Origin of the sequence: Pontibacter amylolyticus (assembly GCF_014638845.1) — a bacterium.
In the GTDB taxonomy this organism is placed as follows: domain Bacteria; phylum Bacteroidota; class Bacteroidia; order Cytophagales; family Hymenobacteraceae; genus Pontibacter; species Pontibacter amylolyticus.
This window is the reverse complement of sequence record NZ_BMFP01000007.1, coordinates 80,801-188,411: the sequence shown is the minus strand read 5'-3', so window position 1 is coordinate 188,411 and position 107,611 is coordinate 80,801. Positions and strand designations below refer to the sequence as shown.

90 protein-coding genes, 2 other RNA genes and 1 pseudogene (1 of these 93 only partly in view) are annotated in these 107,611 nt (G+C 51.5%); 40 read left to right on the top strand and 53 right to left on the bottom strand.

Annotation, left to right across the window (positions count from 1 at the left end; genetic code table 11):
• Positions 1 to 137 precede the first annotated feature (137 nt).
• The 3 genes from rnpB to IEV97_RS17180 form a co-directional block, all read right to left on the bottom strand.
• An RNA gene (gene rnpB / locus IEV97_RS17190) (RNase P RNA component class A) lies at positions 138 to 530 on the bottom strand.
• 191 nt (positions 531 to 721) lie between these two features.
• Positions 722 to 1,681, bottom strand: a complete 960-nt coding sequence (locus tag IEV97_RS17185; RefSeq protein WP_188502722.1) for a DUF2027 domain-containing protein — start codon at positions 1,679 to 1,681, stop codon at positions 722 to 724.
• 113 nt (positions 1,682 to 1,794) lie between these two features.
• Positions 1,795 to 2,718, bottom strand: coding sequence for a DUF2279 domain-containing protein (locus tag IEV97_RS17180; protein ID WP_229734008.1), 924 nt, complete (start codon positions 2,716 to 2,718; stop codon positions 1,795 to 1,797).
• A 243-nt stretch (positions 2,719 to 2,961) separates the two neighbouring features.
• On the opposite strand from IEV97_RS17180, the gene IEV97_RS17175 reads away from it, so the two are divergent.
• Both IEV97_RS17175 and IEV97_RS17170 read left to right on the top strand, forming a co-directional pair.
• Positions 2,962 to 3,633 (top strand): response regulator transcription factor, encoded by a 672-nt coding sequence (locus IEV97_RS17175; RefSeq protein ID WP_188502721.1) that lies wholly within the window; start codon positions 2,962 to 2,964, stop codon positions 3,631 to 3,633.
• Positions 3,634 to 3,645: 12 nt separating this feature from the next.
• Complete coding sequence (locus IEV97_RS17170) at positions 3,646 to 5,013, top strand: sensor histidine kinase (protein WP_188502720.1); 1,368 nt, start codon at positions 3,646 to 3,648, stop codon at positions 5,011 to 5,013.
• A 70-nt stretch (positions 5,014 to 5,083) separates the two neighbouring features.
• Here IEV97_RS17170 and IEV97_RS17165 read toward each other — a convergent pair whose 3' ends face one another.
• Genes IEV97_RS17165 through IEV97_RS17155 form a run of 3 tightly spaced genes read right to left on the bottom strand, consistent with a single transcriptional unit; the run spans position 5,084 to position 10,658 of the window.
• A complete protein-coding gene (locus tag IEV97_RS17165) occupies positions 5,084 to 8,233 on the bottom strand; it encodes an efflux RND transporter permease subunit (protein WP_188502719.1) in 3,150 nt (1,049 codons plus the stop codon).
• 6 nt (positions 8,234 to 8,239) lie between these two features.
• The gene (locus IEV97_RS17160; RefSeq protein WP_188502718.1) at positions 8,240 to 9,346 is read right to left on the bottom strand and encodes an efflux RND transporter periplasmic adaptor subunit; all 1,107 of its coding nucleotides are present in this window, start codon (positions 9,344 to 9,346) and stop codon (positions 8,240 to 8,242) included.
• 16 nt (positions 9,347 to 9,362) lie between these two features.
• Positions 9,363 to 10,658, bottom strand: a complete 1,296-nt coding sequence (locus IEV97_RS17155) for a TolC family protein (RefSeq protein WP_188502717.1) — start codon at positions 10,656 to 10,658, stop codon at positions 9,363 to 9,365.
• Positions 10,659 to 11,124: 466 nt separating this feature from the next.
• Between IEV97_RS17155 and IEV97_RS17150 the strand changes: the two genes are divergently transcribed.
• Positions 11,125 to 14,568: a pyruvate carboxylase gene (locus IEV97_RS17150; RefSeq protein ID WP_188502716.1), complete on the top strand. Its 3,444-nt coding sequence runs from the start codon at positions 11,125 to 11,127 to the stop codon at positions 14,566 to 14,568.
• 193 nt (positions 14,569 to 14,761) lie between these two features.
• On the opposite strand, the gene IEV97_RS17145 is transcribed toward IEV97_RS17150, so the two are convergent.
• Positions 14,762 to 15,094, bottom strand: coding sequence for a tetratricopeptide repeat protein (locus IEV97_RS17145; protein WP_188502715.1), 333 nt, complete (start codon positions 15,092 to 15,094; stop codon positions 14,762 to 14,764).
• 67 nt (positions 15,095 to 15,161) lie between these two features.
• Between IEV97_RS17145 and IEV97_RS17140 the strand changes: the two genes are divergently transcribed.
• The 4 genes from IEV97_RS17140 (at position 15,162) to IEV97_RS17125 (ending at position 18,909) form a co-directional block, all read left to right on the top strand.
• Complete coding sequence (locus IEV97_RS17140; RefSeq protein WP_188502714.1) at positions 15,162 to 15,902, top strand: electron transfer flavoprotein subunit beta/FixA family protein; 741 nt, start codon at positions 15,162 to 15,164, stop codon at positions 15,900 to 15,902.
• A gap of 1 nt (position 15,903) precedes the next feature.
• On the top strand, positions 15,904 to 16,884 hold the full coding sequence (locus tag IEV97_RS17135; protein ID WP_188502713.1) for an electron transfer flavoprotein subunit alpha/FixB family protein: 981 nt from the start codon (positions 15,904 to 15,906) through the stop codon (positions 16,882 to 16,884).
• A gap of 18 nt (positions 16,885 to 16,902) precedes the next feature.
• Entirely contained in the window at positions 16,903 to 17,505 is a 603-nt protein-coding gene (locus IEV97_RS17130) for a bifunctional nuclease family protein (RefSeq protein WP_188502712.1), read from the top strand.
• A gap of 102 nt (positions 17,506 to 17,607) precedes the next feature.
• Positions 17,608 to 18,909, top strand: a complete 1,302-nt coding sequence (locus tag IEV97_RS17125; protein WP_188502711.1) for a NupC/NupG family nucleoside CNT transporter — start codon at positions 17,608 to 17,610, stop codon at positions 18,907 to 18,909.
• 245 nt (positions 18,910 to 19,154) lie between these two features.
• Here IEV97_RS17125 and IEV97_RS17120 read toward each other — a convergent pair.
• Both IEV97_RS17120 and IEV97_RS17115 read right to left on the bottom strand, forming a co-directional pair.
• Positions 19,155 to 19,898, bottom strand: a pseudogene (locus IEV97_RS17120) (ABC transporter ATP-binding protein); the annotation flags it as partial.
• Between the two features lie 42 nt (positions 19,899 to 19,940).
• A complete protein-coding gene (locus tag IEV97_RS17115) occupies positions 19,941 to 20,672 on the bottom strand; it encodes an MlaE family ABC transporter permease (RefSeq protein WP_188502710.1) in 732 nt (243 codons plus the stop codon).
• A 116-nt stretch (positions 20,673 to 20,788) separates the two neighbouring features.
• On the opposite strand from IEV97_RS17115, the gene IEV97_RS17110 reads away from it, so the two are divergent.
• The 7 genes from IEV97_RS17110 (at position 20,789) to dnaN (ending at position 27,705) form a co-directional block, all read left to right on the top strand.
• Positions 20,789 to 21,496: an SDR family oxidoreductase gene (locus IEV97_RS17110; RefSeq protein WP_188502709.1), complete on the top strand. Its 708-nt coding sequence runs from the start codon at positions 20,789 to 20,791 to the stop codon at positions 21,494 to 21,496.
• 69 nt (positions 21,497 to 21,565) lie between these two features.
• Positions 21,566 to 22,279 (top strand): hypothetical protein, encoded by a 714-nt coding sequence (locus IEV97_RS17105; RefSeq protein ID WP_188502708.1) that lies wholly within the window; start codon positions 21,566 to 21,568, stop codon positions 22,277 to 22,279.
• A gap of 21 nt (positions 22,280 to 22,300) precedes the next feature.
• Positions 22,301 to 23,005 carry an SDR family oxidoreductase gene (locus IEV97_RS17100; RefSeq protein WP_188502707.1) on the top strand — a complete coding sequence of 235 codons (705 nt, stop codon included), beginning with the start codon at positions 22,301 to 22,303 and terminating at the stop codon, positions 23,003 to 23,005.
• 125 nt (positions 23,006 to 23,130) lie between these two features.
• Entirely contained in the window at positions 23,131 to 24,042 is a 912-nt protein-coding gene (gldA, locus tag IEV97_RS17095; RefSeq protein ID WP_188502706.1) for a gliding motility-associated ABC transporter ATP-binding subunit GldA, read from the top strand.
• Positions 24,043 to 24,051: 9 nt separating this feature from the next.
• The gene (gene gldF / locus IEV97_RS17090) at positions 24,052 to 24,780 is read left to right on the top strand and encodes a gliding motility-associated ABC transporter permease subunit GldF (RefSeq protein ID WP_188502705.1); all 729 of its coding nucleotides are present in this window, start codon (positions 24,052 to 24,054) and stop codon (positions 24,778 to 24,780) included.
• Positions 24,774 to 26,474 (top strand): gliding motility-associated ABC transporter substrate-binding protein GldG, encoded by a 1,701-nt coding sequence (gene gldG, locus IEV97_RS17085; RefSeq protein ID WP_188502704.1) that lies wholly within the window; start codon positions 24,774 to 24,776, stop codon positions 26,472 to 26,474. Before gldF ends, gldG begins: the two co-directional genes overlap by 7 nt.
• A 106-nt stretch (positions 26,475 to 26,580) precedes the next feature.
• Positions 26,581 to 27,705 carry a DNA polymerase III subunit beta gene (gene dnaN, locus IEV97_RS17080; protein WP_116544585.1) on the top strand — a complete coding sequence of 375 codons (1,125 nt, stop codon included), beginning with the start codon at positions 26,581 to 26,583 and terminating at the stop codon, positions 27,703 to 27,705.
• 384 nt (positions 27,706 to 28,089) lie between these two features.
• On the opposite strand, the gene IEV97_RS17075 is transcribed toward dnaN, so the two are convergent.
• Positions 28,090 to 29,124 (bottom strand): endonuclease/exonuclease/phosphatase family protein, encoded by a 1,035-nt coding sequence (locus IEV97_RS17075; protein ID WP_188502703.1) that lies wholly within the window; start codon positions 29,122 to 29,124, stop codon positions 28,090 to 28,092.
• A gap of 78 nt (positions 29,125 to 29,202) precedes the next feature.
• Here IEV97_RS17075 and gldC point away from each other — a divergent pair, with 78 nt between their 5' ends.
• Entirely contained in the window at positions 29,203 to 29,544 is a 342-nt protein-coding gene (gene gldC / locus IEV97_RS17070) for a gliding motility protein GldC (RefSeq protein ID WP_188502702.1), read from the top strand.
• Between the two features lie 61 nt (positions 29,545 to 29,605).
• Here gldC and IEV97_RS17065 read toward each other — a convergent pair whose 3' ends face one another.
• The 5 genes from IEV97_RS17065 to guaA all read right to left on the bottom strand — a co-directional run bounded on the left by IEV97_RS17065 (position 29,606) and on the right by guaA (position 35,839).
• Entirely contained in the window at positions 29,606 to 30,052 is a 447-nt protein-coding gene (locus IEV97_RS17065) for a DUF4890 domain-containing protein (RefSeq protein ID WP_188502701.1), read from the bottom strand.
• A gap of 215 nt (positions 30,053 to 30,267) precedes the next feature.
• Entirely contained in the window at positions 30,268 to 30,804 is a 537-nt protein-coding gene (gene dcd / locus IEV97_RS17060) for a dCTP deaminase (protein ID WP_188502700.1), read from the bottom strand.
• A gap of 229 nt (positions 30,805 to 31,033) precedes the next feature.
• On the bottom strand, positions 31,034 to 32,332 hold the full coding sequence (gene hemL, locus IEV97_RS17055; RefSeq protein ID WP_188502699.1) for a glutamate-1-semialdehyde 2,1-aminomutase: 1,299 nt from the start codon (positions 32,330 to 32,332) through the stop codon (positions 31,034 to 31,036).
• A 74-nt stretch (positions 32,333 to 32,406) separates the two neighbouring features.
• Positions 32,407 to 34,110 carry an ABC transporter substrate-binding protein gene (locus tag IEV97_RS17050; protein WP_229734007.1) on the bottom strand — a complete coding sequence of 568 codons (1,704 nt, stop codon included), beginning with the start codon at positions 34,108 to 34,110 and terminating at the stop codon, positions 32,407 to 32,409.
• 199 nt (positions 34,111 to 34,309) lie between these two features.
• Entirely contained in the window at positions 34,310 to 35,839 is a 1,530-nt protein-coding gene (gene guaA / locus IEV97_RS17045) for a glutamine-hydrolyzing GMP synthase (RefSeq protein WP_188502698.1), read from the bottom strand.
• Between the two features lie 953 nt (positions 35,840 to 36,792).
• Here guaA and ffs point away from each other — a divergent pair.
• From ffs to IEV97_RS17025, 4 genes are all read left to right on the top strand, one after another.
• Positions 36,793 to 36,890: signal recognition particle sRNA small type (gene ffs / locus IEV97_RS17040), an RNA gene on the top strand.
• Positions 36,891 to 37,090: 200 nt separating this feature from the next.
• A complete protein-coding gene (fsa, locus tag IEV97_RS17035; protein WP_007654513.1) occupies positions 37,091 to 37,747 on the top strand; it encodes a fructose-6-phosphate aldolase in 657 nt (218 codons plus the stop codon).
• 140 nt (positions 37,748 to 37,887) lie between these two features.
• The gene (locus tag IEV97_RS17030) at positions 37,888 to 38,091 is read left to right on the top strand and encodes a hypothetical protein (protein ID WP_007654512.1); all 204 of its coding nucleotides are present in this window, start codon (positions 37,888 to 37,890) and stop codon (positions 38,089 to 38,091) included.
• A 6-nt stretch (positions 38,092 to 38,097) separates the two neighbouring features.
• Complete coding sequence (locus IEV97_RS17025) at positions 38,098 to 38,811, top strand: cell division ATP-binding protein FtsE (RefSeq protein ID WP_188502697.1); 714 nt, start codon at positions 38,098 to 38,100, stop codon at positions 38,809 to 38,811.
• Between the two features lie 244 nt (positions 38,812 to 39,055).
• Here the strand turns inward: IEV97_RS17025 and IEV97_RS17020 are convergent, their stop codons facing one another.
• From IEV97_RS17020 to pseB, 9 genes are all read right to left on the bottom strand, one after another.
• The gene (locus tag IEV97_RS17020) at positions 39,056 to 40,531 is read right to left on the bottom strand and encodes a lipopolysaccharide biosynthesis protein (protein WP_188502696.1); all 1,476 of its coding nucleotides are present in this window, start codon (positions 40,529 to 40,531) and stop codon (positions 39,056 to 39,058) included.
• Positions 40,532 to 40,562: 31 nt separating this feature from the next.
• The gene (locus tag IEV97_RS17015) at positions 40,563 to 41,876 is read right to left on the bottom strand and encodes a glycosyltransferase family protein (RefSeq protein WP_229734006.1); all 1,314 of its coding nucleotides are present in this window, start codon (positions 41,874 to 41,876) and stop codon (positions 40,563 to 40,565) included.
• 3 nt (positions 41,877 to 41,879) lie between these two features.
• Positions 41,880 to 42,923, bottom strand: coding sequence for a pseudaminic acid synthase (gene pseI / locus IEV97_RS17010; RefSeq protein ID WP_188502695.1), 1,044 nt, complete (start codon positions 42,921 to 42,923; stop codon positions 41,880 to 41,882).
• A 15-nt stretch (positions 42,924 to 42,938) separates the two neighbouring features.
• Positions 42,939 to 44,423: a UDP-2,4-diacetamido-2,4,6-trideoxy-beta-L-altropyranose hydrolase gene (pseG, locus tag IEV97_RS17005; RefSeq protein WP_188502694.1), complete on the bottom strand. Its 1,485-nt coding sequence runs from the start codon at positions 44,421 to 44,423 to the stop codon at positions 42,939 to 42,941.
• Position 44,424: 1 nt separating this feature from the next.
• A complete protein-coding gene (locus tag IEV97_RS17000) occupies positions 44,425 to 45,234 on the bottom strand; it encodes a cytidylyltransferase domain-containing protein (protein WP_188502693.1) in 810 nt (269 codons plus the stop codon).
• Positions 45,228 to 46,013, bottom strand: a complete 786-nt coding sequence (locus IEV97_RS16995) for an SDR family NAD(P)-dependent oxidoreductase (protein ID WP_229734005.1) — start codon at positions 46,011 to 46,013, stop codon at positions 45,228 to 45,230. Before IEV97_RS16995 ends, IEV97_RS17000 begins: the two co-directional genes overlap by 7 nt.
• Positions 46,010 to 46,894, bottom strand: coding sequence for an aldo/keto reductase (locus tag IEV97_RS16990; protein ID WP_188502692.1), 885 nt, complete (start codon positions 46,892 to 46,894; stop codon positions 46,010 to 46,012). Before IEV97_RS16990 ends, IEV97_RS16995 begins: the two co-directional genes overlap by 4 nt.
• 2 nt (positions 46,895 to 46,896) lie before the next feature.
• Positions 46,897 to 48,093: a UDP-4-amino-4,6-dideoxy-N-acetyl-beta-L-altrosamine transaminase gene (pseC, locus tag IEV97_RS16985; RefSeq protein ID WP_188502691.1), complete on the bottom strand. Its 1,197-nt coding sequence runs from the start codon at positions 48,091 to 48,093 to the stop codon at positions 46,897 to 46,899.
• Positions 48,094 to 48,241: 148 nt separating this feature from the next.
• Positions 48,242 to 49,261 (bottom strand): UDP-N-acetylglucosamine 4,6-dehydratase (inverting), encoded by a 1,020-nt coding sequence (pseB, locus tag IEV97_RS16980; protein ID WP_188502690.1) that lies wholly within the window; start codon positions 49,259 to 49,261, stop codon positions 48,242 to 48,244.
• Between the two features lie 322 nt (positions 49,262 to 49,583).
• Here pseB and IEV97_RS16975 point away from each other — a divergent pair, with 322 nt between their 5' ends.
• The 3 genes from IEV97_RS16975 to IEV97_RS16965 all read left to right on the top strand — a co-directional run bounded on the left by IEV97_RS16975 (position 49,584) and on the right by IEV97_RS16965 (position 52,616).
• On the top strand, positions 49,584 to 50,681 hold the full coding sequence (locus IEV97_RS16975; RefSeq protein WP_188502689.1) for a glycosyltransferase family 61 protein: 1,098 nt from the start codon (positions 49,584 to 49,586) through the stop codon (positions 50,679 to 50,681).
• Between the two features lie 91 nt (positions 50,682 to 50,772).
• Positions 50,773 to 51,441 (top strand): hypothetical protein, encoded by a 669-nt coding sequence (locus IEV97_RS16970; RefSeq protein WP_188502688.1) that lies wholly within the window; start codon positions 50,773 to 50,775, stop codon positions 51,439 to 51,441.
• 290 nt (positions 51,442 to 51,731) lie between these two features.
• Positions 51,732 to 52,616: a hypothetical protein gene (locus IEV97_RS16965; protein WP_188502687.1), complete on the top strand. Its 885-nt coding sequence runs from the start codon at positions 51,732 to 51,734 to the stop codon at positions 52,614 to 52,616.
• On the opposite strand, the gene IEV97_RS16960 is transcribed toward IEV97_RS16965, so the two are convergent.
• Positions 52,613 to 53,950, bottom strand: a complete 1,338-nt coding sequence (locus tag IEV97_RS16960) for a glycosyltransferase family 4 protein (RefSeq protein ID WP_188502686.1) — start codon at positions 53,948 to 53,950, stop codon at positions 52,613 to 52,615. The genes IEV97_RS16965 and IEV97_RS16960 overlap by 4 nt on opposite strands.
• Positions 53,951 to 54,115: 165 nt before the next feature.
• Here IEV97_RS16960 and ffh point away from each other — a divergent pair, with 165 nt between their 5' ends.
• Positions 54,116 to 55,456, top strand: a complete 1,341-nt coding sequence (ffh, locus tag IEV97_RS16955; protein WP_116544565.1) for a signal recognition particle protein — start codon at positions 54,116 to 54,118, stop codon at positions 55,454 to 55,456.
• Between the two features lie 183 nt (positions 55,457 to 55,639).
• Here ffh and IEV97_RS16950 read toward each other — a convergent pair whose 3' ends face one another.
• Entirely contained in the window at positions 55,640 to 56,116 is a 477-nt protein-coding gene (locus tag IEV97_RS16950; protein WP_188502685.1) for a nucleoside deaminase, read from the bottom strand.
• Between the two features lie 436 nt (positions 56,117 to 56,552).
• Between IEV97_RS16950 and IEV97_RS16945 the strand changes: the two genes are divergently transcribed.
• The gene (locus IEV97_RS16945; protein WP_229734004.1) at positions 56,553 to 57,170 is read left to right on the top strand and encodes a hypothetical protein; all 618 of its coding nucleotides are present in this window, start codon (positions 56,553 to 56,555) and stop codon (positions 57,168 to 57,170) included.
• Between the two features lie 29 nt (positions 57,171 to 57,199).
• Positions 57,200 to 58,093 (top strand): PhzF family phenazine biosynthesis protein, encoded by an 894-nt coding sequence (locus IEV97_RS16940; protein WP_188502683.1) that lies wholly within the window; start codon positions 57,200 to 57,202, stop codon positions 58,091 to 58,093.
• Between the two features lie 6 nt (positions 58,094 to 58,099).
• Here IEV97_RS16940 and IEV97_RS16935 read toward each other — a convergent pair whose 3' ends face one another.
• Positions 58,100 to 58,663, bottom strand: coding sequence for a DinB family protein (locus IEV97_RS16935; protein ID WP_229734003.1), 564 nt, complete (start codon positions 58,661 to 58,663; stop codon positions 58,100 to 58,102).
• Between the two features lie 206 nt (positions 58,664 to 58,869).
• Between IEV97_RS16935 and IEV97_RS16930 the strand changes: the two genes are divergently transcribed.
• The 4 genes from IEV97_RS16930 (at position 58,870) to IEV97_RS16915 (ending at position 61,606) form a co-directional block, all read left to right on the top strand.
• Entirely contained in the window at positions 58,870 to 59,589 is a 720-nt protein-coding gene (locus IEV97_RS16930; RefSeq protein ID WP_229734002.1) for a class I SAM-dependent methyltransferase, read from the top strand.
• A gap of 79 nt (positions 59,590 to 59,668) precedes the next feature.
• The gene (locus tag IEV97_RS16925) at positions 59,669 to 60,619 is read left to right on the top strand and encodes a YihY/virulence factor BrkB family protein (protein ID WP_188502681.1); all 951 of its coding nucleotides are present in this window, start codon (positions 59,669 to 59,671) and stop codon (positions 60,617 to 60,619) included.
• Between the two features lie 170 nt (positions 60,620 to 60,789).
• A complete protein-coding gene (locus tag IEV97_RS16920) occupies positions 60,790 to 61,110 on the top strand; it encodes a hypothetical protein (protein WP_188502680.1) in 321 nt (106 codons plus the stop codon).
• Positions 61,111 to 61,114: 4 nt separating this feature from the next.
• Positions 61,115 to 61,606 (top strand): DUF2231 domain-containing protein, encoded by a 492-nt coding sequence (locus tag IEV97_RS16915; protein ID WP_188502679.1) that lies wholly within the window; start codon positions 61,115 to 61,117, stop codon positions 61,604 to 61,606.
• A 58-nt stretch (positions 61,607 to 61,664) separates the two neighbouring features.
• Here the strand turns inward: IEV97_RS16915 and IEV97_RS16910 are convergent, their stop codons facing one another.
• Together IEV97_RS16910 and IEV97_RS16905 are read right to left on the bottom strand one after the other, a co-directional pair.
• Positions 61,665 to 62,648, bottom strand: coding sequence for a pyruvate dehydrogenase complex E1 component subunit beta (locus IEV97_RS16910; RefSeq protein ID WP_188502678.1), 984 nt, complete (start codon positions 62,646 to 62,648; stop codon positions 61,665 to 61,667).
• 73 nt (positions 62,649 to 62,721) lie between these two features.
• Entirely contained in the window at positions 62,722 to 64,509 is a 1,788-nt protein-coding gene (locus IEV97_RS16905) for a tetratricopeptide repeat protein (protein WP_188502677.1), read from the bottom strand.
• Positions 64,510 to 64,640: 131 nt separating this feature from the next.
• On the opposite strand from IEV97_RS16905, the gene IEV97_RS16900 reads away from it, so the two are divergent.
• A complete protein-coding gene (locus IEV97_RS16900) occupies positions 64,641 to 64,859 on the top strand; it encodes a PspC domain-containing protein (RefSeq protein ID WP_007654962.1) in 219 nt (72 codons plus the stop codon).
• On the opposite strand, the gene IEV97_RS16895 is transcribed toward IEV97_RS16900, so the two are convergent.
• Both IEV97_RS16895 and IEV97_RS16890 read right to left on the bottom strand, forming a co-directional pair.
• Complete coding sequence (locus IEV97_RS16895) at positions 64,854 to 65,876, bottom strand: glycosyltransferase family 2 protein (RefSeq protein WP_188502676.1); 1,023 nt, start codon at positions 65,874 to 65,876, stop codon at positions 64,854 to 64,856. The genes IEV97_RS16900 and IEV97_RS16895 overlap by 6 nt on opposite strands.
• Complete coding sequence (locus IEV97_RS16890) at positions 65,866 to 66,201, bottom strand: YbaB/EbfC family nucleoid-associated protein (RefSeq protein ID WP_101446985.1); 336 nt, start codon at positions 66,199 to 66,201, stop codon at positions 65,866 to 65,868. The genes IEV97_RS16895 and IEV97_RS16890 overlap by 11 nt, the downstream gene beginning before the upstream one ends.
• A gap of 462 nt (positions 66,202 to 66,663) precedes the next feature.
• Between IEV97_RS16890 and IEV97_RS16885 the strand changes: the two genes are divergently transcribed.
• A complete protein-coding gene (locus IEV97_RS16885) occupies positions 66,664 to 70,353 on the top strand; it encodes an outer membrane protein assembly factor BamB family protein (RefSeq protein WP_188502675.1) in 3,690 nt (1,229 codons plus the stop codon).
• Positions 70,354 to 70,413: 60 nt separating this feature from the next.
• Here IEV97_RS16885 and IEV97_RS16880 read toward each other — a convergent pair whose 3' ends face one another.
• The 4 genes from IEV97_RS16880 to hisS form a co-directional block, all read right to left on the bottom strand.
• On the bottom strand, positions 70,414 to 70,788 hold the full coding sequence (locus tag IEV97_RS16880; protein WP_188502674.1) for a nuclear transport factor 2 family protein: 375 nt from the start codon (positions 70,786 to 70,788) through the stop codon (positions 70,414 to 70,416).
• Between the two features lie 14 nt (positions 70,789 to 70,802).
• Positions 70,803 to 72,752 (bottom strand): T9SS type B sorting domain-containing protein, encoded by a 1,950-nt coding sequence (locus IEV97_RS16875; protein WP_188502673.1) that lies wholly within the window; start codon positions 72,750 to 72,752, stop codon positions 70,803 to 70,805.
• A 120-nt stretch (positions 72,753 to 72,872) separates the two neighbouring features.
• Complete coding sequence (gene hutH, locus IEV97_RS16870; RefSeq protein WP_188502672.1) at positions 72,873 to 74,378, bottom strand: histidine ammonia-lyase; 1,506 nt, start codon at positions 74,376 to 74,378, stop codon at positions 72,873 to 72,875.
• Between the two features lie 8 nt (positions 74,379 to 74,386).
• Positions 74,387 to 75,793, bottom strand: a complete 1,407-nt coding sequence (hisS, locus tag IEV97_RS16865; protein ID WP_188502671.1) for a histidine--tRNA ligase — start codon at positions 75,791 to 75,793, stop codon at positions 74,387 to 74,389.
• Between the two features lie 245 nt (positions 75,794 to 76,038).
• On the opposite strand from hisS, the gene IEV97_RS16860 reads away from it, so the two are divergent.
• Positions 76,039 to 77,640, top strand: a complete 1,602-nt coding sequence (locus tag IEV97_RS16860) for a sugar transferase (RefSeq protein WP_188502670.1) — start codon at positions 76,039 to 76,041, stop codon at positions 77,638 to 77,640.
• Between the two features lie 123 nt (positions 77,641 to 77,763).
• Here the strand turns inward: IEV97_RS16860 and IEV97_RS16855 are convergent, their stop codons facing one another.
• The 9 genes from IEV97_RS16855 to IEV97_RS16815 form a co-directional block, all read right to left on the bottom strand.
• Positions 77,764 to 79,872 (bottom strand): O-antigen ligase family protein, encoded by a 2,109-nt coding sequence (locus IEV97_RS16855; RefSeq protein ID WP_188502669.1) that lies wholly within the window; start codon positions 79,870 to 79,872, stop codon positions 77,764 to 77,766.
• A gap of 6 nt (positions 79,873 to 79,878) precedes the next feature.
• The gene (locus tag IEV97_RS16850) at positions 79,879 to 80,985 is read right to left on the bottom strand and encodes a glycosyltransferase (protein ID WP_188502668.1); all 1,107 of its coding nucleotides are present in this window, start codon (positions 80,983 to 80,985) and stop codon (positions 79,879 to 79,881) included.
• Entirely contained in the window at positions 80,954 to 82,261 is a 1,308-nt protein-coding gene (locus IEV97_RS16845; protein WP_188502667.1) for a hypothetical protein, read from the bottom strand. Before IEV97_RS16845 ends, IEV97_RS16850 begins: the two co-directional genes overlap by 32 nt.
• Positions 82,245 to 83,090 (bottom strand): glycosyltransferase family protein, encoded by an 846-nt coding sequence (locus tag IEV97_RS16840; RefSeq protein ID WP_188502666.1) that lies wholly within the window; start codon positions 83,088 to 83,090, stop codon positions 82,245 to 82,247. The genes IEV97_RS16845 and IEV97_RS16840 overlap by 17 nt, the downstream gene beginning before the upstream one ends.
• Positions 83,072 to 83,782, bottom strand: coding sequence for a glycosyltransferase (locus IEV97_RS16835; RefSeq protein ID WP_188502665.1), 711 nt, complete (start codon positions 83,780 to 83,782; stop codon positions 83,072 to 83,074). The genes IEV97_RS16840 and IEV97_RS16835 overlap by 19 nt, the downstream gene beginning before the upstream one ends.
• A gap of 20 nt (positions 83,783 to 83,802) precedes the next feature.
• The gene (locus IEV97_RS16830) at positions 83,803 to 84,906 is read right to left on the bottom strand and encodes a glycosyltransferase family 4 protein (protein ID WP_188502664.1); all 1,104 of its coding nucleotides are present in this window, start codon (positions 84,904 to 84,906) and stop codon (positions 83,803 to 83,805) included.
• A gap of 36 nt (positions 84,907 to 84,942) precedes the next feature.
• On the bottom strand, positions 84,943 to 85,638 hold the full coding sequence (locus tag IEV97_RS16825) for a class I SAM-dependent methyltransferase (RefSeq protein WP_188502663.1): 696 nt from the start codon (positions 85,636 to 85,638) through the stop codon (positions 84,943 to 84,945).
• Between the two features lie 196 nt (positions 85,639 to 85,834).
• Positions 85,835 to 86,779 (bottom strand): glycosyltransferase family 2 protein, encoded by a 945-nt coding sequence (locus IEV97_RS16820; RefSeq protein WP_188502662.1) that lies wholly within the window; start codon positions 86,777 to 86,779, stop codon positions 85,835 to 85,837.
• Between the two features lie 163 nt (positions 86,780 to 86,942).
• Positions 86,943 to 88,277, bottom strand: a complete 1,335-nt coding sequence (locus IEV97_RS16815; RefSeq protein WP_188502661.1) for a flippase — start codon at positions 88,275 to 88,277, stop codon at positions 86,943 to 86,945.
• 239 nt (positions 88,278 to 88,516) lie between these two features.
• Here IEV97_RS16815 and IEV97_RS16810 point away from each other — a divergent pair, with 239 nt between their 5' ends.
• Complete coding sequence (locus IEV97_RS16810; protein ID WP_188502660.1) at positions 88,517 to 89,413, top strand: GumC domain-containing protein; 897 nt, start codon at positions 88,517 to 88,519, stop codon at positions 89,411 to 89,413.
• Between the two features lie 82 nt (positions 89,414 to 89,495).
• On the opposite strand, the gene IEV97_RS16805 is transcribed toward IEV97_RS16810, so the two are convergent.
• The 9 genes from IEV97_RS16805 to IEV97_RS16765 all read right to left on the bottom strand — a co-directional run bounded on the left by IEV97_RS16805 (position 89,496) and on the right by IEV97_RS16765 (position 100,909).
• Entirely contained in the window at positions 89,496 to 91,046 is a 1,551-nt protein-coding gene (locus IEV97_RS16805) for a carbon-nitrogen hydrolase family protein (protein WP_188502659.1), read from the bottom strand.
• Positions 91,047 to 91,203: 157 nt separating this feature from the next.
• On the bottom strand, positions 91,204 to 91,860 hold the full coding sequence (locus IEV97_RS16800) for a CoA transferase subunit B (RefSeq protein WP_188502658.1): 657 nt from the start codon (positions 91,858 to 91,860) through the stop codon (positions 91,204 to 91,206).
• 11 nt (positions 91,861 to 91,871) lie between these two features.
• On the bottom strand, positions 91,872 to 92,570 hold the full coding sequence (locus IEV97_RS16795) for a CoA transferase subunit A (RefSeq protein ID WP_188502657.1): 699 nt from the start codon (positions 92,568 to 92,570) through the stop codon (positions 91,872 to 91,874).
• A gap of 164 nt (positions 92,571 to 92,734) precedes the next feature.
• Positions 92,735 to 93,664, bottom strand: coding sequence for a bifunctional riboflavin kinase/FAD synthetase (locus IEV97_RS16790; RefSeq protein WP_188502656.1), 930 nt, complete (start codon positions 93,662 to 93,664; stop codon positions 92,735 to 92,737).
• Positions 93,648 to 94,343, bottom strand: a complete 696-nt coding sequence (truB, locus tag IEV97_RS16785; protein WP_188502655.1) for a tRNA pseudouridine(55) synthase TruB — start codon at positions 94,341 to 94,343, stop codon at positions 93,648 to 93,650. The genes IEV97_RS16790 and truB overlap by 17 nt, the downstream gene beginning before the upstream one ends.
• Position 94,344: 1 nt before the next feature.
• Positions 94,345 to 95,178 carry an undecaprenyl-diphosphate phosphatase gene (locus IEV97_RS16780; RefSeq protein WP_188502654.1) on the bottom strand — a complete coding sequence of 278 codons (834 nt, stop codon included), beginning with the start codon at positions 95,176 to 95,178 and terminating at the stop codon, positions 94,345 to 94,347.
• 4 nt (positions 95,179 to 95,182) lie between these two features.
• Complete coding sequence (locus IEV97_RS16775) at positions 95,183 to 95,410, bottom strand: DUF3098 domain-containing protein (protein WP_188502653.1); 228 nt, start codon at positions 95,408 to 95,410, stop codon at positions 95,183 to 95,185.
• 1 nt (position 95,411) lies between these two features.
• Positions 95,412 to 96,311: a cell division protein FtsX gene (locus IEV97_RS16770; RefSeq protein ID WP_188502652.1), complete on the bottom strand. Its 900-nt coding sequence runs from the start codon at positions 96,309 to 96,311 to the stop codon at positions 95,412 to 95,414.
• A 92-nt stretch (positions 96,312 to 96,403) separates the two neighbouring features.
• A complete protein-coding gene (locus tag IEV97_RS16765; RefSeq protein ID WP_188502651.1) occupies positions 96,404 to 100,909 on the bottom strand; it encodes a translocation/assembly module TamB domain-containing protein in 4,506 nt (1,501 codons plus the stop codon).
• 66 nt (positions 100,910 to 100,975) lie between these two features.
• Here IEV97_RS16765 and tsaD point away from each other — a divergent pair, with 66 nt between their 5' ends.
• From tsaD to rpsA, 7 genes are all read left to right on the top strand, one after another.
• Entirely contained in the window at positions 100,976 to 101,983 is a 1,008-nt protein-coding gene (tsaD, locus tag IEV97_RS16760) for a tRNA (adenosine(37)-N6)-threonylcarbamoyltransferase complex transferase subunit TsaD (protein WP_188502650.1), read from the top strand.
• Between the two features lie 274 nt (positions 101,984 to 102,257).
• Positions 102,258 to 102,650 carry a thioesterase family protein gene (locus tag IEV97_RS16755; RefSeq protein WP_188502649.1) on the top strand — a complete coding sequence of 131 codons (393 nt, stop codon included), beginning with the start codon at positions 102,258 to 102,260 and terminating at the stop codon, positions 102,648 to 102,650.
• Position 102,651: 1 nt separating this feature from the next.
• Complete coding sequence (smpB, locus tag IEV97_RS16750) at positions 102,652 to 103,125, top strand: SsrA-binding protein SmpB (protein WP_188502648.1); 474 nt, start codon at positions 102,652 to 102,654, stop codon at positions 103,123 to 103,125.
• Positions 103,126 to 103,376: 251 nt separating this feature from the next.
• Positions 103,377 to 104,153 carry an NlpC/P60 family protein gene (locus IEV97_RS16745; protein ID WP_229734001.1) on the top strand — a complete coding sequence of 259 codons (777 nt, stop codon included), beginning with the start codon at positions 103,377 to 103,379 and terminating at the stop codon, positions 104,151 to 104,153.
• Positions 104,154 to 104,236: 83 nt separating this feature from the next.
• Entirely contained in the window at positions 104,237 to 104,743 is a 507-nt protein-coding gene (locus IEV97_RS16740; protein ID WP_188502647.1) for an HNH endonuclease, read from the top strand.
• 795 nt (positions 104,744 to 105,538) lie between these two features.
• Positions 105,539 to 105,682, top strand: coding sequence for a hypothetical protein (locus tag IEV97_RS16735; RefSeq protein WP_188502646.1), 144 nt, complete (start codon positions 105,539 to 105,541; stop codon positions 105,680 to 105,682).
• Positions 105,683 to 106,005: 323 nt separating this feature from the next.
• Positions 106,006 to 107,611 carry the 5' portion of a 30S ribosomal protein S1 gene (gene rpsA, locus IEV97_RS16730; protein ID WP_188502645.1) on the top strand. It continues 281 nt past the right edge of the window, so 1,606 of the gene's 1,887 nt are visible here — the first part of the coding sequence; it begins with the start codon at positions 106,006 to 106,008; its stop codon lies off the right edge, out of view.

Here is a 107,611-nt window from a genome sequence, read left to right as displayed (position 1 = left end):
GCTTACTTTTTGTGTCAAGACAAAAAGTGAGTGCCCGCCGCACAGGCGAAGCAATGAAACTAATTAGTGTGCTATGCCTGCAGAATTGGCTATGCTAACCAAAAAAGGGAAATTTTATAAGGAGATGTGAAAAAAAGTTTAACAGCAAGCCTGTAAGCCGGGTTCTGTCGTAAGGCCAAAGCCCAACGTCTTATCATTTATCTAGGCCTGCACTCGCGCGCAGGCTCCATCGACCTACCCACTGACATCGGACGAGCAGCCCTTAGCCCCGCCGAAGCGAGACGCTGTCAGCCTATTTGGTCTTTCAACTCCTAAGGTTTACCCAGCCGGACTGGTCACCCAGCCGCTGGTGCGCTCTTACCGCACCTTTTCACCCTTACCAGTTTTACAACTGGCGGTTTTTTTCTGTGGCACTGGCTGTAACCTTCCCGTCTCCCGGAAGGCCCCTTCCCGTTAGGAAGTAGGATGCTCTGTGTTGCCCGGACTTTCCTCTCCTCCCTTGCGGGAGCAGCGATAAGACGGCTTGCTGTTAAGCTTTCTATACCTGCAAAGGTATGATTAATTGTTGATGGTTAAATTGTTAAATTGTTGAAAGGGGGTTATAGTTCCTTTTACCAAGAGACAAACATGGACAGAACATCGTCACTTAGCCATTAACAAATATGCTAATGGGTGCTGTAGAAAAAACAACAATTTAACCATCAACAATTTAACAATTAATTTACCTAAGTCTTACCAATGTCGCGCCATACCCGAACTTCTCCTTTTTGGCGTCTTCGAAGAAGCGGATGCCTGGCGTGCGGCTCAGGATTTTCTGGATTTCTTTGCGGAGCACACCGTTGCCTGAACCATGAATAAAGATGATCTCGTGCATGTTGGCGGCCATGGCGCGATCCAGCGCGTCCTGGAACCGCTCGAGTTGAAGCTTTAGCATGGCGCTGTTGCTCATACCTGTATGATCCTCGACCAGCTTCTCAATATGCAGGTCTACTTCGTGCTCGGGCGCCTGTACTTTTATATTCTCTTGTGCTGCGGGCTTTTCTGAAAGCTGTTCTTTTATCTTATCGGTGTCTACGGCCACCGGTTTGGTGTCGAGCTGGAAGAGGTAGGCTTCCTTGTTGAGGACCGGAGCGGTTTTCTTGCTTTTGTAGAATGAGTTGGCGCGGAACTGTATCTTCTTGGTTACCGGCTCAAACAGACTCGGAGCGCCATTGCGGTGCTGCAGAAACTGCACGATTAGTGTCGGCCATTTCTCAAAGTCCTTCATGTGGTAGTGGCTCACAACGCGGCTCGCTTTCGGAGCCAGTTTGTCGTTTTGCAAACCGCGGTATTGGTTGTTGCGCTCTTCGCCAGAAGTAAAAAGTACATCGTAATCGGTATTGTTCACAACCGTGGCGGCCAGCAACTCTTCTGACTGGTGCACCATGGCCAGGTAGATGCCCTTTTCGGCAAATACAGGCGCTGGCGGCTCTTTGCGGGCAGTTTGCTTTACGTATGCCTCCGGCTCGGTATTGCGGAAGGCTTTGGCTTCTTCTGGCGCGATCAGCACGATCTCCCGACGAGAAACAGGTATAGTGAAGTCATTATCAATGGCGACTTCTACAATGTTATTGTCCATTATGCGGGTGATGATGCCTTCCTCACGGCCTGACATCAGGCGTACGCGATCTCCTACGTTCATAGTCTTATGTGTTTAATGCCAAGGTATAAGCCGTTGCTGGCTATACCTTGGTGTGTAAGTACAAATGATTTTACACAAAGATACGATTTGTGCAGCGGAATAACCGACCAGATTTAGAAGTATACCGGATGGAAGCGCAGGCCCTCTGTGCGGTTGTACTCCAGTGCCGGAGCCGGGATTTTGATGATGCTGAGCACGTACAGCGTGGTGTTGAGCACTTTGCTGCGGCCCTTGAAGTGCATCAGGTTAAGGTCAGGACTAAGGTAAAACTGCCGGCGTGCGTTAAACCCGCGGGCCTTATTCAGTTTCGGGTCGTTGTACACCATACCCTCCGCGCCGTAGCCTACGGCTATACTCAGCCACTTGGGGTATTTGCTTTCCTCTTTCAGAAAATCTCCTACATTTACAGAGAGCCAGTAAGTCTGCCCGTTGTAATCTTTAAGCGTTTGCTCGGGCAGGGTATGGCCCAGCACATTCGGCCGCTCCGCAGCGTATCGGGTCGTCTGAAAAGAGAATTTGGGCATGATTCGCACTTCCCCCCAGGCCAGTTCCTGTGCCACCACTGCTACCGAACCGACCGTGTTGGCAATGGCGTCGCCCACCGATGCACCGTAATCCGCCTGGAAGCCGTCGAAAATTTCGATGGGTGTTTGCAGCATGATGCCCGTAAGTCCGCCGTACAGGATGGCTTTTTTATCGGGTACACCCGCCCAGCGCAACAAATCTATACCTGCGCGACTCTCGTGGAAGGCGCCCCAGAAGTGACCGGCTTTGTCCATTTGCTTCCATTGCCGGTTATCGTTGAAGAAGTGGAAGTTCGTTCGCTCCTGATCTTTGTACCACGCTTTGTTCAGGGATACCAGCATGGCTGTATAACCCACCGTAAAGCCGGTGCCAAGGACCAGCAGCCTTTCTTTGTTCACAGCAGTGGCCGTAGAGTCAGATGAAGCGGCTATACCCTGCAAGGGTTGGAGCAGGAGCAGCACACAAAGCCAGAAGAGAAGCAGGTAGCGGTACATCAGGCCAAAGATACACATCCGTCCGAAATACCATGCGTCATACCTACGTCTGCTCGCCCTTAAATCAGGATTTAATTCCTCTTTTAATCCCCCTTTAATATGGTGGCTATACCTTCGTAAGGAGCCTTCCTTAAAGTATATGAATTGCCATTGGTGTTGTCTTGCATACAGTGAATTCCCTCCCTGGTCTTGTAGCGAAACATTATGGAGGGAGGTTATTTAGGGAAGAAACAGGTATCTTAGGGATTCTAAAGAAACACGATGAATATTCTGGTTGTTGAGGATGAGCCAAACGTAGTGGCCTTTGTTAAAAAGGGCTTGCAGGAGCAGTCGTATGACGTGGATGTTGCCTACGATGGTCAGACTGGTTTAAGTCTTGCCCTGCAAAAAGAATACGCCCTGATCGTGCTGGACGTGATCCTGCCAAACAGTAACGGCATACAGGTATGCAGCGAAATCAGAAAGCATAACCTGCACGTTCCTATCCTGATGCTCACCGCTCTGGGAACCACTGAGGATGTAGTAAAGGGTTTGGATGCGGGTGCAGATGACTACCTTACGAAGCCCTTTAAGTTCAAGGAGCTTCTGGCGCGCGTCCGGGCGCTGACAAGAAGAAGCAACCTGTCTCTTTCAAGCGGTAAACTAACTATTGCTGACCTGGAAGTAGATCTGGATACCAAAGTCGTCACACGAGGCGGTAAAGAAATTAACCTGACCGCAAAAGAATTCTCCTTGCTGGAGTACTTTATCCGCAACAAGGGCAAAGTGTTGTCGCGCCTCGACTTGCTCGAAAACGTGTGGGAGCTGAATTTTGACCTTAGCTCCAATGTGGTGGATGTCTATGTGAATTATCTCCGGAATAAAATCGACAGAGACTTTGATAACAAGCTGATCCATACGGTTATCGGAATGGGATACGTGCTCAAAGTATAAATCGGTATCAGCATGACCTTCAGAACCAAACTGGCCCTTTCTTTCACCCTGCTGTTTGCTGCAATTTTCTGCATCACCGGTATAGTAGTCTATTACTTTTCGGAACGCTATACCAAAAACGAATTCCACGAAAGGCTCCATGACAGGGCACACATTGCCGCTCAACTATACCTGGACGAGGATGAGTTAAGTCCGAAAATGATGCAGCGTGTAAGAGAGCAGTATACCAAATCATTGCCTGAGGAACAGGTTCATATTTATGACAGTACCCGACAACCAGCCTTTAAACTAGGAGAGATTGATCTGGTAGGGCTGGATGATAACTTTGACAGGCTTGACGAGAAAGGGTTTATCGAGTTCACTACGAATAAACGGCAGTGGGTGGGATGGAAATTTGATGACAACCAGGGGCAGTTCTATGTACTTGTTTCAGCGGAGGACTTGTATGGGCAAAGCAAACTGGTGAACCTGGGGCGGGTACTGCTTATCAGTTTTTTAGGCAGTTTGGCATTGGTCATAATGGGAGGGCGTGTCTTTACAAGACAAGTTGTGCAGCCTATCAACGATATTGTGTGGGAGGTAAACAAGATCCGGGCCTCTAATCTGCACCTGCGGCTGAAAGAACAGGGGAGGAGAGATGAGATAGGCAACCTGGTTCACACGTTTAACAAAATGCTCAACCGGCTTGAGATGTCTTTTGAGATGCAAAAGAACTTTATCTCCAACGCCTCACATGAACTTCGTAATCCCATAACTGCCATCAGCGGTGAGATAGAAGTGACGCTGTCGAAGAAACGCAGTCCGGAAGAGTACATCCAGTCGCTGGAAAGCATGCAACGCGAAACGGAGCGGCTTAAGAAGCTCACCAGCGACCTGCTCGGATTAGCACAGACGGGTTTTGACGGAGATACTATGCCGGAAGAGCAGCTGCGCATCGATGAAGTACTAATGGAGTGCCTGTCAGACGTGCGTTTTGCCTATCCTGAGCAAGCTATCAACCTGGATTTGCAGCAAATGCCTTCCGAGGCCGGAGCGCTTGAAATCAGCGGAAACAAAAGCCTTTTGCAGATTGCTGTCACCAACATACTGGAGAATGCCATCAAGTTTTCAAACGGCGATGAGGTAACCATATACTTGGCAGCTAATGAGCAGGGCGCGAAATTAATAGTGAAGGATAAGGGGATAGGTATACCTGAACAGGAGCAGCCTCACATTTTTCAGACTTTTTATAGAGCCACCAATGCCCGCAGTCATCAAGGTTCTGGCATCGGCCTTTCGCTTACCGAGAAAATCATGAAGCTGCATGACGGCAGTATTGAGGTAGCATCAGCAGAAGGTAGCGGCACGCAGGTAACTTTATACTTCCCGGGCAAGGTATAAAAGTAAAGGTGGCCATCAGCCACCTTTACAAGCAAGGGTTATTGTCTCACTAAACAAATAACACCAAACCTCAAACTAATGACGGTGCGCCACTCTGAAGCCTGAGCTTTTGCTGGCGACGCTCTTTCTTTTTGATTTCCTTTTTATATACCGTGTCCACGATCAGGGGGAAGATCAGCAGGGTAAGGATGGTAGCACTTGTCAGGCCGCCAATTACGACGATAGCCAGTGGCTTCTGTGTTTCTGAACCAATACCAGTTGAGAGAGCAGCCGGCAACAGGCCCAGCGCAGCCATCATCGCCGTCATTACCACCGGTCGGGTACGTTCTGCCACGCCTTCTTTAATGGCTTGCATCAGCGGCATACGCTCTTCCAGGTTCTTCTTGAATACCGCAATCAGAATCACCCCATTCTGCACGCATATTCCCAGCAGGGCGATAAAGCCTACACCTGCCGAAATACTGAAATTCGTATTGGTGATGAGCAGGGCCAATATTCCCCCGATGAGGGCAAAGGGTACATTCAACAACACCAACAGTGCATCGCGTGAGTTGCCGAAGGTGATAAACAGAATCAGGAAGATAAGCAGCAAACTTACCGGCAGTACTTCTGTCAGGCGTTCGGTAGCCCGTATTTGGTTCTCGAACTCACCTTTCCACTCCAGGCGCATGCCTTTATCTAATTGCACCACCTGGCCTACTTTATCTTGTGCTTCTTTGATGGTGCTACCCAGGTCACGCCCCCGCACGGAGAACTTAACAGCTACAAAGCGGGCATTGTCTTCGCGGTAAACAAAGGCAGGTCCGGTGAGGGTCCCAATGGTGGCAATCTCTTTTAGTGGGATGCTGCCGCCATTGCTCATGGGCACCAGCAAATTACCTAATTGTGCTTCGTCCTGTCGGTAATCTTTCATATACCGGACACGAATGTCAAACTTTTGCTCCCCTTCGTACAGTTCACTGGCCGCTTTCCCGCCAATCGCCATTTCGATGACGGATTGGCAATCGGCTGTGCTGATTCCATAGGTGGCCATGCGCTGCTGGTCCAGCTCAATGCGCAGTTCAGGCTGGCCAAGTAACCGGATGACTCCCAGGTCGTCTATACCTTCCACATGGGCCAGGATGTTGTTGACAGTGTCCGCCAGTGTTTCCAGCTTCTGCAGGTCGTTCCCGAAAATCTTGACCGCCATCGAGCCCTTCACCCCAGAAACAGCCTCTTCCACATTGTCCATGATTGGCTGCGAGAAGTTGAAACTGATGCCCTGGTATACCTCCAGCCGGTCTTTCATTTCCTCCGTCAGTTGCTGCTGGGTAATCTTGCGGGTCCACTTACCCTTCGGCTTCAGGTCCACGTGCAGCTCTATGTTGAAGAAGCCGGTCGGGTCGGTACCGTCGTTTGGCCGCCCGGTCTGTGACAGCACCTGATTCACTTCATCAAACTGCATGATCGTTTTCCGAATCTTCTCGGTCATTTCAATGGACTGTTCCAGCGAGGCACTCATCGGCATACTGGCACGCACATATACAGCTCCCTCGTTCAATTGGGGCAGAAACTCTGTCCCCAGAAAGCGGAAGCAAAACAGACCTGTAACTAGCACCACGCCTGCCACTGCCAGGCTGGCTCTTTTGTGCAGGTAGGTGTAGCTGAAGGCATTGTATACCTTGCTGTTAAGGAAGTTTACAAAAGGGTTGTTCTTTTCTTTTACGTTTCTGTTGAGCAGGTAACTCGATAGCACAGGCACCAGCGTAAGCGTGAAGATAAGCGCCCCTAGGAGAGCGAAGCCCAGTGTGTAAGCCAGCGGAGAGAACATTTTGCCTTCGACTTTCTCAAACGCGAAGATGGGCAGCAGCGCCGTGATGATAATGAGCTTGGAGAAGAAGATAGATTTACCAAGATCGGAGGCAGTGCCTTTGATCAGACCGCGTTTTGAAAGCCGGTTGAATCTGGGCATTCCCATTTGGTGTGCTTTCTTGTCCAGCATCACAAACAAGCCCTCTACCATCACCACGGCGCCATCTATGATAATACCAAAGTCAATGGCACCCATGGAGAGCAGGTTGGCGGACATCCCGTTGAGGCGCATGCAGAAAAAGGCAAAGAGCAGTGACAGCGGTATGATGATGGCGACAATCAGGGTGGTGCGCCAGTCCGCCATGAATATGAACACAATGATGGTGACAAGCGCAATGCCTTCCAACAGGTTCTTGGTCACGGTGCTGGTTGTAAAGCCAATCAGGGTAGAACGGTCATAAAACGTATCAATCTGCACATCGGAAGGCAGTACCAGTTCATTCAGTTCTTCAATCTTAAGTTTCAGGGCGTCGAGTACCTGGCTCGGGTTTTCGTTCTTGCGCATGACCACTATGCCCTGCACCAGGTTTTTGTCGTTATCGCGCCCTACATAACCCAGACTTGGCAAATGCGACTCGTGCACTTGCGCCACGTGTTTGATAAGTACCGGTACGCCATTCCGGTCGCTCACAATTACATTGTTGATCTCGTCAATGTTATTGAGCAGCCCGATACCGCGCACAACGTACGACTGGCCATTTTTCTCAATGACATCGCCGCCAACGTTCACATTGCTGTTTGCGATCGCCTCATAAATATCGATAGCGGAGATGTTGTACTTGGCAATCAGGTTGGGGTCTACGCTTACTTCATAAGTCTTTACCTCACCTCCGAAGCTAACCACATCGGCCACACCCGGGACGGCTTTCAACTGGCGGTCAATCACCCAGTCCTGTATTGTTTTGAGTTCGCGTACATCCTTCGTGTCACTCTTTAAGGTATAGCGGAAGATCTCGCCTGTTGGTCCGGCAGCAGGTTGCATTTCGGCATCTATACCCTCGGGTAAGTTTACGAGGCTTAGCCTGTTGGCTACCTCCTGGCGGGCCACAAAGTCCTCTACTTCGTCTTCAAAGATCATGGTTACCACCGAAAGCCCGAAGAGCGAAATAGAACGCAGACTGGTTTTCCGCGGCACAGAGCTCATCTCCCCCTCAAGAGGTATCGTGACAAACTTTTCAACTTCCTCAGCGCTTCGGCCAGGCCATTGCGTGATGATCTGTACCCGTGTGTTGGTTACATCCGGAAATGCTTCGATGGGCGTGTTCAGGTAGCTGATGATACCGGCTACTACCAACAGACCAGTTGCAAAAAATACGAAGACGCGGTTCTTGAGTGAGAACCCGATAATGCTTCTGATAAATGAATTCATAGCCTGTTATTTTGAGTTGTTTGCCTGGAATACCAGCAGGGCATAATCTGTCACTACCTGTTCGCCCTCCTGCAGCCCGCTCAGTATGTAGGCTTTTTTGTCTGATGTATGGTAGAGCTGTACCTCACGCGTCTCGAGGTCGCATTGCTTGCGGTATACGGTTACATAGTTTCTGCTTCTCTCCATCACCACGGCATCGGCAGGTATAGCCAATAGCGAACGGTTTTCCGGGTAACGTACCGTTACATTGGCAAACATCTCCGGCTTCAACTCAAAATCAGCATTTTCAAGGCGAACCCTAACTTTCATCACACGCGTCTCGGGGTCGAGCACATTAAAGATCTTGTCAATTTTCCCCTTAAAGATTTTGCCCGGATAGCTTAAAGCTGTTACCTCTGCCTCGTAACCTACCTTCACTTTTGAGATATCCGTTTCATACACATTGGCCAGCACCCATATCTCATTCATATCCGAGATGGTGAAGAGATTGTCTGTGTTGTCAGGCCGTACCTGCATGTCGGTGTTTACATTTTTCTCTACAATAAACCCAGCGGCCGGGGCCTTGATGACATACTCGGAACCATTGCCGATGCTGTAGATACTGAAGATCTCTTTTATCCGCTTCAGGCCAGCTTCTGCATTTTGTTTTTCCTGCTTTGCCATGACCAGATCCCGTTCGGGCACTAAGCCGGCCTCATGCATATCCTGTGTTACTTCCAGGTTCTTCTGTGCTGTCAGCAGGTTTGTTTTAGCGCTCATCATCTGCTCTTCAAAATCTGCCACTTCACCACTCCGGATCACGGCAAGCGTTTGGCCTTTTTTCACATAGTCGCCCAGTTCGGCTTTTACCTGCACGACATGGCCGCCCACCATCGGAAAAATCCTGAATACGCGCTGGTCTTCGAACGTTACCTTGCCAGATAGGTGCAGTGCGCTTTGTACTTCCTGCATGCTGGCAGTATCCAGCCGTATCATGCTGGAAAGTGTGTCAGAAAGGCAAAACTCTGTGGGTATAGTCGTTGCCACCACCGGCTTTGTATCACAGCTGTTTAACAGGATAGCTGCCGCACCTGCACTCAGTAGTAGCGCGCTGCTTTTTAGTATATGCTTCATGATTAATGTGTTTCTGTTAGTAGGTGATGAGCGGGAAACCCACCGTATAGTTAAGTTCTTCAATGGCGCGTATGCGGCTGTTTCGGAGCTGCAGCAGCTGGATCATAGTCTCGGTATAGGTTTCGTAATAGTCGATGAACTCAATCAGGCTGATGTTGCGCTTGGCAAAATTCTCAGTCACACCGTTGATCAGGCGTTTAAAATCGCCGCTCAGATTCTGGTCGGATCTGCTGTACACCTGTTCTGCTTCACGGAGGGTCTGCAAGGCCTGCAAGACTTCATTTTCTACCTGCAGTTGCTGTTGCGTGAGCAGTGTTTTGCTTCTTTCCAGCTCGCTTTTGGCGATCTTGATATTGCCCTGGTTGCGGTTCCAGAGCGGGAGGGCCATTTGAAGGGTTATACCGGTATAGTTGTACATGATGCTGCCGGCGCGGTCATAAATACCACCCAGCGAAACATCAGGTATAGCCTGCGCTTTTTCATACTTCACCACAGCCTCCTGGCGTAGGATGCTGGTGCTGGCCGCCTGTAAATCGGAGCGATTTTCCTGTGCCAGCTGTAGAGCCTCGTCAAAAGTCAACAGACTTGTTTTGGCGGCCTCTATGGTTGCCTCTTCAATTGTTGGCAGGAAGAATGTGTTGGTGGGAGCGGCTGTTAATAAGCGCAGGTCGCTTTGGTTTTGGTTGATCTCGTTGACCAGTTCCAGTTTCTGGTTATCAAGCGCCAGTAAGAGTGCCTTCAAACGGATCAACTCTTTCAGGGCAACGTTGCCTTTCTGGTACTGGGCGTCAAAAGCTGTTACAAGCTGCTGAACGGATAAGGCATGTTCGTTGAGGATGCGGTATTGCTGCAGTTGATAGTGTAAGTCCAGGTAGCTGCTGCGGAGTTCGAGGCGCAGGGTGCGGACCAGGTCGTAGTAGTACAGTTCAGTAAGGCGGCTGTTAAACTGCTCCACCCGGATGCGTTTGTTGCGCTGGCCTGCCAGGTGAAACAACTGCTGCAACTGTACAACATTCTGCCCCTGACGTCCCGTCTCAAAATAGCGCCCGGTATTCGAGTTGTAAATATTCTGCTCTAAAGACAGCTCCGGGTTTTCAAAAAGTTTCGCCTGTATGATGGCTGCCTTTGACGCTTCGATATTGTACTTCTGTGCCAGCAGGGGAAGGTTTTGCTGCAGGAAGAGTTGCTCCACATCAGCTAAGCCAACCCGCAATGTATCGGAGGCGGCAGGTATAGGCGCCTCTGCCTTGGCTTGCTCTAGAAGCAGAAATGCTAGAAGTGAAAGGAATAGGTGAAAGCTACGGGTAAGCATACGGCTCTGTTTTTAATGGTGGCCAAAGGTAGAGCCGGGTTATTAGAGCGGTATGAGGCCGAGATTAGAATGGGATTAGAATTCAATTTATAAAGCAGAAAACGTTCAGGGATATAAGACAATACAACGCATAGGATGTACACAGGGGGGTATGCTTGATAGACAGTAGGGGCTTCCGTAGTCCTGGCAGTAGCCTATTACTTACGCTCCATTCATTTATTTATTGAAGGAGCAGCGCATTATGGTGCTGTTCGAAAGCAAGGTATTCCAAAATTAGGACTATAACCTTCTGAAGAAAAAACCTGTACTAACAGAAGTTTTTAAAAAGCAGGCTACAGGTTTTCCTCTCTGTTCCCAGCATATTTTTCAGTTACTTTATAAGCGTTACAGATTTAGGGGCACTCATGTGTCCTATGCAGCTTGTATAAGAATCTATGTTATAGCTATACCTTACATCTCACCTTGTATGAAAATCAAAAAAGTACTTGTCGCTAACCGCGGCGAAATTGCCATTCGTGTGCTCAGGGCCTGTACGGAGCTCAACATCCAGACGGTGGCCATCTATACCTACGAAGACCGCTACTCGCTGCACCGCTACAAAGCCGACGAGGCCTACCAGATCGGCAAGGACAACCAGCCGCTGCAGCCCTACCTCGACATCGACGGTATCATCCGCATCGCCAAGGAAAACGGCGTGGACGCCATACACCCGGGCTACGGCTTCCTGTCCGAAAACCAGCATTTCTCCCGCAAGTGCGCCGAGAACGGCATTATCTTCATCGGTCCGCGGCCGGAAGTGATGGGCTCTTTAGGCGACAAGGTGTCGGCTAAGAAAGTAGCCGTGAGCTGTGATGTTCCCATTATCCAGAGCAACGACCTCGACCTGAACACCTATGATACCGCCCGCGAAGAGGCGCACCGCATTGGCTATCCGCTGATGCTGAAGGCCGCAGCTGGTGGCGGTGGACGTGGTATGCGCGTGATCCGGGATGATGAGCAGTTGGAGAAAGGCTTTTTTGAAGCGAAGAACGAGGCTTTGAAAGCCTTTGGGGATGAGACGCTCTTCCTGGAGAAGTATGTCGAGAACCCGAAGCACATCGAAGTGCAGATCGTGGCCGACAACTATGGCAATATCACCCACCTCTTCGAGCGCGATTGTTCGGTGCAGCGCCGCTTCCAGAAAGTGGTGGAGGTGGCTCCGGCCATCAGCTTGAACGAAGAAACCCGCCAGCAGCTCTACGATTATGCCATCCGCATCTGCAAGGCTGTGAACTACAACAACGTGGGCACAGTGGAGTTTCTGGTGGAGCCGCACAACAATAACATCTACTTCATTGAGGTGAATCCGCGCATCCAGGTGGAGCACACCGTGACGGAGATGATCACAGGTATAGATTTGATCAAAACCCAGATCTTTGTGGCCGATGGCTATACCTTAGACCACGAGGAAGTATCGCTTGGCCCGCAGCATACGGTGCGGGCAAACGGGGTGGCCATTCAGTGCCGTATCACCACCGAAGACCCGGAAAACGATTTCAAACCGGATTACGGTACCATCATCGCTTACCGCAGCGCCGGTGGTTTCGGTATCCGTCTGGACCAGGGCAGCGTGTACCAGGGCGCCAAGATCAGTCCGTTCTTCGACTCGCTGCTCGTAAAGGTATCGGCCCAGGCCCCGACTTTGCGTCACGCCGCCATGAAGATGTCGCGTACCCTGGACGAGTTCCGAATCAGGGGCGTAAAGCAGAACATCCAGTTCCTCCAGAACATCATCACGCACCCCACTTTCATTTCCGGCGATGCCACGGTCGACTTTGTAAAGAATCATCCCGAGCTGTTCATCTTTAAGAAGAGCAAGGACCGGGCAACCAAGCTACTTTCTTTCCTGGCTGATGTGATCGTGAACGGAAACCCGGATGTGAAGAAACCGGATCCGAACAAGGTGCTGACAAAGCCGGATTTCACGGGCTTCAACCTGAACAAGCCCTACGAGCCCGGTACCAAAGACCTGCTCACGCAGCTTGGTCCGGAGGAGTTCTCGAAGTGGCTGCGCAATGAGAAGCAGATCCACTACACCGACACCACCTTCCGCGACGCGCACCAGTCCCTGCTGGCGACCCGCATGCGCTCTTTCGACATGCTCAAAATAGCCGAGGCCTATGCCAAGGACCATCCTCAGACGTTCAGTATGGAGGTATGGGGCGGTGCTACTTTTGATGTTTGCCTGCGCTTCCTGCACGAAGACCCGTGGCGCCGACTGGCCGAGTTGCGTGAGGCTATACCTAACATCCTGCTGCAAATGCTCATTCGCGGTTCGAACGGGGTGGGGTATAAGGCCTATCCGGATAACCTGATCGAATCGTTCGTGGAGAAATCGTGGGAGACGGGGGTGGACATTTTCCGCATCTTCGACTCGCTTAACTGGATGAAGAGCATGGAGCCCTGCATCAACTTTGTGCGCAAGCGTACGGGCGGTCTGGCCGAAGGCGCCATCTGCTATACCGGCGACATCCTCAACCCATCCAAAACCAAGTATACTTTAGAGTATTACCTGCAACTGGCCAAGCAGCTCGAAGACGCCGGGGCGCACATACTGGCCATTAAAGACATGGCCGGGTTGCTCAAGCCTTACGCCGCGCAGGTGCTGGTAGAGGCGCTCCGCGATACAGTGAAGCTGCCGATCCACCTGCATACCCACGACACCTCCGGTATACAATCAGCCACGTACTTAAAGGCAGTAGAAGCAGGAGTAGATGTGATCGATGTGTCCCTGGGTTCTATGTCGGGCCTTACCTCACAGCCGAACTTTAACTCGATGGTAGAGGCCATGCGTTTTCAGGAGCGGCACCGCGAGTTCGACCAGAAGAGCCTCAACCGCCACTCCAACTACTGGGAGACGGTGCGCGAGTACTACTATCCGTTTGAGTCCGGGCTGAAGGCGGGCACGGCAGAGGTATACCACCACGAGATTCCGGGCGGTCAGTACTCCAACCTGCGTCCGCAAGCCAATGCGCTGGGTCTGGGCGATAAGTGGGAGCTGATCAAGGAGACTTTTGCGGAAGTAAACCAGCTGTTCGGCGACCTGGTGAAGGTAACACCAAGCTCGAAGGTAGTGGGGGACATGGCGCTATACCTGGTGTCAAATGGCCTGACGACGGTGGATGTGCTGGAGCGTGGTGACCAGATCTCCTTCCCGGAATCGGTGCGGTCGCTCTTCCGTGGCGACCTGGGCCAGCCGGTGGGTGGCTTCCCGAAAAAGCTGCAGGCGATTGTGCTCAGGGACGAACAACCCTACGAAAACAGGCCAAACGAGCACATGGAGCCCATTAACTTAGAGGAAGAGTTCAAAGCCTTTCAGGAGAAATTCGGCGAAAACACAAAGTACACCGACTTCCTGTCACACCAGCTCTACCCGAAGGTATACGAGGATTTCCACAAGCACTACGACCAGTATGGCAACGTTTCCAAGATCCCGACGCGTCTTTTCTTCTATGGTATGCAGCAGGGCGAAGAGGCCATCATCGACATTGCCCGTGGCAAGTCCATCGTGATCAAGTACCAGTCGCTGGGCCATGTGGATGAGGACGGCATGCGCACCGTGTTCTTCAAGCTCAACGGCCAGACGCGTAACATTGAGGTACGTGACAAATCGGTGAAAGTGGAGCGAGTGCAGCACCAGAAAGTTGATAAGGGAAATCCGAAGCACATCGGGGCGCCGCTCCAGGGCCTGCTGTCGAAGATACTGGTGGAGAAGGACCAGGAGGTGAAGAAGAACACGCCGCTGTTCGTGATTGAGGCCATGAAAATGGAAACGACCATCACTGCTTCGGAAGCCACCAAAATAGCAGATCTGCATTTGCCGGAGGGCTCGCTGGTGAACACCGACGATCTCGTGGTGAGCTTATCATAGCCAGCGGAGGCATAAACAGGAAAAGCCACCCGCCCTGCAAAGGAGGTGGCTTTTCTTTTTGCTATCGTAAACCTTCGGGCGCTATATCAAGTACGCTACAAGAGTCAAAAGAAAAACATTTCGCGGAAAAGAAGGCTTTATACTTGCAGATATGCTGCATGCATACTATTTTTGATTCATAGCGCAACAGGTGCTATTCGTCTTCGTAGTCGAGGCCCGCAAACTTGTTGTAGGCCTGTTGCAGCTCGGCAAACGCGTGCATGTTGCCTTCCTGACGGCTGATCAGCATCCCTTTTTTGTAGGTTTGCTCGGCTTTATCTGGCTGCCCAAACTCGACATACAAGCTGGCAGCATGGTAGTAAGTGCCTACGTAGCGTTCGTGCTCCGACAGGAGTTTTTCGTAAAACTGCATCGCTCTCTGCGGTTCGGTTCCGCGCAATTCTGTCGCAATCGCATAGATCGTGAAGGGATCGTTCGGGTCTTCTTCGTAGAATTTGAAGAGCTGTTCTAATCTATTTTGAGACATTTCTATTTGGCTATATTTTAACTAACTTCGCATCAAATTTAACTTTTAAAGCTAACTATTTTATCATATGAAAATATTAGTTTGCATCAGTAACGTTCCGGATACAACCTCCAAGATCAACTTTACTGGCGATAATAAAAACTTCGACAAGAACGGGGTGCAGTATGTGATTAACCCTTGGGATGAATACGCACTGACCCGCGCCATAGAGCTGAAAGAGGCCAAAGGCGGTAGCGTAACCGTGTTGAACGTGGGCGAAGCCGACGCTGAGCCGAACATCCGCAAGGCGCTGGCCATCGGCGCTGACGACGCCATCCGCGTGAACGCACACCCGAAAGACGCTTACTTCGTGGCGCAGCAAATCACTGCCATCGCCAAGGAAGGCGGTTACGATATGATCCTGATGGGCAAGGAGTCCATCGACTACAACGGCTTCCAGGTGCACAACATGGTAGGCGAAATGATGGGCATCCCGTCGGTAACGCCAGCCTTTAAACTGGACATGGTGGACGACAGCACGGCCCGTCTGGAGCGTGAGATCGAGGGTGGCAAGGAAGTGGTGGAAGTGAAGCTGCCATTCGTGGCCAGCGCGCAGCAGCCGATGTGCGAGCCCCGCATCCCGAACATGCGCGGTATCATGACGGCCCGCACCAAACCCCTGAAAGTAGTGGAGCCAACAGGCGCTGAGGCCAAGTCGGAGTACGTGAACTACAGCAAGCCTGAGAAAAAGAGCGGCGTGAAAATGATTGACGCAGAAAACGCCGGCGAAGTGATTAAACTATTGAGAAACGAAGCTAAAGTACTGTAATATGTCTGTATTAGTATTTGTAGAAGGTCTGAACGGAGAGATCAAAAAGTCCTCCCTGGAGGCAGCGACCTATGGCAGCCAGGTGGCGCAGGCCATGGGCACCTCCGCAACAGCCGTAGCCATCGGCGACGTAAACGAAGATGCACTGGCCCGATTGGGCGAGCAGGGCATCAGCAAAGTATTGTACGACGCTGATGACCGTCTGAAGCAGTTTGTGGCTGACGCTTACGTGAAAGTGATCGCCAAAGCGGCGCAGCAGGAAAACGCCAAAGTACTGGTGTTCTCCAATTCCAACATCGGTGCTGCGGTAGGTTCCAAACTGGCCGTGCGCCTGAACGGCTCGCTGGCTACCAACGTAACCGAGCTTCCGAAAATGGACGGTGGCAACTTTATCGTAACGCGTGGTGTGTTCTCAGGCAAGGCATTTGCCGACGTAAACCTGACTTCTGATGTAAAGATCATCGCCGTAAAGAAAAACAGCACCGACATTACCAGCAACGCAGGCAACACGGCTACGGTAGAGAAGCTTTCCGCTGACCTGACTGACGCTGAGTTTGCAGCCGCTCCTAAGGAGACCGTGATGCAGGATACTTCTGGTGGCGTGTTGCTGCAGGAGGCCGAGATCGTGGTGTCTGGTGGCCGGGGTATGAAGGGCCCTGAGAACTGGCACCTGATCGAGGAGCTTGCCAAAGAACTGGGCGCGGCAACGGCCTGTTCAAAGCCTGTTTCGGACATTGGCTGGCGCCCGCACCACGAGCACGTAGGCCAGACCGGTATCACCGTAAGCCCTAACCTGTACATCGCGGCTGGCATCTCTGGAGCCATCCAGCACCTGGCAGGGGTTAACTCTTCTAAAGTGATTGTCGTTATTAATAAGGATCCGGAAGCGCCGTTCTTCAAAGCCGCTGATTATGGCATAGTTGGCGATGCGCTTGAGGTACTTCCTAAATTAATTGAAGCTGCCAAAGCTTTAGACAAATAGACTTAGAAGAGCTTAATTGTGAAAAAAATACAGCTAGAGATACTCGGGCTCTCCTCCAGCCAATCGCAGACGGGATCGTTTGCACTGGTGCTGGGTGAGCGAGATGGAAACCGCAGGCTGCCGATCATCATCGGCATGTTCGAAGCGCAGTCCATCGCCATACAGATAGAAAAAATCAACCCAAACCGTCCGCTCACGCACGATCTGTTCAAGACGTTTGCCGAGCAGATGAGCGTGAACATCACCGAGATCCTGATCTCTGACCTGAAGGAGGGCGTGTTCTATTCCAAGATCATGTGCACCGACGGCGAGAAGGAGTTCGAACTGGACGCGCGCCCGTCCGACGCCATTGCCATCGGCCTGCGTTTCGGGGTACCTATCTACACGGTGGAAAGTGTGCTGTCGGAAGCTGGCATTATTTTGAGCGACCTGGAGGAGGAAGATGAGGAAAGTGAAGAAATGGCCGTGAAAAGCACTTCTTCGACGACGGCCTCAAGTTCCAAGGAGCCGCTCAACCAAACGTCGGTGGATGACCTGAACAAAATGCTCAACGAGGCCCTCGAAAAAGAGGACTACGAGCGCGCCGCCAAGATCCGCGACGAGTTGAACAAGCGAAACTAGCCTAACATACGCTATACTATAAAAGTCCTGCCCCTAATCGGGGTGGGACTTTTTGTTTTAAAAGATATTCGCCTTACTTTTGGCCAAATTTTTTCAGCCTGTATGTTTGATATTTTTCGAGGTGGGATAGGACTACTGGTCCTGTTATCCATCGGCTTTTTGTTTTCCAGAAATAGAAAATCAATTGACTGGAAGCTTGTAGCCTACGGTGTGTTCCTCCAATTGCTGTTTGGCGTATTGGTAACACAGGTGCCCCTGGTAGCCGATGCATTTGCTTTTGTGAGCAAGGCCTTCGTCAAGCTTTTAAGTTTTTCAAACGATGGTGCCAGATTCCTGTTCGGTAACCTTGCTGACCCTTCTCAAAACGCTGGACTGGGCTTTATCTTTGCATTTAACGTGCTGCCGACCATTATTTTCTTCTCAGCTGTATCCTCGGGACTCTATTACCTGGGCGTGCTTCAGAAGATTGTATTTGGTATTGCCTGGGTTATGTCGAAGGGCATGCGATTGTCAGGGGCTGAAAGCCTCTCAGCTGCCGGCAACATTTTTATGGGGCAGACGGAAGCGCCGCTGCTTGTTCGCCCTTTCATCAGCCGCATGACACGCTCCGAGCTGATGTGCTTGATGACGGGAGGTATGGCTACGCTGGCTGGTGGTGTACTGGCGGCTTATGTGTCCTTCCTGGGGGGCGACGACCCTGCGCAACAAGCCATATTCGCCGCGCACCTGCTCACGGCCTCCATTATGAATGCCCCGGCTGCTATTGTAATGTCCAAAATGCTTGTTCCCGAAACCGATAAGGAGCAGATAAATACGCGCCTTGAGGTAAACGAGGAACAGCTGGGCGTAAACCTTATTGATGCCATCTCCAAGGGAGCTGCCGATGGTCTGCGACTAGCTGCCAACGTGGGTGGTATGCTGCTTGCCTTTATCGCAGTTATAGCCTTGCTCAACTATGTACTGCTTAAGCTGGGAGGCGTGACAGGGTTAAATGACTTTGTCGTGGCCAGCACAAACGGAAGCTTCAGCGGGTTCTCGTTCCAATACATACTCGGGCAGATTTTCCGGATTTTTGCCTTTATTATGGGTGTTGCGTGGGAAGACACCCTGCAGGTGGGGAGTCTGTTGGGGCAGAAGACAGCTGTAAACGAGTTTGTGGCCTACCTGGACCTTGCCAACATGAAAGAGGCGGGCACCCTTTCTACCAAGTCTATCGTGATGGCCACCTATGCGCTATGTGGTTTCTCTAACTTCAGCTCTATCGCCATTCAGGTGGGAGGTATAGGCGGCATGGCACCAAACCAGCAGGCCAATATCTCCAGATTAGGTCTTCTGTCGTTGTTAGGTGCTTCTGTGGCCTGTATGATGTCTGCCACGGTAGCGGGCATGTTATACAGCCTATAATCTTACCCAAGTACCTATAAAAAAGGCTCCCGCTCAGGTATAGCGGGAGCCTTTTTTATACCTGACAGGTATACCTATACCTTGTCCCTGCCTGTCTGTGTGGTGGCGGTTGGGCCTTCCGGATTCTCAGGTTGCGGCGCGGCCTGCGTTTGTACAGTTGCTTCAGATGGAGCAGAAGCGTGATCCTCAGCCTCGTGCCGGCGCTCCTCCTCTTCGCGTTCTTCTTCGCGCTCTTCTTCTTCCACCTTTTTGGCGTCGCGCATCAGGCGGTTGGCGAAGATGAAGTCGTTGAGTTCCTTGATGTCGGTGTCCATGATCTCGTCACGCGTGCCTTCCCATAGCTTTTTGCCTTCGTACAGGAAAAATATCTTGTCACCGATCTCAATCACCGAGTTCATGTCGTGCGTCACGATGATGGTGGTGATGTTGTACTCCTCGGTAATCTCTTTGATCAGCTCGTCTATCTTCAGGGCGGTTTGCGGGTCGAGGCCCGAGTTGGGTTCGTCGCAGAACAGGTAGGTACAGTTTGGGGCGATAGCCCGGGCTATACCTACGCGCTTCTTCATACCACCACTGATCTCCGACGGCATCTTTTTGTTGGCACCTTCCAACCCAACGCGCCTCAAACAGAAGTCCACACGCTCCCTGCGTTCCTCTTTGCTCATCTCGGTGAGCATTTTGAGCGGGAACTCCACATTCTCTTCTACCGTCATGGAGTCAAAGAGCGCTGAGCCCTGGAAGAGCATGCCGATTTTGCGGCGGATCTCCTGGCGGATGTCGAGCTTGTTGTTGGTGAAGTAGGTGCCGTCAAAGGTCACGCTGCCCAGGTCCGGCTTGATGAGGCCGACGATGCACTTAAGCAGCACACTTTTACCGGTACCACTGGCGCCAAGCAGGAGGTTGGTTTTGCCAGTCTCAAAGACACCGCTTACGCCATCCAGCACTTTCTTGTCGCCAAAAGCTTTATGTATGTTGTGTATTTCAATCATAAGAGTTCAAAATAGGGTAAAGGGGCCTTCTCAGCCGCCTGCCTACAGCAGTATGTAAGCGAGCACAAAGTCACCGATCAGGATGGCGATCACGCTATTGGTCACGGCAGCCGTACTCGCAGCTCCCACTTCCAGTGCGCCGCCAGAGGTATGGTAGCCTGTAAAAGAGGAGATGGAGGAGATCAGGAAGGCAAACACCACCGATTTGATCAGTGCGAATGTAATGTTGTAAGGTATAAACTGGTCGCGTATGCCTGTGATGTATTCCTGTGGCGTCAGTTCACCTGAAAGCGTTCCGGCCAGGTAGCCGCCCAGTATGGAGAGGAACATGGCCAGGATCACCAGCATCGGGAAAACCAGGATGGCGGCCACCACTTTCGGCAGCACCAGGTATGAGGCCGAGTTGATGCCCATTACCTCCAGGGCATCCACCTGCTCGGTGATCTGCATCGTGCCCAGTCCGCCGGCAATGCTGGAGCCCACCTTACCTGCCAGCACAATGGAGGTGATGGTCGGGGCCAGCTCCAGGATGGTCATTTCGCGCACCATAAACCCGATGGTGGAGCGGGGGATGAAAGCGTTGTCGAGGTTATAAGCCACCTGCACACAGGTAACGGCGCCAATGAAAGTGGAGACGATGGCAACGATGATGATAGAGTTGATGCCGATCAGAATAGCCTCGTCGACGGTGCGGCCAAACAGAATCTTAGCGGATTCTTTTCGGGTGAAGAGGCTTTGCATGAACAGCAGGTATTTCCCAAAGGATTGTAGCATACAGGCGATACGTGTTAAACTAGGTATTAAACGTGTTTCTAAACAAAAATACTGTTTAAATGCCTATATTACGGTTAAATTTCGAAAACGTATTATCTTATAGCTATATAGAGCACATGCAGCAATATATTTTGGTGACAGGTGGCACAAAGGGTATTGGCCGGGCCGTGATCGAGCAATTCGCGAAAGCGGGCTTCCATATCATCACCTGCTCCCGAAACGAGAAAGACCTGAAAAAACTGAAACTGGAGATAGAGGAGCGCTATACTTTCTCCAAAGTATTTTACCAGGAAGCCGACCTGAGCGATATGGGCTCACTGAAAAACTTCATCAACTACGTGAAAGGCCTTAAGATCAGGATAGAGGTGATCGTTAACAATAGTGGCCTGTTTATACCTGGCAAAGTGCATGAAGAGGACGACGCTGCGCTGCCGATGATGATCAACACCAATCTTTACAGCGCCTACTACATCACCAAGGCCTTTGTGCTGGACATGAAAAAGCGCAGAAGCGGGCATATCTTCAACATGTGCTCCACTGCCAGCATCACACCTTATACCAACGGCGGCTCTTACTGCATCTCAAAATACGCTTTGCTGGGCATGTCGAAAGTGCTGCGTGAGGAAATGAAGGAGCATGGTGTGCGTGTCACGGCCATTCTGCCGGGCGCTACCCTGACGGCCAGCTGGGAGGGCGTGGACCTGCCGCCGGAGCGCTTCATGCGTGCCGACGATGTGGCCATGGCCATTTACGGGGCCTATAACATGTCGCCCAACAGTGTGGTGGAAGAGATTCTGATCAGGCCGCAGCTGGGGGATATTTAAAGTTTAAAAGTCCTAGAGGTGGGAAGGTATAGCTGGTTGGTATTTTGTTAGAAACAAACTTATGCCTATATGAAAAAAGCATACCTGTTACTACTCGCGCTGGGAAGTGCCACGCTGTCCTTTGGGCAGAAAATGGAATATAGTGCCCAGCTGAATTCCGGACTCTCCAGGTTCGGTGGAGAGTCGGCCTCGAAAACATCAGCCATGAGCCTTAGCAATAGCTGGGGTGGCGGTCCCGGGGTGAGCAATCCGTATGGCAGTAGGTATAGCGTGACGTATGGCGCCGGCCTGCAGGCACAGTACGTTACCGGAGGCGGCTTTTTGGTAGGGACGCATGCTGGATACGAGCAACTGCGTACCCTGGCCAAAATAGATCGAGCCCTAGGCCATTGGTCACACAGTTCATCAATGACACATCCAGCAGATGGAAAAGCGGTGATCATAGCTGACTACATCAATCTGCAGCCCTACACTGGTTGGCGGATCAAGGAGAGCCCTGTAGATCTGGACCTAACCCTGGGCTTCGACATTGGCTTTAGTCAACAGATGAAAGAGCGATCTGAAGCAACGATGGAAGACGGGACTGAAATTAAAGTAAAGGAGAACCGAAGCGAAAAGATCACCGATTTCAGACCGCGGCTAGGTATAACAGGCTACCATGGACACTTTGGTATGTCCATGAGTTACGCGCATGGCATTAAAAACTACCGTGCTAATATGGATGGCGCCAACATGAAGTTGTATACCCGGGTATTCCGGATAGGCCTGCTTTACAGGCTGTAGGTAGCATCAAAACAAAGAACTATGAAACTGGAAAATAAGATAGCAGTCGTCACCGGCGTGAGCCGTGGTATAGGGCTTGCCACCGTAAATACGCTGCTGGAGCAGGGCGCGAAAGTGGCTGGCTGGGGTAGAACAGCCCCGGAAGTGCAGCACGCCAATTTTGAGTTTGTGGAGTGCGATGTACGCCGTTCTGACTCGGTGCAGATGGCCTATAAGCATACCGTAGAGCATTTTGGCGGCCATATCAGTGTGCTGGTGAACAACGCCGGTCTGGGCCGATCCGCCTCGCTCGAAGACCAGGACCTGGATGAGTGGCACCTGATGTTCGACACCAACGTACATGGCCTCTTCTATTGCACCCGTTTGGTGATGCCGGGTATGAAAGAAATGGGAGAGGGGCACGTCATCAATATTTCTTCCATTGCAGGCACGACAGGTATAGAGCAGATGTCGGCTTACTGCGCCACCAAACATGCGGTCCGTGGTATCTCGCACTCACTCTACAAAGAAGTGCGCGATTATGGCGTAAAGGTCACCTGCATCTACCCCGGTTCTGTGCAAACCAATTTCTTCGACAACATCGACAGTGTGACCGTCAACGATAACATGATGCGACCCGAGGACATCGCCTCCACTATTTTGCACTGCCTGGAGTCGCACGCCAACTACCACCACGTAGACATAGAGGTACGCCCGTTGATGCCGAAGGGAAGAAAGCAGGTATAGCTGATATTTGGAACAGCTTTTGTAGCTTTGCGAACCCTAATTAACGAATAATTAATAATGGTGAATGAATAATGGAAGGCAATCCTGATGCGTCATTATTCATTATTCATTAATCATTACAATGCATGTCAGTTGAAGTAAAGAACCTTACCAAAATATTCGGGTCGCAGCGGGCCGTGGATGATATCTCCTTTTCCGTGGGGCAAGGGCAGATACTGGGTTTTCTGGGTCCCAATGGTGCCGGCAAGTCCACGACCATGAAGATCGCCACCTGTTACTTGCCGCCTACCACCGGCACCGTGCTCGTGAATGGCTACGATGCCGTGCAGGACTCCATCGCCGTCCGCCGCAGCGTGGGCTACCTGCCGGAGCACAACCCGCTATACCTGGACATGTACGTGCACGAGTACCTGCAGTTTGTGGCTTCTGTCTACGGGCTGAAAGGGCGCCGGTCGAAGGAGCGGGTGCAGGAGATGGTAGAGCTATGCGGACTTACGCTGGAGCAGGGCAAGAAAATCGGAGCGCTCTCTAAAGGCTACCGGCAGCGGGTGGGCTTGGCACAAGCGCTGGTTCACGACCCGCAGGTGCTGATCCTCGATGAGCCCACCACGGGCCTTGACCCGAACCAGATCGTAGAGATACGCTCCCTGATCAAGCGCATCGGTCAGGATAAAACCGTGATCTTCTCGACACACATTATGCAAGAGGTAACGGCTATTTGTGATCGTGTCGTAATCATCAACCGCGGCAAACTGGTAGCTGACAGCGACGTGGCCAGTCTGCAGGCCGGTGCCCGTAATGAGAAGACCACCCTGGTGGAATTTGAGCAGCCTATACCTGTCGAGGCCCTGGAGCAGGTGCCGGGCGTGCTGTCAGCCACACTGGCTGAGGGCACGACCTATCGGGTAACCTCCAGAAAGGATACAGATATCCGCGCTACCATCTTCCGTGTGGCTGCCGAGCGCAACTGGCCACTGGTAGGGCTGCGCCACGAAGAGAACTCCCTCGAAAAGATTTTCCAACAACTCACGAAGTAGGTATACTAAATGCTCGCTATACTTAAGAAAGAATTTAACGGCTTCCTGAACACCCTGATCGCCTACATCGTGATCATGGTGTTTTTGGTGGCGATCGGCATGTTCATGTGGGTGTTCCCCGAGAGCAACGTGCTCGATTTTGGCTTTGCGGATATGCAGACGCTCTTCAATATGGCACCCTGGCTGTTTCTGTTTCTGATTCCGGCCATCACCATGCGCACCTTTGCCGAAGAGAAGCGTGAAGGCACGATTGAACTCCTGCTCACCAAACCGATCACAGACCTGCAACTGATCCTGGGCAAATACTTTGCAGCGCTGCTGCTGGCGCTGTTCGCCCTTATTCCTACCCTGATCTACTACTATACCGTGTATGAACTCGGCAATCCGCAGGGCAACGTGGACTCTGCCGCGGTGGTGGGCTCATACCTGGGACTGGTGTTGCTGGCAGGCGTTTTTGCGGCCATTGGCGTATTTGCCTCTTCTGTTTCCGACAACCAGATCATCTCTTTTGTGATCGCCATTTTCCTGTGCTACATCTTTTACGCCGGCTTCGAACTGATCGCCTCTATACCTGTGTGGGGCGGCTACGGCTACTTTATCAGCCAGCTAGGTATAGCGTATCACTACACCGCCATCAGCAAAGGGCTGATCGACTCGCGTGACGTGCTGTATTTCCTGAGCGTGATTGCGATCATGATTCTTTCCACCAGACTTGTATTGAGCAGCAGAAAATGGTAACAGAGCAGGCAACGATACCCAAGAGCAAGCGCAGCCGCGACCTGACACGCTTTCTGATCGCGCTGGCGGCCATTGTGCTGCTCAACATACTGGCGGCCAATTTCTTCTTCCGCCTCGACCTGACTGAGGACAAGCGCTACACCATCTCGTCTGTTACCAAGCAGATGCTGTCGCAGCTTCCGGAGCCGGTGTTTGTGGAGGTATACCTGGACGGTGAGTTCCCGGCGGGCTTCAAGCGTCTGCAGCAGTCCGTGCGCGAAACATTGGACGAGTTCCGTATTTACTCGGGCGGCAATATACGGTATGAGTTCATCGATCCGAACGAGATAACGGACGAAAAGGAGCGAACAGAATTCTTTCAGAAGCTGGCGGCCTCAGGTATACAGCCGACCAATCTACGCGCCAATGAAGGCGGCAAGCAGGTGGAGCGTCTTGTGTTTCCGGGTGCCCGTGTGATGTACAAAGGCAAGGAAACCGGCGTGATGCTGCTGAAAGGCAACCTGGCGGCCTCCCCAGACGAGCGATTGAACCAATCCGTGGAAGGAGTGGAGTACGAACTGGCCACGGCAATCCGCAAGATGGCTTTCCAGGGCAACAAGACCATCGGCTACATCAGTGGACAGGGGCAGCTGGAGACACAGTACGTGACCGATCTGCTGGGCTCTTTGCAGGAGTTTTACCGGGTGGCCCGCGGCGAACTGCGTGACATCCCCTCGTTGGATGGCCTGGATCTGATCATTATTGCCAAGCCAACCGAAGCTTTCACCGAGGCAGACAAGTATAAGATCGACCAGTTCATCATGAAAGGAGGCAAGGCGGTGTTCTTCGTGGACGCGCTTAACGCGAACATGGACAGTGTGGGAGCAGGCGGTATGTTTGCGATGCCTTACAACCTGAACCTGGATGATCTGTTTTTCCGCTACGGCATGCGCCTGAACCCGACGATGATCATGGACCTGAACTCCGGTTTTATTCCGATCGTGACGGGCTACATGGGCGAACGGCCACAGACTGAGATGATCAACTGGCGTTTCTACCCGCTACTTAACACCTTCAGCAAACACCCGATCACCCGTAATATCGATGCGGTGTACTCCAAGTTCATCGGCACAATGGACACCGTTCGGGCCGACGGTATCCGTAAAACTCCGCTGGTCTATACCTCTGTTTACTCCCGCGTGATGCAGGCACCCGTGCCGCTGACGCTCGAGGAAGCCCGCATGGAAGTGAAGCCGGAGCAATACCAGGCCGGTCCGCAGCCGGTGGGCTATTTGCTGGAAGGCGCTTTTACCTCGCTCTTCCGTAACAGGCGAGCACCCGAAGGGGCGGCTGACCCGCAAGTGAGAGAGACTGGCGTGCCGACCAAAATAGCAGTTTTCTCGGATGGGGACCTGGTGCGCAACGAGGTAAACCCACGTACCGGACAGGCTTACGAACTGGGCTTTGACCGATATAACAACGTGACCTTTGCCAACCGCGAGCTCGCCATGAACACGATTCATTACCTGCTGGATTCTGAAGGCCTGATCAATGTACGAAGCAAAGAAATACAGCTGCGACCGCTGGATAGGGTGCGGGTGAAAGAGGAGCGTACCTATTGGCAACTGCTCAACCTGGTGGCTCCGATCGTGCTGCTTGGCCTGTTTGGGGTGGTGCGTTACTACCTGCGCAAGCGGCGTTACGAGCGTTTCTAATTTATTTGACCTGTATGTAAAGAAATTGTGAAATGCCGGCCGGTTTCAGGTAGTATAAATGCGAAAATTTTTTAACTTTGTCCAAATAACATTATAGCTCTACATAATGAAATTTATCGTCTCTTCCTCTGCTCTTTTGAAGCAGTTAGCCAGCATAAACGGTGTAGTAACCAACAATCCGGTGGTTCCTATCCTCGAAAACTTCCTCTTCGAGATCAACGACAGCACCCTGACCATCACAGCCAGTGACCTGGAGACTTCCATGATCACCGAACTGCAGGTAGAGGCTAAGGAGAGTGGCCGCATTGCTGCCCCTGCCAAGATCCTGATCGAGACGCTGAAGAACCTGCCAGACCAGCCGGTAACCTTCACCATCGACGAAGAGACCTATACCATCGAGATCAGCTCCTCAAACGGACGTTATAAACTCTCTGGTGAGAACGCCACCGACTTCCCGCGTGTACCGGTGGTGAAAGGTGGCAGCGCCATCGAGATCCCGTCTAACGTGCTGGCCCGTGCCATCAACAAGACCATCTTCGCAGTGAGCAACGACGAGCTTCGTCCAGCCATGACGGGCATTTACGTGCAACTGCGCACTGATAACGTAACGTTCGTCGCCACAGACGGTCACCGTCTGCTGCGTTTCCGCCGTACGGACATCGCTACGGCCCAGGAAGCATCGCTGATCATCCCGCGCAAGGCCTTCACGCTGCTGAAGTCTACGCTACCTTCTGAAGCCACTGCCGTGCGTATGGAGTTCAACCAATCCAACGCTTTCTTCAGCTTCGACAACATCCGCATGATCTGCCGTCTGATCGACGAGCGCTACCCGGATTATGAGAACGTGATTCCGGTGCAGAACCCGAACAAACTGGTGATTGACCGTGCCGCTTTGCTGAGCTCTGTGCGCCGTATCTCCATCTACTCGAACAAAACCACGCACCAGATTCGCCTGAAGCTGTCAGGCTCCGAACTGCAGGTATCTGCTGAAGACCTGGACTTCTCGAACGAGGCGAACGAGCGCCTGACGTGCCAGTACGACGGCGAAGACATGGAAATCGGCTTTAACGCCAAGTTCCTGATCGAGATGCTCAACAACATCGACGCAGACGAAATCTCGTTTGAACTGTCCACTCCAAACCGTGCAGGTTTGCTGATGCCGCTTGCAAATGAAGATAATGAAAATGTTCTGATGCTGGTGATGCCTGTAATGCTGAACAATTACGTATAAGAAGATAATTTCTCCTAATGCAGAAAGGCGAACCGTTTTGGTTCGCCTTTCCTGTTTTTAGGGGTGTACCGATAAACTCATTTTCAGGGAATAAGTCCCTGTTGTCATTTCGACAGCATGGAAAAATCTGATTCCAATTAGCTCCCTCGCTCGCCTCTGGCGAGTGTGAGTTTTTTGGTGGCGTCCCGCCGCCTGTGCCGTCAGAAACAAAAAAATGCAGGGCAATTAGTTTTACCGATTGCAAGCGGCAAGAGTCCGCGGGATAGCTCACACTCGCCAGAGGCGAGCGAGGGCAGGGTATTGTAAGGCTATTGTTTAAATATACCCTATTACTTATTGAAAGGCAGGCCAAGAACATTAATTACAGCTCTCACCCCGCCCGCCCTACTGCTGTAATTTGATGTACACCGGGAAGTGATCGCTATAGCCCCCCAGGTATAAGGTATGCGACCAGGTCTGGCGGGGCGTGTCCTTATACCTGCCGAACGTGAACTTGGCAAACTCGGGGTCATGGATCTGGGCCGATCCGTGTACATAATGCAATCCAGCTTGCGTATTTATCATTGATTTGGAAACCATGATCTGGTCACGCATCTTGTTGTCGTTGCGGGTATGGTAACTGCCATTCCCCTGCACAAACCACAGGTAGAACGTGTTAAAAAGCTCATTCTGATAAGCCGGATTAGGGCGGCCAGTAGCCCTTAATACCTTCTCCACACTCACAGCATTAGGTTCGTCTGCAAAGTCCCCCAGCACGATGATTTTGGCGTTCTTGTCTGCCTTCTGCTGTGCATCCACCTGTCTACGGAGTTCAGCCGCCGCGTCGCGCCTGCGGGCTGCCCCCAGGGCCGCGCTGCCACGGTCTTCCGGCCAGTGGTTCAAATACAACGTTACGGGCTCACCAGCCAGGGTGCCCTTCACCTGCAGGATGCCACGCGAAGCGAATCCCCTCTCTGAAAACCTGATGGGCAAGATAGTCTGCGAAGTCGGCTTGAACACTCTGGGGTTGTAAAGCATGGCCACATCGAGTCCTTCAGGATCTGGAGAGTCGAAGTGGATGATACCGTAGCGGCGCTTACGAAGCGGAGAGGACTTCACCAGGTCATCCAGCACCTGGCGGTTTTCCACCTCAGAAAGTCCGATGATGTCAGGGCCGCCCTTGCCTCCGATGGTCTCAATCACTTGCGCAACATGGCGTATTTTTGTCTTATACCTTTCCTGGTCCCATTGCATGACGCCGCCTGGTGTGAAGCCGTCATCATCTGTTTTAGGGTCGTTTTGGGTATCGTACAGCTTCTCCGTATTATAAAAAGCAACAGTATAGAGTTTCGGTTTTTTGATGGATGAGGTTAAGCTGGCGCATCCTGAAAGGACGGTCAGGCTAAAAAGAAAGAAGAAGGTTTTTATTCCGTAGCGCATCGCGTAACTTTGTACTTGGTTTTATTATTCAAGCATAGTACGAGATATATATAGCACAAAGTTTAAAAAGAAAAGAAAATGAAGAAATCTGAGATATACTTTAGCATAGCGCTTGACGAGCAGCGCGTACCGGAGGCCATTAGCTGGAGAGCCACCGACGCAGGCGAAAAGATCCATTTTGCCAAAGCCATCAACATTTCCCTGTGGGACCGCGACGAAGCAGGTACGATGAAGATTGACCTGTGGACGAAGGACATGCCGATCGACGAAATGAAGTATTTCTATATTGATACGATCGGAGCCATGGCTCAGAGCATCGCCACTGCCACCAGCGACAAAGTAATGGCCGACAAGATGCGCGCCCTTTGCGAGGACCTGATGAACCACGTGGAAACAGAACGCAAAAAGGAAAATAACTAGCTATAAATAAGAAAGCCACCTCAAGAGGTGGCTTTTATGCTTTTAAAGAATTTGGATCGGACTAGTTTGCGTTAGAGGCAATTACGTTTTTATCGGCTTTCTCGTTAGTGGCCATGTTCTGAGAGTCTTGCTCGCTCAGAGTTGAGACGAACTCACGGTCAACCTTAGAGTACATTTTGCGATCGCCGAAGTAGTCGTTGTACTGCACAGTGCTCAGGATATCTTCAAACTCCAGGTCACGTACGGCCAGCACATCTTTGCACTTCTCCGCAATCAACTGCTCATTTCCGGCGTGCTTCTGCTCAATCTCAGTGATTTGGGCTGCTACATCCAGATTGATTTCTCTAACCTTATTCGCCTGGTAGTTGTTCAGACGTAGTTCACGAATCATCTGCTCAGAAAGGTGATTGGCACGCTTCTCAGCAACAACAGTTACATTATTACCTGTAGCGAATGCGCCGAATACAGTTCCGAATACCATAAATGTTATTGCCAGTAGCTTTTTCATAATTGTAGTGTTTTTGGTGTTTTCAATGCTTTTCCAGATTTCGTTTCTGAGGCAGCGTAGTTTTAAAACGCGGGTTGTCTGTAAATGATTCCGGTATTTAAAATTTTTTTCGCTGAATCTTCAGTGTCGAATTCTGACTTATATAGTACAGAAATAATGCCAAAGAGGTCAAATAGCGAACCATTTGACCTCTTTTTTTAATTTTATTTTGGATTTTACCACTCGTTCCGCCACATCATCGACTCAACGGGTTTGGTCGTGCGGTTGTTGTATTTAGCGTTTGCCTTGCTGTTGTAGTAGTTCTCGATGCCACCTTTTACCTCAAAGTAAATCAGCTGCCCAATCGGCATGCCATGGTATACGCGCACCTGCTGCGTTACGGAGATCTCCAGTGTCCAGGTATTGCAGAAGCCTACATCGCCTTTTCCGGCCGTCGCATGGATATCGATACCCAGGCGGCCTACGCTTGACTTACCCTCCAGGAAAGGCACGTGTGCGTGGGTTTCCGTGTACTCCAGTGTCACGCCCAGGTATAGCGTATTGGGTTGCAGGACAAATCCCTCTTCGGGTATCTCAAACACGTCGATCTCGTTGTGACGACGGGCGTCGAGCACTTCGTCGCGGTAAGTGGCCAGGTAGCGGCCCAGGTGTACGTCGTAGGAGTTGGTGCCAAGGCCGGAGCGCTTGAATGGCTCAATCAGGATGGTGCCTTTCTCAATCTCAGCTAAAATCTGCTTATCTGTAAGAATCATGGGGTGCAATGTTATGACTGTAAAAGTAAGCAAAATGGTTGATTGTTGGATTAGAGAATTGCTGTATTGTTAAATTGTTGAATTGCTAAATTATTAGATTGTTGAATGGTTGATTGAGTCTAGAGGGTGAAGCTATACCTTGTTTGTAGGTATGATAGGTATAGCAAGAAAAAAGACGGCAGCCCATTTCTGAACTGCCGTCTTTTTTCTCTTATTATGAAGGTATAGCTTATCTCAGTAAAGCCTCTTTTAACGCCTCACTGTTAGCTTTGAGGTACTCTTGTACCAACTCGTCCGTAATGGCTGTAGACACAAACAGCGACTCGTACTGCGAAGGGGCCAGGTATACGCCGCGCTGCAGCATAGCGTTAAAGTAACGACCAAACAGAGCCGTATCCGATGTTTTAGCACTCTCGAAATCTGTAACAGGCTGCTCGGTAAAGAAAATGCTGAACATGGAGCCCACGTGGTTAATCGTGAAGTTCATGCCCAGTTCCTGCATGTTCTGCTTCATCCCGTTCACCATTTTGGATGTAGTCTGCTCCAGGTTCGTGTATACCTCCGGGTGCGCATGCAGGTACTGCAGCATGGCCATACCTGCCGACATGGCGATCGGGTTGCCGGAGAGCGTGCCTGCCTGGTATACTGGTCCGGCTGGCGCCACAAAGTTCATGATCTCTTTCTTTCCGCCGTAAGCGCCTACTGGCATACCGCCCCCGATGATCTTGCCCAGTGTGGTCATATCCGGCGTAACACCGAACAGCTGCTGCGCTCCGCCTGGAGCCAGACGGAAACCTGTCATCACTTCATCAAATATCAGCACGATGCCTTCTTTTGTGCAGAGGTCGCGTAAACCCTGCAGGAAACCAGCTTCTGGCAGCACCAAGCCCATGTTGCCGGCAACCGGTTCCAGGATGATGGCTGCTATCTGATCTTTGTTAGCTTCTACCAACGTCTTAACAGCTTCCAGATCGTTGAATGGCGCTGTGAGTGTGTCGGCGGCTACGCCTTGCGTCACGCCCGGGCTGTCCGGCACGCCAAGCGTAATGGCACCGCTGCCGGCAGCGATCAGGAAAGAGTCGCCGTGACCGTGGTAGCAGCCCTCGAACTTGATCATTTTGTTGCGGCCGGTATAGCCTCTGGCCACACGCACTGCCGACATGGTGGCTTCCGTACCGGAGTTTACCATGCGCACTTTCTCAATCGATGGCACCATGTCCACGATCAGCTCCGCAATCTCGATTTCCTTGCGGGTAGGGGCACCAAACGAGAGGGAGTTAGGTATAGCCTGCTGCACCGCTTCCTGCACAATTTCAGCAGCATGTCCCAGGATCATAGGCCCCCAGGAGTTGATAAACTCCATGTAGCGGTTGCCGTCCTCGTCGTACATATAGGGCCCTTTGGCTGAAACCATGAAGCGTGGATTGCCGCCCACGGCTCTGAAGGCACGAACAGGGGAGTTTACCCCGCCTGGTATGGAGTGTTGTGCACGCTGGAAAAGTTCTTCGCTGATTGGCGCTATTTTCATAATGCTGAGTTCTTAGATAGTGAATGAAATAATTTGAGCAGGGTGCTATACCCTGATTTGTGATGTCGAAAGCCTTAAAAGACCGGATTCACGACCGTCAGTTGCAGGTTCTCGAGTTTAGTGATCGGGATAAACTGGTTGTCGCGACGCACTTCGTTCTGGGCGGCGCGGTCTGTGTACCCGATCCCTTTGTAGAAGACACCCGGTCTGAGGCCCTCTGAACCCAGTGCCAGGTTAAAGCGCGATCCGTAGTTTTGGAGTAAGGTTCCGAAGTAATACATCATCTCAAAGCCAGCATACGCGTACGGCGAGGGTGGCATGTTATACCTGGCGGCATACCTTTTGCGGAAATGCTGCACTGCCGGACTCATCTGGTCGATGTATTTCGGATTGACAAAGTAGATCTCCAGGTCGTCTAACTGGCGCAGCGTCAGTTGGCCTATCCCCAGCCAGTTTTCGAAGGTAACCAGTGGGAGAGTGGCCGCTCTGGACTGCAGCGTGCTGACTGTATTGGCAGCAGCCGTCATCTGGTCGGAGAAGACAGCCAGATGGCCTATACCTTCCAGTTTCAATTCCTTAAAAACGGCGGCAGTAGCAGCGCTCTGTGCAGAGCTTATTTTTTTATAGGCCGCCACTTTGCCACCTAGCTTTAGGAACTGCTCGCGGTAATACTGGCTAAAGGCGATGTCATCCTTGGTGTTTTCGTACAGAATGATAGCCGTTTTTGGCTCAAACGTATTGTAAGCGTAAGTAGCAGCCTGTCGCGCCTGCGTTGCCACCGAGGACTCAAACAGGAAGACATTCGGATTCTGACCGGCCACTTCAAGATCCTGGGAAAGTGGATTGACCACATTCACGTTGTTCTGGGCAGCAAAGCGACCGGCAATTTTGGCCGATGACCTGTAAACGGGGCCAATGACCAGGTCCATCCCCTTCAGCTCCGGAGTTTCCAGGAGACCTTTTACAGCAGTTGTATCCGTGCCAGCATCGTAGGCATACAGGTTGATGTTGATGCCCTGTCGCTTAAGGGAGTCCTGCGCCATCTTCATGCCGGCGTAAAGGTCCGTGGCAAACTGGTTTTTGCGTGCTGCCTGCCCCAGGTCCTGGTCCAGCTGAAACGGCAGGAGAGCAGCTACATTGTAAGCCTGCTTGCGCATGGCGTTGGCGCTCAGGTATCGGTTACGGTCTAGGCGGTGCTTCGATACAATGTCTTCCAGGGTATTTTTGTCCTCAGGACGGTACCAGCCAGCCAGCAGCTTATCGGCAAAGGTCTGGGCCACGGCTTTGTCGTCCGGGTAGCGTTGCAGCAGCTGCTCAAAGGTTGCGCGGTCTGTGATCCGCATCAGGTAGTGCCGCTTCAGATTCTCGGCGTCGGCCTGCAGTTTGGACGATCGGATGCTGTTCAGTTCAGCCAGCGCCTGTTCGTAATCACCCTGCTCGAAAAGCACATTACCAAGCAGGTAACTTGCTTCGGGCTGGTTAGGCCAGTTCGGGTGCTGCCCCTGCAACTGCTGGAGCATACGGCGGGCTTCGGGCAACTTGTTCGCCTTGAGTGCGGCTACGGCATAGAGGTAGGAAGCTTCGGGAGCGTATTGATTTTTGGGACCAGCCTGCGTGATAGGCAAAAGCTCGGCCATGGCCTTGTCGTAACGCTCCTGTTCTATCAGTACCTTGCCATTGCTGTAGGTGGTGCTGAAATCCTGCTGGGCCTGTGCAGGCAGCGCAAATGCAGCCACGAGCAGCAAACCCGCTGCATGCTTCAGTAAGCTTCTTTTCATGTTGTTTTATTTTGATTGTGTGATTGAGTGATTTAGCGAATGAGTGATTGTTGATTTGGTGAGTGATTAATTCAATCAAATCAAAGACTGAACCTACACGCTACCTAACGGCAGCTTCGTTGAAACCAGATCAACAATTCAGCCATTTAACAATTTAACCAATCACTAACTCACTCAATCACTAAATCACTCCATTAAATTACTCCCACTCGATGGTAGCTGGTGGTTTCGAGCTGATGTCGTATACGACGCGGTTTACGCCTTTTACCTTGTTGATGATCTCGTTCGATACATCAGCCAGGAACTCATACGGCAAACGGCTCCAGTCCGCTGTCATGCCGTCTATGGACGTTACGGCGCGGAGGGCAACCACATTTTCGTATGTACGTTCGTCGCCCATTACACCTACCGACTGCACCGGCGTCAGGATAGCGCCAGCCTGCCATACCTCGTCATACAAACCTGACTTTTTCAGGTTGTTGATGAAGATGTGGTCTACCTGTTGCAATACATGTACCTTTTCTGGTGTGATATCGCCCAGGATACGGATCGCCAGACCCGGACCAGGGAAAGGATGACGGCCGAGGATGTTGTCGTCGATTTTCAGGGTTTTGCCTACCAGACGCACCTCGTCTTTAAAGAGCGCCTTCAGCGGCTCTACCACTTTCAGTTTCATGAAGTCCGGCAGACCGCCCACGTTGTGGTGCGACTTGATGGTAGCAGAAGGGCCTTTCACGCTCATCGACTCGATCACGTCCGGGTAGATGGTGCCCTGCGCCAACCACTTCACGTCCTCTATTTTGTGTGCCTCGTCGTCGAACACTTCAATGAACACGCGGCCAATGGCCTTGCGTTTGCCTTCCGGATCGGAGATGCCGGCCAGTGCGTCATAAAATCTGTTTTTAGCGTCGACGCCTTTCACGTTCAGGCCCATGTGCTTGTAAGAGTCCAGCACGTTCTCAAACTCGTCTTTGCGCAGCAGTCCGTTATCCACAAAGATGCAGTACAGGTTCTTACCGATCGCCTCGTGAATCAGCATAGCGGCCACGCTCGAATCCACGCCGCCTGAAAGTCCGAGTACCACTTTGTCGTTGCCCAACTGCTGCTTCAGGTCGGCTACAGTCGCTTCTACAAACTGCTCAGACGTCCAGTCCTGCTTGCAACCGCAGATGTGTACCACGAAATTGCGGAGCAGGGTTTTGCCTTCGTCGGAGTGGGTAACCTCTGGGTGGAACTGAATGCCGTAGGTTTCCTGGTCACGCAGCTTGTAAGCAGCCACACGCACAGTTTCCGTACTGGCTATTACTTCAAAATTGTCAGGAATTTCTTTGATCGTGTCACCATGCGACATCCACACCACCGAACCCGGTGTGAGTTCTTTCATCAGGCGGTTAGCGGTGTGCAGCTCCGTGAGTCTGGCACGGCCGTATTCGCGGATGGTGGAAGGGGTTACTTCGCCCTGGTGCTCGTAGGCGATCAGCTGCGCGCCATAGCACACGCCCAGTAGCGGGAGTTTGCCCATGAACTGGCTCAGGTCAATCGTTGGGTGTTCGTTGTCGCGCACCGAGCAGGGGCTGCCCGATAGAATAACGCCTTTGACATCTTCCGTGAGTTCCGGAACATTATTGTAAGGGTAAATCTCACAATATACATTTAGCTCGCGCACCCGTCTTGCGATCAACTGGGTGTACTGGGAGCCGAAGTCGAGAATCAGTATTTTTTCTGGCATGCGCAAAGGTAAGGTGTATTAGGCTTTTTTGCCAAAAATAGGGGAGATATGTTTTGAGAGAGGTGTCGAAGGTGAGGTTTTGTGTTGAATTGGAAGGCGTGTGGTATGGCGGCGGAAGCGTTTACGCTCTTGTCTGCTTTGGTGGGGCCTCTGGACGAGGTATAGGTATAGCTGCACCCATGCATCGTACCACAGGTTTAGCGATAGCGCAACTAGTGGTTTGCGCGCTGGCCAATTTACAACTGGCGTAGGCCTGGCTTACAGGTATAGCCACCTTTTCTATTGCATAGCTTCGCTGTGCGGCGGGCACTCACTTTTTTCCTTGATGAAAAAAGTAAGCAAAAAAATCAAGACGATTTTAAACTCGCTGACCGCTCAAACACAAAATCGTCATCGGTGCACCTGGCAAGTGCGATTCGTTTCATAGCCAGCGTGCAAGTTAATCTTGCTATACTTGCCAGCGTTGTGTGGCAGTAACTGTGATGCATATACCTGAGGGATGGCAGTTACGGATTCCCCGCCTTAGACAAGGAGGGGTTAGGGGTGGTTGGACCCGGTATAGCAAAACAGGAACTACAGTGCCTATACCTGTGAATTGGTAGCAGCAGAAAGTCTCCCTCCTGTTATTAGGAGGGGTTAGGGGAGGTGATTCCCCGCCTGGGGGGAGGGGCCCTCGACAGAGAAGGGGGCAGGGGGATGACATTCGTGCACAGGCATCCTGCAAATCCACTAATTCTGTAAATCCTGGTTCAGGCAAGCTATACCTAAACAGCTAACCAGACACTCGCGTGTCTGGAAGACGCCGCGAAGCCTTTCCTCCCCTCTCACCATAGGTATAGGCGATCAAAAAACTAAACAACCTGATTAGTAGGGCGATTGGCTCTCACTGGTAATTGTAATGGATAATTCTTTAGAATATGCTTGCACCGAAAGGGATTCTTCGTACCTTTGTAACGGCAAATCGGCACGGCCAGCTCCCGTCGAACTCCCCCAGGGCCGGAAGGCAGCAAGGGTAGATGGTTGATGCGGCGCGATGTTGGTTTGCCACTTTTTTTTGCCCATACTTTTCTGACCGGCCCTCTGCCGGTCTTTTGTTTTAGCCCCGCCATGACCTTTCCTAAACTCTGTCCGGCAGTAGGTTAACCCGTCTCAGAGGTCCTATACCTCAATTGTCCCGCATCTTTTATACAATGTCTTTTGACTTAGGGCATATTGCGTTAGATTTGTAGGAAAATCTACATCCTCAGCATTATGAAATTCTTTGTTGATACTGCAAACCTGCAGGAAATTCAGGAAGCGCACGACCTCGGTGTGCTCGACGGTGTTACCACCAACCCATCGCTGATGGCCAAAGAAGGCATCTTCGGTCACGACAACGTGATGGCGCACTACAAGCAGATTTGCGAGATCGTGGATGGCGACATCAGCGCCGAAGTGATCGCAACGGACTTCGACGGCATGGTACGCGAAGGCGAACTGCTGGCTGAACTGCACCCGAACATCGTGGTGAAGGTGCCGATGACGCGCGAAGGCGTGAAGGCGATCCGTCACTTCAGCGAGCGCGGCATCAAAACCAACTGCACGCTGGTGTTCTCTGCCGGTCAGGCTATTCTGGCTGCCAAGGCAGGTGCTACTTATGTGTCTCCGTTCGTAGGCCGTCTGGACGACGTGTCAACAGATGGTTTGCAGCTGATCGAGCAGATCGTGCACATTTACGGCAACTACGGCTACCAGACGCAAGTACTGGCGGCTTCTGTGCGTCACGTGATGCACCTGGTGCAGTGCGCTGAGCTGGGTGCCGATGTGGTAACCTGCCCGCTGTCTGTGATCACCGGTCTGCTGAACCACCCACTGACTGACATCGGCCTGCAGAAATTCCTAGCTGACCACGCCAAAGGAAATAAGTAATGACTAATGAATAATGAGTAGTGATTAACTGGGAATAGTGTCTGGGGCGAAAGCTTAAAACATTATTTCCCGTTAATCATTACTCATTATATACTTGACAACTATTCATTAGTCATTACTCATTATTCATTCAAAAGAAGATGTACATCATCAAAGTAAAGGGCAAAGCCAAAATTCCGGATTACATTCAGCTGCGCGACGACAATTTCGTGCTGATTGCCTATTTCAGGGCAGACCGCCCACTCAAGAACCTGGACCGCTACGGGCTGGAGGGGAAAGAAGAGGCACTGGCTGCGCTGATTGAGTCCCTTGAGTTTGGTAAACTGCAGCAACTAGACATTTAATATCTTATGAGCTTTTCTTCTTCTACCCCTGTGGTGTCACTGCGTGACGTGGCTATATACCAGGATGTGAACACCGTGCTAAGCAGTGTCAACTTCGACATTGACAAAGGGGAGTTCGTATACCTGGTAGGGCGCACCGGTAGCGGTAAAAGCTCGCTGCTCAAAACCCTTTACGGTGACCTGCCGCTCCAAACTGGCGTAGGTCACATTGCCGATTTTAAGCTAAGCAAGCTTCCGCGCAAGCAGGTGCCCTACCTGCGCCGCAAGATCGGCATCGTGTTTCAGGATTTCCAGTTACTCTTTGACCGCACGGTGGCGGAGAATTTGGCCTTTGTATTGAAAGCGACTGGCTGGAAAGACAAGTCGAAGCGCAAGCAGCGCATCACAGAAGTGCTCATGCGCGTAGGACTCGATGCCGCTGCCAACAAACTGCCACACCAATTGTCCGGAGGTGAGCAGCAGCGCATTGTGGTGGCCCGCGCGCTCCTCAACGAGCCGGTCATCCTGCTGGCCGACGAACCGACCGGTAACCTCGACCCGATCGTGGCCGACGGCATCATGCAGCTCTTCAACGAGATCAACAACAGTGGCACGGCCGTCCTGATGGCTACCCACAACTACGAGATCATCAACCGCTACCCGCACCGCGTACTCAAGTGCGAAAACGGCAAAGTGCTCGATTCAAAGGTAGAAGACTTTAACCTCACGACCGGCTATTAGTTTTCTTGATATTTTGACAAAAGACCTTGTGACAAAGGAATTTCGAAAGCTTGCTTACCTATGAGCTTTGGGAAAGCCGTTAGACAAAGGTCACCTCTGACTGAACATATTACTAGGCAGGCTTAGGTATCATACCAAGAGAAGTATAGAGAGAGCCTCACGCACGTTTCTACCATCATCCAGCCATACCCTGAAAAGTCCTTTGTCAAAGGATTCCTTTGTCAATAATTTTTTCAGGAATCCGCTACGCTTGTCTGCGGACGAAATTCAGCAGCCATTCGTTCATAGCCGGGTATACCTTCAGGCCAAGCATCAGGCCCACGTAAATGGCGGTGATGATCAGGGAGCGCACCACAATATCCAGGTATAAATTCCCGAGAAAGGGCAGCAGGTATGAGGCGCCCAGCGCTACGGCCGCAATAATTGTCACGGTCACAGAACTCCAGGCGAAAGGCTGCATTTTGTAGAGCCATTGCACAAAGAACAGACGCAACAGGTTGATCGTCACATACGAGATCATCGAAGCGAGGGCCGCTCCGTTGATGCCGTAGAGCGGAATGAAAACATAGTTCGTCCAGATCGTAAGGCCCGCCAGCACCACGTTAAAAAGCAAATCCCAGCGATATTTTTCGGAAGTGGCCAAAATAATGCCGTTTATACCTGTGGCCAGGTCGATGATGCGGGCCATGGAAAGGAACAGCACCACATACTTGCCTGCCCGGTAGGTTTCCGGCATAAACGAGAACAGGTTGTCGATATTGGCCCAGATGCCAATAAACAGCAGCAAGCCAACGATGAGGTTGATAAGCGTGACCTGCTTGTAGAGGCTTGCCATACCTGTCATATTCTGGTCCTTCCAGTACTCTGCCACCTGCGGAAAGGCAATCTTGAAGATTGAGCGGGCCGGCACCATAATGGCACTGGTGATAAAGAAAGCGGTGGTATAAACCCCATTGTCGCCCAGGCTGTATGAGCTGATCATGATCTGGTCGACTGTGGTGATAATGGTTACCGAAATGTTGCCCAGGAAAGTGAAGAAGCCATAGTAGAGCATTTCCCGCAGCGGTACAATGCTGAGCGCGGCCAGGCGTGGCCGCAAAAACAACTGCTTCAGCCACAGCGCATACACTGCCAGCGTCAGCGTGATCGTGGCATTGATAACAATGTAGAGCAACACGAACTGCCTGAAATCGATCCAGTCAAAGGCATAAAGACCTATCAGCACCGTTGTGAGGATGCGCAGCAGAAAATCCTGGGCGAAGGACGATATGATGGTCTTGAATAGCGAGCGCAGGTAGGCCGTGAGCAGGTTGAAGAGCAGCGTGAAAAAGGCCAGCGGGATCACAAAGTAATAGTAATCGAGCAGGAGGGGGGAGTTCTCGATGTAGTAGTCGACCACGACCGGCTTGAACAGCAGGAATAGGCCCGATATAACACCAAAGCCCAGCACAGGTATAGCCAGCAGCAGGAACAGGAATCCGTGGTGCTCCTTGCCCTTGTCCCGGAAATAGGGGAAGTAGCGCACACTCATATTCACGAAGCCGAGCGCCGAGAACTGCGCGAACATCACCGAGATCTGGATCAGCAGGCGGGTGAGGCCCACTTCCTCCTCTTCCAGAAAGTTCGGGAAAAGCAGGATCGTGTTCACATAGCCGATCACGATGCCGGCATATGAAATGATGGTGTTCCAGATTCCCTCGCGCTGGAGATGTTTACTCATGTTTCTAATTCAGGCCACAAAGGTAGACGATTCAGGCAGAGTTGCCAGTATGAAAATGACAACGCTTGCTCTCAGCCAGCATACTATTAATAAGGGCACTCGCTTTCTCTCCACTTCGGCCATCGTATTCCGTACCCACTGTCGCATTATAATATTTGGCCCGTAGGTATACCTCGGGTTTTTGCTGGATGCCTTGCTCCAGTAGCGGTTTTAGGGTATCATATGAAGCCGCCTCTTCCACAAGCCCGTGCGTTACGTAGCCGTAATAGTCGTGCAATTCCTCTTTGGGGTTGAAGTTGAAATAGACGGACCACACATTCAGCAGCACCGCCTCCAGGTGGATGCCGGAGTTTCCGCTCACCAGCATATCCAGTTCGCGCAGGTACTCAAAAACAGACTGTTGTCGCGGGTTAGTAAGGTTAATGTTCGAGCTGATGCCTGTGGCAAAGGTATAGCTGCGCTTGTCGCGGGGGTGGGGGCGCAGCAGAATTTTTAACTGCGGGAAATCATGGCTGATATGTCGGATTAACTGCTCGACTTCCTCTACCCGGTCCATGAGGTTACAGGCTATACCCAGTGTTTGCACGCGGTGGTTCCTGTTGCGGAGCGGCACAAACTGATCAGCTTTTGGCATCCCGATAAACTCCACCCGGCCGTGTACCGGACCGCATTGCCTGTACTTGTCCAGCGAGTCCTGTCCCTCGAGCAGATCCAGGTCAAAGGCCAGCGGCGGGAACAGGTTGCTTACACTGGAGTGCTGCACGTAAACGGTAGATATGCCCAACTCCTTCGCCGCCAGCAGCATGGCGCGGGCATCGGCATTGTGGTCGTTGGCAAACACGATGGCCTGCGGTCGGTATTTCCGGAGCTTTTGCAGGTATACCTCGTAAAAGCCGACGGCATCGTAGAGCAGGTCCACGAAGCGGAGCGTACTGTTTTTTCGATGCGAGAGAAATCGGAAGAAAAGTGGCAGAAACTTGTAGTAATAGAAGAGCTTTTTGCGAAGCGAGAGGCGTGCCACCTGCTGGTTATACCTGCCAATGGCCTTGCTCTGGCCGGCTACCATCACGGCTTCAGGTATAGCAGCCTCCAGAAAGTGCAAACTGTCGTAATTGTTCTGACTCACCACATACAGCCATACCTTGCCCTGCAGTCGCTCCGGCTGCTCTACTGACGTGAACAGATTGCCCAGCAGCCGCACCAGGGTATAGCCGGCCATGCGCAGCACACGCAGGAACGGATTGGAAGGAGAGGCTGCATTTTTGGCACTTTCCGGCAGTAGGTAAAATCCTTCGGAAAAGTGCAGGTATAAGATGTTGCTGTAGAGCGTATACCAGTTTTTCATGTGTTATACCATGTCCCAGCTCAACGGCGTGCCCGCTTTGATGTCCTGTGCGGCACTCTTACCCAGCAGGTTATCATAATGTTTCGGCGCTAGCCCCAGGCCCGGCCTGATCACGCGGATATTCTCTTTGGTGAAGGCTTCACCTGCCTGAATGTCTTTCGAAGCATAGACCGAGCGCTTGAAGAGCCGGCTTTTCTCCTCCGCCCGCTGCACGCCGTACTGCACCCGCCCCATCGCCAGCCAGGCCCTTTCCGACTCCACCACCAGCGACCGCAGTTCGGCAGGCTCTAGCGAAAAGGCGGAGTCCACCCCACCGTCGGCGCGGCTGAGCGTAAAGTGCTTCTCGATGACGGTCGCGCCCAGTGCCACAGCGGCGACAGAGGCCCCAACGCCCATGGTATGGTCCGAAAGGCCGACCTGCACGTCGTACAGGGCGCTCAGGTGCGGGATGGTGCGCAGGTTTGTGTTCTCCGGCGTGGCCGGGTAGGTGGAGGTGCACTTTAGCAGAATCAGCTCCAGACAGCCCTCCTCGCGCAGCACCTGCACGGCCTCGGCCACCTCCTGCACGGTGGCAGCGCCGGTGCTCATGATCACAGGTTTGCCGGTGGCGGCCACTTTGCGCAGCAGCGGGTGGTCCGTATTCTCAAAAGAGGCGATCTTGTAGGCGGGCGCATCCAGACTCTCCAAAAAGTCCACCGCCGACTCGTCGAAAGGGGAGGAGAATGCGATGATGCCGCGCTCCCGTGCCCGCTCGAAGATCGGCTGGTGCCACTCCCAGGGGGTATAGGCCTCTTTGTAGAGGTCATACAGCTCACGTCCTTTCCAGGGCGAACCCTCGTCCTCAATGGTGAGGGCGCCGGGAAGCGTCATGGTGTCGGCCGTGTAGGTCTGCAGCTTGATGGCGTCGGCCCCCGCGTCAGCGGCGGCGTCCACAATAGCCAGCGCGCGCTCCAGCGACTGGTTGTGGTTGCCCGACATCTCGGCGATGATAAAGGGCTTATGGGAAGGGCCGATCAGACGGCCGGCTATATTGATATCGTTGATCATGGTTTTGTTTCTAAACTATGCGCTGGCCGTTGGCTGCCAGACAAAACGGAATGCTTTCGGGTGCGCGGGATCTGCTTCTCCGTACGCAAAACCAGCTTTCTCAAATGACCGCACAGATGCTTTGTTCTGCTGCTCTACCAGTCCCGCCACAAGCTGTACATCGGGTCGGTCCTGCATCAACTGCTGTATACCTTTGAGCAGTACGGTATGGCCCAGCCCTTTGCCGCGGTAGTCAGCCCCAATCAGGTAGCTGATCGTAGCCGTGTTGTCGTGGATATCGAAGCGGATGTGGGCGGCCGGCTTGCCATCCGCCTCAGCAAGATAGAGGATGGCGTCGGGGTTGTCAAGCTTGGCTTGAAACCAGCGAGTGTGGTCCTCCAGTGGAATCGGTTCCGGGTTGAAGGAGTGCCGCCGTACCTCCGGGTCATTGGCCCAGTCAAATAGCAGGTGCAAGTCCTCAGGTATAGCTTTCCGGAGTTTCAGTTGGGTTGTTAGACCAAGACTTTGGAACATCTCCAACAGCCGCTCCGGGCTTTTGCCGTCGAAGTGCTGGCGCTGGATTGTAAGTTGAGACTCAAACTCCCGCTCACTTATACCTGCCTGTAACACCTGCGAAAGGCTGCTGTAGTCACGCGCTATACCTGTAGAGGTCAGGAACTGGTGCATGCCTGCCTGGTTGTCGGCGGTTTGTTTTACAAACAAAATACCTCCCACGGCGGCGTATTCATAAGAAATACCGCTGGCTGAGGTGACAGCGGCTTGACACTCTGCCATCAGACGTCGCAGACTTTCGGCAGACAAATCGCGGTGCAGTTTGGCCTGCGGATATTTTTTGAGGTACTGCTTCAGTTCAGAAGAATGGCTGTAGGCGCTGCCCACCACTATTTCGATATGCTTCACGGCAGGTATAGCTTGCATCTCTTCCAAAGACTGCCAGGTATGGTTATCTGGGTCGGCACCACCCATACAAACCAGCACACGCAGCTCACCCTCTGGTATAGCCCGGGCAGCTTTGGCGGCTCTCAGGAAAACAGGACGGAGCAGCGCATAATGCGGACCGAGCAGCAACCGGGTATAGGGTGCTGTCTGGTAACGCTCGTCCGAAACCCCACCTGCCGGATTGATGACCACATCGGACACGAAAGTATAGGCATGAATATCGTCGATGCAAACCAAGGCCGCGCCACGTGATTTTATGTTTTGCTGGTAAACTGTGCCAAAGGTATAGCCGTCCAGCACCACGATCTCTTCTGCTGAAATATAAGCATCCAGTTCGTGCACAAAGCGGTCAACGTCGGGCTCAGCAGGAGGAAGCACGATGATGCCGTCGCATACCTCCCGTATCCGTTCCTGCAGCACCTGGTCGGGGGACTGAATGGCGAACACGCACTCATAGTCACGGCGCAGCATGTGTGCCAGCGCCAGAGAGCGCATGACGTGTCCCAGCCCAATGCGGCTGTTCCCGTCTGCCCTGAAAATAATGCGTGTCTTCCTGTTCATACTAGCCTAGTTTTAAAAGCGCCCTGCTAAATCCTCCGGCCTGCAGCAGTTTCCTGGCGGCTGCGATTTCGTCTTCCTCGGTTACAAAGACCTGCCGCTGCGCATTGGCGGCATTGATTTCCTGCAGCCAGGGCTGCTCGTGCAGCAACTGGCCAATTGCCTCGTGCGTGATCGACTGGCCCGGTTTCCAGAGCCGCTCGAAAAGCAGGGCAGCCAACGCGTAGTCTGTCGGGTAGTCTACGGTCAGGCGCAGCACTTCGATGGGGGAATCAAAAGGCAAGATCTTCCTTCTGAATCCGGCTTCTCTCCTGATATAGGGCGTTACGTGCTCCCGGTCGGCTTCTGCCGTGGCCTGTGCGGCGGCTTTTTCCAAGGTTTGACGGGTAAATACCTCCACGTTGGTGCCCAGGGGAAGTCCGGTGGTGATGGTATAATCTGATGCTGTCTGTAACAACTTCTCTACTGCCTGGTCGATCGTTTCCGGCATCACAAAGGGGTTGTCGCCGGTGAGCCGCACGATCAGATCCAGTTCAGAGGTATGCGCAGCCTGTCGGAATCTGTCCAGCACATCGTCAGCAGAGCCACGCAGACAGGGAATTTCCCTAGCGCTGCAAAAAGCCTCAATGGCATCGTCGGCGCTTCGGGTGGTGGTCGCGATGATCGTTTGTTGCAGCGATTGGGCCGCGTGGGCATTCGTCACCACATGCTCCAGCAGGCTGGTAGTTTCACCGAAGGGCAGCGGCAACAGCGCTTTGCCCGGCAGTCGCTCCGAGCCCAGGCGCACCTGTATGATGGCGCCGACCTTTACCATGCCGTCCAGCCTCCGTCCAGCACCATGTTCTGACCCGTCATAAAGGCCGAAGCGTCCGAGGCCAGGTATACGAAGGCCCCTTTCAGGTCGTCGGGCTGGCCAATGCGACCCAGCGGGTTCTTCTTTTTGAGTTGCCCGACAAAGACCTCGTTTTGCTGCACCTGTTCACTCGGGAAAGGACCCGGCGTAACGGCGTTGACGGTGATATTGTGCTTGCCCAGGTAGCAGGCGAAGTAGCGTGTGAGCTGCAGCACGCCCGCCTTGGCGGCTCCGTAGTGTGGCGGATTCAGGAAAGCCGGGCTTTCGTCGTAGATACTGAAATCGGGGGAGACCATGCCGTACATGGACGACACGTTGATGATGCGTCCGCCGTGCTGCTTCAGGTAGGGGATCGCCTCCCGGATGCAGCGGTAGACGCTGTTCAGGTTGCCGTCGATGCCGTAGGCCCAGTCCTCGTCCGTGAGTTGCTCCGGCTGCTGTCCTTTGGAGTAAAAGGCGTTGTTCACCAGCACGTCGATTCGGCCCGCTTCCTGCTGTACCTGCTCAAAGGCGGCTGTAACGGTTTTGGTATCGGAGATGTCGCAGTAGACGAATGAAATGCTAAGGGCAGTATGCTTACTGAAAGCCTCCTGGAATTTGTCCTTGCTTCGGCCCAGCACATAAACGGTAGCACCGGCCTCGGCCAGACCCAGGCTGATGGCGGTACCCAGATGGCCGTAGCCACCGGTGACGAGTGCCACCTTACCTGTGAGGGAAAATAGATCGGACAGACTGCTCATCGTGCGGGCCACTTGTAGGGTAAAAGTATCGTTTCGTTTTCTTCTTTCAATGCTAACAGTTCGGTATGCAGCGCTTGAGGGATGGTCATCTTGCTGAAGCTGATGTTCTCCTGCAGGGTCTGCAGGCTCTCCACACCGATCACTACTCTGGAAATATAAGGATTTGCCAGCGCAAAACCCAGACAAACCGCCCCGATTGGAAGTTGGTAGTCGCAGGCCAGTTCTTGCATGCGCTCCAGTTTGGGCGCTGCCTCCTGCAGGTATAGCGGCAATTGGTCCGGCTGCATAAAGTAGAGTCCCTGTAGGTATACGGAGCGGATGTGCGTCTCAACTCCCCGTTCCCGAAGCTCGGGCAGCAGTTCCTCAAAGCGCCTGTCGAAGATGCTGTAGGGGAACTGTACCAGGTCGATGGGCACTTCTTGTTGCAGCAACTCCTCAGCCTCGGACGGATGGTAGAGGGATATACCGATCTTCTCCACCTGGCCGGATGTTTTCAGTTCCTGGAGCTCGTCCAGTATACCTGGCCTGCTACTGTAACTCGCATAGCTGTGCAGCAGATAGCCATAAATTTTGTCAACACGCAGTCGCTCCAGCGATTCGCGGAAGGCCTGCGCGATGGGTTTGTCGGGCTGGTTGGGCGGGTACTTGGAGATGATGCGGTACATGCCTGGCAGCGTGCTGAGGATATTACCCAGGCACGTCTCGCTGCTGCCGTAGGCTGCCGCCGTGTCCAGGGTGTCTATACCTGCCTTCGCTGCTTCGGCAAGTAAAGCGGACACCTCGGACTCCGGAATCTGTCCGCGCTGGTTGCTGATGCCGTAAGGGAGCCCGAACTGCGCCGTGCCCAGGATCAGCCGCTGTGCCAGTGTTTGATTGCTCAAGTTCAAGCTTTACAAAAACCTTTTACTTTCTCTATTACGTATTGCTGCTCCTCGTTCGTCAGGGTTGGGTACATGGGCAGGCTCAGGCAAGCCTCGTAATAGCGCTCTGCTTTCGGGAAGTCACCCTTTTTGTAGCCCAGGCTGCGGTAGTAAGGCATGGTGTGGGCCGGGATGTAGTGCACCTGCGCAAAGATGTTATGCTCGCGCAGGAAGTTATAGAGCCCCTTGCGGTCGGCCACCTGGATCACATACAGGTGGTAGGCGTGGCCCGTCTCACCAGACTCAGTTATAGCCGAAGGGTTGGTGCCCAGCACTTCTATACCTGCCGCGCCGGCAAATGCCTCGTCGTATACCTTGGCTATTTCCCTTCTGCGGGCCATGCCTTCGTCGGCGCGTGCCAGCTGCGTGATGCCCAGGGCGCAGAGCATGTCGGGGATGCGGTAGTTGTAGCCCAGGGCCTGCATCTCCATGTACCAGCCGCCGTGGTTCTCCTCCATGAAGGCAGGGTCGCGGGTGATGCCGTGGGTGCGGTAAAGCAGCAGCTTCCTGTAGAGCTCCTCGTCGTTGGTGGTGACCATGCCGCCCTCGCTCGTGGCGATGTGCTTGACGGGGTGGAAAGAGAAGATGGCCATGTCCGCATACCTGCCGTTGCCGCAGAACTGCCGCTCGCCCTGGCTGTCGACAAAGAAGCCACCCGGCGCGTGGGCCGCGTCCTCGATGATCCACAGCCCGTGCTCGTCTGCCAGTGCGCGCAGCACTTCCAGGTTCACCGGGTTGCCGGCAAAATCCACAGGTATAATTCCGCTGTAGTAGCCCTTTGGCTTGCCCTCCAGCATCCGGCGCACCTGCCCGATGTCGATCAGGGCCGTGGCCGGGTCGATGTCAGCAAACTCCACGGTGCCGCCGCAGTAGCGCACGCAGTTGGCCGAGGCCACGAAAGTGATGGGCGTGGTGATCACACGCGAGTTCTCGTTTACGCCCAGCGCCATGGCGCACAGGTGCAGGGCGGCTGTGCCGTTGCTCACCGCCACGGCGTATCTGGCGCCCACGTACCTGGCGAAGGCCAGCTCAAACTCGGCCACCTTCGGCCCCTGCGTCAGGAAGTCCGACTGCAGCGTTTCCACCACCGCCTGTATGTCGGACTCGGTGATGTTCTGACGTCCGTAGGGGATAGGGCGCATGTGCTTTTCGTTATGCATGTAAGGAGGTAAATTCTGAAATTGTGAGTAGTTAATGATGCTTTTGCAGGAACAGGTCGAGAGCTGTCCAATAGTGCACCGGCATTCATTTATTAGCAATCATGCACGGGCAACCATTCAACAATCAACAAATTAACAATTCAATAAATCACACACTAAACTCCGGGTCCACATGCTGTCGGATCTGGTCGCGGAGTTGTTCGACACTAAGCCAATCGGAATTGGTACCGGAGTTATACTTAAAGCCTATCTCTACCATCCTGCCGTTATGCGCTTTGATGAAATCCTCCACTGTCCAGAGCGGAGTAGAAGGCACAATCACATAGTATTTATCCAGCTCCACCGTACTCAGAGAGTCGGTTTCGGTAATCATCTCTTCGTGTAGTTTTTCACCCGGACGTATACCAACCACCTCCTGCTTGCAGTTCGGACCAATGGCCTCAGCCAGGTCGGTGATGACATATGACGGAATCTTCGGCACGAAAATCTCGCCGCCCCAATGGTGCTCCAACGCATGGAAAACTAACTCTACGCCTTCTTCCAGCGAAATATTGAAACGGGTCATCTCCGGGTGGGTGATCGGCAGTACGCCTTCATCGCGCTTCTTCAGGAAGAAAGGAACCACCGAGCCACGGGAGCCGATCACGTTACCGTAGCGCACCACCGAAAACTTGATGTCGCGCTTGCCTTTCATGTTGTTGGCGGCTACAAACAACTTGTCGGAGCACAGTTTAGTGGCACCATAGAGGTTGATCGGAGCAGCAGCTTTGTCGGTAGAGAGGGCCACCACGTGCTTCACGCCGGTGTCGAGGGCAGCGTTGATGATGTTCTCGGCTCCCAGCACGTTCGTCTTGATGCACTCCATCGGGTTGTACTCAGCGGCAGGCACCTGTTTCATGGCGGCGGCATGCACAATGATGTCGATGCCTTCGCAGGCTCTTTTGAAACGATCGCCGTCGCGCACGTCGCCGATAAAGTAACGAACGGAGTTGTACTTGCTATGCGGGAACACCTGCGACATTTCGAACTGCTTGAGCTCGTCGCGGGAGTAAATGACCACGCGCTTTACGTCCGGAAAACGGGCGTATACCATCTCCACGAACTTCTTCCCAAACGAGCCTGTGCCGCCAGTGATCAAAATAGACTTATTGTTAAGGTCTAATGCCATGCTGATTTTTTGCTTAATACCGGGGCGCATCATCTGTAACCCACGCCAAGGTGCAAGTTAAATATTTAATTGTTGATTGCTTAAATTGTTGAATGGTTGATATTGTTTTTGTTGGTTGTTGCAGAGGGATGTTGTTATTTGCTGTTTATGTATAAGGGGGAATTTTTGCTTGTAGGCGATTAACCCACTTGAGCCCCCAGAGGGTATTCCGGTGCATGATTGCTAATAATTGATTGCCCGTGAACGATACGGACGGGTCGCGACCTGTCCCTACAATAACTAATTTGTAAATTCCTGAACTCCCAAACTGTCAAACTTCTCCATGTTGAAAAAAGCTTTTTTTGGGTTGCTGCATACGTTGGGCTATCACTCGCGCTATACCTCGGTGTTGCATCATCCGGGCAAACGATCGCTCAGACCCAGCTACGTACTGGATTTCGATGATGCGGAGAAGGCTTTTCTGGAGGATTCTGCCCGCAGTTTCAATTATGCCATCGACTATAGTCTGGGCTACCGGCAAAAGGAGCTATACCTGGTGCGTCTGCAAGATGTGCAGCTTCTGGGTAACTCCGGCGCTTTGGTATTGGATGGCAAGGTCGTGGTGGAGTCGGTAGGGGAGGTGAGCCGATTGGCCAAGTCCGATGCTTTCAAGGAGGTTTCGCTGCTACTGCCCAAGAAGCGCGTCGGCCGCTATACCTCTGTGCTGTTCCTGCCCTGGGCTGACCACAACAACTACCACTGGTTCTTTGACTGTCTATCGCGCCTATACCTGGTGCTGGAGCATATCCAGGAACCAATTCAGGTCATCATGCGCCGCGACATGGCTCCGTACCAACTCGAAACAATGCATTTTGTGCTGAAAGGGTATCCCCAGGCTAGTGTGTCCTATATCGGCAAACACGAAAAATGGCAGGTGGAGGAGTTTGTACTACCCTCCTTTGTGGCCAATGCACAAAGTGGCTTTCTGCCCCGGGAAATAGCCAATTGGCTGCGGAAGAAGGTATGGCACGGCTATGGCGTGCAGCCAAATATGGCCAAAAGAAGGATTTACATCAGTCGCGCCAATGCCAAAACCCGTCGTGTGCTGAATGAACTGGAACTGCTACCGCTGCTCGGCCGGTATGGCGTTGAGGTGGTGCGGGCCGAGGAACTGACCTATCAGCAGCAGGTACAGCTTTTCTTTGAGTCTGAGGCCGTTATGGCCCCCCACGGCGCTGGCCTGACCAACCTGCTTTTCTCCGAGCAATGCCAGGTGCTCGAGTTTCACCCAGCCAACCTAATCAAGACGCACTACTTTCTCCTCTGCAAAGCACTCGGCTTCAGGTATAGCGCGGTGATCGGTACAACAGGAGATAAACTCGAGAACTATACCGTACCGGTGCAGGAGGTAGAAGCGTGGTTGAAGGATATAGGAGTTTAGGTATATTTAGTTAACTTGAAGTGGAATGCTGAATATTCAGATAGAAACTGCGCTTGCATTAAGGGCATACCTTTGGTAAAAATTATAAGCAATGAAAGACAAAGCGGTCCTATTCGTCCTATTCTTTTTACTAACGATGAGTAGCAGTGCTTTCAGTCAGAGCGCAGACGAAAAAGTACGTTTCCACATTGCTCCTTTAAATTTTTTTGACCCGATAACGGGCGTTCTGCAAATTGGTATCCAGAAGCACATTCATCAGCGATTCGCATTATCGTTAGACCATGGGTTTAAAATGCAGGCATTTCGAAATCTCGTAATGGACGGTGAGAGTGAAAGGAAGAATTACAGGTACTCTAAAACGAAAGCGGAGTTAAAATACTTCGTTGGGCAACCAAAATCGGTCGCTTCATCCTACTTGTCCATGGAGGGCATGTATTTCCCGCAGCAATATGTAAAAGAGCAGGATTATCTGATCACTAATAATTCATACTACAGGTTTGACTATTCGGATATAAAGAGGACAGTATGGGTAGCAAGTTTAAAGTATGGGATAGAGATTAAAGTCAACAATTTTGTATTCGACCATTTTTTTGGCTTAGGGGTAAGGCGACTCTCTATAGCGCACAAGCCCGTTGGTTTAGTAGAGCATGAGTATTTTGAAGAAACGGATGTTTGGTTTCCACCCATTGACCGAAAGGAAGGAGCCTTCTACCGTCCGCATGTATCGATGGGAGTAAAGGTCGGGTACATCATAAAGTAATAACTTTTACAAACCACGCCTGTAATCCACTTATGCCACCTTATAGCTAGCCAAAAGAGTTGCGAGGCACATCTTTCTTTGCCGGATCAGAATGTGGCGAATTGTACTCCGCTTAAATTCTAAATCATCCGGTTGGGTAGTAGGGCACTACAAATCTAGAATTGTTAAAGAGTTGAAGGTTTTTAATTTGCTAAATATAGTTTAGCACTTTAATAATGGAATAATAATTGCTTGTATAGAATATTAAGAATACCTTGTATTTAACGTCCCACCTTTATATAGACAAACTCATGAAGGAATTTTACAGATCCTCCCTTTTCCTGGCTGGCTTAACGCTCATGTTCTACAGTTGTGATTCCGACAATGACAATACAGCTATACCTACCCTGGAGGAGGTAGAATATATTGTAGTAGATGCTAACACCACTGATGTTCCTGTCAAACCTGGTAAATATGATGAAGTTGATGGGATTTTCAGATACACGGAAAATCATTTCTTTACATCTGGCACACCTTCTCGATTTACGATTGATAAAGGGTACTTCATGGCCTCGTATAGCGGGAAGGATACCAATGGGCCCCATGTCCCGCTTCAAAGCAGCAATATAAACGGGCAGGCCATGTGCACTGAGGTCTATATTAATAATATCTGTGACACTTCGAGACCCTCTACATCTTGGAACTTGTACGGGAAGCAACATGAGGTGAGAAATTTGAAATGGGAGTACTTAAATAGTGATAAGAGTAAGGGGTATAGGGTTGAGATGACTGATGTCCCGGAAGCTGCTAAATGGCATGTAGTACCTACGCGTATTTCATTTGACGAAGACATTAGGTTTGAATTCGAAAGAAATTCTGTAAAAGACAGTATTATAGTTGGACTGTTAATTGTCCCTAAAGAAGGCATAGGTAAAGTCCTTCCATCGCCCTCTATTAATCGGACTCGACAAATCGGCTATTTAGTAAAACCTGGCGAAACATCTTTCACTGTAACGAAAGAAAGGCTTGCAAGCCTCTCACAATCAGCTTTAGGTATGCCCACAGCTGCTGATTCCGTTTTCCTCAACCTCAGAACAACCCGCTACGTCATTAAGGTTATAGATAACAGGGAAATATTAATTTCCTATATAGTAGATGAATTCAAACCCGTTACGGTAGACTGGAAAATTGACTAAACCCTGGCAGCCTTTACGACCAACCGCTTCACCACCCTGGCCAGCTTCTCCGTCAATTCACGTCTCGAGAACTGGGCATGATTGAGGTAGGGCAGGTCAAGGTTCGGGTTGATGGTCCAGGCCTTGCTCATCAGCATCATGTGGTCGAGCATGAGCTCGTGAGCGGTATAGTGGAATAAACGGCCGGCACCGCACTCGTCAATGATTCGGTCGGTGTCGGAGTGCACGGGACCGAGACAGATGATCGGCTTATTCGAGGCCAGGTACTCAAACAGCTTGCCCGGCACATTTGAGTACACGGCAGGCACATCAGCTATGGCCATCAGCAGCATCGTGCTTTCCATCAGGTACTTGATGGCTTCGGTGTGCGGCACATGCGGCACAAACTCTGTTATACCTTCCAGACCGGCCTTGCTGATGCGCTGCTTCACACCCTCTGATACCTTGCCTACGAAGCGCAGTTTATACCGGATGTCGCTGTTCACCGAGCGCAGCTGCGAAATTACTTTCAGGAACACATCGATGTTGTAATTCTCGGTAATGGTACCAGTATACGTGATCAGAAACTCGTCCTGCGGTGGGGTAGAGGGGTAAATGAAATCATCCTCGTCATACCCGTTCGGAATCACATGGATCTTATCCGGGTCAATCTTAGCTGGTTTGTTGAGAAAGAGGCGTTTGGTATCCTCGCTGGTCACGATCACGGCATCAGCCCGCTCCAGCACATGCAACTCATAATTCCGGTCGATGCGCCTGGCAATCGGGGTGTGGTAGAGCTGGTCGTAGTAATGGATGTTCGTCCAGGGGTCGCGGAGATCCGCAATCCAGGGCAGTCCATGCTTTTCTTTCAGCTTCAGGCCGATTAGCTGGGTGGAGTGGGGCGGACTGGTGGTCAGGATCGCCTGAAAATGACCGTCCTTCAGCAACTCGTCAGCTTTTTTGAGGGCATGCTTGTTCCAGCCTACGCGGGCGTCAGGTATAAACAGGTTGCCGCGCACGAACTTGAACACTTTGTCCAGAAAGCCGGTCTTGGCTTCTTCGTTGGCAAAGCCACTGTAAGGTATTTCTTTCTTGCCGGAGAGTTTCTTGTAATACTCAAAAGGCTCGGAGGTGGCGGTGCGGTAGACGGCTGTACCTTCGGGCACTTCGCTCGCAAAGGTATGGTCGAGCACCGGGTAGGAGGCCTGTTTCTCGTCAACGGTCAGCACACTGGGCTGCACACCTGACTGTGGCAGATATTTGCAGAACTTCAATCCACGCTGCACGCCCGGCCCGCCCGAAGGAGGCCAGTAGTAGGAGATGTATAGTAAATTGATCTGGTCTGTTTTTTCCAAAGTGATCGGCAAAATAACTTCTTTCCCAAAGATAGCAAAAGCGTAATTACGAATGAATAATGAATAGTGATTAATGAATAACGATTAATCTTTCGTCATTCATTATTGCTATAGCAACTATTCCTGATATTCCTTAGTTTTGTAGGTAAATCCAGAATTAGAGAGATGTTTGATAATTTAAGTAACAAACTAGACCGCGCCTTTAAAACCCTCAAAGGCCAGGGAAGCATCACCGAGATCAACGTAGCCGCCACCATCAAAGAGGTACGCCGTGCCCTGGTGGATGCCGACGTAAACTATAAAGTAGCCAAAACGGTAACCGACAAGATCAAGGACGAGGCCATGGGCCGTGACGTGTTGATCTCCGTATCGCCGGGCCAGTTGATGGTGAAGATCGTTTATGAAGAGTTGACCGAGCTGATGGGTGGCCAGAAGCAGGACATCAACCTGAAAGGCGAGCCGGCTATCATCCTGATCGCGGGTCTGCAGGGTTCTGGTAAAACCACCTTTACCGGCAAGCTGGCCAACTACCTTAAAAAACAGGGCCGTGGTGTGCTGGTAGCTGCCTGTGACGTGTACCGTCCGGCTGCGATCAACCAGCTGCAGGTGCTGGCCGAGCAAGTTGGGGTTGAGGCCTATACCGAGCTGGAGAACAAAAACCCGGTTCAGATCGCCCTCAACGCGGTGGCGCACGCTAAAAAGACCAACAAGAAAGTAGTCATCATTGACACCGCCGGTCGTTTGGCCGTGGACGAGGCGATGATGAAAGAAATAGCCGAGATCAAGGCCGCCGTGAAGCCAACCGAGACCCTGTTCGTGGTGGACTCCATGACCGGTCAGGATGCGGTGAACACAGCCAAGACCTTCAACGAGCGCATTAACTTCGACGGCGTGGTGCTGACCAAGCTCGACGGTGACTCACGCGGCGGTGCGGCCCTTTCCATTCGCGCGGTAGTGGAGAAGCCGATCAAGTTCATCTCGACGGGTGAGAAGATGGAAGCTCTCGACCTGTTCTATCCGGATCGTATGGCACAGCGTATTCTCGGCATGGGTGACGTGATCTCCCTCGTAGAGCGTGCGCAGCAGGCTTTCGACGAGGACGAGGCGAAGCGCATCAACAAAAAGATCCGCAAGAACCAGTTCAACTTCGACGACTTCCTGACCCAACTCGAGCAGATCAAGAAGATGGGTGACATCAAAGACCTGGTAGGTATGATCCCGGGTGTTGGCAAAGCTTTGAAGGATGTGGAGATCGACGAAGGCGCTTTCAAACCGATCGAAGCGATCATCAAATCTATGACACCACAGGAGCGCGAGAACCCGGATATGATTAGCGGTAGTCGCCGTGCCCGTATTGCGAAAGGTTCCGGTACGGATATTACGCAGGTGAACAACCTGATGAAGCAGTTCAACGACATGCGCAAGATGATGCGCTCCATGAACAAGATGGCCGGTACCAAAGGCGGTATGGCCAACCTTGCCAAAATGATGGGCGGACGTCGCTAAGCGGTTTTCAAGGTATAAGCAAAAAGGCTGAGCAGGTATAAGCTCAGCCTTTTTCGTTTAGCGCAGTATGAGTCTCCCTCTTTACCAGGCTGAGTGCCCAGTTATACCTGAACTGGTTGTCTGTTATTGCAGCATCTGCTTGCGGCTATACCTGTAAGTCCCAAGGCTATACCTGTAGCGGGCTCAGTATACCTGCTTGTCCTCCTTTGCAACCCATTTTTCAAAAGCCTCCTGCGCTTCTTCGCGCAGCATCTGCTCCATAGGAATTGACCGGTCGGGCGCTTCTTTGTCGATCTCGTCGTAGATGAACTGGTCGTCGAAACCAGCTTTGGCGGCATCGTCTTTGGTGTTGGCATAGTATACCTTGCGGGGGCGGGCCCAATAAATGGCACCTAGGCACATCGGGCAGGGTTCGCAACTGGTGTAGAGTTCACAGTCTGTTAGTTGAAAAGTGCCGAGCGCCTGGCAGGCCTTTCGGATCACGTCCACCTCGGCATGGGCGGTGGGGTCGTTGGTCGCCAGCACATTGTTATACCCACGGGCTATGATCTCACCGTCCCGCACGACCACCGCACCAAAAGGTCCGCCAAAACCAGCTTCCATTTTCTCAACGGATAGCCGGATGGCCTCCCGCATATAGTCTTTTTGTTGTTCTGTCATAGGGATTACGCTTCACGTTGCAGCATACGTTATACCGGGAGCAAACGGTTCAGCTAGGGTTTGATTGCGAATGGGGAAATGCAGGAAATCTAAGCCAGAAGTTTATCCAAATCCTAACCAGTGAAGTATATATAAAAGCAATAGCTTACACTACACTTGTGCCTTTTAACGCATACTCGTAGTGCAAGCTATTCTAGCTGTTGCTGCGCCCTGATAGGAAAGCAGCCGATATTTAATCTATGGACTATCCGGTTATGTGATTAGATAGTTTATAATTGGATTCTAGCAACCTTTCAGAATTAATTACGAACCATTTATAGTATTAGTTTTGAATACACTAAATACGTAGGTATATTTTCTTGTTGAAACGCCGAAAAACGGAAATGCTTGATAACAAATGATTAATAGTTGTATGACTTCAGATTTTCGACTGTGCTTGTCACGATTTTTTAAACTGGCAATACCGCGCTTCAGGGATGGCGCTTTTGTACTCTACTTTCTCCTGTTTGTGAGCGCCTGCACGGCCACACGCGAGCACGAGATAGAGGGCGATGTGAACGAGTTCCGGTCCTGGGTAAACGCCCAGACGAGCAAACTGGAAGAACGGACGGAAGAAGACTGGAAAAGAACAAAAGAAGACTTCAAGCAGCGGACCGAGGAGCTGGACCGTAAGCAGGAAGGCTTTTCAGAAAAGCTGCGGGCTGATTATGAGCAGATCAAGGCAGATTTCAAAGCCCGTGAAAAAGAGCGGGACCGCCTGGCAAACCGTGAGGCTGAGTTAACGAAATGGGAACGCGATTTGCTTGGGCAGTACGCTAACGGCACGGCTTTAACCGCGACTAATGTTGAGCAGGCCTACCAGAACTTTATGAGCAATGTGCGGGCAAGAAGCAAAAACTGGCAGCAACAGGACTGGGAGATGGCCGCTGCCGTGCTCGAAGAGCTGAACCAGCGCAAAGAGGCCTTCGACGAGCTGCCCGACGAGACCGAAGTCCGCATTAAGACCATCCAGATGGAGTTTGCCGCGCTGAAAGAAAGCGAAACGGCCAAGTAGTGAAACACCTTTTTAACAGCACACACCCTATGTCCGACACGCAGACCTTAACACCCGAGCTATACCTTGTCAAAGCCTTTACAGAGCAACCAAACGGAGGCAACACGGCCGGCGTGGTGCTTTTTGCAGACAGGCTCCCACGCGAGAGGCGCCAGAAAATAGCCGCCATGCTGGGGCTTTCCGAAACAGCTTTTGTGTCAGCCTCAGAAGTAGGGGATGTGAAAGTTGAGTTTTACACACCCCTGAAGCAGATCCCGCATTGTGGGCACGCGACAGTGGCAGCCTTTAGCCTGCTGTGGCAAAAGGGGTTGCTGCTAAACGGGAGCGCCGTGAAAGAATCCATAGAGGGCACCCGCCAGATCAGTTTTGAGGCGGGCAAGGTATACCAGGCGCAATTGCCACCGCAGTATACCCCAATCGAGGCAGCAGGCATTAACCTGCACCTGATTGCCGCTGCCCTTGGGCTTCCGGAAGGCTTCAGCTTCCCGTCTATACCCGTCGTTGCCAGCACGGGTGTTCCTTTTTTATTGGTGCCTGTGCCCGACGAGAGCACCCTGCATCATTTGCAACCTGACCAGGAGCTTATCCGAGCTGTATCAGATAAGGCAGGTTTAGTGGGCTTCTACGTCTTTACAACAGCTACTGCTTTGGCCGATGCAAGCGCCCGCATGTTCGCCCCAAGCTATGGTATACCCGAAGAGTCAGCCACGGGTATGGCCGCGGGTCCGCTTGCCTGCTACCTGCACGATCATCTTCAGCAAAGCAAAGCCAATTTTCTGATACACCAGGGCTACCTCATGCGCCATCCGTCCCCAAGCCAGATCGAGGTGATGCTGCAGTTGGACGGAGAAGGCCACATCACGGGTTTGCGCGCCGGAGGTAGTGGACTGGTGATCAGGAAGATGGAGTTAGGAGACTTTTAGGGCCGGCTACTGGAGCCACTGCCGGCGCATGCGGGTGATCTGCCGGGCATGGTGGGTGAAGTGATCCTGTAGGAAATCAAGTGTTTGGTAAATGTTGAGCATACCTGCGTAGGGGTGTCGGAAAACGCACTTGTCCAACTGTTGCCGGGGTAGCTCGGTCAGAGTATCCTCCAGTTGGTAGCGGGCCGCGTCCCACTGTATGCGCAGCGAGTTCAAGCTGGCATAGGCAGGTACTTTCGCCACTGCGGCAGGCGCCTTAAACTTCATGCCCGAATGCAGCGCAACTCGAAGCAATAGCGACCTAAGGCTGTGCGCCAGTGAGGCAGACTCCAGTTGTTCCTCCTGCACTTTGCGTTGTATGTAGCTATTGGTCAGTTGCTCCACCTGAATCAGGTGCGCCACCGTCTGGTTGATAGACCACTTGCCAGCGGAGGCGGGCCGGTTCAGAAGCTCTTCATCCAGCCCCTCCAACTCCCCGATCAGCCGGTTACGCGACTCTTCCAGTTTCAGGTATCGGCTTTCAAGCATTGGATTCATCAATTGGAGATGGCTATAGGTGGTTGTGCTCATAGGTAAACGCAGGTTTAGGTCGATTATTGATTGCCAATCTACATAAATTTCTGATTAGTGCAACGGGTAATGCTGTTTTTTTATACCTAAATGATTGATAATAAGGCGGGTGATTTAATATGGAGTAAAATATATAATTGGATAAGTTCAACTTTAGTGCAACAAAGGAGGATAATTCTTTTCTTTGCAGAAAATATACAGACAGCATGGAGATGACCAACGACCCGGTAGGGGCCGCTATACTGGACTTTATGGCCGGTAACCGCAAGGCGAAGATTGTGGTGGAGAGCAACCTGACCGAAGACGATGAAATAAAAGTGTCCTACCTGTTCCGGACACCGGAGGAAATGCCCGAGTTGGAACTGCTGGCACTAGAACAGTGCCGGGGACGCGTGCTGGACGTTGGCGCCGGCGCCGGCTGCCATAGCCTTGCCCTGCAGGAGCGCGGAGTGGATGTAACGGCCCTTGATCTTTCGGGCGGGGCAGTGCAGGCGATGCTGGAGCAAGGTATAAAGCAGGTGCTGCAGCAGGATTTATTTAAACTGGCCGGCCAGCGCTACGACACACTATTGCTGCTCATGAACGGGATAGGTATAGCCGGTGACCTGGAAGGGCTGGAGCGCTTTCTGGAGCATGCCAAAACGCTGCTTAACCCCGGAGGGCAGATTCTGCTCGAGTCCTCGGATATACTGTATATGTTCGAGGAGGAGGACGGCTCGGTGCTGCTAGACCTGAATGCAGGTTATTACGGAGAGGTCATCTATAACATGCGCTACAAAGCACACCAGACCGGCGAGTTCAAATGGCTCTTCATCGATCCGGCTATACTGGAAGACTATGCGACAACGCGTGGCTATACCTTTGAGCTGCTGTATGAAGGGGAGTATGGCAACTACCTGGCCCGGCTGTCGCTGCCAAAAGCCTAAGCCCGATTTGTGCAGGAGGCTATACCTTTAGCAACCGCTTTGCCGTATGCGTGTAGGGTATAGCAAAAAGGCAAACCTCATGCGGAAAAGGCTGACAACAACCTGGGAACTCACCAAACAGACCTTTAAGAAGTTTATCGACGACAACCCGCTCGACTATGCGGCCATCATCGGGTTCTACACCATTTTCTCGTTACCGGCCGTGCTCATCATCACCATCCGCATCGCGGGTGCTGCTTTCGGGCAGGAGGCCGTGCGGGGTGAGGTGGTGAGGCAGGTGGGCGGTATTGTGGGGCGCAACAGTGCCGCCCAGGTACAAAGCATCATCGAGAACGCCAGCCAGTCAGAGGCCAGCACCATCGGCACGGTGGTTGGCGTGCTCGTGATGGCCTTTAGTGCGACGACGGTGTTTGTGGCGCTGCAGGATTCGCTCAACGCCATTTGGAAGGTGAAGGCCAAAGTAGAGAAAGGCTTCATGAAACTGGTAATCGGCCGCCTGCTGTCGCTGGCCCTGGTGGTGAGTTTTGGTTTCCTGCTGCTGGTTTCCCTGTCGATCGACGTGCTGCTCGGGCTTTTCTACGATTACCTACGGCAAGAGCTCTCCGGTATCGCCGTATACCTGGTGACCATCGGCAACATGCTGGTGTCTATCGCCATTGCCACGGTTATTTTCGCTGCCATCTTCAAAGTGCTCCCCGACGCCCGCATCCGCTGGGCTAATGTATGGGTGGGCGCTGTCGTCACGGCCATTCTGTTCACACTGGGCAAATTCGTACTCAACATCTATTTTCAGCACGACCCGCTGGCCGATACCTACGGTGCAGCCGGTTCCCTAGTGCTCATACTGGTATGGGTGTACTATACCTCCATCATCTTTTTGCTGGGCGCCGAGTTCACACAGGTATACTCCGAAGCCCACGACCGCGGGGTCAGGGCCTCCGACACGGCTGTAAAGGTAGAGAAGCAGGAAATAGAGCAGGACCAGGATACAGGCAAAGTGGAAGTGAAGCGTGATTCGGGTCTGAACTGAGTCGTTATACCTTACAGTTAGCTATACCCTATCCTATTGAGCAGCCGAATTGTTGCAAAGAAGTATACAAATAAAATATATAGCGTATAAGATGTATTGCATTGTCTGCAGACGTAGTCTACGGTATGTATGAACAGAAACCGTGAATATTAACCTAAATCCTATACCTTATGAAAATTCTGAAATCCTGGCTGGCTGTGTTTGCCATCCTATCCCTGTTTATGTACGGCTGCGATAGTGGCGGCACCGATGTCGTGGAGTCTGGCACATACCAAGGCAGTGTAAAAAAAGCGGTGCCTGAGAAAACAGAGATCTATGTGCAGACCGATGACAACAAGACCCTGGAGCTCTACTTCACAGATGCTACCACGCTAACCCGAAATGGAGAGACCGTGGCGTTTGACCAGTTGAAGGAAGGCAGCAGGGTAGAAGTGCAGGTGGAAAAAGTAGGCCAGCGCCTGGACCCCGTGGCTGTGCGCATACTGGACTAGCCCTATGGAGGAGCTGCTGAGCTGGCGTACCGAGGCCTGGCATCCTCTCACGGTGCATTTTCCGGTAGCGCTGTTGCTCTTTGCCACGCTGGCGAAACTGCTTGCAGTATTTCTGAAGCCGCAGCCAGCTGCCTTTTGGCACCGCATGGGCGCTTACCTGCTCTATGCGGGCACTGCGGGCGCCTGGCTGAGCATCTACACCGGCGACCTGGCCGATGGCATTGTGTCCCGGAAACTGTGCGACCCCACCGTGCTGAAAAGCCACGAACTGGCCGCCTACAACCTGGCCTATCTGTTTACGGGTGCTGCCGTACTCGACCTGGGTTTCGCGGTAGATTGGGTACACAGGTATAAGCGGTTGCTGTCGGCAGTCGTTGTGCTGCTCATGCTGGCAGGCAGTGGTTTTCTGGCCTATACCGGCCACCTCGGCGCAAAGCTCGTGTACGAGCAGGCCGGCGGCGTACAGGTTCCGCCAGCTGACTGTGCCGGGTTTTAAAGCAAAACGGCCCCTGGTTCCGAGAACCAGGGGCCGTTTTTTATAAATTCAGTCGAGCTTACGCTTTCTGATAGGTTACTTGTTTTACAGCCTCGATCGTACGGGCTACGTTCGGCAACGATGCCTCGATCAAAGTAGGCGCATACGGAAGCGGCACGTCGCGGCAGGTCACACGCTTCACCGGGGCATCCATGTAGTCGAACGCGTTGCTCTGGATGTGGTAGGCCAGTTCGGCGGAGATAGAGGCAAGTGGCCATGCTTCTTCCACCACCACCATGCGGTTGGTTTTCTTCACAGACTCGATCAGCGTTTTGTAGTCGATCGGGCGCACGGTGCGCAGGTCGATTACTTCGGCACTGATGCCGTCTTTGGCCAGTTCTTCGGCAGCAGCCAGGGCCACTTTCATCATCTTGCCAAACGACACGATGGTTACGTCCGTGCCTTCGCGCTTGATGTCAGCCACACCGATCGGGATCAGGTATTCTTCTTCAGGCACTTCGCCTTTATCGCCGTACATCTGCTCCGACTCCATGAAAATAACCGGGTCGTTGTCGCGGATAGCGGACTTCATCAGACCTTTGGCATCGTATGGGTTAGATGGAACCACTACTTTCAAACCAGGGGTGTTGGCATACCAGTTTTCGAAGTTCTGGGAGTGCTGCGAAGACAGCATACCGGCGCTACCGGTTGGTCCGCGGAATACGATCGGGCAGGAGTACTGACCACCTGACATCGACATCATTTTGGCGGCAGAGTTGATCACCTGGTCAATGGCCACCAACGAGAAGTTGAAGGTCATAAACTCAATGATCGGACGCAGGCCGTTCATGGAGGCACCCACACCGATACCGGCAAAGCCAAGCTCGGCAATAGGAGTGTCAATTACACGCTCCGGACCAAATTCGTCCAGCATGCCCTGGCTCACTTTGTAGGCGCCATTGTATTCGGCTACTTCTTCACCCATCAGGAAAACGCTCTTGTCGCGGCGCATCTCCTCAGACATGGCTTCACGAAGGGCTTCTCTAAACTGTATACTTCGCATAGTAATGTTAAAATCTCTGTTCAGCTGGTAAAATTAAGATAACTCTTTCAATTTGCAATGTATAAGCGGGAACTTATCGTATCATCCCCTCCCGGAAGGACTGTTTCCCGTGATAAGCGGCAAATTCCGGGTCGTCGAAGGCGCGCTCCATGTAGCTGCGGTCGCGCTGAATGGCCCGGCGCAGGTGGATGCGTACCATACCCTCGTTTTGCATGCGCGCGCCCAACACGGCGAGTGAGTAATGCGCCAGCGGATCTTCCTCCTTCAACTCCAGGGCCTTTTCGTAATATTGGCGGGCCCCTTCGTAGTTCTCTTTCAGCAGATAGCTCAAGCCCAGGTTCATGTTGGTCTGGTAGTCGTCGCCTGAGTAAGTGAGGCTGCGAATGGCTTCGTCATACAGGCCCATTTCCATTTCCAGAGCGGCTTTGTCGGTGAAGATGCGGTGCAGGAGTTCCTGTTCACCACCCAGTTTGATGGCGTAGTCGTAGATCTGCAGAGCCTTCTCTCGCTCACCCCGCAGATGGTAGGCGCTGGCCAGGGCATAGTTTACTTCTGCCGTCGGGTTGCGGAAGCCGGCAAAATTCAGGTTGTGGATGGCTTTGTCTAAGAGCGCTTCTTTGGCCTTTGGTCGGTACTCTTTGCGGGCCATTTCGGTATACACCACACCCAGGTTGTAGTAGGCAGGCCACTTGTCGGTGGTTTTCACGGCCGCTTCGTATAGCTTGCGGCGCTCGGCCAGCAGGGGTGTAAGCGTAGCGGCGTACTGCAGTTCCTCGGCTGTAAGTGCCTGTGCGCTCAGGCTGTCTTCGGCAATGCGGCGGGCCAGCAGGTATAGCTCGTAGTCCGACTTGCGGGCGCGGTTGTAGTCCACTTCCACACGGGCATAGCGCATGGTCGGGTATACATAGCGACGGATGTAGTCAAAGGCTACGCTCTGCTGCAGGGCATCCGTTTTCTGCTTATCGGAGCCTGTGTTTTGCAGAATTGCGCTAACCTCCTGCTTCTGCGCCTTCGGCAGGGCCGATTTGTTCACGCGCTCCAGCAGGGTTGCCCAGTCGGTCGGTTCAGTTTCCGTGCTGATCTCTATTTTTTTACCGGAATAGTCGAGCAGGCTCACTTTGCTACGGTAGTAGTCAGCCAGCGCTTTGGCACGTTTTTGAGCCAGGTCAGTGCCTTTCTCGTTGGGCGCCTGGCTGCCGATCACCTTAATCTTCTGCAGTTTAACGGTGTCCATGGCATACTGGTCCAGCACAGGCAGGTTCTCACCCAGGTAGCTTTTGGTGGTGAATTGGTTCTCGTCGAAATAGAACAGGATGGTGGCTGGCCCCTCGGCGATGGTTTTGTAGTTGTCGGGTACGTAGGTATAGTCGTTGCTGCGCACCATCAGCAAAGCGGTCGTGTTCAATCCGGTTGCCACTTGCTCCTCCGGGGTATAGGCCACGCGGTCACGCTTGCGCTTGTCGATCACGGTGCCTTGCACGAGCAGTTTGCCTTTGTTCTTGTGCGGCGCGTAAGGGAACGTGAACTCCTGGGTGATGGTCGGACGGCGGTTTTCGTACAGGTAGTTGCCGATGTCGAAGTTGAGGGCGCCCAGGTGCTCGCGCTGCTGACCGGCGGCCTCGTACACCACATCAATCTTGTAACGGTAGTCCTCGTTCTTCCTGAGCATCTTCTCCGGAAGGGTGGCCTTCATCTCAAAAACTACCTCTTCCCCGTTGGCTACGAGGGGGTTAGGTGTCACTTCAATCTCCTGTTTTTCGGCCTGCTTTACCATGCGCTGCAGGGTGCAGCCTGTGTTGGCCGAGAGCATCGCCACGGCGAGTGGCAGAAACAAAGCGGCGTTTTTTTTGTTATGTTTCATATCAGATTTGGGTAACCAACGTAAGATATAGCTGGATGCATGCGTTATTTAGCTGCTGTACCATGATTTTCGTCGATATTTTTTGACGAAATTCTATAAATTTCCTACTTTTAAATTTAAATCAAACGAAAGTGAAAAGGCTACAATACTTTATCGAATCTCAGGCTTTTGGTGTCTGCGCCATGTTGGGAGAGAAGCTTGGAATAGCCTCTAGCAGCATTCGCCTGTCCTTCATCTACATTTCGTTCTTCACGCTGGGCTCACCCATCATTCTCTACTTTATCATGGCCTTCTGGATGAACGTCAGCAAGCACCTGCGCCGTGAGCGTAGCACTGTCTGGGACCTATAGGTCCCGCGCTGTGCGCCGCTGGCGCACAAAGTACCGCCACACAATACTTCCTCTGTAAACGCCCGACATAGCCGGAAAAGTACCTTTCAGCTGCTGTTCTTTTCTGCGCTTGCGCCAATACTTGCTGTTGCGCAGCAGGTCGGCGTGCGCGCGTAGCACCGCTTTGGCGTCTGCCGTCTGTCCCGCGACCAGCATGCGCAGGGCCGCCAGCCAGTCCAGCAGGATGCGTATAACAACGGTTGCGAACAGCTCGCCGCCAGGGAGGTTTTTGTACAGCAGTGCCAGTCCGTTGCGGAAATTCAGGTAGGTTTTGCGTGGGTTTGACTTATGCAGCGTGCCACCCCCCACGTGGTATACCTGACTGTGGCCGTTGTACATTACCTTATAGCCCACGTTTTTGGCGCGCCAGCAGAAGTCGATCTCCTCCATGTGCGCAAAAAAAGCGGGCTCCAGTCCGCCGAGTCCGTGAAACACGTTGGCACGCACAAACATGCAGGCGCCCGTTGCCCAGAACACCTCTGCTACATCGTTGTACTGCCCTTTGTCTTCTTCCAGCGTCTCGAACAGGCGCCCACGACAATAAGGGTACCCGAGCGCGTCCAGCATACCGCCGCCTGCACCAGCATACTCAAAGAAGTCGGGATGCTGCTGCGAAACGATCTTGGGCTGGCAAACAGCGATGTTCTCATCGGATTCCATCAGTTGGATGATCGGCTCCGTCCAACCGGGTGGCACGGCTACGTCCGAGTTGAGCAGCACATAGTACTTGGCATCTACCTGGCGCAGGGCAATGTTGTACCCCTCGCAGAAACCGTAGTTATCGTCGTTTTGGATGATGCGCACCTGCGGGAAGTGCTCCTGTAAGAAAGGAATAGAGCCATCGGAAGAGGCATTGTCGGCCACGATTACCTCGCAGCCCGCACTGTTTTCCACAACCGACGGCAGGAACTCCTGCAAATAGCGGAGCCCGTTCCAGTTAAGTATGACAATAGCCGTGAGGCTGGGATTAGAGACCAAAGTTTCCTAGATCTAAGCCGGGGATGTTAGGTAAAAGGCCTTCTGTGCTCTTTTTCAGTTCTTCCTGGGCGCGCTCGCCTGCCGTCAGCATGGCATTGTTCACGGCGGCTACCACCAGGTCATTCACCATGTCGCGGTCGTTGGTGTTCAGAATGGAGTCGTCGATCTCAATTTTGAGGAGCTTGCGCTGCCCGTTCACGGTCGCCTTTACGAGCCCGGCACCCGACTCGGCGGTAACGGTAATATGCTGCAGGTTGTCCTGCGCTTGTTTCATTTTGGCCTGGACTTCTTTCATCTTGCCCATCATGCCCATCATATCAAACATAGTCTATCTTCTTTTTGGTGTTGTTTACGAATATAACGGTTAAGCAGCCTCTCGGCTTGTACAAATATACAAGCATAATGTCATAAAGGCGACATTAGTTACAGGGCGATCGGCAGCCACTAAAATTTAATCTTTATCCGCTGCCAGCCCCGTAGGTATAGCGTCACAGTTTAATCAGGTATTCGCCTGGTCAGGAAAATGGAAGCGTTTACCCGGAAGAATCATGCATTCACCAATTTTTTGATGTAACCAATTTTAATTTGGAATAGTACTGTTTATAAAGGTTTTGATACCTGGCCTCGTGGTTTGTAGCTTCTGTCTCGCTACCACAGGCATTGCCACCTGTCCCTGCCGCTTGGGTCTGTAGCACTGACTGCATGATCCTTCCAATCACCCTTCCTTTTAGTGACCTTATTACAATTATATTTTTTGCCTTTGAAAACAATTTAACACGACTAAACTATGATCAAACATTTATTCCTCATTAGAGAGGCACTTAGCTGGCGCCTCTATCTTATCTTATTGGCTTTCTTTTTCTTAGCATCCCCAGTTTGGGCGCAAGGCGTAAAACAAGAATGGTTGCAAAGCTATGATACGCCGCCAATTGGCTCGGGCGTGATAATAAACTCAGCCGTTGACACGGAGGGCAACATCTACATGATCGGTTACAGTGAAGTAGGGGAGCGAGCCAACAAACGAATTATAGCCGTGAAGTATAGCCCTGCCGGGGAACTGTTGTGGGCTTTCAGGAACAAGGAAGACATTCGCCGACATCTTTATAATGAAGAGGTCCAGGATATTGCCTTTGACAATGCCGGCAATGTATACGTGACGGGCATTTTAATCTGGCGGGATGTTTTCACCTCGGAGGAAACCCGGATGGCGACCGTGATTAAGTTGAATGCGGCTGACGGGAGCCAGGTATGGTCTGTAACGTATGGCCAGGATGAAGACCTGACCGATGTGGCCGGCATAGCAGTAGACAAGTCTGGAGGAGTATACCTGGCGTCAACTGTGAACGCAGACTACAGATTGGTCAAGCTCGACGCAGCGACCGGCGCCTTGCAGTGGCAGCAGCAGTATGGTGGAAGCGCCGACCTGACAGACGGTATAGCCGATGTGAAAGTGGACGACAGGGGTGGCGTATACCTGACCGGCAGCACTTTGGAGAAATACAAACCCTATCCGGATTCAGATGTAATCGTTAATGCTAACGCCATTACAACCATCAAATACAATAGTCAGGATGGTTCCCAGGCCTGGGTAGTCGGACACCGCATTGGTGGCGAGCCGAGGCAAGTAGGGCACCTCCTGGAATTGGACGAGACCGGTGTTTATGTTGTTGGGAAACACAATGACAATGACATGATCATCCTGAAGTACGACTTGAATACCGGCCAGCAAAGTTGGATGACCAAGTTTCGGGGAAACACAAGGGGAAGCACAGGGCGTGATATAGCCCTGGACGGTGCCGGAGGCGTCTATGTGACAGGCGTCAGTGAATCCGGCACAGCCTTTTTTTCAACGCTAAAGCTAAACGCAGCAAGTGGCGAGATCATCTGGTCTAACACGTCTAGTAGTAGCGGTGCTGATTTCAGCCAGGCAACTTCGATAGCAGTAGACAGACAGGACGGGGTTTTTATATCAGGTAGCAGCTATTTCCAGGGAGGAAAGGAAAACTATGTTGTTATTCGTTACGATGGTGCTTCAGGTGAACAAGTATGGGAAAAGCGACTTATAAGTACTCGGCCGTATCTGAAGTCAATGGTGCTAACCAGTATTGACGGGGGGCTATACCTGACAGGTAGTGTTTATAATGACGTCGGCGACCAAACCCAAAGTATGATGGTCACCAAAATGAATGCCGCGAACGGGGACGATGCCTGGAGTCAGAGATACGGTTGGAATGGACCAGTTCAGTACACAGGGACGGACGTAGTGGTAGACGAGGCTGGAAATACATACGCAACTGGAATTATCACCATTGAATTTGGTGAGAAGTATGTGTATGCCGTTAAATATGCTGCTTCCGGAGAAATGCTTTGGAACAAACATTACAGGGACATTCGAACAGCTTACAGCAGAAATTTCATTGCCCTGGATAAAGGCGGTGGCGTGTATGTGGTCACCTCCAAAGGGCTGCTACTGAAGCTCCAGGCTACGGATGGTGAGCTGGTATGGCGGTCTCAGGTTCGTGTAAATTACGAGGTGCCAGTTCAATTAAATGCCATGGTACTCGATGATGCCGGAAATGTTTATGTGGCAGGCGCTGAGGAAAAACCAAGGGTGAGTTTTGAGATGATCAGCTCTTTCCTTACCGCAAAATTTGATGCGGCTTCCGGCAGCAGGGTCTGGGAGAAAAAATATGGCGGTACTTCCGGGAGTGATCATGTCAAAGACCTTGTCCTTGATGGAAATGGCAACTTGTATGCAGCCGGCACGGTGTTCGGCAGTGATAGAACGGTTAAAATGGCTACCATCAGGTATAGCAGCGCTAATGGCGAAGAACGCTGGATTGCCCTACACGATAATGGATATCCGACAGCTATTGCTGCTGATGGAGCTGGGGGCATCTATGTAACGGGAAACAAATCGTTTGTTAACAATTTCGCAACCATCAAATACAATGCAGAGGATGGCAAAGAGGTATGGGTATCAACTTACGGAACTGATGGCAGGCGCGATGTGCCAGAGGCGATCGCTGTTGACAAAGCGGGCGGCGTGTACGTGGCAGGCATCAACCAAAGTGATGCGAACGGCATGCAGATTTCCATCCTTAAGTACAATGCGGCCGACGGAACTGAGCTATGGTCGCACCGGCATGAACAATGGATTCAAGGTGAAAGCGGCACAAGGCTAAAGCTGGACAACGAGGGGAATGTTTACGTGGCTGGCAATATGAGGAGAACCTTTGTAGTAGCCAGGCATAACAGTGAAGACGGGGAGGTGCTTTGGACAAAAGAGTCGGATAATGTTCTGGGTTTGGGGTCGGATTTTTTGTATGACTTTATCTTAGACGCCCAGCATAACCTATACCTGATTGGCCTTAACTATGGAAACATCACGACCAGGAAAGCCTTTACCATCAAATATAGCCAGGATGCGCCATGTGTGCCGGTGGTGCAACAGGCGATAACTGGTCCGGACAAGATCCGGGCTGGTGCTGAAAACGTCACCTATACCTTGGAGAGCACGAAAGCTACTTCCTATACCTGGGCCGTGGAAGGGCCGGAAGCCGTCACACTGGGCGGACAAGGCACCAACCAAATCACTACGGATTGGCCAACTGCAGCTGGTTTTTATGAAGTGAACGCCAGTTACGGCAACGACTGCGGCATGAATTCGGCCACACACAAAGTAGCTGTTTACAACCCTGATGACCGCATCGTGGCAGCTGCCGGCTGGCTCCACTCACCCCAGAACACGCATCTGGACTATATGCAGCAGGAGGGCAGGGGTTATTTTGGCGTGGCCGTGCAGTACCGGAACCGTACCGAAGAGGTGCAGGGACAGGTCGCCTTTCATCTGAAGGAAAATGACCTGAATTTTAAGAGCACTTCCTTTGAAGCTGAGCGTTTGATCGTGTTCGGGCAGGAGGCCAATTTTAAAGGGAAAGGGACGATCAACGGCAGGAGTGGGTATGGTTTCCTGGTGGCCATCGTGAACCATGCCCTGAATGTGAAGAACCCGAACGACCGGCTGCGCCTGATGATCTGGGAAGAAGAGAGCGGCCGGATCGTGTACGACAACCAGGCGGGTGATGCGGAGGAGGCTACGGCCATCCATCGCATCGGTATGGGTGCGATGGTGCTTTACGATCCGAAAAACCCGGACTTACTGGCAAAGGCAGAGCTGGAGGCGCTCGGTATACAATTGCCTGGTGCAGAAGTAGTGGCAAAGCTGGTGGCCTATCCGAACGCTTTCTCCGACAGAACCACGATCTCATTTGCGCTGGAAACAGACGGGGCTTATACCCTGGAGGTGTACGACCTGAACGGCCGACTTGTGAAAAAGGTTGGAGAGGGCACTGCCAAAGCAAAACAACTGTATGAGTATGAACTACAGGGGCAAGCCATGTCAGATGGCATGTATGTGGCCCGTTTGGTTACCGACTCAGGTATGCAGAGTATCAAGCTGTTGCTAAGAAGATAACGTTTGGTTGTTTGGTGAAAAAGAGGAGCCGGCTTACCGGCTCTTCTTTTTTGCGCCTTATCAGCTGTGGTCTTCTATAGAAATGATCTTGTCCTGCCGGAAGCCGAAAATCGTTTTCCCCTTCAGTTTTAGGGTGTCGCCTGCTTTCAGTTCTTCGGATAAGTCTGTGGCTAGCACGGCCCGGTAAGCTATCACGACTTCTGCTTCGTTTTCCTGCTCCTGATACTGAAGCACCACTTGTTCCCGCTCCCCGAACAGCTTTGCAGCTCGCTCAGCCTGTTCCCGAAAGGCGTCTATACCTTGCAGCGACAGGTTGACTTCGCCATTTGATATGTTTCTGAACGCCACTTCTTCATGCAGGTATAGCAGCATACCCGGCACATCGAAGCTGTTATAAGCCCTGATGTAATGCTCAATGATTTCTTTTCTGGTCATAGACTGCCTATTATTTAGCGCAGCAAGGTAACAGTACCGATGCGCTGCTTTGTCTCCCCGGAGTTACTTACAATGTTCACCTCGTAGGCGTAAGCACCTGCAGGCATTGGTTTGCCTTGGTTGGTGCCGTCCCAGCTGGTGCTGCGGTCGTCTGAAGCGAACACGACCTGCCCCATGTGGCTGTATACCTTGATGCTGAAGGATTTGATAAACCGGCCTTTCACTTCGAACACATCATTTAGGCCGTCGTCGTTGGGGGTAAACGCATTCGGGATGTGCACCTGCACGGGCTGCTGAATCACCACAATATTGGAGTAAGAACGGGCACTGCCATTACCGGAAGTCACCTGAATACGGTAGCGCACCTCCTGCAGTTCATCGCTCGGGTTGCGCTCCAGGTAGGTGTTGCCAGAAACAGGTAGGTTGCGGACGACACGGTTGTTGGTGTCCAGCAGTTCCAGGGTATAGCTGCCCACCCCATCCGGAAAACCCACGTAACCCGTCCAGCCCAACGTGATGTTCGGGGAGTTTTCCTGGGGCTGCGCGATCAGGTATATGGGGCAAGTGGTATTGCTGAGAGGTGCACTGCGTTCACAGAGATTGGTATAGTTGGCGCGGTAACACACCGGATTCAATGGCTGCAATGGGTCCGTATATACCGCCTGCTCGCTGGTTGCCAGATCAGTAAACGGCACCCCATCGATGCTACGCTGGTAGCGAACCAGGCTAACTGTCTGGCCTTGCGGTACGGCCAGGGTAATTTGTACCTGGTTGTTTTCGTCATACGTGCTGTACAGGTAGCCGGCGGGTGGTGTGGCGGTGGAAGTGGCCTGTATGCAGCGGGAAGCGGAGATCGAGCGGCTTTGCCCGTTATTCAGGGTGCTGATGACCTGGTAGCAGTAGTTTTGGCCGCATTTCAGGTTGGGGTCGGTGTAGGTGGTCGTGTTGCTGTTCAGTTCAGCAAGCTGGTTGCCGTCGCGGTATACCTGGTAGCGCTGCACCCCACCTGCTATACCTGACCAACGGAGGTTTGCCAGTTCATTACCTGTCTGCACGCCCAAGACCAGGCTACTGACGGGCTCTGAAAAGATGGGCAGTTGATTGCCACAGTCATCGGCAGGCCGGATCCGGAACTTGATGGGCTGCCGGGTGTCCACATTGCCGATCCTGAAGTCTGCCCATCTGGTTTGCGTGAGCGGTGCGCTTGTGTAGATGGCCTCGAAATTTCCGGAAGCCATATTGCGTCGCTCCAGCACGTAGCGGTAGCCCGGCTGCAAATTATTGAGCGCAAACAGGAGCTCGCCGTCTGCCGCTTCCCGCAGCACTTCCAACTGCGCGATGATTGGTGTGGGAGGCGTCGGCAGGAGTGTGTCCGTGCTCGTACTGCTCGTCTCGCAGGAGCTGCCCGTATACCTTCCCTGCACACGAATGGTATAGGAGGAAGTGGTGCCCTGGTAGGTATAGCGCGTTTGTTCTCCGGCTTTCACACCCCGCACCACGGTATTGTCGCCATAATCGATGTCATACTGGTCGTAGCCGGTGTCGGCAATCGTTACCTGAACCGATCGGCTCGCGCAGGACTGTAGGGTAAAACCGGGAGGAGGGGTGGCCACCACTTCAAACGCCTGCGGTTCGATGGTCGTGTTTTGGCCACCACCGCGGTTGATGATCTGCGTGATGATGTATTTGCCCGGCTTCGTGTAGGTATACTGAAAACGTCCGTCAGCGCCACGATTGACTAATTTGCTCTGCTCATAATTCTGAGGGTCAAATGCATTAGGTCCCGGATCATAGAAAGTCGTGTACTTCACATTCTGATCCGAGCTGCAATCCTCGAAAAAAACAGGTATACCAACGCAGATCACCTTCACTTCCTGCCCATTCTGAAAAGCCCGAAAGCAGCCTTGCTGCCCCACTACAGGTATAGCGGCCAAAAGAAATGATATGAAAAGCAGCAGTCTCAAGCGATCGAAATAGGTATGCTACGAATATAGTTAAGCAAGGTATAGGAGAAAAGCCTATAAAAGAGAAATCCGCAACGGTTTTAAGGCCTGCTGCGGATTTCCGGTAATATAAAGTGCTATCTAAGCCTGTGCAACAGGCAAACGGCATGTTCTGAGAAAAGCCACGCTGTGCTCCATGTCCGGATGCATCACACGGTCGGTGCTCACAAAAGGAATCTGCTCCCGGAAATCGGCCATTAGTTGCTCCAGTTGCGAGGCAGTGCGTAGCGGACGTCTGAATTCCATCGCTTGCGCAGCATTCATTAGCTCAATAGCCAGCACGCGCTCCACATTCTGCACCACCTTATAAAGCTTCGTAGCGGCATTGGATCCCATGCTCACGTGGTCCTCCTGCCCGTTGGATGAGGGGATGGTGTCGATGGATGCCGGGGTGCAAAGCTGTTTGGTCTGGCTCACGATAGAAGCGGCCGTGTACTGCGTGATCATGAAGCCCGAGTTCAGGCCAGGCTCCGCCACCAGGAAGTCCGGCAAACCGCGGCTGCCGGAGATCAGTTGGTAGGTGCGGCGCTCCGATATACTGCCCAGTTCTGCCAATGCAATCGCCAGGAAGTCGAGCGCCAGGGCCAGCGGCTGCCCATGGAAGTTGCCGCCTGAAATGATCTCGTCCTCATCCGGGAAGATGTTCGGGTTGTCGGTCACGGAATTGATCTCGGTCAGGATCACGCCTTCGGCATAGCGGATAGCGTCTTTGGAGGCGCCGTGTACCTGCGGAATGCAGCGGAAGGAGTAGGGGTCCTGCACGTGCTGCTTAAACTGGCTGATCAGTTCGCTGCCCTGCAGCAGGTGGCGGAAAATGGCCGCCGTCTCCAGTTGCCCCTTATGCGGACGCGCCTGGTGGATCAGGTGATTGAACGGTTCGATGCGGCCATCGAAGGCATCGAGTGACAATGCACCCACCACATCAGCAGCTTTGGACAGACGAAAGGCCTGCAAGACGCAATATACGCCATAGGCACTCATAAACTGTGTACCGTTGAGCAAGGCGAGACCTTCTTTGGCCTGCAGGGCGATCGGCTCCCAACTGAACATCTCGAGCACGTGGCGGCTCTCCAGTCGGTAGCCCTGGTAGTATACCTCGCCCAAACCGATCAGCGGCAGGCAAAGGTGCGCCAGCGGAGCCAGGTCGCCGCTAGCCCCAAGCGAGCCCTGCTGGTACACGATCGGGTAAATATCGCGGTTATAGAAGTCAATCAGGCGTTTCACCGTCTGCAACTGCACCCCGCTGTTGCCATAGGCCAGTGACTGGATCTTCAGCAACAGCATCAGTTTCACCACCTCCGCCGGCACTTCGTCACCCATTCCGCAGGCATGCGACATCACCAGGTTGCGCTGCAGCTGTTCGAGGTTATCGTGCGAAATCTGCTTTTTGTAAAGCGAGCCAAAACCGGTGTTGATGCCATAGATGCTCTTGTCGGTGCTGGCGATCTTGCGGTGCAGGTAGTTGTAGCAGTGCAAAATGCGCTCCTCCGCCTCTTGTGACAGGGCCAGGGTATACCTACGGCTGATGATTTCCTCGATGCGTTCCAGGCTCAGGTGCTGACTGGAGATATGGTGAACGTCGCTCATGTGGTCGGTTATTTCTCTTCGGATTTCAACTGGGCAATGATGTCGTCGATGTAAAGCTCATCCTGCTCGCCGGTTTGCATGTCACGCAGTTTCAGCTTGCCGGAAGCCATTTCCTCGGAACCGATCAGCAGCACAAACGGGATATTTTTCTGGTCAGCGTAAGTCATCTGCTTTTTCAGCTTGGCGCTTTCCGGGTATAGCTCCGAAGCTATACCTGCATTGCGCAGTTTCTGTAGCAGCGGCAGGGCGTAGCGCTCTGATTCCTTGTCAAACTGCACGATCAGCACTTTGGTGCCCACCTCGCTGCTGGCCGGGAACAGCTGCAGTTCCTCCAGCACATCATAGATGCGGTCCACGCCAAACGAGAAGCCCACACCTGATACGCCCGGCATACCGAACATACCCGTCAGGTTATCATAACGGCCACCGCCGCTGATGCTGCCCATGTTCGCGTTGTTCACCTTTACCTCGAAGATGCAGCCGGTGTAGTAGGAGAGGCCACGTGCCAGTGTGACGTCCAACTGCAGGCGTGGCTGACCAGACGGATTCTGCGTTGTAAGCGCATCGCTGCCCAGGTTATCCAGGTACTCCCATACCTCTAGCAGGTCTCTCAGACCGCGCTGGCCTTCTTCCGTGTTGCCCAGCAGGGTTTGCAGTTGGGCCAGTATTTCTTGGTTTGTGCCTTTCAGATCATAAAGCGGCTCCAATTTATCCACAGCGCTCTCGGCTATACCTCGCTCCAGCAGTTCTTTGCGCACACCATCCGCCCCAATCTTGTCAAGCTTGTCGATGGCCACGCAGATGTCTCCTTCACGGCCTTTCTCCCCAATGGCCTGGGCTATACCTGCCAGCACACCACGGTGGTTGATCTTGATGGTAAAGTCCGTCATACCCAGTGTACTCAGCACCTCGTCGATCATCTGCACGATCTCGGCCTCGCACAGCAGGGAGTTGGTGCCTACTACATCGGCATCGCACTGGTAAAATTCGCGGTAACGACCCCGCTGCGGACGGTCGGCACGCCAAACCGGCTGTATCTGGTAACGCTTAAAGGGGAAGCTGATCTCGTTGCGGTTCATCACCACGAAGCGGGCAAAAGGCACGGTCAGGTCGTAACGAAGCGCTTTTTCAGAAATTCTGCGGGTAACATGCTTCGAACCTTGCTCGATATCGGCGGCCGAAGTTTTAGACAGGAAATCTCCGGAGTTCAGGATTTTGAAGATCAGCTGGTCGCCCTCGTCGCCATACTTGCCCGTCAGCACCGACAGTTGCTCCATGGCGGGCGTCTCAAGCGGCAGGTAGCCGAATTTCTCGAAGGTGCGCTTGATGACGCCAAATATATAGTTGCGCTTGACCACCACGGCGGGGCCAAAGTCACGGGTTCCTTTCGGTATAGAAGGTTTTTCCTTGCTCATGTTTTCAACTTTGAAGGCGAAGTTACTAAAACAGGAGCAAATGCAGGAATATCTTTCTACACCCTGTATGTGTCCTAAATTTATTATATATGGCGTTAAGTATGCAGAAATATGAATAAGGTTGGCTCGGTTTATGCTTATGGTGAGTTTATTATAGATAAATTAAAATAAAATCTCCTAACATTAAATATAGTACTGCTTATATCTTATAAATCCGTACTTTTGCCCCCGCATAACCGGCATGCGTGAAAAAAGGTTTTAAAATTTTGACCGGTATGCAACCATTTATACAAAATCAGGATCTAACGTATATAAACAAATGTCTTGATTTTGATTACGTTTTAGATAACAGATTTAAAATGAGTACTACTGCCTCTACAAAACAAACTGAAACAAACTTATTTGCTGCGCCTCTTTTTAGAAAAGTAAACTCACTTGTACCTAACAAACGGAGATCTTTTGCATTTGAGATTGCAGACCGCAAATCGCTGCTCTATCTGATAGACATGCTGTTTATTCTGGTAGCCATTGGGGCATACTGCACCTGGCTATACCCAGAAATTGGTGCGAAAGAACTTATTTCTGACTACTATGGGTGGTTGCTTTCCGGCGTTGTTTTCTGGAGTTTCTTCTCCTATGTCTTTGACCTGTACAGTCTAGAAAACATCGATAATTTCTATTCCACGCTTAAGTATCTGCTGGTAGCCTCCTCGCTCACAATTCTTGCCTACCTGGCTTCTCCCTGGTTTACACCGTCCTTGCCTGACAGTAAGCTGGCTGTTTTCTTGTTTGCCTTTAATGTGATCGCACCACTCGTGGTGTGGCGCTATACTTACTTCAGGCTGCTGGACAGACCGATCTTTTTAAAGCGTGTGCTTGTAGTTGGAGCCGGCTGGTCGAGCAAATCACTTATAGATGTATTTGCCAACGGTGATGCCTTTAACTTCCATTTGGGTTATAAAGTAGTCGGCATAATAGATTCCGACACAAAAGAGGTCGTTTACAAAGGGGTGCGTATTGTAAACGGAACAAATGACTTCGCTAAACTTGTGAGACGACTCAAGATAGACGAAATTATTGTGGAGGAGACTTCAGAAACTAACAACTCGGCGGCACTGCGCGAACTTACCAAATGCAGAATGAATGGTGCAGCTGTGACCTCACTAAGCGATTTTTATGAGAGATTAACTGGCCGTGTGTTGATCAACGCGGCAGCACAGAATTTCCACCTGGCGTTTCCTTACAACCGTAACAATTTCAGAAGAGCCTACTTGACCTTTTCGAGAGCGCTTGACATCTGCTTTGGCTTGGTTGGTACGCTCCTTTGTGTAGTTCTAATTCCATTTGTGTATGTGAGCAACTTCTTTGGCAGCAGAGGTCCGCTTTTCTACAAGCAGGAACGTGTAGGCTTATATGGAAAGACCTTTTGTATCACTAAGTTCCGCTCTATGGTAGTAGATGCAGAGAAAAACGGCGCTGCCTGGGCACAGCAAAACGACAGCCGCATTACGTCAGTAGGCAGGTTTTTGCGCAGATCGCGTATCGATGAATTGCCACAGGCCTGGAGTGTACTGAAAGGTGACATGAGCCTGATTGGGCCAAGGCCGGAAAGACCCGTGTTTGTGCAGCAATTGAAAAAAGAAATTCCTTTTTACGATACACGCCATCTGGCCAAACCAGGTATCACAGGATGGGCACAGGCCATCTACAAATACGGGTCTAATACACAGGACGCCCTCATGAAGGTGCAATACGACTTGTACTATCTGAAAAACCGTTCCATCATGATGGATATTAAGGTTCTGCTGAAAACTATTAGCGTCGTAGTACGCTTTAAAGGGATGTAAGCACTCCATTAAAAAATGCGAAGGGCCTGGAAGTTGTATCTTCCAGGCCCTTCGCATTTTACAGATACGTACGAGCGAAGCATGAGTAGCCTCAGTTATAGTGGCCGATCAGCTAAATTTAATTTACCCTTTTTCTACTGCAGTTGATTGAGATGGTACAGTAAGTAACAGGCAGTAAAACAACCCTATAAATACAATCCCTTTATTTGCCTCCAGTATTGCTTCTGTAAGGCTGGTCACGATGAGTAATACAACCAACGTCACAGCTAGCCGGTCACGATGCCGTACGCCGGTATACAGGGCATTTAAGCAGAGCAGCAGCAGGATAATTAGGCCTGCTATACCTGTAGCCAGCCATGTTTGCAAGTACTGGTTATGGCTGTTGAATCCTTTCAGCTCTGGATATCCATGTCTCTCGTAGCTATTATCCAGTGCATGCTGTACATCTCCTACACCAAGCCCGGTCAGCCAATGTTCTTTGCTCAGTTGCAGGGCATGCTCCCATGTAACAGTGCGCTGACTTACACCAGTTTCACTTTCGGCTGTATCTTTCTGCGTGAGTAGTTTGGATGTTTCGTTAAGGATGCGGTAACGCGTTACAGGCAAAGCCAGAAGTAATAAAAACACACCGGCGCACAACCCAATGGCTACTACCATCTGCTTGCGATTAACGCCATGTGTGCGATAATAGAGATAAGCAAAGAAGCCTGCAGATATGAACATCCCCAGCAGGGCAATGCGGGAAGAGAGTAGCAATGTGAAAATCAGCAGAAAGGCCGCGGCAAGCCACTGGAGTATGGTATGTATGCGGGTATAGGTCCCCGTCACCAATCGCTCCATCAGGATAAAAAGGGAGAAAATAGTGAACATGGACAGGTACGTCGGATGCAATCTGGCAGGCCGTGCCAGCTCGCTGTAAGAGAAATAATCCCAGTAAATACTACCTGTGTTGCGTACGCCAAAGTTCTGCGCAAAGGAGTAAGGCAAGGTAGCCGGATCACCTATGGTATAGTTGCGGTAGATGGCATAAGCCAGACAGTAAACGCTAACCATTACCACACTCAGCACAAAAGCCAGCAGTATGCGCTGCCGGTTGTGCGCCGAAAAGGCATTCCCAACAAAAACCAATGGAAGCAGTAAGAGCGAAAGCTTCTTTTCTAAGCCGAATAAGGCAGCCCCCTTATCATCCGAGATGAGGGTGGAAAGGGCATACACCCCGAAAAACAGCAGAAGCAGAAGCAAGGCCCTCTGTTTTCTGATTTGCGATAATTTCCGTTTGAACCCTCCCTCTGTTAATGCCAGCACCGCCAGTACTATTGTTGCCCCACTGGTGACCGTCATAGACCAGGGCAAAAAAAAAGCAAGCAGCATCGTTAGCAGCAGCTTCAGGCCATTTGACTTGCCCGGTTTCTGACCGTACTGCGCAAGCATCTGGTTGTTGATGCGGTCTCGCTCACGGTCGAAGAACCAGCCCCACTTAGTGAAGTAAATGAAAGCCCCATGAAGGGCGAAGAAGAGTAGCTTTAGGTTTTTGTGTGATCCCTTTGCAAAGTGGTGGTAAATCTGCACATCGGGAAAAAACTGTGTCTTGTATTTCTGATGCACACGCCGCGTCAGGTCGGTGTCCTCGGAGTACATAAAGATGCGCTCGTCAAACAAGCCCACCTCCTTCAGGGCCTTGACACGCAGAAACATAAAGCAGCCCGAGAGATAAGGCACATTCATGGTGTGATCGTAGCCAGTAAAGCGCAGCTCAAATTTTCCGTTCAGCTTCTCCAGTTTGGCCTCGTCTTTTATAAAGCGGCGCACAAAAAAGTCTGCTGGCGTAGGAAGCAGCTTGCATAGGTACTGGGTTTCGCCATTAGGGTAGAGCACCTTAGGCATCAGCTGGCCTACCTCCGGGTTAGCTTGCATATGCTTGCACAAGCCCTCCAACACACCAGGCCCGAAATATACATCGGGGTTGAGCACCAGGTAATAGGGTATACCTGCTTGCATTGCCCTACGCATCGCTATATTATGCGCTTTCCCGAAACCCAAGTTTTTGTTATTGAAAATATACTCGATGCGGTTGTCTGTGAACAGCGGAGCCAGCCTGTCAGTCGGGGAGTTGTCTACAATGTATAGCTTAACAGGCAATGTGGTGTTCAGAAAACTGTTTACCGCCTCCAGCAAAACTTTCTCATTGTTGTTGTAAGTGACGATGGAAGCCGCAATAAGTATGTTGCTCATAGTAGGTTAGCGCTTGCTCAGCAATAAATGAAATAATTCGGACCAGTTGGTTGTAAAAGGCTGTGCAATAGCCGGTGCCTGATTGCCTTCAAATGCGATTTTCCGCTCTATAACCTGCTCCATCAATCCGGCCAGTTCAGCAGCATTATGCGGATCGAAGAACGATACCTGCTCATAGCTGCCAACAGTCTCTTTGGCGTAGGGCAAACGGGCCAGTAGCATGGGCTTTTGATGTGGCTTGTACTCAGTAATCGGCAGCCCCCAGGTTTCCAGTTTCGACGGAAAAATCAGGCAATCGCTTTGGATATAGTAGCTATCGACTTGCTCACGTGTCAGGGCACCAATCCAGTTTATTTGCGGCAGGTGAGCATAGACTTTTTTTATATCATGGGCATAGGCATTCTCGCTTCCATCGGCAGTCAGTACTACCTTAAAGTTGTGAATGCCTTTGTCGTGGAGCAACTGTACAGCCTGGCCAATCAGCTCGAAGTTTTTGAACACACGCGGGAAAGACGGATAGAAAAACATGGTTTTTGTTTCTGCTGCGCTGGATAACTCAGGTATAGCCTTTGGGGCCGGATTCGTATCTGGGTATGCGACAACAACCTTTTCCTGTGGCAGATTGAAGGTTTTTACAAAATAGTTCCGAATCCAATCCTGCTGTACGACCACATAGGTATTTGCGTGAATATTGATCTGGTAGAGGTACTTGTAAAACCAGGTAAAAGCTGCAAAAACCTTATCTTGTTTGGCCTCTTTGCGGGAAACCTGGTAGTAGGGTCCCGGATTGTGGCAATACACAGCCTGTATATCGGCCTCCACTACCGGCGATGTATCATGTAGGGAGAACCACAGGTAGGGCTGCAGCTCCCGGCTCAATTTCCTGAAATGCCAGTACTCGTACTGCAGCCTTTTCACCCAGGATCGGCGTGAGTCCGGAAACTCCACATAGGTAATGTTTGAGTACGTGTAAAGGTCTTTGTTATGAACCAGTGCAATGATGTCATATTCAGCGGCCACATGCTCGGAGAGCCATGACAAGGCAGCTTTTACAATGGAAAGCGTGCCGCCGTAGTGGATGTTAATGGCCGAGATAACTATTTTCTTCTTCATGCAACGTTTGAGCTACCTCGCTCATTTTGAGTGCCCCGTAGCACAGTACAAGCACAGGCACCACAAAGATAAGCAAATCGAAAACTTGCGAAACGAATAAGTTAGACTCGATCGCATAGGTGAAGGCCATGACCACCAGTGCATATGCGAACGTGAAGCGAACCAGGGAGAACTTCTTGGTGACAAAAAAGTCTTTGCGCAAAAAACCGATTAACAAGCCGACCACCAAGCTGTACAGTATACCTCCAAGCCCAAAGAAGATTTGTCCTTTAGCAAAAAACTGGGTATTGGGGCCAATAGGGATAAGGGGTATAGCCTCTCCTGTGCGCTTTAGGTGCAGCACAAGCATTTCATAACCTAAAGGATTCTGGTATTCAGACAGGCGGAACAAGCCCAGGATGCTGTTAAACTCGTGCAGTAGGTAATCGATGGGGGAGAAAGCCTCACTGATTTGCCGGTGAATATGTGGCTGATAATAATAGAGGATAACGTCTCCTGACAGCAGTAGCCGGTTGTAAAGCCCCATAAGTGCACCGCCAACATTGCCCCGCTCAATGTAGAGCACCAACAGGGCGACCGATACACCTGATACGAAAAAGTACGCGAGGTATTTCTTGTATTTTCTCAGAGTACTCAGGTTCATGCGTACCTGAAAGCCCGGACGCTTGATAATGTAGGCCAGCATAAACACGAAGGCAAGCAGTCCGCCCTTCGATCCGCTAAGTATGGTAAAGGCCACCTGGCACAGCAGGATCAGTACAAAAGGAGCTTTACGTCGACTGATAAACAGCATCACAAAGCAGGCACAGGACAGAAAGATGCTGGCTCCCCAATTGATGCGGCGCACAATACCGAGTCCTCCTACGTAAACCGCTGTTTTAGACGCCGTAGGATCGTCGGTGAGCAGTGGAAAGCCCACCCGGCTTGCTGCGTACAGGTTAGCTAGCAGGTAGATCACAAACAAGGTATAGGTTATACTTTGCAGCAACTTTATATTGAAGCTACTGAACTGTATGATCTCTTCACGCTCCAACCTATACCTATAGCTGGTAATACCCAGCCAAAGCGCCAGCTGGCAAAACACAAAGTACACCAAATGACTCACCTGGCTCACTTGCATGAACATGAGGATGGTCGTGAGCGTGTTGGTAAGCAGAAAGAAAAGCAGGGGGTCGTAAAATGAAAAGATATGCTTGCGGTAGAGCAGCACATAAAGCGTCATGACCACAACCAGCCATACCGAAACAGTAAGAACCGTGCTAACGCTTGTGATCATACAGGAACCGTGTGCTTTTGAATCGTACGGCCTGCAAGGCAGAGAAGGCCAGCAGATATACTTCGGTCAGGGCCTTTGTCCAGATTGACTGCTCGTTTAGGATGGCCGTAGAGCGACGTATTTCGCGGAAGCGGCGCAGCTTCACATCCAGTTCTTCTTTCTCAAAGTAGTTGAGCTGGTGCAGGATACTGGTATTCAGTACATAGAAATAGGTGTTCTGTGTGGCATAGCAGTTCATGAAATACGTGTCGGTCCCGTAAAACTTGAGCCGCTCATCGTACCCCTTGTATTCGTTCTGCAGGTAACTTGCCCGGATCACCATGCCACTGTTTATTGCCGCACGATGTTTCGCCTTGGTTAGTCCTGTCTGCTTTTGTTTCCAGCGCACACCTTTAAAAAGGTATAAGTCAGCCGGGCTCACAATCTCGTTGTTCGACTCAACGATGGGCAAGAACAGATTGATATCCGGGTGCTGCGCCATGCTGCTGCGGGCCTCGGTAAAGAAATTGTCGGCCAGTAGGGAGTCGTGGTCGAGCAGTACCAGGCCCTCGTACTTAGCCATTTCTTGTCGCTGCAAAACCTGGTTGTAAATTGCCGAAAGGGCCAGGTTTTCGGGTGTGCACACGTATTCTACTTCCGTAAAGCTGCTCTGCAATACCTCTAGTTCATGCTTTGTAAGAGAAGAAGCTGGGCTATTATCCCATAGCAGGAGTTTACTGCCCTTCAGCTGGTCTCTAAGCGTTAGCAGTGAGCCCAGTGTTTCGGAAGTTTGCAGCGATTTGTTGTACAGCACAACCAGCAGCAGGAAATTTATTTTCGTGTCAACCATCCTTTCAGTCCCAAAAACTTAAAATTAATAAAAGCTATGGTCTTATACACTTTCCCGAAGTTACTTTCAATAATTGCGTATACTTCCCAAAAGTGATTTGCATTGTGCGATACGCCCCCGGTATCGTGCTTACTGATCACATTAGGGTATGTTTTGATGCGCTTGCCCTGCTTAAATAACTGCTGATTCAGGTTAAAGTCGGCAAACACCTTATACTGCAGATCGTATCGTTGAGACAGATTTCTTCTGTAAAGTGTGCCCTGGTGGTGCAGCGTGTTATTGATGCGCAGCATGGGCCCGGCTTTTGGCTTAAAGGTGCGGCCGTTGCTGAGCTGCACCGGGAAAGACAGCACGTCTATACCTTGGGCGGTCGCCTCCAGCAGTTCTTTTTCAGGGAACTGGAGTAACTCGTCGCCCAGGTTGATATAGAGCACATAGGCACCGTGGGCGAGGCCCCAGCCTTTGTTCATGGCATCGTAAATGCCCCGATCCGGCTCCGATACCAGCACATCTATACCGGAGCGGTATTGCTGCAGCACCTGTAGGGTGCCGTCTGTGGAGCCGCCGTCTACCACTATATACTCCACAAGCGGCGTTTTATGCCGGAGCACACTCTCCACGGTGGTTGCCATGTCAGCCTCACCATTGTAAACGACCGATATAATACTGAGCAGGGGTGCAGTAGTTGTCACAGGTATAGCGGGTACAGGCCCTATTGTAATTGGTGGTACACTTGTTTTGTCAGTTCGGCGGTACGTTCCCAGGAGAAGGCAGCCGCACGGGAATAGCCTCCTGTAATCAGCTCCTGGCGAAGGGTGCTATTGTTGAGCACCTGCTCCACAGCTTGCCGGATAGAGTCCGGATCTGTGGGAGAGAAGTAGAGTGCTGCATCAGCACCCACTTCTGGAATCGAACTAACCTCGCTGGCCAGTACCGGGCAGCCGCAACTCATGGCCTCGATTGTAGGAATGCCAAAACCTTCGTAAAGCGACGGAAACACAAAAGCCAGCGCATGGGCATACAAGTGGACAAGTCGCTCATCGGTGATAGGCACTTGTTGTACCTGCACCTGTACCTGTAATTGAGCCAGGCGCTGCTGTTCCTGTGCCGTAAAGCCCCCTCCTCCGGCGCACAGCAGTTTCAGATGCTTGTATCGCTTCAGCAAAGGAGTAATGGCCTCCACAAAAAACATAAAGTTTTTGTACAGACTCCGGGTACCCACATAGAGCAGGTAATCGCCTTTCTGCGCAGGTATAGCCGTTGACTCAGGAATCTTTAAAGAACTGGCTAGCGGAATTACGTTTATTTTATCGGCCGAAATATGTGGGTATAGGCTAAGTATGTCGCGTTTAGTGCTTTCCGATACAGAGATGATGGCCGCGCTTTTCTCCAGAAGTAATTTTTTATGCAGAATAAGTGGTGTATTCAACGCGGGGTATACCTGCTGAAAACGCTCATGGATCATGTCATGAAACGTAACTACGAAAGGCTTTCTGCTCTTCAATCGCAGAAAATAAGGGTCGTAGTACGTTGGGTGGAACACGCTATACCTGCCCGTGGCCAGTGAGGCCAGGCTAATCAGGTTGTTAGTGTGCCGCATCATATCCTGTTTACGCTCATCGCCCTGCGTATTCAGAAATGGGAAGCGCCTTATACCTTCATACTGGGCAAGATACCCATTGTTAGAGAACTGCGCTGTATGCCTTAGGTCAAGTTCAGGAACTGTTTTCAGTTGGTTGAACAGCTCGATAAAATAACGGGAAATGCCACCGAAGTTTTGAATAGTAAAGGCTTGGTGGTCAAACAGCACACGCATGAATGAAAGAAATATGATATAGAAACGGTGTCAAAACTATCTTGATGCGCTTGCATATTTGCTGCGCAGCTGGTCAAAGTCATCAGGCAGCAGACTTTTAGGTTTTTTACTTAGTATAGCCATCAGTTTGGCCGTTCGTGGCGAAGATAGCAGCTTAAATTTAGCCGGACTGATCTTTTTAGGGGTAAGCAAATGTAGGTTTCTGCGGTTTGAGTACAGGTTGAGCTTATATTTTTGCGCTATCAGTTCAAGCGATTTATAGCTGTAAAAAGCAATATGCTGCCCTGTCTCAGGTACAAAATACCACCAGTTCGATGGGTTTGCCTGCGCGAGGGGCACTAGTTCGGTCGAGAAGAAGATGCTGTCGGCATAGGTTAGCATTTTTTCGATTTCGGCCAGAGGGTTCTCCAGATGTTCGAAAACTTCAAAGGCAGTTACCAGATCATAGCGCTGGTTCTCAGGTTTGTCCTGTACGTCAAACCCATCAGCAAACATGTTATCGCAGTAGATGTCTTGCCTGTAAAAATCATAGCCTGCATCACGCATCATGCGCACCAGCACGCCATAGCCCCCTCCATAGTCTACAAAAGACCCCGAGTTGTCAAAAAAACTATTGATAATATTGAGCAGGATCGGCTGGATATACATATTCCTGCTCAACAGACCGATATCGATGTTCGAAATAGCACTACTATATGCCTCGTTGAGCCAGTAAGGCTGCTCTGTCTGCATAAAGCCACAAGCTGTACATTCAAAGTAACTGACAGTATATTTGTTCAGTACAGTTGTTTCAAATACTTTGGCAGTACTGTTCGTGCAGATTTTGCAGGTCATTTGTCCTTTGCTTTCAGTTTATCAGGTTATAGGTAAGGCATGTGCAGCTAAATTAGCCTTTTTATGGCTAAGATTAGCTGACTTATAACCAAAATCAAGATTTTTGTTTGAGTTTAGTCAACAAGCGGAGTACGTTATTGGGTAGTTTCTTTTTAAGTATGTGTCTGTACCTCAATTTTTTAAGATGGTGGTAATGCAGTTTAACAAGTCTTTTGTCAGCATCCTTATCAGGGTACATGAATTGGGGATGTGTAAGCGGAAACTCTAACTCCTGCGTTTCCAGTTCGCTAAAGCTTTCCATAGATTCGTCTGTATGGGTTGAAGCAGCCCCAACACCAATATTAGAGATTAGGTTATACTTAGGCACTATCGATAAACCATGGTTTATTTTGCAGGCGAAATTCCATTGGTAATCCCATGTATTCAGCTTGCCATCATATATGTCCTGCAATATCATTTCCCAGAACTCAGGCATCAGTTCACTTTCGGAGAACATGCGGTGTATTTTTTTCTCTTTCACTGTAGGCCACAGTTTGATGTTCACGTCATAGTGCACCCAGGCCCTGCGCCAGGAAGCCCAGCCCCAAATATTAGCGTACGTTGAAAAGTAGTAGCTGTGAGCAGGCCTAAGTTCTTTGGGCTGAAAGTTATCACCCGAAACCATCATCACCCTCTCATCATGGCGGTATCTTTTTAGCATCTCATCACAGAAGCGGAAAAATGAAGAGTTGGGCAAACAGTCGTCCTCTAATACAATACCCTCAGGCTCCTGTTTGAAGAACCAATCAATGGCACTACTCACCGCATTTTTACATCCCAGGTTTTCGTCCCGGAAAAGCAGGTGCAACTCACAATCCCAATCCACTTTTATTTCATCTCTGGTTCGCGCGCACAAGTCAGCATCAGATGCATTACCGGGGCGAGGACCATCGGCGGCTACATATAGTTTAGTTGGTCTAGCTTTTCTTATGGCATTGAATACACGGGCTGTGTTATCAGGCCTATTGAAAATCAAAAAAAGAATAGGAGAGGTGCACATAATTTAATTCAATTCCTGCTTTTTATAATAAAACCGTGTTTAAGGTTTTGCAATAGAAGATAAATTTTTTCTGTTAATAATTAACGTATCAAGATATCAAATATATTAACAGTGGCCAGGTGTATCCCGGCAAAACCCTGGTCCAATATTTGGCGATACACCTTTAAATCTGCTGATCATCGGGCTCGTTGTTTATTTTTCTTAGCGGAAAGATGGATTTAAAATAAAGCACGTTAATATGAAAAGTGCTTTTAAATAAAAAGTTGCTTAAGAAGGAGGAGGATGCATAAGAGATCATAGTCCCTATAGCCGCTCCTATAACTCCGTAGAGCGGTATAAGGATGATGTTTAGGGATAAATTAACTGTCAACCCAATGAAGGTACGGTAGAGTGTAACTTTTGACTTATTCTCAATAACGAGTTGTTGGTTGCTAGCTACTCCGAGGTATACAAATATGCTTGACCAGATGTGAATTTGCAATACGCCCGCAGCATCCTGATACTGCTCCCCATACAGAGTATAAATTATAAACGAACTCAGCAGCGAAATAGCGATTGCCATGGATAAACTCAGGTATAAGAGCACACTGTATAACCTAATTAGTTTGGCGTGGTACAGGTTATTTTGTTCTCTGGCTTTCACTAACGTAGGAAAAACAGAGTTGGTGATGATCATGGGTACAAAGAAGAAAATCTCCGTAATACGTACCGCAGCTGAGTAGTTTCCCACAGCAGCTGAACCAAGCATATACTTAAGCATAAGTTGGTCCATTCGCATATATAGGATTACAGCCAGGGCTGAAACAATTAGGGGCCAGCTATCAGTTAGGAGTGATCTGGCCATCACTTTATCAAATTGCCACTTCCCAAAGTGAATCGGCAGCTTAGATTGTGTGTATGCGGCCAAAAAGATGGCGGCAAGACCTAGGTCTATTACGATGGCAAGAGCAAAATACAGAAGTCCATAGCCATATAGCAGCAGGTATACTTTAAAAGCAGATGATAGAATATATGCGATGTTTTTTAGGATAACCGATACCTTTGATTGAAGGTGTGATTGTAGGTATAGCTCAACTACATCAACCGCCTGAAAAAGCATACCTGTACTTAGTATGGCGATGATAATGAAGGAAGTTTGATCCTGTTTATAGTCGCTGATGTAGGAAACAAGTACAGCCAGCATAATAGCCAAGAGTGCACCTGCCACTCGAAGTATAAAACTGGTACCGATAAGTTTGTTTTGCTTTGCTGGCTGGCTGACAAGTTCTTTTACCAGAGTAGTGTCCAGACCGAGGTTTACAAGAACTGCGAAAATGGCAATGTAAGCCTGTCCGTAATTCAGCTTTCCAAACTGCTCCGGACCTAGATATCGGGCTACCCATACGCCTATCAGTAAGCCCATGCCCATGCGTAAGCCTTTATCTATAAGCAGCCAGGCAATATTTTGTAATATTTTAACTCTGTTTGAGTCTATGAACCTGGCAAAATATGTAGACATCCGAAGAAAGTGAATAATGAATAGATTGGGCGCGCAAAGGTACTAAATCAATTCTATTGTATGCCTAATCCAATTGTAATGATGGAGTTTTTACGCGATAAATTTTATTGTTATTATACTATAAGGCAACATGTCCGCTTTTAAATGAATGAAGCACCCGATTGTCAGGCCCCATTCATAAATTTCATATAGGGCAATCGGTTAAATTGTATAGTTTTGTATTTCAAAGAACATATTAGATGCAAACAGAACAGGACAGGCAGAAACACTTCAAAGACGAAGAAGTTGACCTATCTTTTATTTATAGGAACCTATATTTGGGATTTAGACGTGTTGGACAAGGAGTTAGTAACGCCTTCCGCACGATTCTGTACCGTAAATGGCTCGTGCTTGGGTGTGTGTTAATAGGAGTAGCCTTAGGTTATGCGCTCAAAAAAGCATCAAAACCCTACTACAATTCTTCTATGACATTGGTACTGGCTAATATCCGTAACGAATTTATTGAAGACCAGTTGAATAAGTTGTCAGAACTAATTTACGAAGAGAACTTTGATGCGGTAGCCGAACGAATGGACATTACCCCGGATGCAGCAAGACAAATCAGGGAAATGAAATTTACAAACCTGGACCAAGACCGTATTGAAGAAGATAGCGTCCTGACAGGCTCCCCGTTTCGGATAGAGCTCTCTCTCTTTGATCCACAGCTGTTTATTGGACTAGAGCCAGCCCTGACAGAATACCTGGAGAACAACCGCTATTTTGCTCGGCAGAAGCGCATACGGCAGCGCCAGGTTGAGAGTATGATCACTAAACTGAAAGGTGAGATCAACTCAATCGATAGTATTAAGACCAATGTGAGTGAACCCCGTGGACCTGTAAACGGGTTTATATATGGCCAGCCAATCGACCCGACCAACCTTTACCGGGAAAGCATTTCCATGTACAAAGAACAGGTAGAGTTGGAAGCGGATCTCGAAAAACTGGCTAACGTAGAAATTGTAACTGGCTTTATTCCCCGGGTGAAGCCCACTGGACCAAAAGCGATTACGTACGGTGGTATTGGTGGTTTGATCGGCTTGCTGATTGGACTCGTAATAGCCCTCAGTTTAGAAAAACCCAATAAAAATCGCGCATAGCCTACTTATTTATACCATAAAGCATAACAGCCCGCTACTGATGAAGTAGCGGGCTGTTATGCTTTAAGTAAGCTCTATACTGTTACTCCTCCTGCCGCAACACCCAACTCAGATTATAAAGATCCTTTCTACGATCCTTCAGGTTACGCACACTACCAGCTGTATTCAGGTCCTTGAGCAGGTCCAGGTCCAGGTCGGCAATCAGGGTCATCTCCGTATTTGGGGTGGCTTCTGCTACCACGGCGTCGTGTGGGAAGGCGAAGTCGGAGGGGGAGAAGACGGCTGACTGGGAGTACTGGATGTCCATGTTCTCGACCTTCGGCAGGTTGCCCACGCTACCCGTAATGGCGACATAGCACTCGTTCTCGATGGCGCGGGCCTGGGCGCAAAGGCGCACCCGCAGGTAAGCGTTCTTGGTGTCCGTCCAGAATGGCACAAACAGAATCTTCATGTCCATGTCAGAGAGCATGCGGGCCAGCTCCGGGAACTCCACGTCGTAGCAGATCAGGATACCGATCTTGCCGATGTCTGTGTCGAATATCTTGAGCTTGTGGCCACCACGCATACCCCAGTAATGCGACTCATCCGGCGTCACGTGCAGCTTGTACTGCTTGTCGTAGGTGCCGTCGCGGCGACAGAGGTAGCTCACGTTGTAAAGCTTGTTGTCGTAGTACTCCGGCATGCTGCCCGCAATGATGTTGATGTTGTAGGAGAGGGCCATGTGTATCATGCGCTCCCGGATCTCATCCGTGTATTCCGCCATACTTCGGATAGCCTCCGATGGTGACTCCTCGTTGGTGAGGGCCATCAGCGGTGCGTTGAAGAACTCAGGGAACACCACCATATCGGACTTGTAGGAGCTAACCGTGTCAACAAAGAACTCCACCTGCTGCATGAAGTCGTCTATGTCTTTGACGGCACGCATCTGCCACTGCACAATGCCGATCCGGACCACCGTCTTCTTGCCACCCAGCAGCTTTTCCTTTTCCTCATAGTACACGTTGATCCATTCCAGCAGGGTAGCATAAGCCCGTGACTCGGTATCATCCGGCAGGTAGCCTTTCAGGATCTTGCGCACGTGGAAATCGTTGCTGAGCTGGAAAGACAGCACCGGGTCTGAGAGCTCTTTGTTGCGGACCATCTCAATATACTTGGCCGGGGTCAGCTTATCTGCATAGTCCTTGTAGCCAGGTATACGCCCCCCGGCAATGATGCCACGCAGGTTTAGATTCTCGCAAATTTCCTTTCGCGCGTCGTAGAGACGGCGGCCCAGGCGCAGATTGCGGTAATCCGGGTGAACGAACACGTCGATGCCGTACAGGGTCTCGCCTTCCGGGTCGTGCGACTTAAAGGTGCCCTTGTCGATGATCTGGTCGTAGGTATGCTTATCGCCATACACGCTGTAGTCCACAATCAGGCTGAGGGCCACGGCCACCACCTTTCCTTTGTCTTCTATACAGATCTGTCCTTCCGGGAATTTTTTGAGCAGGTTGGAAAACTCTTTGCGGGTCCAGGCGCCATCGATGTTCGAGTACACCAGGTCCATGATCTCTTTTACTTCTTTGTAGTCTTTGAGCTCCAGCTGGCGCAATAACAGCCGGTGCTCAGAGTTTGCTTCTATCTTTTCACTCATAGGTCAGGTTTGGGGTTGCTTGCTACGGGTATACGTGAAGCAAGTATCGTTTTGATATGATATTTTAATTGAAAGCAGGAATTTCCGCTTTCGGACAAATTTAAAAAGAAAAAGCGCAGCTTTGACACTGCGCTTTTCATATAAGAGGTATAGCTGGTTAGACTTGCACTTCCGGGATGTCTCCTTCCACGATCAGGCGCCCTTCGGTAGCCTTTTGAATTTCTTCGACCGTCACGCCAGGTGCCCGCTCCAACAGTCTGAAACCCTCCCCCGTCACCTCGAGCACGGCCAGGTCAGTCACCATCTTCTTGATGCACTTAATGCCCGTAATCGGCAGCGTGCATTCTTTGAGCAGTTTGGAGGAACCATCGCGGGCGGTGTGCTGCATCGCCACAATGATGTTTTTGGCAGAGGCCACCAGGTCCATGGCGCCACCCATACCTTTCACCATCTTGCCCGGTATCTTCCAGTTGGCAATATCACCCTGTTCTGACACCTCCATGGCGCCCAGGATCGTCAGGTCCACGTGCTCACCCCGGATCATGCCAAAACTCTCCGCAGAGCTGAAGATAGACGAGCCCGGTAGCGTCGTGATGGTCTGCTTGCCGGCATTGATCAGGTCAGCGTCTACTTTGTCTTCAGTAGGGAAGGGGCCCATGCCCAGCAGTCCGTTTTCTGACTGCAGCACCACTTCCACACCCTCGGGAATGTAGTTGGCCACCAGCGTAGGTATACCGATGCCCAGGTTGACGTACATCCCGTTCTTTACTTCTTTTGCGATTCGTTTCGCTATCTGATTTTTATCTAAAGCCATTTCTTTGTCGGTTAAGCAGTTCTAACTGTGCGCTGTTCAATACGCTTCTCGTACTTCTCGCCCTGGAAAATGCGCTGCACGTAGATGCCCGGTGTGTGGATCATATTCGGATCCAGTTCGCCGGCGGGTACCAGCTCCTCTACCTCCGCCACCGTAATTTTTCCAGCGGCGGCCATCATCGGGTTGAAGTTACGGGCCGTGCCTTTGTAGATAAGATTACCCGCAGTGTCGCCTTTCCAGGCTTTCACAAAAGAGAAGTCCGCCTTCAGCCATTGCTCCATTAAATACATTTTGCCATTGAACTCCCGGCTTTCCTTGCCTTCGCCCACCTCGGTGCCATAGCCGGCAGGGGTGAAAAAAGCAGGTATACCAGCGCCTCCGGCACGTATGCGCTCAGCCAGCGTGCCCTGCGGAATCAGCTCGACATCCAGTTCACCGCTCAGCAACTGGCGCTCAAACTCAGCGTTTTCGCCTACATAGCTGGCAATCATCTTCTTGACCTGGCGCTTTTGCAAAAGCAAACCAATACCATAATCATCTACACCGGCGTTGTTAGAGATACAGGTCAGGTCTTTCACGCCCAGTCGCAACAACTCCTTTATGGCGTTCTCAGGTATACCGCACAAGCCAAAGCCTCCCAGCATGAAGGTCATGCCGTCCTGTACGCCCTGCAGGGCCTCCTGGGCGTTCTTAACAGTTTTATTTATCATAGTTTATAATGTGCTTACGCCCTGCAAGGTATGGCTATACCTGCATGAGCAGCGGTTAAACGATTGATTCTATAGAAAAGGTAATATAGATAGAAATAAAGCCATACACAACGTATGGCTTTTCGTTTTTTAGGTGAAATAGGATTTAGATAAGGTGAAATACCTTAAGAGGCTAAGGTAAGCAGTGCAGCTTCCTTATCTCTGGCCAACTGTGCCTTCAGAGCATCCAGACCGTCGAATTTTTGTTCCTCACGCAGCATTTCCACAAACTCAACCGTTAAGGTTTGCCCATAGAGATTGCCCTCGAAATTGATCAGATGCACTTCCAGGGTAAGGTGGGCACCGTCCACGGTTGGACGCACGCCAATGTTCATCATGCCGGGCAGTCGCTGGCCGTCGTGCCTGACCCAAACGGCATACACGCCATGGGCAGGTATAAGCTTGTGAGGCGCCGGCAGCGCCAGGTTGGCAGTCGGGAAACCGATGGTGCGGCCCAGCTTGTTGCCTTCCACCACAGTAGAGGTCAAGGTATAAGTATGGCCCAGGTAGCGGTTGGCAGTCGGTATGTCACCTGACTCGATCGCCCTGCGGATTTTGGTGGAGCTCACGCCGATGTCGTCCACATCCTGACGCGGAATCTCTTCCACCTCAAAGCCATACTGCGCGGAGCGTGCTTTCAGGTGCTCAAAGCTGCCCTCGCGGTTCTTGCCGAAACGGTGATCGTAGCCGATCACGAGCACTTTAGTATGGATCGCCTTCACCAGCACGTCTTCTATAAAGGAGCGGGAGCTTAGGCGGGAAAATGCTTTGGTGAACGGGATGATCAGCAGGTAATCGATGCCGAAGCTGCGCAACTGCTCCACGCGCTCCTCAATGGTGGCGAGCAGCTTGAGGTCGTTGTCCTCTGGAAAGAGCACCAGGCGTGGATGTGGCCAGTAAGTGATGACTACGCTCTGACCGTTGGACTGGCGGGCACGCTCCTTCACCCGCTGCAGGATCTTCTGATGGCCCACATGCACACCGTCGAAGGTGCCGCTGGTCACCACCGGGAAACTCAGTTTTGGAAAATCAGCTATATCACGAATTACTTCCATTCGCTTCGAGTTGGGCTCTTCTGATCTGCTGTATGTCGTCTATGGTGAGGGCGTCCTCCAGTTTATACTCCCCGATGCGGGTACGCACAAGCGCCGAGAGGTGTGCGCCTACGCCCAGCTTCTGACCCAGGTCATGCGCCAGACTGCGAATGTAGGTGCCTTTGCTGCAGATCACTTTAAAGGAAATAACAGCACCTTCAATGTTTGTGATCTCAAAGGCCTTGATGGTGATAGTGCGAGGTTTCATTTCGGCCTCCTTGCCTTTTCGGGCCAGGTCATAAGCACGCTTGCCGTCTATCATCACCGCCGAGTAAATAGGAGGGATCTGCTCGATGGTGCCTACAAAGCTATTGGCTGCTGCCTGTATGTCTTCTGGGGTAAGGTGGCTGATGTCTTTGCTTTCGCTTACGGGCGTTTCCAGGTCGTAGGAGGGAGTGGTCTGGCCGAGCGTGATGGTGCCGGTATACTCTTTTTCCTGCGCCTGTATCTCGTCGATGCGCTTGGTGAACTTGCCCGTGCACAGAATCAGCAGCCCCGAAGCCAGGGGGTCGAGAGTGCCGGCGTGGCCGATCTTCTTGACGCGGAGGGTATTGCGCACTTTCTTCACCACGTCAAACGAGGTCCAGGTAAGCGGTTTATCGAGTAACAGGATCTCGCCTGCTTCAAAGTTGTAATTCATGTTATACTCTTAAGTCAACACCCATAGCCAGCAGCGCCAGCAACGCGATACCGAGTGCGATACGATAGTAGCCAAACATTTTGAAGCCATACTTGGTCAGGAAGTTAATAAAGAACCTGATCGCAATCATCGCCACAATAAAGGCGACCACATTGCCGATGAGCAGCAATCTGAGGTCGTCGCCGGTGATCACGTCGAAGCTGTTCCTGATTTTTACGAGGTCGAGGGTAACGATGTCTGATATTTCCAGCTTTAGCAGGTCTTTGACCAGCTTATAGCCGGCAGCAGCCAGCATGGTGGGCACTGCCAGGAAAAAGGAGAACTCAGCGGCTGCCTTGCGGTTAACGCCCTGCGTCAGGCCACCGATGATAGAAGCAGCCGACCGTGACACCCCCGGAATCATGGCGATGCACTGGAAAAAACCGATCACGAGCGCATTCTTGTAGGTGATGTTGTTTTCCTGGGCATGGGCGAACCACTTGTCCACAAAGAGCAGCACCACCCCGCCCGCCACCAGCATGACGGCCGTGATGAGCACGCTGCCCAGCATGGCGTCGATCACATCGTTGAGCAGAAAGCCGATGACAGCCGCAGGTATAAACGCCAGGAGCAGCTTCTGGTAAAACGCAAAACTGTTGATAAAGCGCTTCCAGTACAGCACCACCACCGACAGGATGGCCCCGAACTGTATGTTCACGGCAAAGATCTTGGTGATCGGTAGCTCATTGATGCCCATCAGGGCCGAAGCGATAATCATGTGCCCTGTAGAGGATACAGGTAAAAACTCGGTAAGTCCTTCAACTATGGCTAAAATAATAGCCTGCCATTCACTCATCTAACTAATCTTCTGTGTTTTCGTGTGTTCTATCTTTTACCATGATCGCAAACAGCTCGATCACAAAGCCGGCCATCACTACGATCGGGCCCAGCGTGATGCCCAGAAAGCCCAGGCCATACTGTTCCTTATCGAGCGTCATGATGATAAAACCAACGGCCAGCACAACAATGCCAACCAGCATCAGAATGTAGTTTTTTTTGCCAAAGGCAAGCTTGCTCTTATTTTCCATATTAATATAGTTCGTCTAGTGAAAGGCGCAGGTATTTGCGGACAGCGCGGTAAGAGCTCAGGAAACCGATCACGGCACCCAGCACGATCAGCGCGATCATGAGCATGTACAGCTGCTCTTCGTCTTTGAGCAGGCTCAGCTCCGTGATCTCACGGTAGGCGTACTGCATCAGCGCAAATAGCAGGACAGAGGCAATTATACCACTGATGATACCCTGAAAAGCTGCACGGTTAAGGAAAGGACGCTGTATGAAGAACGACGTGGCCCCCACCAATTGCATGCTCCGGATCAGGAAACGCTGGGAGTATAACGCAAGTTTGATGGTATTGTTGATCAGGATAATGACCACCAGCACCAGTATACCTGCAAAGCCAAGCAGCAGCATGCTGATTTTCTTTATGTTGCTGTTGATCGATTCGATCAGGCTTTCGACATACTGCACTTCGTACACTCCTTCGATCCCCTCAATATCATTTTTTATACCTTTAAGCTGGGCTGAGCTGGAACTCTCGGCGTTAATCCGGAGCACATAAGTGTCACGAAGCGGATTGTCCCCCAGAAAGGCGGTAAAATCCTCGCCTGTTTCTTCTAAGAATGCCTTGGCGCCCTCTTCTTTTGAAAGGAACCGAACCTGGGCCGTATCGCCTTTATAAGCCACGTATTCTTTCGCGGCCAGGGTTTTTTGCAGACGGTCGAGCTGCACCTGCGTCAGGTTGCGATCCAGGTATACCTGCATCTCAATGCTTTCCTTCACTATATCCGACAGCTTACCGGCATGAATCAGCAGCGTGCCGAACAGGCCGATCACGAACAGGGCCAGGGAGATGGAGAACACCACCATGGCATGCGGGTAATTGCCGAGCTTCTTCTTCTTAACTGTCCTGGTTGTAGTTGTTGCCATACGATACGCTTCCGTGCAAAAATAGAAATATTATTTAAATATGAGGTGCTTCCGGCCAGCTAATGCAAAAAGCCCGGCTGGTGTTCCGGGCTTTACAGATTCATGCGTGGGTCGGAGTCAAGGATAATAGGGACTTCCTGCTGCTCCCGTCGACGTTCGCGGCGACGTTCCCGGTCCCGTCCAAAGAGCTCCCGCAGATTGTCGAAGTGCTTGGTGTGCAGCAAACTGAGCCGCTGGGTGTTGGTAATACGGCCATAGTTGGTCGGCAAAGTGTTGTACTCCAGACGCGCGCGCAACTCGCCGCTTTTGGTAATGTAGTACTCAACAGACCAACTGCCCTGGTAGGCATTGCGGTAGGTGCCGCCTGCCTGCCCGGCCTGTGGTGTCGTATTTGATCCCAAACCTGTCTGACTGCTGACACGCAGACGGCCCTGGAAGAAAGAGTAGCTCAGCCGCAGCTGAAGGGCGGAGAGATCATCCTGGCTGATGTCCCCCAGGCCTATGTCGATCTCCAGGTTGCTGTCGATGGAGTTGAGGAAACCGCTCAGCTGTCCGGTGAGCAAACTGCCCAGACTGCCGCCCACTGCCGCCGCCCCTGGGTTCTCGCCAAAGAATGTGCCGGGTGGCGCCAACCTACGGAGTACCAGCAAGCTGAATACCTGCCTGTTCAGTTCATTTTCATCGTTTCGTATACCTAGCAGAATCGGCTCAAGGGCCAATCTCGCATTGGCAGGTAAGTTTTCGAAATCAAGGTTCAATCGTATGTCCGGCGTCAAAATAGGGCCTTTCAGGTCAACGATCGCTGTTACGGGGTAGCTACCCTGTATGTTGCCTGCCTGAGCGCCGTTCTGTATCAGGTTGTCTATTCGGGTATTTTGAACGTAGGTGGCCCGGATGTCCATGACCCCGTCAAGCGGGTCGCCGTTCCAGGAGAGGGTGCCACCCGGCGTCACCCGGAATTCCCGTGATACCACGCCTTCCAGTAAGTTAAGGTTATAAGCCCCGTTGGCGATCACAAAATTGCCAAACATGTTAAACTCACCCCGGGTGTCGATGGTCATTTGGATCTGCCCGCTTCCCGAGCCCCGGATCACGTCACCCGTCTGCCGGTCGATGATGATCTCAAAATAGGCATCATCGGTCACGTCGAGGTCAAAATTCATGTTGATGCCTGACAAATCTACCTTTTGCTCTTCCACAGCCACGGCCACACCGGTCGAGTCGCTTACATTGCGGTTCACGAAGCGGATGAAGTCTTTGCGGGCCAGGTCGGTCTGATTGTCAAGAGGCACCACAATGCGGGTGTTGGCGTTGCTCCGGGCATTCACGTCTATCTTGAGGTTGTCCACCGGGCCCAGCACGGTGGCGGTACCTGTGCCGAAGGCAGTGCCATAGTAGAGCTCGTTCTGCTCGTAGGTCGTGTTCAGGATCATCATGTTCCGGAAGCGGGCGTTCAGGTCGAGCACCATGTTCTGGAAACCGTCGTGGGCGATGCCGCCGGTCACGTAACCCACGTTGCCATAGAGGTCACGCAGCTGGGCATTACGGAAGCTAATGCTGTTGGCCCCGAAGTATACCCGGTCGGAGAAGCGGTAGGTCGTGCCGAGGTAATCGAAGCGGAACTGTCCGCCGGTCACCATCACCGAACCAGTCAGCACCGGCGCCGACAGCCTGCCAAGCACCCGGATGCGTCCTTCCATGGTGCCCTCCATCTCCGACATGATTGGTTTGAGGATCGGTTCCACGATCTTGAGCTGGGTCTCGTCGAGCACGGCCAGCATATCCAGCTGTTCTTCTTCGGCGCGGGGGTAGTAGTTGCCGGTCAGGGTCAGTACCTTCTTGTTGTTGCGGTCAATGTCCACATCCACCACCATTTGCTGCTGGGCGTTGATCCAATCTCCTTTTCCCTGAATGTTGCCAATCAATACATCGTCCAGGTAAAAAGAGTCCACACGCATCCCGGCGTTCAGGATGGCATTGTTATAAACGTCCTGCGCCGTTAGCTCTGCATTAAGCGTCCCCCGGATCTGCTCTGGCATAAGCGGGTTGAGGTTACGCAGGTCAAAGTTCTTGATGCTGGCCACCAGCGTACTACCCGGATCCTGCCCAATGGCGCCGTCCACCCGTATGATCTGGTTTTGGTTGGAAAGTATCAATTCCTCGAAATCCAGCCGCTTTCCGCTTTCGCTGATGTATACCATGCTGCCAGGCTGAAAGGCCCAGGGCGTTTCGCGCAGGGTGATATTGGATCGACCAAACACGACCTGTAGACGGTCCTGCAGAAAGTTGACATCGCCCACCACGGTCGCCTGGTTGTTATAGGCAGGCTGCAGCAGGTTGGTGTAAAACCCGATGGTGCGCTCGCTCCAGATCGCTTCCAGCAGGAGGCGCTCCGTTTCTCCCACAGAGGGCAGCACCTGCTTCTCTGACGTGAACTGGGCACTGGCCAGCACATCCGGACTGTGCTGCAGCTTGGAAGTGCTAAGCTCTATGTCGTTTTGGAAGAGGGTGACGTCGTCATACAATATTGTATCTATACGTGCATAAGATGTCAGGATGACCGTGTTGCCGTGCCGGAAGGTGCCCTCCAGTTTGGAGAAGTCAGAAATGGTGAGCTCGGGCACGAAGAGATGGATCAGGGGATTGACCTGCCGCAGGTATAGATCGTAGTCCAGGCTGTACTCGGGCCGGGTAGACGGTCGCTTTCGCTTGTAATAGGCTGCCGTGGCGACGTCGTTGCTTTCAAAATTCAGCTTATACTCATCCACCAGCTGCTTCAGATCCTCGATCAGGGCAGAGTACCGGAAATCGCCGCTCACCCGCAGGGCCAGTGGCGTGGAGCGGAGGGTCAGGCTGCGAATGCCCTCACCGATATAGGACTGCACCCGGATGGTATCCAGCGCGATGCGCTGGCCCTCGTACGTAACAGAAGCGCTGTCAAAAAAAGCGGTACCCTCGAAATCATCCAGGCGCAGGCCGCGGAAGTTGAGGTCGGCATTGGCCTGCACGGTTACAGCCTTATCCGTAATGCGCAGGGCTTTCAGGTCGGCTTTGCTCAGGTCAGCCCTCAGATTGAAAGCCTGGTTGTTGTTTGCCAGGTTCACCTCACCGTTGGCTGTAAAGGCCAGGTTCGGGTCGGCAATGGCAAAGTGGCCTTCGTAACGCTGGCCCCTGAAGGTGCCATCGGTGCGGATGTTGCGGTAATTATAGTCGAGCAGGTGGAGCTGGGCGATGTCGGCGTTAATCTGCAGGCGGGCATCCTTTAGCGTAAAGCCAGAACCGACCACCCTGCCATCCATGGTAATCGTTTTAATGACATCGGGCTCCCCGATCAGGCGACCTACATGGAAGTTCTGGGTTTTAAGGCGGCCGCGGTAAGAGGAGGTGTTGTTGGCCCGGTTGATCTTCATGTTAATGTCGGACTGCACATTGCCCAGCGCGGTGACAAAACTGCCGTTGGCCACGAAGTCATTGTAAAAACCCAGAAAGCGCCCGTCTACCTTCACAGTTCCCAGACGGGAGGCGATGGTATAGGCGTCGGCTGGCAGAAACTGTTTGATGTCTTCGGCATTTAAAGTGGAGGGCCGCAGGCGAATGTTGGCAAAGGTCTCCCCCCAGTTAGGCAGACCGTCCACGTTCATGGTACCCACTATATGGGTGTTCTTGCCATACCTTATATCCAGGTTCGTTGCCATGAACTCCGCCACGCGACCTTCTACCTCGGCAGAGGCGATGTAGGCATTCTCGTCATATTCCCGGATAGGGGGGGCAAACAGGGCAATGTCGCGGGAGTAAAGACGCGTGTCTTTGATCCGCCCCGTGACGGTTACGCTGTCTATGAAGTTGGAGAAGTTGCCGAAGCGGTTGTAGTCAAAGCGGATGTACTCCTGCACATTGCTATCGTTCACCCGCAGGTCGAGCTCGTCCCACTCCCAGAAGGTAGAGGCGTAGGTCATCAGCACATCGAGGTTGTGCAGTCTTATACCTGAAGGGCGCTCGTGGGCTGTCAGGTCCGTTACCCGCACTTTGAGCGTGTCGCCTGGCTCGAACTCCGTGAAGCGTGCCGAAATGCTGTCGATGGCCAGGTGAAAGTAGTCGATGCCGTAATCGGTGCGCGGACGGTTAAAATCGTCGTAGCTGAAGTGTCCATTCTTGATCACCAACTCTTCGATGGAAAACTCAAAGGGCTGGCTCGCCTTGGTCGTGTCTTTGGTGATAAGGTTGCCGAGTGACCGGATGAAGGTCGACATGTTGAGTGTGTCGGTTCCCTCGTACTGGATCAAGTGCGCCCGGGGCTCCTGTAGCTCCAGGGTAGCTATACCCAGGGTGTTTGGTTTAAAGATGGAGAAGAGACTGATATCGGCCTCCGCACGGCCCACGTAAAAAAGTTCTTCGCCCCGGTAGTCGAGCACCTTTACCTGCTCCAGGATCACATTGCTGAAGAACTCAATGTCTACCCGGCCGATGGTCACCTCGTGGTCGATGGTACGGGAAATGTACTCGGCTGCTTTCTGGGCCACCCTGGTCTGTACGCCCGGATAGCGAATGGCCACAAAGACAACCGCAAATGCCACCAAAAGCAACAGGATTACCGCCAAAACTATTTTTAGAATGGCTTTTCCTATAACTTTGAAGTAATTTATGGACTGTTCTTTTTCCAAAAGATGACCGAACCTACAATATTAGCGATTGAATCTTCGTGCGACGAAACATCTGCTGCCGTTATACGTGGCGGCAAAGTCTTGTCGAATGTTATTGCTACTCAGGCCGTTCATGAAAAATATGGCGGCGTTGTGCCGGAGCTTGCTTCGAGAGCACACCAGCAGAACATCATTCCGGTGGTGGCACAGGCCTTGAGTGTAGCAAATGTAAACAAATCTGACTTAAATGCAGTGGCTTTTACCCGCGGCCCGGGCTTGCTCGGCGCCCTGCTGGTCGGCAGCTCTTTTGCCAAGTCCTTTGCACTGGGCCTCAACATCCCGCTCATCGATGTAAACCACATGCAGGCGCACATCCTGGCCCACTTTATCGACGATCCCAAACCCAACTTCCCGTTCCTGTGCCTGACCGTGAGCGGTGGCCATACCCAGATCGTGCTCGTAAAAGATCACCTGGACATGGAGATCATTGGTCAGACCACGGACGATGCCGTAGGGGAGGCCTTCGACAAGACGGCCAAAATGCTGGGCCTGCCGTACCCTGGCGGACCCATGCTCGATAAGACGGCAGCCCAGGGTAACCCGAAGGCGTTTGCTTTTCCGGTTGGCAACATGCCCGGCTACGACTTTTCGTTCAGCGGCATCAAGACTTCGGTGCTCTATTTCCTTAAGGATAAAACGAAAGACAACCCGAACTTCGTACAGGAGAACCTGGCCGATATCTGTGCCAGCGTGCAGTATACCCTGATTAAGACCCTGCTAAAGAAAGTGGTACAGGCAGCCAAGGACCTGGGCATAAAAGAAGTGGCGATTGCCGGTGGTGTATCGGCCAATTCCGGCTTGCGCCAGGCCCTGCAGGACTACGCCAAAAAGTACGATTGGAACGTCTACATCCCGGCTTTTCAGTATTGCACCGATAATGCAGGTATGATAGCCATCACAGCTCATTACCAATACCTTAAAGGTGACTTCGCTGACCAGTACGTGAGCCCGGAACCGAGGATGAAGTTTTGATGATTGAGTGTTGGAGTGAATATAAAGTTACTGCAGGATTAGTTTTTTGTAGGGGCAAGTCGCGACTTGTCCGAGTCGTGCACAGGTATAGTTTGTCAGAATCAGGATTTACAGGATTAATGGATTGACAGGATTCTCAATATTGATTATTCTTCTGTATTAATCCTGAAAATTTTAAAATCCTGTAAATCCTGATTCTGACAATTTTTCATTCAACCATTCAACCATTCACTAACTCGCTCATTCACTCAATCACTCAATCACTCAACCTAAAATGAAACACCCCTTCCAGATCGGCGACACGCAGGTATACCGCAAAACGGTAACAGCGGCGGACTTTGCACGTTTTGACGATGGGCTGGTGCATGCGGTTTGCTCTACCTTTTCGCTGGCGCAGGCGGCTGAGTGGGCAGGTAGGCTGTTTGTGTTGGAAATGAAAGAAAAAGATGAAGAGGGTATAGGTACCTTTCTGACTATCAATCATAAAAGTCCGGCATTTGAGGGTGATATTATTGAAATAAGTGCAAAACTAAAATCGCAGGAAGGTAACAGCGTAATTTGTAGCTTTGAGGCCCGGGTCGGAGACAGGCTGGTGGCGGATGGAGAGACCGGGCAGAAGATTTTAAAGAAAGACAAACTGGCCAGGGTGCTGGCTCCAACAAAATAGCATGACGAAAGCAAAAGATAAAGACAGAATCAAGAAGCACGTCAACATCCAGAACCGCAGGGCTTCATTTGAGTACCAGTTCCTGGACAAGTATACGGCAGGCATCATGCTCAAAGGCACGGAGATCAAATCGATCCGGGAGGGCCAGGTGAACCTGCAGGACGGCTACTGTGTGCTGCACAACGGCGAGCTATACCTGCACAATGTGCACATTTCCACCTATACCGAAGGCACGCACTTCAACCACGAGCCTACGCGGGTGCGCAAGCTCCTTGTCAACAAGAGCGAACTCCGGAAGCTGGAGAAGGGTGTGCAGGAGCAGGGCGTCACGATGATCCCTACCCGGATGTTCATAAGCGAGCGCGGCTTTGCTAAAGTAGAGGTTGCACTGGCGCGCGGTAAGAAGCTGCACGACAAGCGCGAAGACATCAAAGCAAAGGACATAAAACGCGAACTGGACAGGAGCGGATATTAAGTAATTGAGTGAGTTAGTGATGGAGTGATTTAGTGATTGGTTAAATTGTTAATTGCTTATTGATGAACGATTCAATCACGTATAGCAGTGCAGAATTCGAGCAGGTATAGCTCGTGCACGATTCGGACAGGTCGCGACCTGTTCCTACACCAATGTCCTTTTAATTTATACATTTGCTTAATCACTCAGTCGCTCCATCACCAAATTAGAACTCACTCAATCACCAACTCACTCATTCACTCAACAGAAAAATGGACTACGGAATATGCATGCTTAGTCTGGTGCCGATGCGCGCTGAGCCTTCTGACAAGGCAGAAATGGTAACGCAGGTGCTTTTTGGCGAGTGCCTGGAGGTACTTAGTAAGCAGGGGAACTGGGTGCAGGTGAAGTTGGCCTCCGACGAGTATACCGGCTGGATTGACTACAAGCAATATGTGCCTGTGTCGACTGGCTATTACCAGGAGTGGAAGGCGGCGCAGCATCCGCGGGCGCTGGATATTGTGCAGGTGGTGAGCAACGCCGATATGCGCATCCCGGTAGGTATAGGGGCTTATTTGCCCTTTTTCGATGGCATGAGCCTCCGCATCGACGGGCAGAGCTACCAGTACAGCGGCCGTGCCACGAACCCCGCTGTGCCGGTTACGACGGCCCAGCTTGCCAAACTGGCCCTTGGCTTCCTGAAAGCGCCCTACCTGTGGGGTGGCAAGTCCATGTTTGGGATCGATTGTTCGGGCTTTACGCAGCAGGTATACGGCCTTTGCGGCTACCAATTGCCCCGCGACGCCAGTCAGCAGGTGGCGGTAGGGGACGAGGTGCACTTTGCCACCCAGACGCAGCCCGGCGATCTGGCCTATTTTGCCAACGAAGAGGGTCGCATAACCCATGTGGGCATTATGCTGGACGGCCAGCATATCATGCACGCCCATGGCGAGATCCGCATCGACACGCTGGACCACAACGGTATTTACAATGCCGAACGCAAGCGCTACTCCCACAATCTACGTATCATCAAGCGTATTTTTTCCTGATTTTCAGCGTTTTTCTTTGAACATAGGCTATAACGAGTTAGTTAATTCTCGTAGAAGCTATAGCATAAGTTCAAAGCAAGGTCATGAGAGACAAAGTGCTGATATTAAACCAGGACTTCAGCGCGATCGCCGTCTGCACGGTGACCAGGGCCTTTTTGCTCGTATACCTCGAAAAAGCGGAGCTCATCTCCAAAGCCAACGGCGCTGTTCTGCGCACTGTCAGCACTTCCTATCCTGTTCCCTCGGTCATCCGGCTGCAGCGCTACGTCAAAGTTCCTTATTATGGTATAGCGCTTAGCAGGCACAACGTCCTGCGGCGCGATAACTTCCTTTGCCAGTACTGCGGCACCAACCGCAACCTGACCCTGGACCACCTGCTGCCCCGTTCCAGGGGAGGGGAGACCAGCTGGTATAACATCGTAACGGCCTGCTCCAGGTGCAACTCCCGCAAAGGCGACCGAACCCCCGAAGAAGCCGGCCTGAAACTGCACCGCACCCCCTCTCGTCCATCCCTCTATACCTTCCTGCAACAGCACCTGAACGACTCGAACGAGGACTGGCAAGCCTACCTGAAAGTAGCCAAAAAGTAGGAATATAAGGTTGCTAATATATTTAGTCAGGTATGTTTATCATTTTGGTATTCAGATTTTACTGGTAGCTGACCTATAGTAAAGGTATGACTTGTGTTTTTGACTTGTCGTGTCTGGGGTTTGTAAGCTGTTTTGCGGCTGTTGTGGTTGGATTGTGACCTGCTTTTCAGAGGGGCAACGGAAATCTCGGTTATAGATAAGGTATAGGATGCGCCTTTTGAAGAGGGGTTACTGATGGCAAGACCGTTGTCTTCAGGCTTCTTATTTGGCAAAGAGTATTAACCCGGAGTGGGCTTTGGGCTGTTGCATTGTTAGAGGCTGTAGTAGCTGTGCCTGTTGGAGATTGTCTTCTTTCTGACCTCTTCTTTGTCGAGGGGCCTTACCACTGGGAGAAATTCCTGCAGTTGCCAATGTATAGGATAGACCTTGTAGTTTCCGCAGTTTCATGTACATGATTGTCATCCCCCTGCTCCCTTCGAAGGGGGACTCTCTGCCGCTGCCGGTTTTCAGGTATAGCATTATGGTTTCAGTAGTTCTTTCGCTTTACCGGGTCCAACCACCCCTAACCCCTCCTTGTCCTTTAAGAGGGCCCCTTCCCCCAGGCGGGGAATCCGAAACTGCCATTTCGTAGGTATAAGCTATGTAGTTACTGACACACCAAACACTGACAGGTATAGCAAGAGTAACTTGCCCCGCTGGCAATGAAACAGATCACTTCAGCCAGGTGCACCAAATGACTACCCACTGTTCGAGCGTTCAGCGAGTTTGGGGAGTCTTGACTTTTTTGCCTTCTTTTTGTGTCAAGACAAAAAGAAGGGCCCGCCCGGCCAGGGCAAGCTACAGAGCAATGCAGGTTGCTATACCTGCAACAGCCGCCGCTACAAAGCAATACAGTTAGCTATACCTATACCTATACCTGAGCAAGAGGCCTCACTTTAGAAGACACGAGCGCGGACGCTCACGCCATCCAAAGCCCTGCAAGCCAGAGCAAGGTATAGTCTATACCTTTCGAAATCAGCCTTTGCGACATCCGCACAGCAAAACCTATACAACCCTTGGCAATCCCCTCTACTACAGCAACTTAATCCAATACAGTCTTCTTGGAACTTATCCTATAAATATTAGCTTGTTTTCTAAGTATTTCTTACTTTTGCCCCTTCATTCGAGTGAATGGCCCCGGCAACACGTTCGGGGAAATGTAAAACCAAACCAAACCGGCCTATTGCTCTAAGTCGGTGGCTTCTTCAGAGCAGTAAAACATTATGAGTAATTCTCCAGACAATTTTGATTGGGACAAGTTTGAGACCCAAGGTTTCGGTGGCGGCTACAGCAAAGACGAGCGCGCTGAAATGGAAAAAATGTATGACGACACCCTGACTACTGTTCAGGAGCAGGAGGTTGTTAAAGGAATCGTGGTAGGTATCACTGAGCGTGACGTGATCCTGAACATCGGTTTCAAGTCTGACGGCCTGGTGCCGGTATCTGAATTCAGAGACCTGCCTGAGCTGAAAGTGGGCGACGAGGTTGAGGTGTTCATCGAAGACCAAGAAGACCCGAACGGCCAGTTGATCCTTTCCCGCAAGAAAGCGAAGATCGTTAGCGCTTGGGCTAAGATCTATGACGCGCTTGAGAACGACAACGTTCTGGAAGGTGTAGTGAAGAGAAGAACCAAAGGTGGTCTTATCATGGACCTCTACGGTGTTGAAGCCTTCTTGCCAGGTTCTCAGATCGACGTGAAGCCGATCCGTGACTTCGACGTGTTCGTTGGTAAGAAGATGGAAGTGAAAGTTGTGAAAATCAACGCCGCTTTCGACAACGTGGTAGTATCTCACAAAGTATTGATCGAGAAAGACCTCGAGCAGCAGCGTGCAGCCATCCTGAACAACCTGGAGAAAGGTCAGGTTCTGGAAGGTGTTATCAAGAACATGACAAACTTCGGTGTGTTCATCGACCTTGGTGGCGTAGACGGTCTGCTTCACATCACAGATATCTCTTGGGGACGTATCAATCACCCAGAAGAAGTATTGAACCTTGACCAGAAGGTGAACGTGGTAGTGCTTGACTTCGATGATGACAAGAAGCGTATTTCTCTTGGCATGAAGCAGCTTACTCCTCACCCATGGGACGCACTGCCAGCTGAAATTGAAGTTGGCTCACGCGTGAAGGGTAGAATCGTGAACGTGGCTGATTACGGCGCATTCCTGGAGCTTATGCCAGGTGTTGAAGGCCTGATCCACGTTTCTGAAATGAGCTGGTCACAGCACCTGCGCAACCCACAAGACTTCATCAAGCAGAACGATGAGGTAGAGGCAGTTGTGTTGACGCTTGACCGCGAAGAGCGCAAGATGTCTTTGGGCATTAAGCAGCTTACTGAAGATCCTTGGACGAAAGAAGACGTTATCACGAAGTATGCAGTTGGCACGAAGCACACTGGCGTAGTTCGTAACCTGACTAACTTCGGTCTGTTCCTGGAGCTGGAAGAAGGTGTTGATGGTCTGGTACACGTATCTGACCTGTCATGGACTAAGAAGATCAAGCACCCATCTGAGTTCGTGAAAGTTGGTGAGAACCTGGACGTAGTTGTTCTGGAGCTGGACGTGGCGAACAGAAGACTGGCCCTTGGTCACAAGCAACTGGAGGAGAACCCTTGGGATACATTCGAGTCTGTATTCAACGTAGGTTCAGTGCACAAAGCTACTGTACTTGAGAAATCAGACAGAGGCGCTACACTGGAGCTGCCATACGGCATCGAAGGTTTCTCTTTCCCGAAAGGTCTTGCTAAAGAAGACGGTTCGCAGGTAGAGGCAGGCGAAACGCTTGACTTCCGCGTAACTGAATTCTCTAAGGACGACCGTAAGATCATCCTTT

What these genes read in the sequence shown, in the direction of transcription:
- IEV97_RS17185 (WP_188502722.1), bottom strand. Translation starts at nt 1,681, where the DNA reads ATGAACGTAGGAGATCGCGTACGCCTGATGTCAGGCCGTGAGGAAGGC.
- IEV97_RS17180 (WP_229734008.1), bottom strand. Translation starts at nt 2,718, where the DNA reads ATGTGTATCTTTGGCCTGATGTACCGCTACCTGCTTCTCTTCTGGCTT.
- IEV97_RS17175 (WP_188502721.1), top strand. Translation starts at nt 2,962, where the DNA reads ATGAATATTCTGGTTGTTGAGGATGAGCCAAACGTAGTGGCCTTTGTT.
- IEV97_RS17170 (WP_188502720.1), top strand. Translation starts at nt 3,646, where the DNA reads ATGACCTTCAGAACCAAACTGGCCCTTTCTTTCACCCTGCTGTTTGCT.
- IEV97_RS17165 (WP_188502719.1), bottom strand. Translation starts at nt 8,233, where the DNA reads ATGAATTCATTTATCAGAAGCATTATCGGGTTCTCACTCAAGAACCGC.
- IEV97_RS17160 (WP_188502718.1), bottom strand. Translation starts at nt 9,346, where the DNA reads ATGAAGCATATACTAAAAAGCAGCGCGCTACTACTGAGTGCAGGTGCG.
- IEV97_RS17155 (WP_188502717.1), bottom strand. Translation starts at nt 10,658, where the DNA reads ATGCTTACCCGTAGCTTTCACCTATTCCTTTCACTTCTAGCATTTCTG.
- IEV97_RS17150 (WP_188502716.1), top strand. Translation starts at nt 11,125, where the DNA reads ATGAAAATCAAAAAAGTACTTGTCGCTAACCGCGGCGAAATTGCCATT.
- IEV97_RS17145 (WP_188502715.1), bottom strand. Translation starts at nt 15,094, where the DNA reads ATGTCTCAAAATAGATTAGAACAGCTCTTCAAATTCTACGAAGAAGAC.
- IEV97_RS17140 (WP_188502714.1), top strand. Translation starts at nt 15,162, where the DNA reads ATGAAAATATTAGTTTGCATCAGTAACGTTCCGGATACAACCTCCAAG.
- IEV97_RS17135 (WP_188502713.1), top strand. Translation starts at nt 15,904, where the DNA reads ATGTCTGTATTAGTATTTGTAGAAGGTCTGAACGGAGAGATCAAAAAG.
- IEV97_RS17125 (WP_188502711.1), top strand. Translation starts at nt 17,608, where the DNA reads ATGTTTGATATTTTTCGAGGTGGGATAGGACTACTGGTCCTGTTATCC.
- IEV97_RS17115 (WP_188502710.1), bottom strand. Translation starts at nt 20,672, where the DNA reads ATGCTACAATCCTTTGGGAAATACCTGCTGTTCATGCAAAGCCTCTTC.
- IEV97_RS17110 (WP_188502709.1), top strand. Translation starts at nt 20,789, where the DNA reads ATGCAGCAATATATTTTGGTGACAGGTGGCACAAAGGGTATTGGCCGG.
- IEV97_RS17105 (WP_188502708.1), top strand. Translation starts at nt 21,566, where the DNA reads ATGAAAAAAGCATACCTGTTACTACTCGCGCTGGGAAGTGCCACGCTG.
- IEV97_RS17100 (WP_188502707.1), top strand. Translation starts at nt 22,301, where the DNA reads ATGAAACTGGAAAATAAGATAGCAGTCGTCACCGGCGTGAGCCGTGGT.
- gldA (WP_188502706.1), top strand. Translation starts at nt 23,131, where the DNA reads ATGTCAGTTGAAGTAAAGAACCTTACCAAAATATTCGGGTCGCAGCGG.
- gldF (WP_188502705.1), top strand. Translation starts at nt 24,052, where the DNA reads ATGCTCGCTATACTTAAGAAAGAATTTAACGGCTTCCTGAACACCCTG.
- gldG (WP_188502704.1), top strand. Translation starts at nt 24,774, where the DNA reads ATGGTAACAGAGCAGGCAACGATACCCAAGAGCAAGCGCAGCCGCGAC.
- dnaN (WP_116544585.1), top strand. Translation starts at nt 26,581, where the DNA reads ATGAAATTTATCGTCTCTTCCTCTGCTCTTTTGAAGCAGTTAGCCAGC.
- IEV97_RS17075 (WP_188502703.1), bottom strand. Translation starts at nt 29,124, where the DNA reads ATGCGCTACGGAATAAAAACCTTCTTCTTTCTTTTTAGCCTGACCGTC.
- gldC (WP_188502702.1), top strand. Translation starts at nt 29,203, where the DNA reads ATGAAGAAATCTGAGATATACTTTAGCATAGCGCTTGACGAGCAGCGC.
- IEV97_RS17065 (WP_188502701.1), bottom strand. Translation starts at nt 30,052, where the DNA reads ATGAAAAAGCTACTGGCAATAACATTTATGGTATTCGGAACTGTATTC.
- dcd (WP_188502700.1), bottom strand. Translation starts at nt 30,804, where the DNA reads ATGATTCTTACAGATAAGCAGATTTTAGCTGAGATTGAGAAAGGCACC.
- hemL (WP_188502699.1), bottom strand. Translation starts at nt 32,332, where the DNA reads ATGAAAATAGCGCCAATCAGCGAAGAACTTTTCCAGCGTGCACAACAC.
- IEV97_RS17050 (WP_229734007.1), bottom strand. Translation starts at nt 34,110, where the DNA reads ATGAAAAGAAGCTTACTGAAGCATGCAGCGGGTTTGCTGCTCGTGGCT.
- guaA (WP_188502698.1), bottom strand. Translation starts at nt 35,839, where the DNA reads ATGCCAGAAAAAATACTGATTCTCGACTTCGGCTCCCAGTACACCCAG.
- fsa (WP_007654513.1), top strand. Translation starts at nt 37,091, where the DNA reads ATGAAATTCTTTGTTGATACTGCAAACCTGCAGGAAATTCAGGAAGCG.
- IEV97_RS17030 (WP_007654512.1), top strand. Translation starts at nt 37,888, where the DNA reads ATGTACATCATCAAAGTAAAGGGCAAAGCCAAAATTCCGGATTACATT.
- IEV97_RS17025 (WP_188502697.1), top strand. Translation starts at nt 38,098, where the DNA reads ATGAGCTTTTCTTCTTCTACCCCTGTGGTGTCACTGCGTGACGTGGCT.
- IEV97_RS17020 (WP_188502696.1), bottom strand. Translation starts at nt 40,531, where the DNA reads ATGAGTAAACATCTCCAGCGCGAGGGAATCTGGAACACCATCATTTCA.
- IEV97_RS17015 (WP_229734006.1), bottom strand. Translation starts at nt 41,876, where the DNA reads ATGAAAAACTGGTATACGCTCTACAGCAACATCTTATACCTGCACTTT.
- pseI (WP_188502695.1), bottom strand. Translation starts at nt 42,923, where the DNA reads ATGATCAACGATATCAATATAGCCGGCCGTCTGATCGGCCCTTCCCAT.
- pseG (WP_188502694.1), bottom strand. Translation starts at nt 44,423, where the DNA reads ATGAACAGGAAGACACGCATTATTTTCAGGGCAGACGGGAACAGCCGC.
- IEV97_RS17000 (WP_188502693.1), bottom strand. Translation starts at nt 45,234, where the DNA reads ATGGTAAAGGTCGGCGCCATCATACAGGTGCGCCTGGGCTCGGAGCGA.
- IEV97_RS16995 (WP_229734005.1), bottom strand. Translation starts at nt 46,013, where the DNA reads ATGAGCAGTCTGTCCGATCTATTTTCCCTCACAGGTAAGGTGGCACTC.
- pseC (WP_188502691.1), bottom strand. Translation starts at nt 48,093, where the DNA reads ATGCATAACGAAAAGCACATGCGCCCTATCCCCTACGGACGTCAGAAC.
- pseB (WP_188502690.1), bottom strand. Translation starts at nt 49,261, where the DNA reads ATGGCATTAGACCTTAACAATAAGTCTATTTTGATCACTGGCGGCACA.
- IEV97_RS16975 (WP_188502689.1), top strand. Translation starts at nt 49,584, where the DNA reads ATGTTGAAAAAAGCTTTTTTTGGGTTGCTGCATACGTTGGGCTATCAC.
- IEV97_RS16970 (WP_188502688.1), top strand. Translation starts at nt 50,773, where the DNA reads ATGAAAGACAAAGCGGTCCTATTCGTCCTATTCTTTTTACTAACGATG.
- IEV97_RS16965 (WP_188502687.1), top strand. Translation starts at nt 51,732, where the DNA reads ATGAAGGAATTTTACAGATCCTCCCTTTTCCTGGCTGGCTTAACGCTC.
- ffh (WP_116544565.1), top strand. Translation starts at nt 54,116, where the DNA reads ATGTTTGATAATTTAAGTAACAAACTAGACCGCGCCTTTAAAACCCTC.
- IEV97_RS16950 (WP_188502685.1), bottom strand. Translation starts at nt 56,116, where the DNA reads ATGACAGAACAACAAAAAGACTATATGCGGGAGGCCATCCGGCTATCC.
- IEV97_RS16940 (WP_188502683.1), top strand. Translation starts at nt 57,200, where the DNA reads ATGTCCGACACGCAGACCTTAACACCCGAGCTATACCTTGTCAAAGCC.
- IEV97_RS16935 (WP_229734003.1), bottom strand. Translation starts at nt 58,663, where the DNA reads ATGAGCACAACCACCTATAGCCATCTCCAATTGATGAATCCAATGCTT.
- IEV97_RS16930 (WP_229734002.1), top strand. Translation starts at nt 58,870, where the DNA reads ATGGAGATGACCAACGACCCGGTAGGGGCCGCTATACTGGACTTTATG.
- IEV97_RS16925 (WP_188502681.1), top strand. Translation starts at nt 59,669, where the DNA reads ATGCGGAAAAGGCTGACAACAACCTGGGAACTCACCAAACAGACCTTT.
- IEV97_RS16920 (WP_188502680.1), top strand. Translation starts at nt 60,790, where the DNA reads ATGAAAATTCTGAAATCCTGGCTGGCTGTGTTTGCCATCCTATCCCTG.
- IEV97_RS16915 (WP_188502679.1), top strand. Translation starts at nt 61,115, where the DNA reads ATGGAGGAGCTGCTGAGCTGGCGTACCGAGGCCTGGCATCCTCTCACG.
- IEV97_RS16910 (WP_188502678.1), bottom strand. Translation starts at nt 62,648, where the DNA reads ATGCGAAGTATACAGTTTAGAGAAGCCCTTCGTGAAGCCATGTCTGAG.
- IEV97_RS16905 (WP_188502677.1), bottom strand. Translation starts at nt 64,509, where the DNA reads ATGAAACATAACAAAAAAAACGCCGCTTTGTTTCTGCCACTCGCCGTG.
- IEV97_RS16890 (WP_101446985.1), bottom strand. Translation starts at nt 66,201, where the DNA reads ATGTTTGATATGATGGGCATGATGGGCAAGATGAAAGAAGTCCAGGCC.
- IEV97_RS16885 (WP_188502675.1), top strand. Translation starts at nt 66,664, where the DNA reads ATGATCAAACATTTATTCCTCATTAGAGAGGCACTTAGCTGGCGCCTC.
- IEV97_RS16880 (WP_188502674.1), bottom strand. Translation starts at nt 70,788, where the DNA reads ATGACCAGAAAAGAAATCATTGAGCATTACATCAGGGCTTATAACAGC.
- hutH (WP_188502672.1), bottom strand. Translation starts at nt 74,378, where the DNA reads ATGAGCGACGTTCACCATATCTCCAGTCAGCACCTGAGCCTGGAACGC.
- hisS (WP_188502671.1), bottom strand. Translation starts at nt 75,793, where the DNA reads ATGAGCAAGGAAAAACCTTCTATACCGAAAGGAACCCGTGACTTTGGC.
- IEV97_RS16855 (WP_188502669.1), bottom strand. Translation starts at nt 79,872, where the DNA reads ATGAGCAACATACTTATTGCGGCTTCCATCGTCACTTACAACAACAAT.
- IEV97_RS16850 (WP_188502668.1), bottom strand. Translation starts at nt 80,985, where the DNA reads ATGAAGAAGAAAATAGTTATCTCGGCCATTAACATCCACTACGGCGGC.
- IEV97_RS16845 (WP_188502667.1), bottom strand. Translation starts at nt 82,261, where the DNA reads ATGATCACAAGCGTTAGCACGGTTCTTACTGTTTCGGTATGGCTGGTT.
- IEV97_RS16840 (WP_188502666.1), bottom strand. Translation starts at nt 83,090, where the DNA reads ATGGTTGACACGAAAATAAATTTCCTGCTGCTGGTTGTGCTGTACAAC.
- IEV97_RS16830 (WP_188502664.1), bottom strand. Translation starts at nt 84,906, where the DNA reads ATGCGTGTGCTGTTTGACCACCAAGCCTTTACTATTCAAAACTTCGGT.
- IEV97_RS16825 (WP_188502663.1), bottom strand. Translation starts at nt 85,638, where the DNA reads ATGCAGACAGAGCAGCCTTACTGGCTCAACGAGGCATATAGTAGTGCT.
- IEV97_RS16820 (WP_188502662.1), bottom strand. Translation starts at nt 86,779, where the DNA reads ATGTGCACCTCTCCTATTCTTTTTTTGATTTTCAATAGGCCTGATAAC.
- IEV97_RS16815 (WP_188502661.1), bottom strand. Translation starts at nt 88,277, where the DNA reads ATGTCTACATATTTTGCCAGGTTCATAGACTCAAACAGAGTTAAAATA.
- IEV97_RS16810 (WP_188502660.1), top strand. Translation starts at nt 88,517, where the DNA reads ATGCAAACAGAACAGGACAGGCAGAAACACTTCAAAGACGAAGAAGTT.
- IEV97_RS16805 (WP_188502659.1), bottom strand. Translation starts at nt 91,046, where the DNA reads ATGAGTGAAAAGATAGAAGCAAACTCTGAGCACCGGCTGTTATTGCGC.
- IEV97_RS16800 (WP_188502658.1), bottom strand. Translation starts at nt 91,860, where the DNA reads ATGGCTTTAGATAAAAATCAGATAGCGAAACGAATCGCAAAAGAAGTA.
- IEV97_RS16795 (WP_188502657.1), bottom strand. Translation starts at nt 92,570, where the DNA reads ATGATAAATAAAACTGTTAAGAACGCCCAGGAGGCCCTGCAGGGCGTA.
- IEV97_RS16790 (WP_188502656.1), bottom strand. Translation starts at nt 93,664, where the DNA reads ATGGAAGTAATTCGTGATATAGCTGATTTTCCAAAACTGAGTTTCCCG.
- truB (WP_188502655.1), bottom strand. Translation starts at nt 94,343, where the DNA reads ATGAATTACAACTTTGAAGCAGGCGAGATCCTGTTACTCGATAAACCG.
- IEV97_RS16780 (WP_188502654.1), bottom strand. Translation starts at nt 95,178, where the DNA reads ATGAGTGAATGGCAGGCTATTATTTTAGCCATAGTTGAAGGACTTACC.
- IEV97_RS16775 (WP_188502653.1), bottom strand. Translation starts at nt 95,410, where the DNA reads ATGGAAAATAAGAGCAAGCTTGCCTTTGGCAAAAAAAACTACATTCTG.
- IEV97_RS16770 (WP_188502652.1), bottom strand. Translation starts at nt 96,311, where the DNA reads ATGGCAACAACTACAACCAGGACAGTTAAGAAGAAGAAGCTCGGCAAT.
- tsaD (WP_188502650.1), top strand. Translation starts at nt 100,976, where the DNA reads ATGACCGAACCTACAATATTAGCGATTGAATCTTCGTGCGACGAAACA.
- IEV97_RS16755 (WP_188502649.1), top strand. Translation starts at nt 102,258, where the DNA reads ATGAAACACCCCTTCCAGATCGGCGACACGCAGGTATACCGCAAAACG.
- smpB (WP_188502648.1), top strand. Translation starts at nt 102,652, where the DNA reads ATGACGAAAGCAAAAGATAAAGACAGAATCAAGAAGCACGTCAACATC.
- IEV97_RS16745 (WP_229734001.1), top strand. Translation starts at nt 103,377, where the DNA reads ATGGACTACGGAATATGCATGCTTAGTCTGGTGCCGATGCGCGCTGAG.
- IEV97_RS16740 (WP_188502647.1), top strand. Translation starts at nt 104,237, where the DNA reads ATGAGAGACAAAGTGCTGATATTAAACCAGGACTTCAGCGCGATCGCC.